The sequence below is a fragment of the Pseudomonas sp. Sample_16 genome, assembly GCF_004307665.1.
In the GTDB taxonomy this organism is placed as follows: domain Bacteria; phylum Pseudomonadota; class Gammaproteobacteria; order Pseudomonadales; family Pseudomonadaceae; genus Aquipseudomonas.
In genome coordinates this window covers 57,672-170,608 of sequence record NZ_RCOB01000168.1, presented here as the reverse complement: position 1 = coordinate 170,608, position 112,937 = coordinate 57,672, and the positions used below count along the sequence as shown (strand labels likewise).

General features: G+C 59.5%; 111 protein-coding genes and 1 pseudogene (2 of these 112 cut by a window edge). 57 read left to right on the top strand and 55 right to left on the bottom strand.

The window, feature by feature from the left end:
• The 7 genes from D8U69_RS22260 to D8U69_RS22230 all read right to left on the bottom strand — a co-directional run.
• Positions 1-335, bottom strand: the 5' end (the start) of a protein-coding gene (locus D8U69_RS22260) for an ABC transporter permease subunit (protein ID WP_056854995.1). It extends 592 nt beyond the left edge of the window; 335 of the gene's 927 nt are visible here — the first part of the coding sequence; its start codon is at positions 333-335; its stop codon lies beyond the left edge, outside the window.
• Between the two features lie 11 nt (positions 336-346).
• Positions 347-1,357, bottom strand: a complete 1,011-nt coding sequence (locus D8U69_RS22255; protein WP_056854996.1) for an ABC transporter permease subunit — start codon at positions 1,355-1,357, stop codon at positions 347-349.
• 73 nt (positions 1,358-1,430) lie between these two features.
• Complete coding sequence (locus tag D8U69_RS22250; protein WP_130908131.1) at positions 1,431-3,026, bottom strand: ABC transporter substrate-binding protein; 1,596 nt, start codon at positions 3,024-3,026, stop codon at positions 1,431-1,433.
• A gap of 77 nt (positions 3,027-3,103) precedes the next feature.
• Positions 3,104-4,537, bottom strand: a complete 1,434-nt coding sequence (locus D8U69_RS22245; RefSeq protein ID WP_130908130.1) for an OprD family porin — start codon at positions 4,535-4,537, stop codon at positions 3,104-3,106.
• Between the two features lie 172 nt (positions 4,538-4,709).
• On the bottom strand, positions 4,710-6,311 hold the full coding sequence (locus D8U69_RS22240) for an ABC transporter substrate-binding protein (protein WP_056854999.1): 1,602 nt from the start codon (positions 6,309-6,311) through the stop codon (positions 4,710-4,712).
• A 305-nt stretch (positions 6,312-6,616) separates the two neighbouring features.
• The gene (locus D8U69_RS22235; RefSeq protein WP_130908129.1) at positions 6,617-8,242 is read right to left on the bottom strand and encodes an ABC transporter substrate-binding protein; all 1,626 of its coding nucleotides are present in this window, start codon (positions 8,240-8,242) and stop codon (positions 6,617-6,619) included.
• A 461-nt stretch (positions 8,243-8,703) separates the two neighbouring features.
• A complete protein-coding gene (locus D8U69_RS22230; protein WP_056855001.1) occupies positions 8,704-9,423 on the bottom strand; it encodes an SIMPL domain-containing protein in 720 nt (239 codons plus the stop codon).
• A 377-nt stretch (positions 9,424-9,800) separates the two neighbouring features.
• Between D8U69_RS22230 and D8U69_RS22225 the strand changes: the two genes are divergently transcribed.
• From D8U69_RS22225 to D8U69_RS22210, 4 genes are all read left to right on the top strand, one after another.
• Positions 9,801-11,063 (top strand): ATP-binding protein, encoded by a 1,263-nt coding sequence (locus tag D8U69_RS22225; protein WP_130908128.1) that lies wholly within the window; start codon positions 9,801-9,803, stop codon positions 11,061-11,063.
• On the top strand, positions 11,056-11,616 hold the full coding sequence (locus D8U69_RS22220; RefSeq protein WP_056855003.1) for a response regulator transcription factor: 561 nt from the start codon (positions 11,056-11,058) through the stop codon (positions 11,614-11,616). Before D8U69_RS22225 ends, D8U69_RS22220 begins: the two co-directional genes overlap by 8 nt.
• A gap of 97 nt (positions 11,617-11,713) precedes the next feature.
• Positions 11,714-13,441, top strand: coding sequence for an ABC transporter ATP-binding protein/permease (locus tag D8U69_RS22215; protein WP_130906258.1), 1,728 nt, complete (start codon positions 11,714-11,716; stop codon positions 13,439-13,441).
• A 182-nt stretch (positions 13,442-13,623) separates the two neighbouring features.
• The gene (locus tag D8U69_RS22210) at positions 13,624-14,373 is read left to right on the top strand and encodes a FadR/GntR family transcriptional regulator (RefSeq protein WP_177336588.1); all 750 of its coding nucleotides are present in this window, start codon (positions 13,624-13,626) and stop codon (positions 14,371-14,373) included.
• Here D8U69_RS22210 and D8U69_RS22205 read toward each other — a convergent pair.
• Both D8U69_RS22205 and D8U69_RS22200 read right to left on the bottom strand, forming a co-directional pair.
• Positions 14,370-14,597 carry a hypothetical protein gene (locus tag D8U69_RS22205; protein ID WP_130908127.1) on the bottom strand — a complete coding sequence of 76 codons (228 nt, stop codon included), beginning with the start codon at positions 14,595-14,597 and terminating at the stop codon, positions 14,370-14,372. The two genes, D8U69_RS22210 and D8U69_RS22205, sit on opposite strands and share 4 nt — an antisense overlap.
• A gap of 6 nt (positions 14,598-14,603) precedes the next feature.
• Positions 14,604-14,978 (bottom strand): hypothetical protein, encoded by a 375-nt coding sequence (locus D8U69_RS22200; RefSeq protein WP_056855006.1) that lies wholly within the window; start codon positions 14,976-14,978, stop codon positions 14,604-14,606.
• Positions 14,979-15,344: 366 nt separating this feature from the next.
• On the opposite strand from D8U69_RS22200, the gene kdgD reads away from it, so the two are divergent.
• The 5 genes from kdgD (at position 15,345) to D8U69_RS22175 (ending at position 21,966) form a co-directional block, all read left to right on the top strand.
• The gene (gene kdgD, locus D8U69_RS22195; RefSeq protein WP_020796617.1) at positions 15,345-16,256 is read left to right on the top strand and encodes a 5-dehydro-4-deoxyglucarate dehydratase; all 912 of its coding nucleotides are present in this window, start codon (positions 15,345-15,347) and stop codon (positions 16,254-16,256) included.
• 61 nt (positions 16,257-16,317) lie between these two features.
• Positions 16,318-17,763: an aldehyde dehydrogenase family protein gene (locus D8U69_RS22190; RefSeq protein WP_130908126.1), complete on the top strand. Its 1,446-nt coding sequence runs from the start codon at positions 16,318-16,320 to the stop codon at positions 17,761-17,763.
• 156 nt (positions 17,764-17,919) lie between these two features.
• Positions 17,920-19,281 carry an MFS transporter gene (locus tag D8U69_RS22185; protein ID WP_056855008.1) on the top strand — a complete coding sequence of 454 codons (1,362 nt, stop codon included), beginning with the start codon at positions 17,920-17,922 and terminating at the stop codon, positions 19,279-19,281.
• Between the two features lie 11 nt (positions 19,282-19,292).
• Complete coding sequence (gene garD / locus D8U69_RS22180; RefSeq protein WP_130908125.1) at positions 19,293-20,846, top strand: galactarate dehydratase; 1,554 nt, start codon at positions 19,293-19,295, stop codon at positions 20,844-20,846.
• A 178-nt stretch (positions 20,847-21,024) separates the two neighbouring features.
• The gene (locus D8U69_RS22175) at positions 21,025-21,966 is read left to right on the top strand and encodes an AEC family transporter (protein WP_056855010.1); all 942 of its coding nucleotides are present in this window, start codon (positions 21,025-21,027) and stop codon (positions 21,964-21,966) included.
• 108 nt (positions 21,967-22,074) lie between these two features.
• Here D8U69_RS22175 and D8U69_RS22170 read toward each other — a convergent pair whose 3' ends face one another.
• The 6 genes from D8U69_RS22170 to gatC form a co-directional block, all read right to left on the bottom strand.
• Complete coding sequence (locus tag D8U69_RS22170; protein WP_056855011.1) at positions 22,075-22,455, bottom strand: carboxymuconolactone decarboxylase family protein; 381 nt, start codon at positions 22,453-22,455, stop codon at positions 22,075-22,077.
• Positions 22,452-23,513, bottom strand: coding sequence for a calcium/sodium antiporter (locus D8U69_RS22165; protein WP_130906262.1), 1,062 nt, complete (start codon positions 23,511-23,513; stop codon positions 22,452-22,454). The genes D8U69_RS22170 and D8U69_RS22165 overlap by 4 nt, the downstream gene beginning before the upstream one ends.
• 50 nt (positions 23,514-23,563) lie before the next feature.
• Positions 23,564-23,938 (bottom strand): septal ring lytic transglycosylase RlpA family protein, encoded by a 375-nt coding sequence (locus tag D8U69_RS22160; protein ID WP_056855013.1) that lies wholly within the window; start codon positions 23,936-23,938, stop codon positions 23,564-23,566.
• A 130-nt stretch (positions 23,939-24,068) separates the two neighbouring features.
• Positions 24,069-25,514, bottom strand: coding sequence for an Asp-tRNA(Asn)/Glu-tRNA(Gln) amidotransferase subunit GatB (gene gatB / locus D8U69_RS22150; RefSeq protein WP_130908124.1), 1,446 nt, complete (start codon positions 25,512-25,514; stop codon positions 24,069-24,071).
• 10 nt (positions 25,515-25,524) lie between these two features.
• Positions 25,525-26,976: an Asp-tRNA(Asn)/Glu-tRNA(Gln) amidotransferase subunit GatA gene (gene gatA / locus D8U69_RS22145; protein WP_056855015.1), complete on the bottom strand. Its 1,452-nt coding sequence runs from the start codon at positions 26,974-26,976 to the stop codon at positions 25,525-25,527.
• A gap of 16 nt (positions 26,977-26,992) precedes the next feature.
• The gene (gene gatC, locus D8U69_RS22140; protein ID WP_007976465.1) at positions 26,993-27,280 is read right to left on the bottom strand and encodes an Asp-tRNA(Asn)/Glu-tRNA(Gln) amidotransferase subunit GatC; all 288 of its coding nucleotides are present in this window, start codon (positions 27,278-27,280) and stop codon (positions 26,993-26,995) included.
• Between the two features lie 211 nt (positions 27,281-27,491).
• Between gatC and mreB the strand changes: the two genes are divergently transcribed.
• From mreB to tldD, 8 genes are all read left to right on the top strand, one after another.
• The gene (gene mreB, locus D8U69_RS22135; protein ID WP_002555108.1) at positions 27,492-28,529 is read left to right on the top strand and encodes a rod shape-determining protein MreB; all 1,038 of its coding nucleotides are present in this window, start codon (positions 27,492-27,494) and stop codon (positions 28,527-28,529) included.
• 143 nt (positions 28,530-28,672) lie between these two features.
• Complete coding sequence (gene mreC / locus D8U69_RS22130) at positions 28,673-29,830, top strand: rod shape-determining protein MreC (RefSeq protein ID WP_130906264.1); 1,158 nt, start codon at positions 28,673-28,675, stop codon at positions 29,828-29,830.
• Positions 29,830-30,321 carry a rod shape-determining protein MreD gene (mreD, locus tag D8U69_RS22125; RefSeq protein ID WP_056855017.1) on the top strand — a complete coding sequence of 164 codons (492 nt, stop codon included), beginning with the start codon at positions 29,830-29,832 and terminating at the stop codon, positions 30,319-30,321. The genes mreC and mreD overlap by 1 nt, the downstream gene beginning before the upstream one ends.
• Positions 30,322-30,353: 32 nt before the next feature.
• Positions 30,354-30,950 (top strand): Maf family protein, encoded by a 597-nt coding sequence (locus D8U69_RS22120; RefSeq protein WP_130906265.1) that lies wholly within the window; start codon positions 30,354-30,356, stop codon positions 30,948-30,950.
• Between the two features lie 57 nt (positions 30,951-31,007).
• Positions 31,008-32,465, top strand: a complete 1,458-nt coding sequence (gene rng / locus D8U69_RS22115; RefSeq protein ID WP_056855019.1) for a ribonuclease G — start codon at positions 31,008-31,010, stop codon at positions 32,463-32,465.
• Between the two features lie 75 nt (positions 32,466-32,540).
• Positions 32,541-36,344 carry a YhdP family protein gene (locus D8U69_RS22110; RefSeq protein ID WP_130908123.1) on the top strand — a complete coding sequence of 1,268 codons (3,804 nt, stop codon included), beginning with the start codon at positions 32,541-32,543 and terminating at the stop codon, positions 36,342-36,344.
• A gap of 71 nt (positions 36,345-36,415) precedes the next feature.
• Positions 36,416-37,264, top strand: a complete 849-nt coding sequence (locus D8U69_RS22105; RefSeq protein ID WP_056855021.1) for a carbon-nitrogen hydrolase family protein — start codon at positions 36,416-36,418, stop codon at positions 37,262-37,264.
• Between the two features lie 19 nt (positions 37,265-37,283).
• Entirely contained in the window at positions 37,284-38,726 is a 1,443-nt protein-coding gene (tldD, locus tag D8U69_RS22100) for a metalloprotease TldD (RefSeq protein WP_056855022.1), read from the top strand.
• A gap of 48 nt (positions 38,727-38,774) precedes the next feature.
• Here the strand turns inward: tldD and yjgA are convergent, their stop codons facing one another.
• Complete coding sequence (gene yjgA, locus D8U69_RS22095; RefSeq protein WP_008054354.1) at positions 38,775-39,299, bottom strand: ribosome biogenesis factor YjgA; 525 nt, start codon at positions 39,297-39,299, stop codon at positions 38,775-38,777.
• 108 nt (positions 39,300-39,407) lie between these two features.
• On the opposite strand from yjgA, the gene pmbA reads away from it, so the two are divergent.
• Positions 39,408-40,754, top strand: coding sequence for a metalloprotease PmbA (pmbA, locus tag D8U69_RS22090; protein WP_130906268.1), 1,347 nt, complete (start codon positions 39,408-39,410; stop codon positions 40,752-40,754).
• 122 nt (positions 40,755-40,876) lie between these two features.
• On the opposite strand, the gene D8U69_RS22085 is transcribed toward pmbA, so the two are convergent.
• The 10 genes from D8U69_RS22085 to D8U69_RS22040 all read right to left on the bottom strand — a co-directional run bounded on the left by D8U69_RS22085 (position 40,877) and on the right by D8U69_RS22040 (position 47,900).
• Positions 40,877-41,152: an HPr family phosphocarrier protein gene (locus tag D8U69_RS22085; protein ID WP_056855024.1), complete on the bottom strand. Its 276-nt coding sequence runs from the start codon at positions 41,150-41,152 to the stop codon at positions 40,877-40,879.
• 15 nt (positions 41,153-41,167) lie between these two features.
• Complete coding sequence (gene rapZ, locus D8U69_RS22080) at positions 41,168-42,025, bottom strand: RNase adapter RapZ (RefSeq protein WP_056855025.1); 858 nt, start codon at positions 42,023-42,025, stop codon at positions 41,168-41,170.
• A gap of 2 nt (positions 42,026-42,027) precedes the next feature.
• Positions 42,028-42,492, bottom strand: a complete 465-nt coding sequence (gene ptsN, locus D8U69_RS22075) for a PTS IIA-like nitrogen regulatory protein PtsN (protein WP_056855026.1) — start codon at positions 42,490-42,492, stop codon at positions 42,028-42,030.
• Positions 42,493-42,504: 12 nt separating this feature from the next.
• A complete protein-coding gene (raiA, locus tag D8U69_RS22070) occupies positions 42,505-42,813 on the bottom strand; it encodes a ribosome-associated translation inhibitor RaiA (protein WP_007941242.1) in 309 nt (102 codons plus the stop codon).
• A 74-nt stretch (positions 42,814-42,887) separates the two neighbouring features.
• Entirely contained in the window at positions 42,888-44,381 is a 1,494-nt protein-coding gene (locus tag D8U69_RS22065; protein WP_056855027.1) for an RNA polymerase factor sigma-54, read from the bottom strand.
• Between the two features lie 180 nt (positions 44,382-44,561).
• Positions 44,562-45,287 (bottom strand): LPS export ABC transporter ATP-binding protein, encoded by a 726-nt coding sequence (lptB, locus tag D8U69_RS22060; protein ID WP_056855028.1) that lies wholly within the window; start codon positions 45,285-45,287, stop codon positions 44,562-44,564.
• Entirely contained in the window at positions 45,287-45,835 is a 549-nt protein-coding gene (gene lptA / locus D8U69_RS22055; protein WP_056855029.1) for a lipopolysaccharide transport periplasmic protein LptA, read from the bottom strand. The genes lptB and lptA overlap by 1 nt, the downstream gene beginning before the upstream one ends.
• Positions 45,822-46,394, bottom strand: a complete 573-nt coding sequence (gene lptC / locus D8U69_RS22050) for an LPS export ABC transporter periplasmic protein LptC (RefSeq protein WP_130908122.1) — start codon at positions 46,392-46,394, stop codon at positions 45,822-45,824. Before lptC ends, lptA begins: the two co-directional genes overlap by 14 nt.
• 7 nt (positions 46,395-46,401) lie before the next feature.
• Positions 46,402-46,926: an HAD family hydrolase gene (locus D8U69_RS22045; protein ID WP_056855031.1), complete on the bottom strand. Its 525-nt coding sequence runs from the start codon at positions 46,924-46,926 to the stop codon at positions 46,402-46,404.
• The gene (locus D8U69_RS22040) at positions 46,926-47,900 is read right to left on the bottom strand and encodes a KpsF/GutQ family sugar-phosphate isomerase (RefSeq protein WP_130906270.1); all 975 of its coding nucleotides are present in this window, start codon (positions 47,898-47,900) and stop codon (positions 46,926-46,928) included. Before D8U69_RS22040 ends, D8U69_RS22045 begins: the two co-directional genes overlap by 1 nt.
• 275 nt (positions 47,901-48,175) lie before the next feature.
• Between D8U69_RS22040 and D8U69_RS22035 the strand changes: the two genes are divergently transcribed.
• The 10 genes from D8U69_RS22035 to hisC all read left to right on the top strand — a co-directional run bounded on the left by D8U69_RS22035 (position 48,176) and on the right by hisC (position 56,125).
• Positions 48,176-48,985, top strand: a complete 810-nt coding sequence (locus D8U69_RS22035) for an ATP-binding cassette domain-containing protein (RefSeq protein ID WP_056855033.1) — start codon at positions 48,176-48,178, stop codon at positions 48,983-48,985.
• Complete coding sequence (mlaE, locus tag D8U69_RS22030; RefSeq protein ID WP_056855034.1) at positions 48,985-49,782, top strand: lipid asymmetry maintenance ABC transporter permease subunit MlaE; 798 nt, start codon at positions 48,985-48,987, stop codon at positions 49,780-49,782. Before D8U69_RS22035 ends, mlaE begins: the two co-directional genes overlap by 1 nt.
• The gene (mlaD, locus tag D8U69_RS22025; RefSeq protein WP_056855035.1) at positions 49,782-50,249 is read left to right on the top strand and encodes an outer membrane lipid asymmetry maintenance protein MlaD; all 468 of its coding nucleotides are present in this window, start codon (positions 49,782-49,784) and stop codon (positions 50,247-50,249) included. The genes mlaE and mlaD overlap by 1 nt, the downstream gene beginning before the upstream one ends.
• An 11-nt stretch (positions 50,250-50,260) precedes the next feature.
• Positions 50,261-50,914, top strand: a complete 654-nt coding sequence (locus D8U69_RS22020) for an ABC transporter substrate-binding protein (RefSeq protein WP_056855036.1) — start codon at positions 50,261-50,263, stop codon at positions 50,912-50,914.
• Complete coding sequence (locus tag D8U69_RS22015; protein ID WP_056855037.1) at positions 50,911-51,216, top strand: STAS domain-containing protein; 306 nt, start codon at positions 50,911-50,913, stop codon at positions 51,214-51,216. The genes D8U69_RS22020 and D8U69_RS22015 overlap by 4 nt, the downstream gene beginning before the upstream one ends.
• Positions 51,217-51,330: 114 nt before the next feature.
• Positions 51,331-51,570 (top strand): BolA family protein, encoded by a 240-nt coding sequence (locus D8U69_RS22010; protein WP_008054378.1) that lies wholly within the window; start codon positions 51,331-51,333, stop codon positions 51,568-51,570.
• Between the two features lie 22 nt (positions 51,571-51,592).
• Positions 51,593-52,858: a UDP-N-acetylglucosamine 1-carboxyvinyltransferase gene (murA, locus tag D8U69_RS22005; RefSeq protein ID WP_056855038.1), complete on the top strand. Its 1,266-nt coding sequence runs from the start codon at positions 51,593-51,595 to the stop codon at positions 52,856-52,858.
• Positions 52,859-52,984: 126 nt separating this feature from the next.
• Positions 52,985-53,620 carry an ATP phosphoribosyltransferase gene (hisG, locus tag D8U69_RS22000; RefSeq protein ID WP_008018703.1) on the top strand — a complete coding sequence of 212 codons (636 nt, stop codon included), beginning with the start codon at positions 52,985-52,987 and terminating at the stop codon, positions 53,618-53,620.
• A 125-nt stretch (positions 53,621-53,745) separates the two neighbouring features.
• On the top strand, positions 53,746-55,071 hold the full coding sequence (gene hisD, locus D8U69_RS21995; protein WP_056855039.1) for a histidinol dehydrogenase: 1,326 nt from the start codon (positions 53,746-53,748) through the stop codon (positions 55,069-55,071).
• Position 55,072: 1 nt separating this feature from the next.
• Positions 55,073-56,125 carry a histidinol-phosphate transaminase gene (gene hisC, locus D8U69_RS21990; protein WP_130908121.1) on the top strand — a complete coding sequence of 351 codons (1,053 nt, stop codon included), beginning with the start codon at positions 55,073-55,075 and terminating at the stop codon, positions 56,123-56,125.
• A 300-nt stretch (positions 56,126-56,425) separates the two neighbouring features.
• Here hisC and D8U69_RS21985 read toward each other — a convergent pair whose 3' ends face one another.
• The 3 genes from D8U69_RS21985 to algW form a co-directional block, all read right to left on the bottom strand.
• Positions 56,426-57,145 (bottom strand): DUF4198 domain-containing protein, encoded by a 720-nt coding sequence (locus D8U69_RS21985; protein ID WP_130908120.1) that lies wholly within the window; start codon positions 57,143-57,145, stop codon positions 56,426-56,428.
• A gap of 12 nt (positions 57,146-57,157) precedes the next feature.
• Positions 57,158-59,263 carry a TonB-dependent siderophore receptor gene (locus tag D8U69_RS21980; RefSeq protein ID WP_130908119.1) on the bottom strand — a complete coding sequence of 702 codons (2,106 nt, stop codon included), beginning with the start codon at positions 59,261-59,263 and terminating at the stop codon, positions 57,158-57,160.
• An 87-nt stretch (positions 59,264-59,350) separates the two neighbouring features.
• Complete coding sequence (algW, locus tag D8U69_RS21975; RefSeq protein ID WP_056855043.1) at positions 59,351-60,511, bottom strand: Do family serine endopeptidase AlgW; 1,161 nt, start codon at positions 60,509-60,511, stop codon at positions 59,351-59,353.
• A 102-nt stretch (positions 60,512-60,613) separates the two neighbouring features.
• Here algW and D8U69_RS21970 point away from each other — a divergent pair, with 102 nt between their 5' ends.
• From D8U69_RS21970 to cysN, 3 genes are all read left to right on the top strand, one after another.
• Positions 60,614-61,372 (top strand): Nif3-like dinuclear metal center hexameric protein, encoded by a 759-nt coding sequence (locus tag D8U69_RS21970; protein WP_056855044.1) that lies wholly within the window; start codon positions 60,614-60,616, stop codon positions 61,370-61,372.
• 247 nt (positions 61,373-61,619) lie between these two features.
• Positions 61,620-62,537, top strand: coding sequence for a sulfate adenylyltransferase subunit CysD (gene cysD / locus D8U69_RS21965; protein WP_034147080.1), 918 nt, complete (start codon positions 61,620-61,622; stop codon positions 62,535-62,537).
• Positions 62,538-62,546: 9 nt separating this feature from the next.
• On the top strand, positions 62,547-64,445 hold the full coding sequence (gene cysN / locus D8U69_RS21960; protein WP_130908118.1) for a sulfate adenylyltransferase subunit CysN: 1,899 nt from the start codon (positions 62,547-62,549) through the stop codon (positions 64,443-64,445).
• 201 nt (positions 64,446-64,646) lie between these two features.
• Here the strand turns inward: cysN and D8U69_RS21955 are convergent, their stop codons facing one another.
• The 3 genes from D8U69_RS21955 to D8U69_RS21945 are packed head-to-tail and all read right to left on the bottom strand — an operon-like array spanning position 64,647 to position 68,039.
• Positions 64,647-65,552: an acyltransferase gene (locus D8U69_RS21955; protein WP_056855046.1), complete on the bottom strand. Its 906-nt coding sequence runs from the start codon at positions 65,550-65,552 to the stop codon at positions 64,647-64,649.
• Complete coding sequence (gene pta / locus D8U69_RS21950) at positions 65,553-67,652, bottom strand: phosphate acetyltransferase (protein ID WP_130906275.1); 2,100 nt, start codon at positions 67,650-67,652, stop codon at positions 65,553-65,555.
• A 60-nt stretch (positions 67,653-67,712) separates the two neighbouring features.
• Positions 67,713-68,039: a DUF3565 domain-containing protein gene (locus D8U69_RS21945; protein ID WP_056855048.1), complete on the bottom strand. Its 327-nt coding sequence runs from the start codon at positions 68,037-68,039 to the stop codon at positions 67,713-67,715.
• Here D8U69_RS21945 and D8U69_RS21940 point away from each other — a divergent pair.
• The 3 genes from D8U69_RS21940 (at position 68,008) to D8U69_RS21930 (ending at position 70,410) form a co-directional block, all read left to right on the top strand.
• Complete coding sequence (locus D8U69_RS21940; RefSeq protein ID WP_007942189.1) at positions 68,008-68,493, top strand: peptidylprolyl isomerase; 486 nt, start codon at positions 68,008-68,010, stop codon at positions 68,491-68,493. The two genes, D8U69_RS21945 and D8U69_RS21940, sit on opposite strands and share 32 nt — an antisense overlap.
• A 122-nt stretch (positions 68,494-68,615) precedes the next feature.
• Positions 68,616-69,098, top strand: coding sequence for a glutathione peroxidase (locus tag D8U69_RS21935; RefSeq protein WP_056855049.1), 483 nt, complete (start codon positions 68,616-68,618; stop codon positions 69,096-69,098).
• 208 nt (positions 69,099-69,306) lie between these two features.
• A complete protein-coding gene (locus D8U69_RS21930) occupies positions 69,307-70,410 on the top strand; it encodes an NADH:flavin oxidoreductase (RefSeq protein ID WP_130908117.1) in 1,104 nt (367 codons plus the stop codon).
• Positions 70,411-70,491: 81 nt separating this feature from the next.
• Here the strand turns inward: D8U69_RS21930 and D8U69_RS21925 are convergent, their stop codons facing one another.
• Together D8U69_RS21925 and cysZ are read right to left on the bottom strand one after the other, a co-directional pair.
• A complete protein-coding gene (locus D8U69_RS21925) occupies positions 70,492-71,691 on the bottom strand; it encodes a glycosyltransferase family 1 protein (protein ID WP_130905173.1) in 1,200 nt (399 codons plus the stop codon).
• A 40-nt stretch (positions 71,692-71,731) separates the two neighbouring features.
• Positions 71,732-72,484, bottom strand: a complete 753-nt coding sequence (cysZ, locus tag D8U69_RS21920) for a sulfate transporter CysZ (protein WP_130908116.1) — start codon at positions 72,482-72,484, stop codon at positions 71,732-71,734.
• A gap of 315 nt (positions 72,485-72,799) precedes the next feature.
• On the opposite strand from cysZ, the gene trxB reads away from it, so the two are divergent.
• Positions 72,800-73,756: a thioredoxin-disulfide reductase gene (trxB, locus tag D8U69_RS21910; RefSeq protein WP_056855053.1), complete on the top strand. Its 957-nt coding sequence runs from the start codon at positions 72,800-72,802 to the stop codon at positions 73,754-73,756.
• A 265-nt stretch (positions 73,757-74,021) separates the two neighbouring features.
• On the opposite strand, the gene D8U69_RS21905 is transcribed toward trxB, so the two are convergent.
• From D8U69_RS21905 to folM, 6 genes are all read right to left on the bottom strand, one after another.
• Positions 74,022-75,272, bottom strand: a complete 1,251-nt coding sequence (locus D8U69_RS21905) for an aspartate aminotransferase family protein (protein WP_130908115.1) — start codon at positions 75,270-75,272, stop codon at positions 74,022-74,024.
• 194 nt (positions 75,273-75,466) lie between these two features.
• Positions 75,467-75,805, bottom strand: coding sequence for a HopJ type III effector protein (locus D8U69_RS21900; RefSeq protein WP_130905176.1), 339 nt, complete (start codon positions 75,803-75,805; stop codon positions 75,467-75,469).
• Entirely contained in the window at positions 75,798-76,094 is a 297-nt protein-coding gene (locus tag D8U69_RS21895) for a DUF1244 domain-containing protein (protein WP_056855056.1), read from the bottom strand. Before D8U69_RS21895 ends, D8U69_RS21900 begins: the two co-directional genes overlap by 8 nt.
• 96 nt (positions 76,095-76,190) lie before the next feature.
• A complete protein-coding gene (folX, locus tag D8U69_RS21890) occupies positions 76,191-76,562 on the bottom strand; it encodes a dihydroneopterin triphosphate 2'-epimerase (protein ID WP_007970304.1) in 372 nt (123 codons plus the stop codon).
• Between the two features lie 2 nt (positions 76,563-76,564).
• Positions 76,565-77,140, bottom strand: a complete 576-nt coding sequence (folE, locus tag D8U69_RS21885) for a GTP cyclohydrolase I FolE (protein ID WP_056855057.1) — start codon at positions 77,138-77,140, stop codon at positions 76,565-76,567.
• Positions 77,141-77,160: 20 nt separating this feature from the next.
• Complete coding sequence (gene folM / locus D8U69_RS21880; protein WP_130905177.1) at positions 77,161-77,871, bottom strand: dihydromonapterin reductase; 711 nt, start codon at positions 77,869-77,871, stop codon at positions 77,161-77,163.
• A 267-nt stretch (positions 77,872-78,138) separates the two neighbouring features.
• Between folM and D8U69_RS21875 the strand changes: the two genes are divergently transcribed.
• Positions 78,139-79,098: a MerR family transcriptional regulator gene (locus D8U69_RS21875; protein ID WP_056855059.1), complete on the top strand. Its 960-nt coding sequence runs from the start codon at positions 78,139-78,141 to the stop codon at positions 79,096-79,098.
• Between the two features lie 3 nt (positions 79,099-79,101).
• On the opposite strand, the gene D8U69_RS21870 is transcribed toward D8U69_RS21875, so the two are convergent.
• Positions 79,102-79,707: a hypothetical protein gene (locus D8U69_RS21870; RefSeq protein ID WP_056855060.1), complete on the bottom strand. Its 606-nt coding sequence runs from the start codon at positions 79,705-79,707 to the stop codon at positions 79,102-79,104.
• Positions 79,708-79,761: 54 nt separating this feature from the next.
• On the bottom strand, positions 79,762-80,238 hold the full coding sequence (locus D8U69_RS21865; RefSeq protein WP_056855061.1) for a PAS domain-containing protein: 477 nt from the start codon (positions 80,236-80,238) through the stop codon (positions 79,762-79,764).
• A gap of 102 nt (positions 80,239-80,340) precedes the next feature.
• On the opposite strand from D8U69_RS21865, the gene D8U69_RS21860 reads away from it, so the two are divergent.
• The 8 genes from D8U69_RS21860 to D8U69_RS21825 all read left to right on the top strand — a co-directional run bounded on the left by D8U69_RS21860 (position 80,341) and on the right by D8U69_RS21825 (position 90,567).
• Positions 80,341-80,796 (top strand): flavodoxin, encoded by a 456-nt coding sequence (locus D8U69_RS21860; RefSeq protein WP_056855062.1) that lies wholly within the window; start codon positions 80,341-80,343, stop codon positions 80,794-80,796.
• A gap of 233 nt (positions 80,797-81,029) precedes the next feature.
• Complete coding sequence (locus D8U69_RS21855; protein ID WP_130905179.1) at positions 81,030-81,812, top strand: class II aldolase/adducin family protein; 783 nt, start codon at positions 81,030-81,032, stop codon at positions 81,810-81,812.
• The gene (locus D8U69_RS21850) at positions 81,812-82,714 is read left to right on the top strand and encodes an alpha/beta hydrolase (RefSeq protein ID WP_056855064.1); all 903 of its coding nucleotides are present in this window, start codon (positions 81,812-81,814) and stop codon (positions 82,712-82,714) included. Before D8U69_RS21855 ends, D8U69_RS21850 begins: the two co-directional genes overlap by 1 nt.
• 124 nt (positions 82,715-82,838) lie before the next feature.
• Complete coding sequence (locus D8U69_RS21845; protein ID WP_130905180.1) at positions 82,839-83,750, top strand: SDR family oxidoreductase; 912 nt, start codon at positions 82,839-82,841, stop codon at positions 83,748-83,750.
• A 491-nt stretch (positions 83,751-84,241) separates the two neighbouring features.
• Positions 84,242-86,035, top strand: a complete 1,794-nt coding sequence (locus tag D8U69_RS21840) for a DUF1302 domain-containing protein (protein WP_130905181.1) — start codon at positions 84,242-84,244, stop codon at positions 86,033-86,035.
• A gap of 23 nt (positions 86,036-86,058) precedes the next feature.
• On the top strand, positions 86,059-87,429 hold the full coding sequence (locus tag D8U69_RS21835) for a DUF1329 domain-containing protein (protein ID WP_056855071.1): 1,371 nt from the start codon (positions 86,059-86,061) through the stop codon (positions 87,427-87,429).
• 140 nt (positions 87,430-87,569) lie between these two features.
• The gene (locus D8U69_RS21830) at positions 87,570-90,119 is read left to right on the top strand and encodes a LuxR C-terminal-related transcriptional regulator (RefSeq protein WP_130908114.1); all 2,550 of its coding nucleotides are present in this window, start codon (positions 87,570-87,572) and stop codon (positions 90,117-90,119) included.
• A gap of 124 nt (positions 90,120-90,243) precedes the next feature.
• Positions 90,244-90,567, top strand: a complete 324-nt coding sequence (locus tag D8U69_RS21825) for a hypothetical protein (RefSeq protein ID WP_130908113.1) — start codon at positions 90,244-90,246, stop codon at positions 90,565-90,567.
• A 39-nt stretch (positions 90,568-90,606) separates the two neighbouring features.
• On the opposite strand, the gene D8U69_RS21820 is transcribed toward D8U69_RS21825, so the two are convergent.
• Positions 90,607-91,407, bottom strand: coding sequence for an IclR family transcriptional regulator (locus D8U69_RS21820; RefSeq protein ID WP_130908112.1), 801 nt, complete (start codon positions 91,405-91,407; stop codon positions 90,607-90,609).
• Between the two features lie 164 nt (positions 91,408-91,571).
• Between D8U69_RS21820 and hmgA the strand changes: the two genes are divergently transcribed.
• The 3 genes from hmgA to maiA are packed head-to-tail and all read left to right on the top strand — an operon-like array spanning position 91,572 to position 94,832.
• The gene (gene hmgA, locus D8U69_RS21815; RefSeq protein ID WP_130908111.1) at positions 91,572-92,876 is read left to right on the top strand and encodes a homogentisate 1,2-dioxygenase; all 1,305 of its coding nucleotides are present in this window, start codon (positions 91,572-91,574) and stop codon (positions 92,874-92,876) included.
• A 3-nt stretch (positions 92,877-92,879) separates the two neighbouring features.
• The gene (gene fahA / locus D8U69_RS21810; protein ID WP_130905185.1) at positions 92,880-94,184 is read left to right on the top strand and encodes a fumarylacetoacetase; all 1,305 of its coding nucleotides are present in this window, start codon (positions 92,880-92,882) and stop codon (positions 94,182-94,184) included.
• 12 nt (positions 94,185-94,196) lie between these two features.
• Positions 94,197-94,832, top strand: a complete 636-nt coding sequence (gene maiA / locus D8U69_RS21805; protein ID WP_130908110.1) for a maleylacetoacetate isomerase — start codon at positions 94,197-94,199, stop codon at positions 94,830-94,832.
• Between the two features lie 89 nt (positions 94,833-94,921).
• On the opposite strand, the gene D8U69_RS21800 is transcribed toward maiA, so the two are convergent.
• Entirely contained in the window at positions 94,922-95,725 is an 804-nt protein-coding gene (locus tag D8U69_RS21800) for a transglutaminase family protein (protein WP_056855078.1), read from the bottom strand.
• Between the two features lie 183 nt (positions 95,726-95,908).
• Here D8U69_RS21800 and D8U69_RS21795 point away from each other — a divergent pair, with 183 nt between their 5' ends.
• A complete protein-coding gene (locus D8U69_RS21795) occupies positions 95,909-96,928 on the top strand; it encodes a Glu/Leu/Phe/Val dehydrogenase dimerization domain-containing protein (RefSeq protein ID WP_056855079.1) in 1,020 nt (339 codons plus the stop codon).
• Between the two features lie 172 nt (positions 96,929-97,100).
• Here the strand turns inward: D8U69_RS21795 and D8U69_RS21790 are convergent.
• Positions 97,101-97,340 (bottom strand): annotated as a pseudogene (locus D8U69_RS21790) (YebG family protein); the annotation flags it as partial.
• A gap of 276 nt (positions 97,341-97,616) precedes the next feature.
• Between D8U69_RS21790 and D8U69_RS21785 the strand changes: the two are divergent.
• Positions 97,617-98,117 carry a phosphate-starvation-inducible PsiE family protein gene (locus D8U69_RS21785; RefSeq protein ID WP_056855081.1) on the top strand — a complete coding sequence of 167 codons (501 nt, stop codon included), beginning with the start codon at positions 97,617-97,619 and terminating at the stop codon, positions 98,115-98,117.
• On the opposite strand, the gene D8U69_RS21780 is transcribed toward D8U69_RS21785, so the two are convergent.
• Both D8U69_RS21780 and D8U69_RS21775 read right to left on the bottom strand, forming a co-directional pair.
• A complete protein-coding gene (locus D8U69_RS21780; protein ID WP_056855082.1) occupies positions 98,114-98,431 on the bottom strand; it encodes a DUF3509 domain-containing protein in 318 nt (105 codons plus the stop codon). The genes D8U69_RS21785 and D8U69_RS21780 overlap by 4 nt on opposite strands.
• A gap of 244 nt (positions 98,432-98,675) precedes the next feature.
• Positions 98,676-100,052 (bottom strand): L-serine ammonia-lyase, encoded by a 1,377-nt coding sequence (locus D8U69_RS21775; protein WP_056855083.1) that lies wholly within the window; start codon positions 100,050-100,052, stop codon positions 98,676-98,678.
• Positions 100,053-100,187: 135 nt separating this feature from the next.
• Between D8U69_RS21775 and D8U69_RS21770 the strand changes: the two genes are divergently transcribed.
• The 5 genes from D8U69_RS21770 to D8U69_RS21750 all read left to right on the top strand — a co-directional run bounded on the left by D8U69_RS21770 (position 100,188) and on the right by D8U69_RS21750 (position 104,155).
• The gene (locus D8U69_RS21770) at positions 100,188-101,135 is read left to right on the top strand and encodes a LysR substrate-binding domain-containing protein (RefSeq protein WP_130905188.1); all 948 of its coding nucleotides are present in this window, start codon (positions 100,188-100,190) and stop codon (positions 101,133-101,135) included.
• A gap of 214 nt (positions 101,136-101,349) precedes the next feature.
• Entirely contained in the window at positions 101,350-101,760 is a 411-nt protein-coding gene (locus D8U69_RS21765; RefSeq protein ID WP_056855085.1) for an HPF/RaiA family ribosome-associated protein, read from the top strand.
• Between the two features lie 188 nt (positions 101,761-101,948).
• Positions 101,949-102,254, top strand: a complete 306-nt coding sequence (locus D8U69_RS21760; protein WP_056855086.1) for a DUF3649 domain-containing protein — start codon at positions 101,949-101,951, stop codon at positions 102,252-102,254.
• A complete protein-coding gene (locus D8U69_RS21755) occupies positions 102,251-103,828 on the top strand; it encodes a PepSY-associated TM helix domain-containing protein (protein ID WP_130908109.1) in 1,578 nt (525 codons plus the stop codon). Before D8U69_RS21760 ends, D8U69_RS21755 begins: the two co-directional genes overlap by 4 nt.
• Entirely contained in the window at positions 103,829-104,155 is a 327-nt protein-coding gene (locus D8U69_RS21750; protein WP_130908108.1) for a DUF3325 domain-containing protein, read from the top strand. It begins immediately after the preceding gene.
• A gap of 26 nt (positions 104,156-104,181) precedes the next feature.
• Here D8U69_RS21750 and D8U69_RS21745 read toward each other — a convergent pair whose 3' ends face one another.
• Positions 104,182-105,057, bottom strand: coding sequence for an AraC family transcriptional regulator (locus D8U69_RS21745; protein WP_130908107.1), 876 nt, complete (start codon positions 105,055-105,057; stop codon positions 104,182-104,184).
• 151 nt (positions 105,058-105,208) lie between these two features.
• Between D8U69_RS21745 and D8U69_RS21740 the strand changes: the two genes are divergently transcribed.
• The gene (locus D8U69_RS21740; protein ID WP_130908106.1) at positions 105,209-106,111 is read left to right on the top strand and encodes a DMT family transporter; all 903 of its coding nucleotides are present in this window, start codon (positions 105,209-105,211) and stop codon (positions 106,109-106,111) included.
• Between the two features lie 12 nt (positions 106,112-106,123).
• Here the strand turns inward: D8U69_RS21740 and D8U69_RS21735 are convergent, their stop codons facing one another.
• Together D8U69_RS21735 and D8U69_RS21730 are read right to left on the bottom strand one after the other, a co-directional pair.
• Positions 106,124-106,633, bottom strand: a complete 510-nt coding sequence (locus tag D8U69_RS21735; protein WP_056855091.1) for a DUF2165 family protein — start codon at positions 106,631-106,633, stop codon at positions 106,124-106,126.
• Positions 106,634-106,830: 197 nt separating this feature from the next.
• A complete protein-coding gene (locus tag D8U69_RS21730; protein WP_130908105.1) occupies positions 106,831-107,811 on the bottom strand; it encodes a D-glycerate dehydrogenase in 981 nt (326 codons plus the stop codon).
• A gap of 164 nt (positions 107,812-107,975) precedes the next feature.
• Here D8U69_RS21730 and D8U69_RS21725 point away from each other — a divergent pair, with 164 nt between their 5' ends.
• Entirely contained in the window at positions 107,976-108,212 is a 237-nt protein-coding gene (locus D8U69_RS21725) for a hypothetical protein (RefSeq protein ID WP_130908104.1), read from the top strand.
• A gap of 153 nt (positions 108,213-108,365) precedes the next feature.
• Here the strand turns inward: D8U69_RS21725 and D8U69_RS21720 are convergent, their stop codons facing one another.
• The 5 genes from D8U69_RS21720 to norR form a co-directional block, all read right to left on the bottom strand.
• Complete coding sequence (locus tag D8U69_RS21720; protein ID WP_130905196.1) at positions 108,366-109,115, bottom strand: YkgJ family cysteine cluster protein; 750 nt, start codon at positions 109,113-109,115, stop codon at positions 108,366-108,368.
• Between the two features lie 83 nt (positions 109,116-109,198).
• Positions 109,199-109,525: a hypothetical protein gene (locus tag D8U69_RS21715; RefSeq protein ID WP_056855095.1), complete on the bottom strand. Its 327-nt coding sequence runs from the start codon at positions 109,523-109,525 to the stop codon at positions 109,199-109,201.
• Between the two features lie 43 nt (positions 109,526-109,568).
• Positions 109,569-110,027 (bottom strand): GNAT family N-acetyltransferase, encoded by a 459-nt coding sequence (locus D8U69_RS21710; protein ID WP_130908103.1) that lies wholly within the window; start codon positions 110,025-110,027, stop codon positions 109,569-109,571.
• Positions 110,028-110,054: 27 nt separating this feature from the next.
• Complete coding sequence (locus tag D8U69_RS21705) at positions 110,055-110,957, bottom strand: chemotaxis protein (protein ID WP_056855097.1); 903 nt, start codon at positions 110,955-110,957, stop codon at positions 110,055-110,057.
• Positions 110,958-111,207: 250 nt separating this feature from the next.
• A complete protein-coding gene (gene norR, locus D8U69_RS21700) occupies positions 111,208-112,758 on the bottom strand; it encodes a nitric oxide reductase transcriptional regulator NorR (RefSeq protein WP_056855098.1) in 1,551 nt (516 codons plus the stop codon).
• Positions 112,759-112,913: 155 nt separating this feature from the next.
• Here norR and hmpA point away from each other — a divergent pair, with 155 nt between their 5' ends.
• Positions 112,914-112,937 carry the 5' end (the start) of an NO-inducible flavohemoprotein gene (gene hmpA / locus D8U69_RS21695; protein WP_130905198.1) on the top strand. 1,158 nt of this gene lie beyond the right edge of the window, so only the first 24 of its 1,182 coding nucleotides appear in the window; it begins with the start codon at positions 112,914-112,916; its stop codon lies beyond the right edge, outside the window.

The window sequence follows — 112,937 nt, the reverse complement described above, 5'->3', positions numbered from 1 at the left end:
AAGCCGATCAGCAACGACAGCCGCGAGCCCTCGATCAGGCGTGACAGCAGGTCACGACCCAGTTCATCGGTGCCGAGCAGGAACTGGATCTGCCCGCCTTCCAGCCAGGCTGGCGGGGTCAGCAGGAAGTCACGGTATTGCTCGCTCGGGTCATGGGGGGCAACCCACGGGGCGAAGATGGCGCAGAAAATCACCAGCAGCATGAACATCAGGCCGGCAACGGCACCTTTGTTCCTGGAGAACGCTTGCCAGAACTCTTTGTACGGCGACGGGTACAGCAGGCTTTGATCCACGGCGGACGCGGCGGTGGCTACTGAGGATGTTGGAGTGCTCATGGGTATTGACCTCAGCGCTGATGACGGATGCGTGGGTTGGCAAAGCCGTAGAGGATGTCCACTACGAAGTTGACCAGAATCACCAGGCAGGCGATTAACAGGATGCCGTTTTGTACAACCGGATAGTCACGGGCGCCAATGGCTTCGATCAGCCATTTGCCGATGCCCGGCCAGGAGAAAATGGTTTCGGTCAGGACCGCGCCGGCCAGCAGGGTGCCGACTTGCAGGCCAACCACGGTCAGTACCGGGATCAGCGCGTTACGCAGGCCGTGGACGAATACCACACGCGATGGCGACAGGCCTTTGGCGCGGGCGGTACGAATGTAGTCTTCACGCAGCACTTCGAGCATCGACGAGCGGGTCATTCGCGCGATCACCGCCAATGGAATGGTCCCCAGCACGATGGCCGGCAGGATCAGGTGGTGCAGCGCATCGAAGAACGCGCCGACGTCATCGGCCAGCAGTGTATCGATCAGCATGAAGCCGGTACGCGGCTCAATGTCGTAGAGCAGGTCGATCCGCCCGGATACCGGGGTCCAGCCCAGGCTCACCGAGAAGAACATGATCAGGATCAGGCCCCACCAGAAGATCGGCATCGAGTACCCCGCGAGGGAGACGCCCATCACCCCGTGGTCGAACAGCGATCCTCGCTTGAGTGCCGCAATCACCCCGGCCAGCAGGCCCAGGATGCCGGCGAACAACAGGGCGGCCATGGACAGTTCCAGGGTCGCGGGGAAGAGGGAGGTGAACTCGGTCCAGACGCTCTCACGGGTACGCAGGGATTCCCCGAGATCGCCGTGGGCCAGTTTGCCGATGTAATCCAGGTACTGGGCATAGAGGGGTTTGTTCAGACCTAGGCGTTCCATTGCCTGAGCGTGCATTTCGGGGTCGACCCTGCGTTCTCCCATCATGACTTCCACGGGGTCGCCAGGGATCATGCGTATCAACGCGAAAGTCAGCAAGGTGATGCCGAAGAACGTGGGGATCAGTAACCCCAGTCGGCGGGCAATAAAACTAAACATCGTGTGGTGTACCTCATCAGCCGGTTAGGCGTGCCCGGCAGGCCTGGATCAGGCTTGCCGGGAGTTTTCTTATTTACTTCACCTGGGTGGTGGCGAAGTTATTCGTGGTGAGGGGGCTAATGTGATAGCCCTCTACGTTGTTGCGCATTGCGGTGAACATTCTAGTGTGCGCCATGCTGATCCATGGCTGGTCCTGGTTAAAAATAACCTGAGCCTGTTCGTACAGGGCTGCACGCTCGGCCGGGTCGGTTTTTTCCCGGGCCTGATCGAGCAGTGCCTGGAACTTGTCATTGCACCAGCGTGCGTAGTTTTCGCCGTTCTTGGCCGCTTCGCAACTGAGCATAGGCGTAAGGAAGTTATCCGGGTCGCCGTTATCGCCCGCCCATCCGGCGGAAACCATATCGTGCTCACCGTTTTTCGCGCGTTTGAGCATTTCGCCCCATTCCATGACGCGGATGTCGACCTTGATCCCGACTTTGGCCAGGTCAGCCTGCATCATCTGCGCGCCGAGCATCGGGTTCGGGTTGGTCGCGCCACCACCGTTGCGGGTGAACAGGGTGAAAACCGTGCCTTCCGGTACGCCGGCTTCCTTGAGCAGGGCACGAGCCTTGTCCAGGTCGCGGACCGGATTCTTCATGTCGTGGTTATAGCCCAGCAGGGTGTCCGGGAACGGGTTGACCGCCGCGGTCGCATTGCCTTTGCCGAACAGCGCGTTGACCGCCGCTTCCTTGTCGAAGGCGATGTCGATGGCTTTACGCACGCGCACGTCGCTCAGGTATTTGTGCTGGGTGTTGATGGCGATGTAGGCGACGGTCATCGCGTTCAGTTCATCGACTTTCAGGTTCGGGTCTTTCTTGATGCTCGGGATGTCGTCCGGCTTCGGGTACAACGCGACCTGGCACTCGTTCGCCTTGAGCTTCTGCAGGCGCACGTTGTTATCGGTGGCGATGGCCAGGATCAGCGCCTCGGCCGGTGGCTTGCCACGGAAATAGTCCGGGTTGGCCTTGAAGCGAACCTGGGCGTCCTTGTTATAACGCTGGAAGATGAACGGGCCGGTACCGACCGGTTTGTTGTTCAGATCGGCGGTTTTGTTGGCCTTGAGCAACTGATCGGCGTACTCGGCGGAATAGATCGAGGAGAAGGCCATGGCGATGTCAGCCAGGAACGGCGCTTCACGGCGGGTCAGGGTGAACTTGACCGTGTTGTCATCGACTTTTTCGACACTCTTGAGCAGTTCCTTGAAGCCCATGCTTTCAAAGTAGGGGAAGCCCACGCTCGACAGTTTGTGCCATGGGTGATTCGGGTCCAGTTGACGCTGGAAGCTCCAGACCACGTCGTCGGCATTCATGTCGCGGGTCGGCTTGAAGTATTCGGTGGTGTGGAATTTGACGCCTTTGCGCAGGTGGAACGTGTACGTCAGACCGTCTTCGCTGATGTCCCAGGATTCGGCCAGTGCCGGAATCACATCCGTGGTGCCGGGCTTGAAATCTGCCAGGCGATTGAAAATGGTTTCCGCCACCGCATCGGCTGTGACTGCAGTTGTGTACTGGACCATGTCGAAGCCTTCGGGGCTGTTTTCGGTACAAACCACCAGGGGTTTGGCCGATACGCCAACAGCGACACTCAGCAAGGCGACCGCGATGGCCGCACGTAGGGGAAGCATTTTCATCAAGAACCCTCTGCAATCGTTAAAGGACAAAAGCCGAACGGCGACTCATCGCTGAGCGCACCGTTCGGCCCAATGCATTACAGAATATTGAACGGGATGGTGGTCACGAGACGGAACTCGTTGATGCTGCCATCGGACTGGAACTTGCTGGCACGGTGAGCGGTGTAGGTGCCGCGGATCGTGGTGGCCTTGAACGGACCGCTCTGAACTGCATAAGTGGCACCGATACCGTATTCGTAGTGGTGTTCGCCGTCCTGTTCCTGCACACCGTCGTAGCCTTTGCCAGCGACGCCTTTGTTGCCGGTGTAGTGGGTGCCGTCGATGCCCCAGCCACGCGCCTGGTAGATGTTGAATTTCAAGCCTGGCACACCGTATTCAGCCATGTTCAGGCCATACGCCACCTGGAAGGATTTCTCGTTCGGGCCGTTGAAGTCCGACAGCAGGGAGTTGGCCAGGTAGATGCCGTTGGTTTCGTGCAGGTAGTCGAAGTACTCGTTACCGTTCACTTCCTGATACGAGAAGGTCAAGGTGTGAGCCTGGTGGGTCAGGCCGAACGACAGCGAGTAAGTATCGTTGTCGATGTCGCCGATCAGCGCCTTGCCTTCTTCCTGGGTTTTGTAATAGTTCAGGCCAGTGGTCAGGCTCAGCACCTGGCTGTCGCCCAGCACGTGGGTAGCGCCGAAGTAGTACTGGTTCCAGATGTCTTCAGCCTGGGTTGCCCAGAGGCTGGTGGTCAGGCTGGAGAATGGGGTGTAGGTGATGCCGCCCGTGTAAATGTGATCGGATTCCACGCGGCCGTTAGCGTATTCCGTACGGAATTTTTGCAGGCTTTGTTCCATACGCGGAGACACGCGATCGAAGGTCGCGATATCAAAGGTCAGGTTTTCCAGCTCAGCGACGTTCAGGCTCACACCCTCGAAACTCGAAGGCAGGGCGCGGTTGCCGATGGTGTCGACTTGCGGGCTGCTGTAGCTCTGGCGACCGGCAGTCAGGGTGGAGTTGGATACGCGCGCCTTGACGTTGGCCAGGCCCAGTTTGCTCCACTGGCCCACCGCATCGCCGCCTTTCTCGGTCAGGGTACGGTTGTTACCCGAGAAGGCGCCGGTCTTCGGCGCGCCACCGTTGCCGGCAGCCAGGTTTTCGCGATCACGTTCCAGTGCAATGGCGTTGTAGGCGGCGACTTCAGTGCTGAAGCCGACCGTGCCCTCGGTGAAGCCCGAGTTGTACTTGAGGATGGTGCCTTGCACCCAGTTGATACGGCGATCGGTTTCCGGCAATGCGCCGTCTTTGCTGTAGCGGAACTTGCCGCCGCGTTTCAGTTGTTCATTGGCGTACCAGTTACGCGTGGTGCCGGTAATCGACTGGCCTTCCACAAAGCCAGTGGCTTCGCTTTGAGCGGATTTTTCTTTCACGGTAACCGGTGTGAAAGCCTGGCTCTGGGTTTCAGCGTAAGCCGTGGCGGTCACGCTGCTGATGGCCAGGGCCAGTATTGCGGTGCTGCTCAGTTTCATGGGTGAAGCTCCTTTTTATTTCTTTTTTTTATGCCGTTCTTTTTTGATGAACGGCTATTGCTTTGGAACTCTTTCACGCAACGCAAACGTTTGCTGCATGCCTTTTGGGCGAATTACGGCAAGGCGCCTGCATGGGGGCGCAGTACGCCCCCAGCGATTCAGCTACACGGTTTTATTTTTCGATGCTGACACCCGAGAAAACGTTACGACCGAAGGGGCTGACCTTGAACCCTTCGATTTTGGCGCTCAACGGCTGATTGACCGTCGAGTGGGCGACTGGCGTGATCGGCACCTGCTGCTTGAGGTACTGCTGCGCCTGTTTGTAGAGGACGGTGCGCTGGTCGCGGTCGGTCACGACCTTGGCTTGCTTGATCAGCTTGTCGTAAGCCGGATCACACCACATGGAATAGTTGTTGCCGCCGATGGCATCGCAGCTGTACAGCGTGCCGAGCCAGTTGTCCGGGTCACCATTGTCACCGGTCCAGCCGATCAGGCTGACGTCGTGCTCGCCATTCTTGGTGCGCTTGATGTACTCGCCCCATTCATAGCTGACGATCTTGACCTTGAGGCCGATTTTCGCCCAGTCAGCCTGGAGCATCTCGGCCATCAACTTGGCGTTTGGGTTGTACGGACGCTGGACGGGCATGGCCCACAAAGTGATCTCGGTGCCTTCCTTGACGCCGGCAGCCTTGAGCAATTCCTTGGCTTTTTCCGGGTTGTAGGCGGCATCCTTGACGGTGTCGTCGTAGGACCACTGGGTTGGCGGCATGGCGTTGACCGCCAGTTGCCCCGCGCCCTGGTAAACGGCGTTGAGAATGCCTTGCTTGTTCACCGCCATGTCCAGCGCCTGACGCACTTCAAGCTGGTCGAACGGTTTGTGGCGCACGTTGTAGGCGATGTAGCCGAGGTTGAAGCCGGGCTTCTCGATCAGTTGCAGCTTGGGGTCGTTCTTCAGCGCGGTGACATCGGCCGGACGCGGATGCAGGGTGATCTGGCACTCGTCGGCCTTGAGTTTCTGCACACGTACCGAAGCGTCGGTGTTGATGGCGAAGATCAGGTTGTCGAGCTTGACGCGCTCAGGCGCCCAGTAATGTTTGTTGCCGGTGTAACGGATGTTCGAGTCTTTCTGATAGCTCTTGAACACGAACGGCCCGGTGCCGATCGGCTTCTGGTTGATGTCGCTCGGCTTGCCCTCGGCCAGCAGCTGGTCGGCGTACTCGGCAGAGAGAATGGCGGCGAAGCTCATGGCGATGTTCTGAATGAACGCGGCGTCGACGCTGTTGAGCGTCATGACCACGGTCAGCGGCCCGGTCTTTTCAACCTTGGCGATGTTCTTGTTCAGGCTCATCCCGTTGAAGTACGGAAACTCTGTCGGGTAGGCCTTGCGGAAAGGTTGTTGCGGATCGAGCATGCGGTTGAAGGTGAACAGCACGTCGTCGGCATTGAATTCACGGGTTGGGGTGAAATATTTGGTGGTGTGAAACTTCACCCCTGGGCGCAGGTGAAAGGTGTACTTGAGGCCGTCCTCGGAAATATCCCAGTTTGTGGCCAGGCCCGGTACGACATTGGTCGAGCCTTTTTCAAACTCTGCCAGCCGGTTGTACAGCGGCTCGGCGGCATCATTGTCAGTCGCTGTCGTGTATTGCGCCGTATCGAACCCGGCGGGGCTGCCTTCGGAGCAGAACACCAGGCTGTTACTGGCCGCGTGGCCCATGGAGGTAGCGGCCAGCAGACCGGTGCCCAGCAGTGCAGATAAAACCAAGGTATGGCGCATGACGCTCTCTCTTGTTCAGTGTTGTGACAATGAGCCTGCAATCCGTGCGTAGACGACGAGGCTTCACTGGTTTCAAGCCATGACGTGCAGCAAACAAACCGATGACCCACGCATGAGCTGGTCGGATACCGACGGTATGAACCGTGGCTCCGGCAGTAAATGCGAAGAGTCCGAAAGTCTCGTAGGAAATGACTACGTGGCCTGACGTTCTGCTGTAAGCAGCAGTCGACTTGGATGTAGGCGAATTCCTGCTTTCTCGGTTGATAAAGTAACGGCGACGTCCAGGACGTCGCCGTTACCCGATCTTATTTGCTGACGCTGACGCCGTAGAAGGAATTCAAGCCAAACGGGCTGATCTTGAAGTCCTGCACATTGGCGCGCATGGGTTGGAACACCGTCGAGTGAGCGATAGGTGTCATTGGAACAGCGTCTTTGAGGACGTGTTGCGCTTGCTTGTACAGTTCGGTGCGCTTGCCTTGATCCGAAGTGCGCTTGGCTTGCTTGACGATGTCGTCAAACTTCTTGTCGCACCACTTGGAGAAGTTGTTGCCTTCCAGCGAGTCGCAGCCGAACAGCACGTTCAGCCAGTTATCGGGATCACCATTGTCACCGCTCCAGCCAATCAGCATTGCCTGGTTCTCGCCGCCTTTGGAGCGCTTGATGTACTCGCCCCACTCGTAGCTGGTGATCTTCACTTTCAAGCCGATCTTGGCCCAGTCGGACTGGAGCATTTCAGCCATCAGTTTGGCGTTCGGGTTGTATGGACGCTGCACCGGCATCGCCCACAGGACGATCTCGGTACCTTCCTTGACGCCGGCTTCCTTGAGCAGCTGTTTGGCTTTCTCAGGGTCGTACTTGGCATCCTTGATGGTGGTGTCGTAGGACCACTGGGTCGGCGGCATGGCGTTGACGGCCAGTTGGCCGGCGCCCTGGTAAACCGAGTCGATGATCTGCTGCTTGTTGACCGCCATGTCCAGTGCCTGACGCACTTTCAGTTGGGCCAGCGGGTTCGGCTCGTTGCTGCCCTTGACTTTGTCCATCACGTTGTAGGCGATGTAACCGAGGTTGAAACCAGCCTGGTCAGGCAGCTTCAGGGTCTTGTCTTCACGCAGCGCCTTGAGGTCGGCCGGACGCGGGAACAGGGTGACCTGGCACTCGTTTTTCTTCAGTTTCTGGATGCGTACCGACGGGTCGGTGGTGATGGCGAAGATCAGGTTGTCGATCTTCACGTCATCCGGCTTCCAGTAGTCCTTGTTCCCGGTGTAGCGGATGTTGGAGTCTTTCTGGTAGCTCTTGAACACGAACGGACCAGTGCCGACCGGCTTCTGGTTGATGTCGGCGGCCTTGCCTTCCTTGAGCAGCTGGGCGGCGTACTCGGCGGACTGGATCGAGGCGAAGCTCATGGCCATGTTCTGGATGAACGCGGCGTCTACGTCCTTGAGGGTGAACTTGACGGTCTTGTCGTCGACTTTATCGATCTTGGTGATGTTGGTATCCATCCCCATGTCGGTGAAGTACGGGAATTCGGTCGGGTACGCTTTGCGGAACGGGTCATCCTTGTTAATCATGCGATTAAAGGTGAACAGCACGTCGTCGGCGTTGAACTCACGGGTCGGCTTGAAGTAAGGAGTGGTGTGGAACTTGACGCCTTCGCGCAGATGGAAGGTGTACGTCAGGCCGTCATCGGAGACGTCCCAGCTGGTCGCCAGACCAGGAATGACAGCGGTGCCGCCGCGCTCGAACTGGGTCAGGCGGTTGAACATGGTTTCTGCAGAGGCGTCGAAGTCGGTTCCGGTGGTGTATTGACCTGGATCGAAACCGGCCGGGCTTCCTTCGGAGCAGAACACCAGGTTGGTCGCAGCTTGGGCGAACGGTGCGGCGGCCAATAAGCTGGCGCCGACTAAAAACGGAATGACCGCTTGTTTAAGCATGGTGGCCTCATGATTTGTTGTCATTTTTTAATTTTGAGGACGACCTCGTGAGTCGTGCCTGCGGATACTTATGCAGGGGGCATACCCAATGCAAGATCTTGAGCGACTGCAGGTCTTAAACGGTGGCACGAACGTACCTTAATGTCGCATTTGTATAAAAGTTGACGCATTTGACCGTTTGCGCGGCATTTTTGCAGTGCATTTAGTGCACCTTTGTGGTGCGAATATAGCTTGGGTTGCCCGTGGGTGGGGCGAGGTGTTACCTATTTATACCCCGCTCTAAAGGGGTGGGTAGAGATTGATGGGAGTGGTTATCGTTGCACTGCAATTGGTCGAGTTGTACGAAGTGCAACTGTGGCTGTTTTTCAGGGATTTCTGTCGTCGCAGATAGAGCATAGATGGCAGTTTGCAAAAAAAAAGGCGATCACCAAGTGATCGCCTGATTGCATGGTGGCTTCGACTCAGGGCATCAGCACTTCGATCGAGCCGTCAGCCGTCATGCTGACCTGGCTGGTGCCGGCTTCGACTTGTGGAGTGACCGGCGCCGCTTCGTCCATGCTGGCCGCTTTCATCATCATCGGCGCGCGCATGTACGGTTGCGGATAGCCGTTGCTGTTGAGGTTCAGGTTGACGATTTTGTAGCCTTTGCCGCCCAGCGCATCGGTTGCCAGTTGCGCCCGTGCCTTGAAGGCAGTCACTGCTTCCTTGAGCAAGGTGTCTTCGCTGGCCTTGCGGGTTGGCGTGGCAATGGCGAAGTCCATGCCGCCCATCTTCAGGTCTGTGAGCAGTTCGCCGGTCAACTTCGACAGGGCGGCAAAGTCGGTGCTTTCCAGGCGCAACTCGGCGCGTTCACGCCAGCCGGTGATCTTCTGGCCTTTGGTGTCGTAGATCGGATAGCTGTTGCGACTGCCTTGGCGCAGGGTGATGTCCTTGACCTGTTTGGCCTGGGCCAGCGCCTTGTTCATGGTGGTGCTGACGTCGGCCGCGAGTTTGGCCGGGTCGGTGTTTTGTTCTTCGGTGTAGAGGGTCACGATCATCAAGTCGCGAGCCACTTCCTGGCTGACTTCGGCGCGCAGGGAAATCTGGTTGTAATGAAGCTCGTCGGCCGCCAGGGTCGGGAGGCTGGCGAAAGCGCCAACGCTCAGGGCAAGGAGGGCGGCGCTGCGGCGGAATGTGTGCATGAAAGCTCCTGGGATGATGTGCAGGGAATCGTTCGGGCCTGCGTGAACCCATCAGACTCTAGCGATAATGATCCGGTTCGCACAGTTACAACTTCTATACAGATAACGTGTGCTGGGCTTTTTGTGGTGAGGGAGCTTGCTCCCATTCGGCTGCGAAGCAGTCGCAAAGTCGGATTGCAGGACCTCCCTGTTTTACCCGGTACGATGGAGCGGGCCTGCTACGCAGTCCAGCGGGACGGTGCGGCGATCCGACAAGCTCCCTCGCCACCACAGCGTTATCAGATTTGGCATGTGGTCGTTTGCCGCACTTTCGCTTCTGAAGGCGCCGCTTGGTTATACTCCCAATGATCCGCCTGGAGCGCTCATCAGGAGAGCTCATGCTCGCCCCCGTTCAAATCACTTCCGCCACTCGCCAGAATCTCTGGCGGCTGACTTTCATCCGGACTTTGGTACTGGCTGCCCAAGCCGGGTCGGTAGGCCTGGCCTACTGGTTCGAATTGTTGCCGTTGCCCTGGTTTCAACTGGCCGCCACCCTCGGTTGCTCAATGCTGCTGTGTGCATTCACCGCGATTCGCTTGCGCACCTCATGGCCGGTGACCGAGCTGGAATACGCCGTACAACTGGCCTGCGACCTGTTTATCCACAGTGCCTTGCTGTATTTCTCCGGGGGGTCGACCAACCCCTTCGTTTCCTATTATCTGGTGCCGCTGACCATCGCTGCCGTAACGTTGCCGTGGCGTTATTCGGTGATCCTGTCGGGCATCGCGCTGACGATGTACACCCTGTTGCTGGCACGCTTCTATCCGCTACAAACCTTCCCCATCGCCCGGGAAAACCTGCAGGTGTACGGGATGTGGCTGAGTTTCGCCCTGGCGGCGGCGGTGATCACCTTCTTCGCCGCTCGCATGGCCGAAGAACTGCGCCGACAGGAAGAGTTGCGCGCCATCCGCCGTGAAGAAGGCCTGCGCGACCAACAGCTCCTGGCTGTCGCCACCCAGGCCGCGGGCGCGGCGCATGAGCTGGGTACGCCATTGGCGACCATGAGCGTGCTGCTCAAGGAAATGCGCCAGGACCATCACGACCCGATGTTGCAGGACGACCTGAGCGTGTTGCAGGATCAAGTCAAGTTGTGCAAAGAGACCTTGCAGCAACTGGTACGCGCCGCCGAGGCCAATCGCCGGTTGGCGGTGGAAATGCAGGACGTTACCGATTGGCTCGACGAAGCGCTCAATCGCTGGCACCTGATGCGTCCGGAGGCCAGTTACCGCTTCCAGCGCCTCGGCCAGGGCACGGTGCCACGCATGGCGCCACCGCCTGACCTGACCCAGGCCTTGCTGAATTTGCTCAACAATGCCGCTGATGCCTGCCCGGAGGGCTTGCAGGTGACGCTGGACTGGGACGCCGAAAACCTCACCATCAGCATCCGCGATTACGGCGCAGGCGTACCATTGGCTATCGCCGAACAGATCGGCAAACCGTTTTTTACCACCAAGGGCAAAGGCTTCGGCCTGGGCCTGTTTTTGAGCAAGGCCAGCGTGACACGCGCCGGCGGCTCAGTGAAACTCTACAGTCATGAGGAAGGTGGCACGCTCACCGAGCTGCGCCTGCCCCGTGTCGCCCGAGGAGACCAACATGAGTGACGAAACCCAAGTCGAAGGCGAAGAACTGCCGCATTTGCTGCTGGTCGATGACGACGCCACCTTCACCCGCGTCATGGCTCGCGCCATGGCTCGCCGTGGTTTCCGCGTCAGCACGGCTGGCTCCGCCGAGGAAGGCCTGGAACTGGCCAAGGCCGATCTGCCGGACTACGCCGCACTGGACCTGAAAATGGATGGCGATTCCGGCCTGGTGTTGTTGCCCAAGTTGCTGGAAATGGACCCGGAAATGCGCGTGGTCATCCTCACCGGTTACTCAAGCATTGCCACCGCCGTCGAAGCGATCAAGCGTGGTGCCTGCAACTACCTGTGCAAACCGGCCGATGCCGACGACGTATTGGCGGCGCTGCTGTCCGAACACGCCGACCTCGACAGCCTGGTGCCGGAAAACCCGATGTCGGTGGACCGCTTGCAGTGGGAACACATTCAGCGGGTTTTGACCGAACACGAAGGCAACATTTCCGCCACTGCCCGCGCCCTGGGCATGCACCGCCGCACGCTGCAGCGCAAACTGCAGAAGCGCCCCGTTCGTCGCTGAACCTGCGCTGAACGAATGCGGGCCGCTCCTCGCGACAAACCGAACCGATCATCTATGATCGGTTCGTGCGTGTACTTTTCTCTATTGAGCCTTATCCATGAACCAGAACGCTGAGTACTCCGCGGTCAACGATGCTGTGCGCGGGCAGTTTTTTCGCAAAGTGTGGGCGATGATCACGCCTTACTGGCAAAGTGAGGAGAAGGCCAAGGCCTGGGCGTTGTTGATCGCGGTGATCGCGTTGTCACTGATCAGCGTGGGCATCTCGGTGTGGTTCAACACCTGGTACAAGGATTTCTATAACGCGCTGCAACAGAAAGACGAAGCCGCTTTCTGGCGCCTGATCCTGTACTTCTGCGCGATTGCGGCGGTGGCGATTGTCGGTGCGGTGTATCGCCTCTACCTGACTCAGATGTTGACGATCCGCTGGCGGGCCTGGCTGACCGAAAAACATTTCACGCGGTGGCTCAACGACAAGAATTACTACCAGCTGGAGCAGGGCGGCTACACCGATAACCCGGACCAGCGGATTTCCGAAGACCTCAACAACTTCACCAACAACACCCTTGAACTGGGTATCGGTCTGCTGCGCAATATCGTCAGCCTGGTGTCGTTCTCGATCATTTTGTGGGGCGTGTCGGGCAGTATCGAAGTCTTCGGTATCACCATTCCCGGCTACATGTTCTGGTGCGTGCTGGTTTACGCCGTGGTGGGCAGTTGGCTGACGCATTTGATCGGTCGTCGCTTGATCGGTCTGAACAACCAACAACAACGCTTCGAGGCCGACCTGCGTTTCTCCATGGTGCGGATTCGTGAGAATGCCGAAAGCATCGCGTTGTACAACGGCGAGCCGAACGAAAATCGTCGCTTGAGCGGCCGCTTCGGGATGGTCTGGCACAATTTCTGGGACATCATGAAGGTGTCCAAGCGCCTGACCTTCTTTACGGCAGGTTACAACCAGGCTGCCATTATCTTTCCGTTCATCGTTGCTTCGCCGCGTTACCTGGCGGGCAAGATCGAACTGGGCGAGTTGATGCAGATCAGCTCGGCGTTCGGCAATGTGCAGGAAAGTTTCAGCTGGTTTATCAGTGCCTACCAAAGCCTGGCTTCCTGGCGCGCCACCTGCGATCGTCTGCTCAGCTTCCGTCAGGCCATGACCGACAACGAACAGCGCGCACCGGCCATCGATGTGCAGAACCAGGGTGATGCATTGAAAGTGCACAACCTGGGCCTGGACCTGGCCGACGGCCGTCACTTGCTGACCAATGCCGACCTGACTGTGGAGGAGGGCGAGCGCGTGATGCTCAGCGGGCGTTCCGGCAGCGGCAAGTCGACGTTGCTGCGGGCGATGGGGCATCTGTGGCCGTCCGGTCACGGCAGCATTCGTCTGCCGGCGGCGCGTTATCTGTTCTTGCCGCAAAAGCCGTATCTGCCGATCGGTACGTTGCGTGAAGCGCTGAGTTATCCACAGGATGGCGGTACGTATCAGAGCGAGCGTTATGCGCACGTCCTGGAAACCTGCCGATTGCCGCATCTGGTGGCGCGTATTGATGAAGCCAATCACTGGCAACGCATGCTCTCGCCGGGTGAGCAACAGCGACTGGCCTTTGCCCGCGCGCTGCTTTACGCCCCGCAATGGCTGTACATGGACGAAGCGACCTCGGCGATGGATGAAGAGGACGAAGCGTCGCTGTATCAGGCACTGATCGACGAATTGCCCGGGCTGAGCATTGTCAGCGTTGGCCATCGCAGCAGTCTCAAGCGCTTCCATCCACGGCATGTGCGTATCGAAAATGGGCATCTGGTGGATCAGGCCGTGACCGCATAAACATCATGCCTCTGTAGGAGCAAAGCTTGCTCGCGATCACCATCATGCGGTTTTCGACCTGGGACCGCGTGATCGTTCATCGCGAGCAAGCTTTGCTCCTACCAGGGGTGGTGGTGATCGTACAACCGCGTTGCGCTATGATGCGGTTTCAGCAGCCGAATATTTCGAGACAGACGTCCACCATGGAAAACCCGAACGACGCACCACGCCTACCTCGCAAGCGCCGCAGCCTCGCTCAGGAACTGGTGACGGTGCTGTCCGAGCAGATCCGCGACGGTCACCTCAAGCGTGGCGACAAGTTGCCCACCGAGTCGGCGATCATGGATGCCCATGGTGTCAGCCGCACGGTGGTGCGCGAGGCGATTTCCCGTTTGCAGGCGGCGGGGCAGGTGGAGACCCGCCATGGTATCGGCACCTTCGTTCTCGACACACCGAGCCCGAGTGGTTTTCGCATCGACCCGGCAACCGTGGTCACCTTGCGTGACGTGCTGGCGATCCTGGAATTGCGCATCAGTCTCGAAGTGGAATCCGCCGGCCTCGCTGCCCAGCGTCGCAGTCCCGAGCAATTGGCCTTGATGCGCGCGGCACTGGATGCGCTGAACGAAAGCGTGTCTCACGCCAGTGATGCCGTGGCTTCGGACTTCCAGTTCCACCTGCAGATTGCCCTGTCCACCGGCAACCGTTACTTCACCGACATCATGACTCACCTGGGCACCAGCATCATTCCGCGCACTCGGCTCAACTCCGCGCGGCTGGCCCATGACGATCAGCAGCACTACATGAATCGCCTGAGCCGCGAGCACGAAGAAATCTACGATGCCATCGCCCGCCAGGACTCCGATGCCGCCCGCGCCGCCATGCGCCTGCACCTGACCAACAGCCGCGAGCGGTTGCGTCATGCCCATGAAGAGGCTGAGGCGCAGCGGGTTTAGGGGAGCACAGGATTTTCCACTGGCACCGTCACATAGTCGATGTACTCGACTGTGTTATCACTCAATACCTTGAATTTTTTTTGAGTGACCTCCAGGGTTTTTCCCGGCATCAACTCAAATTCGACCCAATCTCCAATGCTCACGTGCAGGTCGAATTCCATTGGCATGACCAGCGGCTTGAGCTGGGCGCTGGTCGGAAAGTTAAATCGATGTTTCGTTGGCATGACTGATTACCATTCGATGCGCAATGTCAGCAGTGAGCTGGTTTGTGGTTCGTTCTCGCCGCCGATCTGGTAGCACAGCGTGACTGTCTTGTTTACGTGTCTCTTCACTTCTTCTCTGGAGACGTAAACTTTCAGGTTTGGCGTTCTTGCGACGTCGTCAATGTCTTCGTTGTATTGTCCGGTAGGGATCTTTTTCCCCCGCCATTCCAGGTCGCCCTTGTCCAGATTCAAGATTGCAAAGGCTTCGTTGTAAGGCGAGGAATATGCGGAATCGGGAATGCAGACTTCCAGATCTCCTTGGAGCTTCGACAACACCACGACAGTTTCCTGATCGTCGGGCCGGGTTGTGATTCCTGTAAGCGTTGGGGCTTCAAGCGCCATGATGTATTCCTTGGAGTGTCGAGGTTGGCGAAATGGGTTGCGGCACATGCCAAGCTCCGGATCAGAGTTATCCCTCTAGAGATGCGTCATTCGGAACTGATAGAAATTACAGTTTCGACAAGCGGTTATGCTTCTTAGGGTCCTAGGATGACGTATCTCTAGGATTGGCATTGTTCGAAGCGCCATCCTCTTCATTCCCACCAAAGGCTTTTAAAATGGGGTTTTCGAGCCTTTTGTCGAACAATTTTCACCCAGCGCGATGAAATGCAGTTGACGGTTGTATTTTAAGTTGTACGATGACCTACAACTTCAGCGCAGGCTGAACGGTCATCACACACAAACGTCGCAACCCAGGGTGTTCGAATAATGAATCCACAAGAACTGAAGTCCATCCTCTCTTCCGGTCTGCTGTCTTTCCCGGTTACCGATTTCAATGCACAGGGCGATTTCAATCGCGCTGGCTACATCAAGCGTCTGGAATGGCTGGCCCCATACGGCGCCTCGGCTCTGTTCGCCGCAGGTGGCACCGGTGAGTTCTTCTCTCTGGCGGCCAGCGAATATTCGGAAATCATCAAGACTGCCGTCGACACTTGCGCCACCAGCGTGCCAATCCTGGCCGGCGTGGGCGGTTCGACCCGTCAAGCCATCGAGTACGCACAGGAAGCCGAACGTCTGGGCGCCAAAGGCCTGTTGCTGCTGCCGCACTACCTGACCGAAGCCAGCCAGGACGGTGTTGCCGCCCACGTTGAAGCGGTGTGCAAATCGGTCAACATCGGCGTCGTGGTCTACAACCGCAACGTTTGCCGCCTGAACGCGCCGCTGCTGGAACGTCTGGCCGAGCGCTGCCCGAACCTGATCGGCTACAAGGATGGCTTGGGTGATATCGAGTTGATGGTGTCGATCCGTCGCCGCCTCGGTGATCGCTTCAGCTACCTGGGCGGTTTGCCGACCGCTGAGGTCTACGCCGCTGCCTACAAGGCGCTGGGCGTGCCGGTCTACTCCTCGGCGGTGTTCAACTTCATCCCGAAAACCGCGATGGATTTCTACCACGCGATCGCTCGCGAAGATCACGCCACCGTTGGCAAGATCATCGACGACTTCTTCCTGCCGTACCTGGACATCCGTAACCGCAAAGCGGGTTATGCGGTGAGCATCGTCAAGGCCGGGGCAAAAATTGCCGGCTATGACGCAGGCCCTGTGCGGGCGCCGCTGACCGATCTGACTGGCGAAGAGTATGAAATGCTCGCGGCGCTGATCGACAAGCAGGGTGCGCAGTAACACATCCGATTAAGTAAGGCCGCTGAGTGATCAGCGGCCTTTTGCGTGAGGAGATCTTAAAGTGGCAGATGCAAAGCGTTTCGATAACTACATCAATGGTGAATGGGTTGCCGGTGGCGATTACTCGGCGAACATCAACCCGTCCGAGCTGAGCGACAACATCGGCGATTACGCCAAGGCAGACCTGGCCCAGGTCAACGCCGCCATTGATGCTGCCCGTGCCGCATTCCCGGCCTGGTCCACGTCCGGTATTCAGGCGCGTCACGATTCCCTGGACAAAGTCGGCAGCGAAATCCTCGCCCGCCGCGAAGAGCTCGGCACGCTGCTGGCCCGGGAAGAGGGCAAGACCCTGCCTGAAGCCATCGGTGAAGTGACCCGCGCCGGTAACATCTTCAAGTTCTTCGCCGGTGAATGCCTGCGTCTGTCCGGCGACTATCTGCCGTCGGTGCGCCCGGGCGTCAACGTCGAAGTGACTCGTGAAGCCTTGGGCGTGGTCGGTCTGATCACTCCGTGGAACTTCCCGATTGCCATTCCGTCGTGGAAAATCGCCCCGGCCCTGGCCTACGGCAACTGCGTTGTGCTCAAGCCTGCGGACCTGGTGCCGGGCTGCGCCTGGGCGCTGGCGGAAATCATTTCCCGCGCAGGCTTCCCCGCCGGTGTGTTCAACCTCGTGATGGGCAGTGGTCGAGTAGTGGGCGATGCACTGGTGCACAGCCCGAAGGTCGACGGCATCAGCTTCACCGGTTCCGTGGGCGTTGGTCGCCAGATCGCCGTGAGCTGCGTCTCGCGTCAGGCCAAGGTTCAGTTGGAAATGGGCGGCAAGAACCCGCAGATCATTCTCGACGACGCCGACCTCAAGCAAGCGGTCGAACTGTCGGTACAGAGCGCGTTCTACTCCACCGGCCAGCGTTGCACCGCGTCGAGCCGCTTCATCGTCACCGCCGGGATTCACGACAAGTTCGTTGATGCCATGGCCGAACGCATGAAGTCGATCAAGGTCGGCCACGCCTTGAAAGCCGGCACCGACATCGGCCCGGTCGTCTCGCAGGCGCAGCTTGAGCAAGACATGAAGTACATCGACATCGGCCAGTCTGAAGGTGCGCGTCTGGTCAGCGGTGGTGGTCTGGTGACCTGTGACACCGAGGGCTACTTCCTCGCGCCAACGCTGTTTGCCGACAGCGAAGCGTCGATGCGCATCAGCCGTGAAGAGATCTTCGGTCCGGTGGCCAACATTGTCCGCGTCGCCGATTACGATGCTGCGCTGGCCATGGCCAACGACACCGAATTCGGTCTGTCGGCGGGCATCGCCACCACATCCCTGAAGTACGCCAACCACTTCAAGCGCCACTCCCAGGCCGGGATGGTAATGGTCAACCTGCCGACCGCCGGCGTGGATTACCACGTTCCGTTCGGTGGGCGTAAAGGTTCATCCTATGGATCACGTGAGCAAGGTCGCTATGCGCAAGAGTTCTACACGGTCGTGAAGACCAGCTACATCGGCTCCTGATCCACGCAATACCCTGTAGGAGCCGGCTTGCTGGCGATCGCATCACCGCGGTGTCAATGACACACCGGGGTGCCCGCATCGCTGGCAAGCCAGCTCCCACAAAAGACCGAAGAAGATTCACCCGCGCATAAAAATAATTTGTGGGAGTACATCTACATGCAATCGACGCAAAAGCCGACTCACGTCCGCTATCTGATCCTGCTCATGCTTTTCCTGGTGACCACGATCAACTACGCCGACCGGGCTACCATCGCTATCGCTGGCTCCAGCCTGCAAAAAGACCTCGGCATCGACGCCGTCACCCTTGGCTATATTTTCTCCGCATTCGGTTGGGCCTACGTGGCCGGGCAAATTCCCGGGGGCTGGCTGCTGGACCGTTTCGGTTCGAAAAAAATCTACGCACTGAGCATCTTCACCTGGTCGCTGTTCACCGTGCTGCAAGGCTTCGTCGGTGAATTCGGCATGTCCACGGCGGTGGTTGCGCTGTTCATGCTGCGCTTCCTGGTGGGCCTGGCCGAAGCGCCGTCCTTCCCTGGCAACGCGCGCATCGTTGCGGCGTGGTTCCCGACCGCTGAACGCGGTACGGCCTCGGCGATCTTCAACTCCGCGCAATACTTCGCCACCGTGCTGTTCGCCCCGCTGATGGGCTGGATCGTCTACTCCTTCGGCTGGGAACATGTGTTCATCGTCATGGGTATCCTGGGCATCATCTTCTCGCTGATCTGGCTGAAAGTGATCTACAGCCCGCGTGAACACCCACGGATCAACGATGCCGAGTTCAAGCACATCTCCGAGAACGGCGGCATGGTCGACATGGACCAGAAGGGCAAGAAGTCCGACGGTCCGAAGTGGGATTACATCCGTCAGTTGCTGACCAACCGCATGATGCTCGGCGTGTACCTGGGCCAATATTGCATCAACGGTATCACCTACTTCTTCCTGACGTGGTTCCCGGTGTACCTGGTGCAGGAACGCGGCATGACCATCCTCAAGGCCGGTTTCATCGCCTCGTTGCCGGCGATCTGCGGCTTCATCGGTGGTGTGCTCGGCGGGGTGATTTCCGATTACCTGCTGCGCAAAGGCCATTCCCTGACCTTCGCCCGCAAGGCACCGATCATTGCCGGCCTGCTGGTTTCCAGCAGCATCGTGGCCTGCAACTATGTCGATGTTGAGTGGATGGTCGTCGGCTTCATGGCCCTGGCATTCTTCGGCAAAGGCGTGGGCGCACTGGGCTGGGCCGTGGTGTCCGACACCTCGCCGAAACAGATCGCCGGTCTGAGCGGTGGCCTGTTCAACACTTTCGGTAACCTGGCCTCGATCACCACCCCGATCGTGATCGGCTACATCATCAGTTCCACCGGCTCGTTCAAGTGGGCGCTGGTGTTCGTTGGTTGCAACGCACTGGTCGCGGTGTTCAGCTATCTGGTGATCGTCGGTCCGATCAAGCGTGTGGTGCTCAAAGAGCCACCGGTCAGCGGTCCTGAAACCAACAATAAATTGTCTCAAGCGCATTCCTGAGGAGCGGCGTCATGCAGTTGATTGAACATTCCGACTCGCCGCGCTACATCCGCCTGCACGAGCGGGACAATGTGGTGATCGTGGTCAACGATCAGGGCGTCCCGGCCGGCACCGAGTTTGCCGATGGTTTGGTCACCGTGGACTTCGTGCCACAGAGCCACAAGGTCACCCTGGAAGACATTCCCGAGGGTGGCCAGGTGATTCGTTACGGCCAGGTCATTGGCTACGCCTTGCAGCCGATTCCACGCGGCAGTTGGGTCAAGGAAGATCAACTGCGCATGCCGACCGCGCCACCGCTGGACAGCCTGCCGCTGTCTACCGAAGTGCCGGCCGCGCAAGCACCGCTGGAAGGCTTCACCTTCGAGGGTTATCGCAACGCCGACGGCACCGTCGGCACGCGCAACATCCTTGGCATCACCACCACCGTGCAATGTGTGACCGGTGTGCTCGATCACGCGGTCAAGCGCATCAAGGACGAATTGTTGCCCAAGTACCCGCACGTCGATGACGTGGTGGCACTGACCCACAGCTACGGCTGTGGCGTGGCGATTACGGCCACCGACGCCTACATCCCGATTCGTACCGTGCGCAATCTGGCGCGCAACCCGAACCTGGGTGGTGAGGCCCTGGTGATCAGCCTGGGTTGCGAGAAATTGCAGGCCGGGCAGGTGATGCACGAGGACGATGCCTCGGTGGACTTGAGCGAGCCGTGGCTCTATCGCCTGCAGGATTCCAGTCACGGTTTTACCGAGATGATCGAACAGATCATGGAACTGGCGGAAATCCGTCTGAAGAAGCTTGATCAACGCCGTCGGGAAACCGTGCCGGCGTCCGAGCTGATTCTCGGCATGCAGTGCGGTGGCAGCGATGCGTTTTCCGGCATCACTGCCAACCCGGCCCTCGGCTATGCCTCGGACCTGTTGCTGCGGGCGGGCGCGACGGTGATGTTTTCCGAAGTCACCGAAGTGCGCGACGCAATTTACCTGCTGACTTCTCGGGCACAGACCAGGGCGGTCGCCGAGGAACTGGTTCGGGAAATGGACTGGTACGACCGTTATCTCGCCAAGGGCGAAGCGGACCGCAGCGCCAACACCACGCCAGGCAACAAGAAGGGCGGGTTGTCGAACATCGTCGAGAAATCCCTGGGCTCGATCGTCAAGTCTGGCAGCAGTGCAATCAGCGGCGTGCTCGGCCCTGGCGAGCGGTTCAAGGACAAAGGCCTGATCTTCTGCGCGACCCCGGCCAGCGACTTCGTCTGCGGGACGTTGCAACTGGCGGCGGGGATGAACCTGCACGTGTTCACCACCGGACGTGGCACGCCTTATGGGTTGGCCATGGCACCCGTGGTGAAAGTGTCGACCCGGACGGAACTGGCGCAACGCTGGCCGGACCTGATCGACATTGACGCCGGGCGCATTGCTACAGGCCGGGCCTCCATCGAGGAACTGGGCTGGGAGTTGTTCCACTACTATCTGGATGTGGCCAGCGGCAAGCAGCAGACGTGGGCTGAGAAGCACAAGCTGCATAACGACATCACCTTGTTCAACCCGGCGCCGATCACCTGAGACCAACCAGTGATCGTTCCCACGCTCTGCGTGGGAACGCAACCCGGGACGCTCTGCGTCCCAAAAGCTCGACGCAGAGCGTCACAAGAGGCATTCCCACGCAGAGCGTGGGAACGATCCGGGTGAAAGTGGCTTATCATTAGCCTACTAACGACGCTCACCCAAGGTTACCCCCGGCATGCTGGCAATTTTCCTCGAAACCCTGAACATCACCGCACCGGTGTTCGCCATGCTGTTTCTCGGGGTGTTGCTCAAACGCATCGACTGGATCAACGACAACTTCATCCACACCGCATCGGCCCTGGTGTTCAACGTCAGCATGCCGGCGTTGCTGTTTCTGGGCATCCTGCATGCCGACCTGCACGCCGCGCTGCAACCGGCGCTGCTGATCTATTTCTCCCTCGCGACCCTGGTGTGCTTTGCCATCGCCTGGGGTTGGGCGATTGTCAAATGCCCGCGCGAAGACCGCGGAATTTATACCCAGGGCGCCTTTCGCGGTAACAACGGGGTCATCGGCCTGGCGCTGGCAGCGAGCATGTACGGCGACTATGGGATTTCCCTCGGGGCGATTCTCGCGGCGTTGGTCATCCTGTTCTACAACACGCTGTCGACCATCGTGCTGGCGGTGTACAGCCCGGTGATCAAGTCCGATCCGTGGAGCATCTGCAAAAGCGTCATGGTCAATCCGTTGATCATCAGCGTGTTTGCGGCGGCCCCGTTTGCGTACTTCAAAATCAGTCTGCCGGGATGGCTGGAGACGTCCGGCCAATATCTGGCGCAAACCACTTTGCCGTTGGCGTTGATCTGCATTGGCGGCACGTTGTCGCTGGCGGCGATGCGCAAAAGTGGTTCGATGGCATTCAGCTCGAGCCTGGTGAAAATGCTCGGCCTGCCGATCCTGGCGACACTCGGCGCCTGGCTCTGGGGCTTCCGTGGTGCGGAGTTGGGGATTCTGTTCCTGTACTTCGGCAGCCCGACTGCAGCGGCCAGTTTCGTCATGGCCCGCGCGGCGGACGGCAATCATGAATTGGCGGCGGCGATCATCGTGATCACCACGCTGATGGCAGCGGTCACCACCAATATCGGGATCTTTTTGTTGCAGTGGGGTGGGTGGATTTAATCGATAGATTTGCGGCGTGTATCAGTGCTCTTCGCGGGCAAGCCTCGCTCCTACGGGTTCGATATCCCCTGTAGGAGCGAGGCTTGCCCGCGAAGGGGGCGGACCTGATTACTCCGGCTTCTGGTAGCTATCAATCACTTCCTGCGCCGCCCGAAACGCATCGATTGCCGCCGGCACACCGGCATACACCGCGCAATGCAGCAGCGCTTCGCGGATTTCATCCACGGTGCAGCCGTTGTTCAGTGCGCCGCGTACATGACCTTTCAATTCCTGCGGGCACTTCAGCGCGGTCAGCGCGGCGAGGGTGATCAGGCTGCGGGTTTTCAGCGGCAAGCCTTCACGATTCCACACGGCGCCCCAGGCGTGTTCGTTGACGAAATCCTGTAATGGCTGGGTGAAATCTGTGGCGTTGCCCAGGGCGCGGTCGACAAAGGCGTCGCCCATCACTTGGCGACGTACTTCAACGCCGGGTTTTTTATGCTCGGTCATGGCAATTCCTTCTTGTGGTGTTGGCGCCGCCAGGCGCGCAGCGACGTGAACAACAAAAATGCCACCAGCGCCGGCAGGATGAAAAACAGCATCAGTTGTTCAAGCTTGCCCGCCAGTGGCATGCCGGTGGTGAACGACAACACGTGCAGGCCGTAAGCCAGGTACAAGCCCAGAAACAGCAGGCCTTCGGCGCGGGTTACGCGATAGCCGGAGTAGAACACCGGCATGCACAGCACGGCGACACCGAGCATCACCGGCAGGTCGAAGTCCAGGGCGTTGGGCGATACGGACAGCGGCGATGGCGCAAGCAGTGCCGTCACTCCGAGCACGCCCAGAAGGTTGAACAAATTACTGCCGATCACGTTGCCCACGGCGATCTCCCGTTCACCGCGCAACGCTGCGATCAGCGATGTCGCCAGTTCAGGCAAGGAGGTGCTGACCGCAACGATGGTCAGACCGATGATCCGCTCTGACAAACCCAGGTCGGTGGCAACCGCCACCGCTGCACCCAGCAACAGATGCCCCGCATACACCAGCATCCCCAGCCCGGCGATGATCATCAGCACGCTGGTGAACCATGGCGCTTCGCCGGTGAGGCTGTGAGCCGATACCGGACGCACAGAATGCCGTGACTGGCGCAGCAACAACGCCAGGTACAGAAGCAATGCCGCCAACAGAACCACACCATCGGCGCGAGTCAGTTCCTCATTCCACGCCAGTACAAACACCAGCAGGCTGGCACCGATCATCAGTGGAATATCCAGGCGCACCAGTTGCCGCGACACCCGCAGCGGAATGATCAACGCCGAGAGGCCGAGAGTGACCAGGATGTTGAAAATGCTGCTGCCGATCACACTGCCGACAGCGATGTCGGCGTTATGGGTCAGCGTGGCTTGCAGGCTGACGGCCATCTGCGGCGCGCTGCTGCCGAGGGCGACGATGGTCAGGCCGATGATCAGCGGTCGAACATGCAGGCGCGCGGCCAGTCGTACCGCGGCGCGCACCATCAATTCGGCGCCGGCAATCAACAGCACCAGGCCGCTGAGCAATTCGATCACGCTGATCAGGGGTAGGTCGGCTAGTCCGAAAATGGCTGGGGCTCCAAGTGTCAGTCGTCGAGGGCCTGGACGCGAACCCGCGCAGTGCCGCTCCTGAGCATGCCCAAGCGCGCGGCAGCTTCATGTGACAAGTCGATCAGGCGTCCACGGGTATGTGGCCCGCGGTCGTTGATGCGCACCACGCAGGACTTGTCGTTGTTCAGGTTAGTGACCTTCACCCGTGTGCCGAAAGGCAATTGGCGATGGGCCGCGGTCAGGGAATTCTTGTTGAAACGCTCACCACTGGCGGTGCGCTTGCCTTGGTGTTTGGCGCCGTAATACGAGGCAACGCCGGTCTTGTCATAGCCGTGCGGATCGACGATATCGTTGCTGGCGCAACCGGCAAGGAGCGAGAGGAGGGCGCAGGCACTTAGCAGACGCTTCATTAGGTGACCCCATGATCGTTCCCACGCTCCGCGTGGGAATGCAGCCCGTGACGCTCCGCGTCACAAAATAAGCGGACGCAGAGCGTCCAGAGAGGCGTTCCCACGCAGAGCGTGGGAACGATCCCTGTGGTTAGCCTTCGAGCTTGCTTTTCAGCAATTCGTTCACCTGCTGCGGGTTGGCCTTGCCTTTGGAGGCTTTCATGGCCTGGCCGACGAAGAAGCCGAACATCTTGCCGCGCTTGGCTTCGTCTGCCGCGCGGTATTGCTCGACCTGTTCGGCGTTGGCCGCGAGCATTTCGTCCAGCACCGCCGAGATGGCGCCGGTGTCGGTCACTTGCTTGAGGCCACGCTTGTCGATGATCTCGTCGGCACTGCCTTCGCCGTTGGCCATCGCTTCAAACACTACCTTGGCAATCTTGCCGGAGATGGTGTTGTCCTTGATGCGCAACAGCATGCCGCCCAGTTGCTCGGCGGAAACCGGCGACTGTTCGATGTCCAGGCCTTGCTTGTTGAGCAGGCTGCCCAGTTCGACCATCACCCAGTTCGCCGCCAGTTTGGCGTCGCCGCCGATGCTCGCGACTTTCTCGAAGTAATCGGCTTGTTCGCGGCTGGTAGCCAAGACGCTGGCGTCGTACACCGACAGGCCGAATTGCGCCTGGAAGCGCTCGCGCTTTTGCGGTGGCAATTCCGGCAGGGTGGCGCGCACGTCGTCGAGGAACGCGTTCTCGATGACCACTGGCAGCAGGTCAGGATCGGGGAAATAACGGTAGTCGTTGGCTTCCTCTTTACTGCGCATCGGACGGGTTTCGTCCTTGTTCGGATCGTACAGGCGGGTCTGCTGGATCACTTTGCCGCCGTCTTCGATCAGCTCGATCTGGCGCTGGATTTCCGAGTTGATCGCTTTCTCGATGAAGCGGAACGAGTTGACGTTCTTGATCTCGCAGCGGGTGCCGAACTCGACCTGGCCTTTCGGACGGATCGACACGTTGCAGTCGCAACGCAGCGAGCCTTCGGCCATGTTGCCGTCGCAGATGCCCAGGTAGCGCACCAGCGCGTGGATCGCCTTGACGTAGGCCACGGCTTCCTTGGCGCTGCGCATGTCCGGCTCGGAGACGATTTCCAGTAGCGGCGTGCCGGCACGGTTCAGGTCGATGCCGCTGGCGCCGCTGAACTCTTCGTGCAGGCTCTTGCCGGCGTCTTCTTCAAGGTGCGCGCGGGTGATACCGACACGTTTGACCGTGCCGTCTTCCAGGGCGATGTCCAGGTGGCCCTTGCCGACGATCGGCAATTCCATCTGGCTGATCTGGTAGCCCTTGGGCAGGTCCGGGTAGAAGTAGTTTTTACGGGCGAACACGTTGTGCTGGCCGATCTCGGCGTCGATCGCCAGACCGAACATCACCGCCATGCGCACCGCTTCCTGGTTCAGCACCGGCAGCACGCCGGGCATGCCCAGGTCGATCAGGCTGGCCTGGGTGTTCGGCTCGGAACCGAAGGTAGTGGAACTACCGGAAAAGATTTTCGACCGGGTGGTGAGCTGAGTGTGAATCTCCAGCCCGATCACGACTTCCCATTGCATGTGTGTCTCCTCAGAAGCCGGTTGGGGTGCGGGTGTGCCAGTCAGTATTCAATTGATACTGGTGGGCAACGTTCAACAGGCGGCCTTCCTGGAAATACGGAGCGAGCAGTTGCACGCCGACCGGCAGGCCGTCGACAAAACCTGCCGGCATCGACAGGCCCGGCAGGCCCGCGAGGTTGGCGGTGATGGTGTAGACGTCTTCCAGGTAAGCAGCGACCGGGTCGCTGTTCTTGGCGCCGAGCTTCCAGGCCGGGTTCGGCGTGGTTGGGCCGAGGATGATGTCGACCTCATTGAAGGCCGCCATGAAGTCGTTCTTGATCAAGCGGCGGATCTTCTGCGCCTTCAGGTAGTAGGCATCGTAGTAACCGGCGGACAGCGCGTAGGCGCCGACCATGATCCGGCGCTGCACTTCCGGCCCGAAGCCTTCGCCGCGAGAGCGTTTGTACAGGTCGATCAGATTGACCGGGTTTTCGCAGCGATAACCGAAGCGCACGCCGTCGAAACGCGACAGGTTGGACGAGGCTTCCGCCGGGGCGATCACGTAGTACGCCGGAATAGCGTGCTGCATGTTCGGCAGACTGATTTCCTTGATCACGGCGCCGAGCTTTTTCAGCTCTTCGACACTGGCCATGATCAGGTCGGCGATGCGTGGGTCCAGACCTGCGCTGAAATATTCCTTCGGCACGCCGATGCGCAGGCCTTGCAGCGAGCCGTTGAGGCTGGCGCTGTAATCAGGCACGGGTTCGTCGATGCTGGTGGAGTCGTTCGGATCGAAACCGGCCATGCCTTGCAACAAAATCGCACAGTCTTCGGCGGTGCGCGCCATCGGGCCGCCCTGATCGAGGCTGGACGCGTAAGCGATCATGCCCCAACGCGACACGCGACCGTACGTCGGTTTCAGGCCTGTAAGGTTGGTCAATGCAGCGGGCTGACGAATGGAACCACCGGTGTCGGTGCCGGTCGCCGCTGGCAGCAGACGAGCGGCGACTGCCGCCGCCGAACCACCGGACGAACCACCCGGCACGTGTTCCAGGTTCCACGGGTTTTTCACCGGGCCGTAGTAGCTCGACTCGTTGGCCGAACCCATGGCAAATTCGTCCATGTTGGTCTTGCCCAGGGTTACAGCCCCGGCAGCGGCCAGCTTGGCGACGACGGTGGCGTCGTACGGTGCCTTGAAGTTGTCGAGCATCTTCGAGCCGCAGCTGGTGCGAATACCCTGGGTGCAGAACAGGTCCTTGTGGGCGATCGGCGCGCCCAGCAGCGCGCCGCTCTCACCATTGGCCCGGCGGGCGTCAGCGGCTTTCGCCTGCGACAGCGCCAGGTCTTCGGTGAGGCTGATGAAGCTGTTGAGCTGAGGATCGAGCTGGGCGATGCGCGCCAGCAGGACTTTGGTCAGCTCTTCGGAAGAAAACTTTTTATCGGCGAGTCCGCGGGCGATCTCGGCCAGAGTCAATTGATGCATTGCAGGCTCTTTCCCTTTAGTCGATGACTTTCGGAACCAGGTACAGGCCGTTTTCGACCGCTGGTGCGATGGACTGGTAGGCCTCGCGGTTATTGGTCTCGGTCACGACGTCTGCACGCAGGCGCTGGCTGGCTTCCAGTGGGTGAGCCAGCGGTTCGATACCGTCGGTATTGACCGCCTGCATTTCGTCGACCAGCCCGAGAATGCTGTTGAGGGCCGAAGTGATGTGTGGAAGATCGGCATCATTGAGGCCAAGGCAGGCCAGATGAGCGATTTTTTCCACGTCGGAGCGTTCAAGCGCCATTGGGATTCTCCAGTGGAAAACAAAACGGACGGCGTCCGTGTGTTAGATTGTCGGAACACTACCGCACTTCTACGGTCATAAGGCCGCGATTGTGGGGCTTGGTGCACAGAAAAGCGGCCAATTTAACATATTGGCGCCTTGCCCAAAATCCCTGTCGTTGTTAGAGTTTGCCGCACTTTTTTACCCACGCGTTGCCTAGGGTCCCTTTCCCATGTTCAAGAAACTGCGTGGCATGTTTTCCAGCGATCTTTCCATTGACCTGGGCACTGCCAACACCCTTATTTACGTGCGCGAGCGCGGTATCGTCCTGAATGAGCCATCGGTTGTGGCCATTCGGACACACGGTAACCAGAAAAGTGTCGTGGCTGTCGGCACCGAAGCGAAGCGCATGCTGGGCCGTACGCCAGGCAACATTGCTGCCATTCGTCCGATGAAAGACGGCGTGATCGCCGATTTCAGCGTTTGCGAAAAGATGCTGCAGTATTTCATCAACAAGGTTCACGAAAACAGCTTCCTGCAGCCCAGCCCTCGTGTGCTGATCTGCGTTCCGTGCAAATCCACCCAGGTTGAGCGTCGTGCCATCCGTGAGTCGGCCCTTGGTGCCGGTGCCCGCGAAGTGTTCCTGATCGAAGAGCCGATGGCCGCTGCGATCGGTGCCGGCCTTCCGGTTGAAGAAGCTCGCGGTTCGATGGTTGTCGATATCGGTGGCGGTACCACCGAAATCGCACTGATCTCCCTGAACGGTGTGGTGTACGCCGAATCCGTACGTGTGGGCGGCGACCGTTTCGACGAAGCGATCATCACTTACGTACGTCGCAACTACGGCAGCCTGATCGGCGAATCCACCGCCGAGCGCATCAAGCAGGAAATCGGTACGGCCTACCCGGGCGGTGAAGTTCGTGAAGTCGACGTTCGTGGCCGTAACCTGGCCGAAGGCGTTCCACGCGCGTTCACCCTGAACTCCAACGAAGTGCTGGAAGCTCTGCAGGAGTCTTTGGCCACCATCGTTCAGGCAGTGAAAAGTGCCCTGGAGCAATCGCCTCCGGAACTGGCTTCCGATATCGCCGAGCGTGGTCTGGTGCTGACCGGTGGTGGCGCCTTGCTGCGCGACCTCGACAAGCTGCTGGCCCAGGAAACCGGTCTGCCGGTGATCGTCGCCGAAGACCCGCTGACCTGCGTTGCTCGCGGCGGTGGCCGTGCATTGGAAATGATGGATAAACACACCATGGATCTGCTTTCCAGCGAATAAGTCGCCGGGACGCCTCTATGCTGTTGAGCGCGCAGGCGGCACTTTGCAGTGCTGCCTGTTCGCGTTTATCTTCTGTCACTCTGCATCCAGGCCGGTTTGCTGCCGTATGAATAAAGAGAACATTTGCCTGGGAGGAGCGGCTTATTAAACCGCTTTTCACCAAGGGTCCCTCACTGGGCGTGCGCTTGTTGGTGCTGGTCGTGCTTTCGGTCGCGCTGATGGTGGTCGATGCCCGCTTCACACTGCTCAAGCCAGTGCGTAGCCAAATGTCGCTGGTGTTGATGCAGTCTTACTGGATCACCGACCTGCCGCAGCGGCTATGGCAAGGTGTCGCCAGCCAGTTTGGCAGCCGGACCGAACTCGTCGCCGAAAACGAAAAACTCAAGACTGAAAACCTGCTGTTGCAGGGGCGCATGCAAAAGCTTGCCGCCCTGACCGAGCAGAACGTCCGGCTGCGCGAGTTGCTGAACTCTTCGGCACTGGTCAACGAGAAGGTCGAAGTGGCCGAGTTGATCGGCATGGACCCTAATCCGTTCACCCATCGCATCATCATCAACAAAGGTGAGCGCGACGGTGTGGTTCTCGGTCAGCCGGTACTCGATGCCCGCGGCCTGATGGGCCAGGTGGTGGAGTTGATGCCGTACACCTCCCGCGTACTGTTGCTGACCGATACCACCCACAGCATTCCGGTGCAGGTCAACCGCAACGGCTTGCGCGCAATTGCCAGTGGCACCGGTAATCCGGAGCGCCTGGAGCTGCGTCATGTGGCCGACACCGCCGACATCAAGGAAGGCGATCTGTTGGTCAGCTCCGGCCTGGGGCAGCGTTTCCCGGCCGGTTATCCGGTCGCGACGGTCAAGGAAGTGATTCACGATTCCGGCCAGCCATTCGCCATTGTCCGTGCGGTGCCGACTGCAGCACTGAATCGCAGCCGTTACCTGCTGCTGGTGTTCAGCGACACCCGTACCCCGGAAGAGCGTGCCAACGATGCCGCCCAGGCGCAGGAATCCCTGGATGCGCAGGGCGGTGGGCCGGTTATTCCGGCGACCGTGCCCAAACCGGCGCTCGTCCCGTCAGCCGTTGCAGCACCTGCGACACCGACAGCGGCCACACCCGCAGCCCCGGCGACCACACCGCCTGCCGCCACACCGGTCAAGCCAACGGCCACGCACCCGGCCGCCCCTAAACCACCTGCGACCGTACCCGCTGCCGCCAAACCACCGGCCGCTCAACCTGCCGTCGTCAAGCCTGCTGCCAAACCGCCAGTCTCTGCGCCGGCTACTCCTGGGGGACGAGAATAATGGTCGGTGTTACTGCCTCCCGAAATGGCTGGATCGTCTGGCTGACATTCGCCATCGGTTTGCTGCTCAGCGTTTCGCCGCTGCCGCAATTCATGGAAATCCTGCGTCCGCTGTGGCTGGCGCTGTTGCTCGCGTTCTGGGCGTTGGCCTTGCCGCAGAAGGTCGGGATGGTCACCGCGTGGTGCCTGGGCCTGGCCGAAGACGTGCTCTACGGTACGCTGCTGGGCCAGAACGCATTGATCCTGACTCTCATCACTTACCTGGTCCTGGCGCTGCAACAACGTCTGCGGATGTTCCCGATGTGGCAGCAGAGCCTGGTGATACTGGTGATCTTCGGTCTCGCGCAGTTGGTCCAGTTGTGGCTCAGCGCCCTGACCGGTAACCGTCAGCCAACCTTGGCGCTGGTGTTGCCGGCGCTGGTCAGCGCCTTGCTCTGGCCCTGGATCAGCTTCGGTTTGCGCGGATTGCGTCGACGCTACAAAATCAATTAATTCGCTCAGGCATTAGACAGGGAGAGGTCTTGATGAAACGGTTGTACCTCGCCTCTGGTTCGCCGCGTCGGCGTGAACTGCTTACGCAGATCGGCGTACCGTTTTCCGTCATCAGTGCGGATATCGATGAAACCCCTTTGATCCATGAAACCCCGTCGGCCTATGTCGAGCGCCTGGCGCGCGGCAAGGCCGAGGCCGGGCAGCGTACGGTCGTGTCTGACGAATCGTTCTGTGTGCTCGGCGCCGATACCGCCGTGGTGCTCGACGGAAAAATTCTTGGCAAACCGCTTGATGAAGCCGACGCGTGCGCCATGCTGATGATGTTGTCCGGCAACGAACATCAGGTGCTGACCGCAATTGCCGTGCTTGAAGGCGAGCATTGCGAGTCTCGGGTAATTACCAGCCTGGTGCGTTTTCGCCCGATCACGCGTGACGAGGCCGCGGCCTATTGGGCCAGCGGCGAGCCGCAGGACAAGGCCGGCGGCTACGGCATACAAGGGCTGGGCGCGGTGTTTGTCGCCGGGCTCAATGGAAGTTACTCGGCGGTGGTCGGACTGCCGCTGTGCGAAACCTTCGAGGTGCTCGGCCATTTCGGCATACCCTGTTGGCAAACCCATAACGCGCGTTGAGCGTCGTACTGAACAGATGCGGCCATTACCGTGAACATGCCTGAACGAGACCCTGCCATGAGCGAAGAGATCCTGATCAACATCACGCCGATGGAATCGCGCGTGGCGGTGGTCGAAAACGGTGTCCTGCAAGAGGTTCACGTCGAACGCACGCAAAAGCGCGGGATCGTCGGCAACATCTATAAAGGCAAGGTTGTGCGGGTATTGCCGGGCATGCAGGCGGCATTTGTCGATATCGGCCTGGATCGCGCCGCCTTCATTCATGCATCGGAAATTTCCCTGCGCGAGGGTCCGGCGGTCGAAAGCATCAGTGCGCTGGTGCATGAAGGCCAGAGCCTGGTAGTGCAAGTCACCAAGGATCCGATCGGCTCAAAAGGCGCACGGTTGACCACGCAACTGTCGATCCCTTCGCGCTATCTGGTCTACATGCCGCGCACCGCACATGTCGGCATTTCGCTGAAGATCGAGGATGAAGCCGAGCGCGACCGCCTCAAGCAAGTGGTCACCGATTGCGTTGCCAAAGAGGGCATCAAGGAAGCCGGCGGATTCATCCTGCGTACAGCAGCCGAAGGGGCCGGCGCCGATGAAATCCTCATGGACATCCGCTATCTGCGCAGGCTGTGGGACCAGATCAGCGAGCAAATCAAAACCATCAGCGCACCGAGCGTGATCTACGAAGATCTCGGCCTGGCGTTGCGCACCCTGCGCGATCTGGTGAGCCCCAAGATTGAGAAAATCCGCATCGATTCCCGGGAAACGTTCCAGAAAACCACGCAGTTTGTCGCCGAACTGATGCCGGAGATCGCCGATCGTCTGGAACACTACCCCGGCGAGCGGCCGATTTTCGATCTGTATGGCGTCGAAGACGAAATCCAGAAAGCCCTGGAGCGCAAAGTGCCGCTCAAGTCCGGTGGTTATCTGGTGGTCGACCCGGCGGAAGCCATGAGTACCATCGACGTCAACACCGGCGCGTTTGTCGGTCACCGCAACCTCGAAGAAACCATTTTCAAGACCAACCTCGAAGCGGCGACTGCCATTGCTCGTCAACTGCGTCTGCGCAACCTCGGCGGGATCATCATCATCGACTTCATCGACATGGAAGATGAAGAGCATCAGCGCCAGGTGCTGCGCACGCTGGAGAAGCAGCTCGAACGGGATCACGCCAAGACCAACATCATTGGCATCACCGAGCTTGGCCTGGTGCAGATGACCCGCAAACGCACGCGGGAAAGTCTCGAGCAAGTGCTTTGCGAGCCGTGCACGAGTTGCCAGGGTCGCGGCAAGTTGAAGACTCCGGAAACCGTTTGCTACGAAATTTTCCGCGAAATTCTCCGTGAGGCGCGCGCCTATCAGGCGGAAGGCTATCGTGTATTGGCGAACCAGAAAGTTGTCGACCGCCTGCTCGATGAAGAGTCGGGCAACGTCGCCGAACTCGAAGGTTTCATCGGGCGCACCATCCGTTTTCAGGTGGAAACCATGTACTCCCAGGAACAATACGACGTGGTGTTGCTCTGAGTCGCTGCGTCGTGATTTTTCCACAATGGCTGGCCTCAGCTTTTTGCAAAACATTTGCCATGGGAGCCAACTGACATGGAGCGTCTGACACGCATTTTGGCCGCACTGACCCGCTGGGGTCTGGGCCTGTGCGCGTTGGTTTTGGTGTTGATGGCGTTTTACGTCAGTCTCGGCCGGGAACTGACGCCGCTGGTGGCCGAATACCGCGCCGAAGTCGAAACCAAAGCCAGCGAGGCTTTGGGCATGCCGCTGCAAATTGGCGAGCTGCGGGGCGACTGGAGTGGTTTCGCGCCCATTCTCTCGGCCCACGATGTGACGGTCGGTGACGGCACCAATGCCTTGCATCTGGAAAAGGTGCGCGCGGTGCCGGACCTCTGGGCCAGCCTGATGGCCCGTGAAGTGCGCATAGCCCATCTGGAACTCAACGGCCTGAAGATCAGCCTCAAGGAACGCGAGGACGGGCAGTGGGCGCTGGAGGGCTTGCCGGTCAAGGACGATCAGCCGCTGGACCCCGAGCAAATGCTCAATCGCATGCAAATGATCCAGCGCTTGTCGGTGCTCGACAGCCAGGTCACCTTGCAACCGTTTGCTGAGTCGCCGCTGACCCTGACCTACGTCGGCCTGAGTCTGAAAACCGGTGCGGTTCGCCAGCGACTGGATGCCCGCCTGACGTTGCCGGACGGGCAGCCGGTGGCCATTAACCTGCGCACCCGCATTCGGGCAAGTCAGTGGAAGGACGGCGAAGCGCAGGCTTATGTCAGCCTGCCGCAGAGCGACTGGTCAAAATGGCTTCCCGAACGACTGACCCGACAGTGGAATTTCTCCGAGATCAAGGCCGGTGGCGAGGTGTGGGTCACCTGGGGGCAAGGGACGCTGCAGAGTGCAGCGGTGCGCCTGAATGCGCCGCAACTCAATGGCGCCTATGCCGAGCGTAAACCCGTCAAGATCAGTAACCTGGCGCTCAACGCCTACTTCCAGCGCAACGCCGAAGGCATGATGGTGACCCTGGATTCGCTGGCCATGAACCTTGGTGAACGTCGCTGGGAAACGCATCTGCAGCTCAAGCAAACCGCGGCCTCCGACAAGTCCGAAGAGCTCTGGCACCTGCAAGCCGACCGCCTCGACCTGACTCCGCTGACACCGTTGCTCAATGCCTTGGCGCCCTTGCCTGAAGGTCTGGCTACAGTGGTTGAACGGCTGAAGGTGACCGGAGGGTTGCGCAACGTTCTGATCGATTTGCGCCCTAACGCCACCGACGACAGCAAGTTCAGTTTCGCGGCCAACCTTGAGCAGGTTGGGTTTGATGCCTATCACGGGGCTCCGGCGGCACGAAATGTAACGGGCAGCATCAGCGGTGATCTTGGGCACGGCGAACTGCGCATGGACAGCAAGGATTTCATGCTGCACCTGGACCCGATTTTCGCCAAGCCATGGCAATACATCCAGGCCAACGCCCGCCTGACCTGGAAACTCGACAAAGAGAGTTTCACCCTGATCGCGCCGTACCTGAAGGTGCTGGGTGAGGAGGGCAAGATAGCCGGTGATTTTCTGATTCGCCTGTTTTTCGATGAAACCCGGGAAGATTACATGGATCTGCGGGTCGGCCTGGTGGACGGTGACGGTCGCTATACCGCCAAGTACCTGCCGACTGTCCTCAGCCCGGCGCTGGACGAATGGCTGCGCACGGCGATTCTCAAAGGGGCGGTGGATCAAGGCTTCTTCCAGTATCAAGGTTCGCTCAACCACGGCGCCGCCGAGACCGACCGCAGCATCAGCCTGTTTTTCAAGGTGCACGATGCCGAACTGGCGTTCCAGCCAGGTTGGCCACACGTCAGCAAGGTCACCGGTGATGTGTTCGTTGAAGACAGCGGCGTGCGCATCCTGGCCAGCAAGGGCCAACTGCTCGACACCCGGGTCAGCGACATTTACGTCAATATTCCCCACGTACCCCAGGGGCAGAACAGTCATCTGTTTCTCGACGGTGGGTTCGCCGGCGGGTTGGGCGATGGCCTGAAAATCCTCAAGGAAGCGCCGATCGGCACTGCCGAGACCTTTGCCGGCTGGGAAGGCGAGGGTGATCTGCAAGGCAAGCTGAAGCTGGATATCCCGCTGGCCAAAGGTGAACAGCCGAAAATCCAGGTCGACTTCAAAACCGCCAAGGCTCGCCTGAAACTTCCCGAGCCCCCTCTGGAGCTGACTCAACTCAAAGGCGATTTTCGTTTTGATAGCACCAAGGGGCTAAGCGGGCAGAGCATCACCGCCCGGGCTTTCGATAAACCGGTGAACGCGCAAATTTTTGCCGATGGCCGCGAAGGCAAGCTCAATACCCGGGTCGTGGCCTCGGGGCAGGTTGAAGTGAAGAAACTCACCGAGTGGCTGAGCGTTACCCAACCTTTGCCAGTCAGTGGCGTGATCCCGTATCAGCTGCAACTGACACTGGATGGTGCCGACAGCCAGTTGATGGTCAACTCCAGTCTCAAGGGCGTTGCCGTCGATCTGCCTGCACCTTTCGGCCTGACAGCAGAGGAGGGGCGAGACACGACATTTCGCATGACGTTGCAGGGCGCAGAGCGGCGTTACTGGGTGAACTACGGTCAGCTGGCGAATTTCACCTTTGCCGCACCGACGGGCAACTTTAACAACGGCCGTGGTGAGTTGTTCCTCGGCAACGGCGACGCGGTGTTACCCGGCGCTAAAGGCTTGCGTATTCGCGGAGTGCTGTCGGAGCTGGATGTCGGCCCCTGGCAGGATCTGGTCAATAAATACGCCGGACAGGATCCGGGGGGCAGTGCCAAGCAACTGCTCAGCAGCGCCGACTTCAAGGTCGGCAAGCTCAGCGCGCTCGGCACTACGCTGGATCAGGCTTCTGTGCAATTGACGGGCAAGCCGTCCGCCTGGGCCTTGCAGCTCGACAGCCAGCAGGCCAAGGGCAGTGCCACTATTCCCGATGCGAAAGCCGCGCCGTTGGTGGTCAACTTGCAATACGTGCGTTTGCCGGCACCTGATCCGACGGTACTGGCCGACGAAAACTCCCCGGACCCACTGGCCTCAGTCGATCCGACGAAGATTCCGGCGCTGGATATCACCATCAACCAGTTGTTCCAGGGCAACGACCTGGTCGGCGGCTGGTCATTGAAGATTCGTCCGACGCCTAAAGGCATTGCGTTCAATTCGCTGGACATGGGCCTGAAGGGCATTCTGTTGCAGGGCAGTGGTGGCTGGGAAGGCGTGCCCGGTTCCAGCACAAGCTTTTTCAAGGGCCGGGCCAGCGGCAAGAACCTCGCTGATGTGCTCAAGGGCTGGGGCTTTGCGCCGAGCGTCACCAGCCAGGAATTCCATATGGACGTCGATGGGCGCTGGCCGGGATCGCCAGCATGGCTGGCGACCAAGCGCTTCTCGGGCACGCTGGACGCCTCACTCAAAGAAGGCCAGTTTGTCGAAGTCGAAGGCAGTGCCCAGGCTTTGCGTGTGTTCGGCCTGCTCAACTTCAATTCCATTGGTCGCCGCTTGCGTCTGGACTTCTCCGACCTGTTCGGCAAAGGCTTGAGCTATGACCGGGTCAAAGGCTTGCTGGAGGCAAACAACGGCGTGTACGTCACGCGTGAACCGATCCGCCTGACCGGCCCGTCGAGCACCATCGAGCTTGATGGCACTTTGAACATGGTCGCCGATCAGATCGATGCGAAACTGCTGGTGACCTTGCCGGTGACCAACAACCTGCCGATTGCCGCGCTGATCGTCGGAGCACCGGCCATCGGTGGTGCGCTGTTTCTGATCGACAAGCTGATCGGAGACCGCGTGGCTCGCTTCGCCAGTGTGAAGTACACCGTCAAGGGGCCGTGGAAAGAACCGAAAATCACCTTCGACAAGCCGTTTTGAGTTTCTTTTTTGAAAAGGCGCTCGGCAAATCTATGGAGTAGCATGGCCGCATACGTTTCCAGGAGTGCGCCATGTCTGTAGCGGTGATTCAAATGGTCAGCCAGAGCGATGTGCTGGCCAATCTGGTCCAGGCCCGACGCCTGCTCGAACAGGCTGCGAAGGCTGGGGCTGTGCTTGCCGTGCTGCCGGAAAACTTCGCTGCCATGGGGCGCCGCGACATTGCCGACATCGGCCGCGCCGAGGCCTTGGGCGAAGGCCCGATCCTGCCATGGTTGAAACAGACCGCACGTGACCTCAAGTTATGGATAGTGGCCGGCACTTTGCCGTTGCCGCCGGTGGATCAACCGACGGCCAAGGTGCATGCCTGCTCGCTGCTGGTCGATGATCAAGGCGAAACAGTGGCGCGCTACGACAAACTGCACCTGTTCGACGTCGACGTGGCCGACAATCGTGGCCGTTACCGTGAATCCGATGACTATGCTTATGGCAGTGGCGTTGTGGTGGCGGACACGCCGGTTGGCCGGGTTGGCCTGACAGTCTGTTATGACTTGCGCTTTCCGGAGCTCTACAGCGAATTGCGTGCAGCCGGCGCGGAGCTGATTACCGCTCCATCGGCGTTCACCGCGGTGACCGGCGCGGCGCATTGGGATGTGCTAATTCGCGCACGGGCCATCGAGACACAGTGTTATGTGCTCGCGGCCGCCCAGGGCGGGACGCATCCGGGGCCGCGGGAAACGTTTGGCCATGCTGCCATCATCGACCCGTGGGGCCGGGTGCTGGCGCAACAGGATCAAGGCGAGGCCGTGCTGCTGGCCGAACGCGATAGCAGCGAACAGGCGTCCATCCGGGCGCGGATGCCGGTGTCCAGTCATCGGCGCTTTTTCTCGCAGGGCGCCCAGCGACCTGCCTCAGAACGATGAATTTTAAGGCGTAAAGCATATGAGCGAGTTGTTGTCCTCAGTCAGTGAACATCTCCTGGCGCCTGGCGGCGTAACAATCGAAAGCCTGCAAGGCGTACTCGGCGACCTGGCCGGGCCGGGCATCGATGCCGCCGACCTGTATTTCCAGGGGCAGATATCCGAGTCCTGGGCGCTGGAAGACGGCATCGTCAAGGAAGGCAGTTTCAACCTCGACCAAGGGGTTGGCGTGCGGGCGCAATCGGGAGAGAAAACCGGTTTTGCCTACAGCAACGCGATCACCCTGGAAGCCTTGGGTGCGGCGGCCCGTGCTGCCCGTTCGATTTCCCGGGCGGGACAGAACGGCACCGTGCAAGCGTTCACCACGCAAGATGTCGCTCAGCTGTACGCTCCGGACAATCCGTTGGAAGTGCTGACCCGCGCCGAGAAAGTCGACCTGCTCAAGCGCATCGATGCCGCGACCCGTGCCCTCGACCCGCGTATCCAGCAAGTGACCGTGAGCATGGCGGGGGTCTGGGAGCGGATTCTGGTGGCATCCACCGATGGTGGTCTGGCGGCGGATGTGCGGCCGCTGGTGCGTTTCAACGTCAGCGTGATCGTTGAGCAAAATGGTCGACGCGAGCGCGGCGGCCATGGTGGCGGTGGTCGTACCGATTACCGCTATTTCCTCGCTGAAGACCGCGCCATGGGGTATGCCCGTGAGGCACTGCGTCAGGCGCTGGTGAATCTCGAAGCCATCCCTGCGCCGGCCGGTACGCTGCCGGTGGTGCTCGGCTCCGGTTGGTCCGGCGTGCTGCTGCACGAAGCGGTCGGTCACGGCCTGGAAGGCGATTTCAACCGCAAGGGCAGCTCGGCCTACAGTGGGCGCATGGGCGAGATGGTTGCGTCCAAGCTTTGCACCATTGTCGATGATGGCACCCTGTCGGGGCGCCGCGGATCCTTGAACGTCGACGACGAGGGCACGCCGACCGAATGCACCACGCTGATCGAAAACGGCGTCCTCAAGGGCTACATGCAGGACAAGCTCAACGCGCGTCTGATGGGCGTCGCCCGAACCGGTAACGGTCGCCGCGAATCCTACGCGCACTTGCCGATGCCGCGCATGACCAACACCTACATGCTCGCCGGCGAAAGCGATCCGCAGGAAATCATCGCTTCGGTGAAACGCGGCATCTACTGCGCGAACCTTGGCGGCGGGCAGGTGGATATCACCAGCGGCAAGTTTGTGTTTTCCACCAGCGAGGCGTACCTGATCGAGGACGGCAAGATCACTGCGCCGGTCAAAGGCGCGACCTTGATCGGCAACGGTCCGGAAGCCATGAGTAAAGTGTCGATGGTCGGCAACGATCTGGCGCTGGACAGTGGAGTGGGGACGTGCGGCAAGGATGGGCAGTCGGTGCCGGTAGGTGTCGGCCAGCCAACGCTGAAAATTGATGCGATCACCGTGGGTGGCACGGGCGCATAAGACGTGAAGCTTCGGGTGAGTCGCCTGGCGACTCACCCGGTCAGAGATTCAGCGCAGACCGCGTTGAGTCTCGTCCAGCTCACGGATGTACTTGAAGATTTTACGGCTGGAAGCAGGAGGCTTGTTTTGCGCAACCTCGTGCTGGGCCTGTCGGATCAGGGAACGTAATTGCTGGCGGTCCGCGTCCGGGTAGTCGACGACGAATTTTTCCAGCACGGCATCGTCGCCGGCGATCAGGCGATCGCGCCAACGCTCCAGGTTATGGAAACGTTCGTTGTACTGGCGAGTGGAGGCATCGAGTTGATCGAGCAGAACCAGAATGGCGTCAGTGTCCTGATCGCGCATCAGCTTGCCGATGAACTGAAGATGCCGTTTACGCGCGATGTTCGCGGTGTGCTTGGGCGCATCGGCCAGAGCCCGGCGCAAAGCGTCGGTCAATGGCAGTTTTGCCAGCAAGTCAGGCTTGAGTGTTGTAAGGCGCTCGCCGAGGTCAACCAGAGCATGCAGCTCGCGTTTAACCTGGGATTTGCTTTTTTCTCCCGTATCGAGGGAGTCGTCGTAAGAATCAACCATGGTGGCCGTCCGCAAAGAAACGCCGCCATGATAACCAGTCGGGGGCCGCTTGTCCGGCCCGGTCGCTCGATGACCGTTACCGAAAGCAGAATTTGAGTGGAGAACAGCATGAGTGCAGTTGAAAGCGTCGGCCCACAAGCGTTGCCGGCACTGCAGGAACAAGTCGAGCAGATCATCGCTGAAGCCAAGCGCCAGGGTGCCAGTGCCTGTGAAGTGGCAGTGTCCCTGGAGCAGGGCCTGTCGACCACAGTGCGCCAGCGTGAAGTCGAAACCGTTGAATTCAATCGTGATCAGGGTTTTGGCATCACCTTGTATGTTGGCCAGCGCAAGGGCTCGGCCAGCACTTCGGCGAGTGGCCCGGATGCCATTCGCGAAACCGTCGCGGCGGCGTTGGCCATTGCCAAACACACCTCGGAAGACGAAGCGTCGGGCCTTGCAGATGCTGCTCTGATGGCGCGTGACGTGGAGGACTTCGACCTGTTCCACCAATGGGACATCACCCCGGAACAAGCCATCGAGCAGGCGCTGGCCTGCGAAGCTGCGGCGTTTGCCGCCGATAGCCGGATCAAGAATGCCGACGGCACCACCCTGAGCACGCATCAGGGTTGCCGGGTCTATGGCAACAGCCACGGTTTTGTCGGTGGTTATGCGTCGACCCGCCACAGCCTGAGCTGCGTAATGATTGCCGAGGCCGATGGCCAGATGCAGCGTGATTACTGGTACGACGTGAATCGCCAGGGCAGTTTGCTGGCCGACCCTGTCAGCATCGGCCAGCGTGCCGCGCAGCGAGCGGCGAGCCGCCTGGGTGCGCGTCCGGTGCCGACCTGCGAAGTGCCAGTGCTGTTTTCGGCAGAATTGGCCGGTGGCTTGTTCGGCAGTTTCCTGTCGGCGATTTCCGGCGGCAGCCTGTATCGCAAATCGTCGTTCCTTGAGGGCACCCTCGGCCAGAAGTTGTTCCCGCAATGGCTGACGATCGATGAGCGACCGCACCTGATGCGCGCCATGGGCAGTGCCGCGTTCGATGGCGATGGCTTGGCAACCTACGCCAAGCCGTTCGTCGAAAAGGGCGAATTGGTTTCCTACATCCTCGGCACCTATTCCGGCCGCAAGCTCGGCATGCCGAGCACCGCGAACGCCGGCGGTGTGCACAACCTGTTCGTCACCCATGGCGACGAAGATCAGGCTGCCTTGCTGCGACGCATGGGGCGTGGCTTGTTGGTCACCGAGCTGATGGGCCAGGGCCTGAACATGGTGACGGGCGATTATTCGCGCGGCGCGGCGGGCTACTGGGTCGAGAACGGCGAGATCCAGTTTGCGGTCCAGGAAGTGACCATCGCCGGCAACATGCGCGACATGTTCAAACAGATCGTTGCCGTGGGTAATGACCTGGAGCTGCGCAGCAACATTCGCACCGGTTCGGTGTTGATCGAGCGGATGACAGTCGCCGGTAGCTAACCTCAGCAGCCCATGAAAAAGGCGCGCCACCCATTGGGTGGCGCGCCTTTTTCATGGGCCTGACTCGGCAGAAGCAACCGTGGTCGCGATTTCGCAGTGTCGGTCAACGATAGGCTTGCCGCTTACTCGCCTTCGTCGAAGTAGTTGTTGATCAGTGCGACCAAGGCGTCCAACGCTTCCTGCTCCTGTTCGCCTTCCGTACTCAGGTAGATCCTCGTACCTTTGCCGGCAGCCAGCATCATCATGGCCATGATGCTTTTTCCGTCGACGGTGGTTTGCGGCGTGCGGCCTACCCTGATCGTACAGTCCTTGAACTGACCGGCGACCCCAACGAATTTTGCGGATGCCCGGGCGTGCAGGCCCAGCTTGTTGATGATTTCGATTTCCAGAGCAGGCATCGCGATGTGAATCCTTTAGCTGAGGTCGCGGTGGCGAACCTGGACGTTCTTCAGGGATTGCTGCAGGGTCTTGCCCAAGCGTTCGGTCAGGTAGACGGAGCGGTGATGTCCGCCGGTGCAACCGATGGCAATCGTGACGTAAGCGCGGTTACTGGCCGCAAAGCGCGGTAGCCATTTGAGCAAGTATGTGGAAATGTCCTGGAACATCTCCTCGACATCCGGTTGCGCCGCCAGGTACTCGATCACAGGTTGATCAAGGCCGGACTGCGCGCGCAGCTCCGGCTTCCAGTAGGGGTTGGGCAGGCAGCGCACATCGAACACCAGATCGGCGTCCACCGGCATGCCGCGCTTGAAGCCGAAAGATTCCACCAGGAATGCCGTGCCGGGTTCCGGCTGGTTCAGCAGGCGCAGCTTGATCGTATCGCGCAGCTGATACAGGTTCAGGTTGGTGGTATTTACCTTGAGATCGGCAAGGTCGGCAATTGGCCCGAGCAGGCTGGTTTCATCACTGATGGCCTCGGCCAACGAGCGATTGGCGCTGCTCAATGGGTGGCGACGACGGGTTTCGGAAAAGCGTTTGAGCAAGGTTTCTTCGTCGGCATCCAGGTACAGGACATCGCACTGGATATGCCGGCTGCGGACTTCTTCGAGCAGTTCGGGGAACCGCGACAGGTGACTCGGCAAGTTACGCGCGTCGATGGATACGGCAACCAGTGGTTGCACCAGTTCGGTATGGATCAATGCGCGCTCGGCCAACTCGGGCAGCAACCCGGCAGGCAGGTTGTCGATGCAGTAATAGCCATTGTCCTCAAGCACATCGAGGGCAGTACTTTTACCTGAGCCGGAGCGTCCGCTGACGATGATCAAGCGCATGATTAATGACCGTTTTGCTCGTCCAGGACTACCTGATACAAGGCTTCATTGCTCGGCGCGCTGCGCAGTTTTTCACGCACTTCCTTGCGGTCGAGCATGCTGGCGATCTGGCGTAAAAGTTCCAGGTGCGCATCGGTAGCGGCTTCCGGGACCAGCAGAACGAACAGCAGGTCAACCGGTGCGCCGTCGATGGCATCGAAATCGATAGGGGCATCAAGGTGCATCAAGGCACTGATGGGTGAATGACAGCCCTTGAGGCGACAGTGGGGGATGGCGATACCGTTGCCAAAACCGGTTGAACCGAGTTTTTCACGGGCGACCAGGCTCTCGAAGACATCCTGCATGGCCAGATCCGGCACTTCGCGATGGATGAGGTTGGCAATTTGCTCGAGGGCTTTCTTTTTACTGCCGCCCGGCACGTTCACCAGGGAACGGCCGGGGGTCAGGATGCTTTCAAGTCGGATCATGGGTAGGGAGTGTTAACGACCGGTCGCGCCCTGGAGGAGGCTCTGGGTCTTTTCCTTATGCTTTTTGAGTTGTTTATCCAGCTTGTCGGTCAATGCGTCGATCGCCGCGTACATATCGGTATGCTCCGCGTTGGCGACCACTTCATTGCCGGGAATATGCAACGTGGCTTCGATTTTCTGCTTAAGCTTTTCGACTGTCATCGTGACCTGCACGTTGGTGATCTTGTCGAAATGTCGCTCCAGTCGTTCGAGTTTTTCGCCGATGTAGGTGCGAAGAGGTTCGGTCACTTCCAGTTGGTGTCCACTGATGTTGACTTGCATACAGCTTCTCCTTCGTTGCCAGTGCATAAAGCGGCAGACCCGATGATCTGCCACTGGAACGCTGTGGCGTGGCTCTACATCAACCGCTTGCGTTCGCTCGAAGGCGCGATCCCGAGGGATTCGCGGTACTTGGCGACGGTGCGGCGAGCCACCTGAATGCCTTGTGCCTCCAGTAAACCAGCGATCTTGCTGTCACTCAACGGCTTTTTCTGATTTTCCGCGGCAACCAGTTTTTTGATGATCGCGCGGATCGCCGTAGACGAGCATTCGCCGCCTTCGGAGGTGCTGACGTGGCTGGAAAAAAAGTATTTCAGCTCATAAATGCCCCGGGGGGTATGCATGAATTTTTGCGTGGTCACCCGGGAGATCGTCGATTCGTGCATGCCGACCGCTTCGGCGATGTCATGCAACACCAGCGGTTTCATGGCTTCGTCGCCGTACTCCAGAAAGCCGCGCTGATGCTCGACGATCTGGGTGGCAACTTTCATCAGGGTTTCGTTGCGGCTTTGCAGGCTCTTGATGAACCAGCGAGCCTCCTGCAACTGATTGCGCATGAAGGTGTTGTCGGCGCTGGTGTCGGCGCGGCGCACAAAACCGGCGTACTGGGCGTTGACCCGCAGCCGTGGTACCGACTCCTGATTGAGCTCTACCAGCCAGCGCTCATTGTCCTTGCGCACGATGACGTCGGGGACGACATACTCGGCCTCGGTGGACTCGATTTGCGAGCCCGGACGCGGGTTGAGGCTCTGGACCAGTTCGATCACCTGGCGCAGCTCATCTTCCTTGAGCTTCATGCGGCGCATCAGCTGGCTGTAGTCACGGCTGCCGAGCAGGTCGATGTAGTCTGTGACCAGACGCTTGGCTTCGGCCAGCCACGGAGTCTTGGCGGGCAACTGGCGCAGTTGCAGCAACAGGCATTCGCCAAGGTTGCGCGCGCCGATACCGGCCGGCTCGAATTGCTGGATGCGGTGCAGGACGGCTTCGATTTCGTCCAGCTCGATATCCAGTTCCGGATCGAACGCTTCCAGGATTTCCTCGAGCGTCTCGTCCAGATAGCCCTGATTGTTGATGCAATCGATCAAGGTCACGGCAATCAGGCGATCGGTGTCGGACATCGGCGCCAGGTTCAGTTGCCACAACAGATGGCTTTGCAGACTCTCGCCGGCCGAGGTGCGGGTGGTGAAATCCCACTCGTCGTCATCGTTGCTCGGCAGGCTGCTGGCGCTGGTCTGGTAGACATCTTCCCAAGCGGTGTCGACCGGCAGCTCGTTGGGGATGCGCTCGTTCCAGTCGCCTTCCTCGAGGTTGTCCACCGTCGGGGCGCTTTCCTGATACGAGGGTTCCTGAATCTCGGTGTTGGGCTTCTGTTCGACGTTGTCGGCCAGAGGGTCGGAATTGTCGAAATCCTCACCATCTTCCTGGCGTTCGAGCATCGGATTGGACTCCAGGGCCTCCTGGATTTCCTGTTGCAGGTCCAGGGTCGACAATTGGAGCAGGCGGATGGCCTGTTGCAGCTGCGGTGTCATCGTCAGCTGCTGGCCCATTCTCAAGACTAGCGATGGTTTCATGGCAGGGGCTTAACACCTTATTCGCCGGCGCACATGCGCCATCCACTACAGGGCGCCGAAGCGCCAAACATAAGCAAATTATATGCCTGAAACTGAAGTGTTTGCCTAGACCGCTGTAACAATAAAAACTGGTTGATTTTTACTGTTTGTCGCGAACTGTACCGCCATGAGCTTCAGTGCTTACAGGCGGAACTCGTGGCCCAGATACACTTCCTTGACCAGATCGTTGGCCAGGATGGTGTCGGAGTCACCTTCGGCGATCAGTTGGCCATCGTTGACGATGTAGGCGGTTTCACAGATATCCAGTGTTTCACGGACGTTGTGGTCGGTGATCAGCACGCCAATGCCCTTGGCCTTGAGGTGATGAATGATCTGCTTGATATCGCCTACCGAAATCGGGTCCACGCCGGCGAAAGGTTCGTCGAGGAGAATGAATTTCGGGTTGGTGGCCAATGCCCGGGCGATTTCCACGCGACGACGCTCACCACCGGACAGGCTCATGCCGAGGTTGTCGCGGATGTGGCTGATGTGGAATTCCTGCAGCAGGCTTTCCAGTTCCTTGCGTCGGCCAGCCTTGTCGAGTTCCTTGCGGGTCTCGAGAATCGCCATGATGTTATCGGCGACCGAGAGTTTGCGGAAGATCGACGCTTCCTGCGGCAGATAGCCGATACCCGCCTTGGCACGACCATGCATCGGCTGGTGGCTGACGTCCAGGTCGTCGATCAGTACGCGACCCTGATCGGCCTGTACCAGGCCGACGATCATGTAGAAGCAGGTGGTCTTGCCGGCGCCGTTGGGGCCAAGCAGGCCGACGATCTGACCGCTGTCGATGGACAGGCTGACGTCACGCACGACCTGGCGGCTCTTGTAGCTCTTGGCCAGATGCTGAGCTTTCAGAGTTGCCATTACTGGGCCTTTTGCTCGTCGGTTTTCTTTTTCGGCTGGATCACCATGTCGACGCGCGGACGCGACTCGGTCACCTTGCTACCCGTGGCGCGACCGGCGCTGGCCAGTTTCTTCTGGGTGTCGTAGACGATTTTCTCGCCCTGGGTGACGTTGTTGTCCTTGTCGATGACTTTGGCGCGGTCGATCAGGACCACGCGATTTTGCGAGGCGTGGTACTGGATGGTTACGCCGTAGCCCTGCACGGGTTTGGTGTCGCCCGCGGTCTGCAGTTGCTCGAAGTAGGCCAGGTTGCCCACCGATGTCACCACGTCGATGTCGCCATTCGGAGCGCGGGTCATGGTCACTTTGTTGCCGGTGACCTTCATCGAACCCTGGGTGATGATGACATCGCCCGTGTAGGTGGCAATACCGTTCTTGTCGTCCAGTTGGGCGTCGTCGGCCTGGATGCGAATAGGCTGCTGTTGATCGTCCGGCAGAGCCCAGGCGCTCACGCTTCCCAGTGCAGCGCTCAGACTGAGCAAAATAGGGAGGGTTTTAACGAGCCTCATACTGTCCTCTTACGTTCGATAGCAGGTGTATCCTGCTTTCTTTCAAATACGCTTTCATTCCCTTGCCAGTCGATACACCGCCAGCGCCGTCGATTCTAACGGGTTGCTCGGTCTGCGCATATTGCTGCTGCGGGAACACCGTCATACGAGTGGTGGTGATCAGGGTTCTGCGGTTTTTCTCATCGAAACGGGTGATGCGTACCGAGTCGATCAGTTCGACCTCGGTGCCGTCTGGATTGACTTCACCCTTATCGCTCTGGACATGCCACGGAAACTGCGTGCCGCGGAACATGTTCAGGTCCGGATTGGTCAGTAGCGTTACTTCAGTCGCTTTCAGGTGCTCGACCTTGTCCGAAGTCATTTCATACTGCAACTTGCCATCGGGCAGGAACTGCACGCTATGGGCATTGATGGCGTAGTAATCAATTGCGCTGTTATCGACCTGCACGACCGGCTTGTCGAGGAAGCGTTCCGGGCTGATGTTCCAATAGCCGACCGCGGCGAAAATCGCCGTGATGCAGCCGAACAGCAGTATGTTGCGTATTTTTTTGCTCAGCATGTTTGGCTCACAGGTACGCGGCGTTGGCCGCATCGAGGCGGCCCTGGGCGCGCAGGATCAGTTCGCAGAATTCACGGGCGGCACCTTCTCCACCGCGGGCCATCGTGACGCCGTGGGCGTGCTCGCGCACGAAGCTGGCGGCATTGGCCACAGCCATGCCCAAACCGACGCGGCGAATCACCGGCAGGTCCGGCAGGTCGTCACCGAGGTAGGCGACCTGTTCATAGCTTAAGCCTAATTGCTCAAGAAGACCGTCGAGAACCACCAGTTTGTCTTCGCGCCCCTGGAACAGATGAGGAATGCCGAGGTTTTTTGCCCGACGTTCGACCACCGGGGTCTTGCGGCCGCTGATGATGGCGGTCTGTACGCCGGCGTTCATCAGCATTTTGATGCCTTGCCCGTCGAGCGTATTGAATGTCTTGAATTCACTGCCATCTTCAAGGAAATACAGGCGACCGTCGGTGAGAACGCCGTCGACGTCGAAAACCGCCAGTTTGATTGCCTGGCCGCGTTGCAACAGGTCGGTACTCATTACATTACCCCCGCGCGCAGCAAGTCGTGCATGTTCAAGGCGCCGACCGGACGGTCTTCGTCGTCAACCACGACCAGTGCGTTGATCTTGTGGTCTTCCATGATTTTCAGGGCCTCGGCGGCGAGCATTTCGGCGCGGGCAGTCTTGCCGTGGGCGGTCATGACCTGATCGATCGTGACGCTATGGATGTCGATGCTGCGGTCCAGGGTGCGGCGCAAATCACCGTCGGTAAAGATCCCGGCCAGTTTGCCATTGGTTTCAAGGATCACCGTCATGCCCAGACCCTTGCGGGTCATTTCCATCAATGCATCCTTGAGCAGGGTGCCGCGCTGGACCTGTGGGAGCTCCTGACCGGCGTGCATGACGTTGTCCACTTTCAGCAGCAGGCGTCGGCCCAGGGCGCCGCCCGGGTGCGAGAACGCGAAATCTTCAGCGGTAAAGCCGCGGGCTTCAAGCAAGGCAACGGCCAGGGCATCGCCCATGACCAGTGCGGCGGTCGTCGATGAAGTCGGCGCCAGGTTCAGCGGGCAGGCTTCGTGCTCGACGTGAACATTCAGGTTCACCTCGGCGGCCTTGGCCAGCGGCGAGTCAGGGTTGCCGGTCATGCTGATCAGCTGGATGCCCAGGCGCTTGATCAGTGGCAGCAGGGTGACGATTTCATTGGTCGAGCCGGAGTTCGACAGCGCGAGAATGATGTCGTCCCGGGTGATCATGCCCATGTCGCCATGGCTGGCTTCGGCGGGGTGGACAAAAAATGCCGTGGTGCCGGTGCTGGCCAGGGTGGCGGCGATCTTGTTGCCGATGTGCCCCGACTTGCCCATGCCGACCACGACTACGCGGCCTTTGCTGGCCAGAATCATCTCGCAGGCGCGTACGAAATCCGCATCGATTTGTGGCAGCAAGCCTTGTACGGCTTCCACTTCGAGGCGAATGGTGCGTTGGGCGGATTGAATCAGGTCGCTGGATTGGCTCATGTCAGAAATCGTTTAGCCTGATGAAAAGGCGGCGATTATAGCGGTTATGATCGAAACCCTCACGCAAGTTCGTCGCGCATTGTCATTCCTTGTTACTCAATCCCTCTAAATGACGCGTCATGGCGGGCATGTGACCGAATATGGCCCGGCTTTGGCCTTGGGCGCGTGACCATTGCAGTGATATAGTTCGCCGCCAGTTCGGCCCGCCCGAGAGGCATGTGCTTTCGTCAGAAAGTCAGGCGTCCGAGTGAGAGGCTGCATCGCAAGGAGTTTAGATGAGTGCCGATAACGCCTACGCGGTCGAGCTGAAGGGACTGACCTTCAAGCGCGGTGCGCGCAGCATTTTCAATAACGTCGATATCCGTATTCCCCGCGGCAAGGTCACCGGCATCATGGGACCTTCCGGGTGTGGCAAGACTACGCTGTTGCGGTTGATGGGCGCACAATTGCGGCCCAATAGCGGCGAAGTCTGGGTCAATGGGCAGAACCTGCCGACGCTGTCGCGCAGCGATCTGTTCGATGCCCGCAAGCACATGGGCGTGCTGTTCCAGAGTGGCGCACTGTTTACCGATCTCGATGTATTCGAGAACGTGGCTTTTCCACTGCGCGTTCACACCGAGCTGCCGGAAGAAATGATCCGGGATATCGTCCTGCTCAAATTGCAGGCCGTAGGTTTGCGCGGTGCCATCGACCTGATGCCCGACGAACTGTCCGGCGGCATGAAGCGTCGTGTCGCGCTGGCGCGGGCCATTGCGCTCGATCCCCAGATTCTCATGTATGACGAGCCCTTCGTTGGCCAGGACCCGATCGCCATGGGCGTATTGGTGCGCCTGATCCGCTTGCTCAATGATGCCTTGGGCATCACCAGTATCGTGGTTTCCCACGACCTGGCCGAAACCGCGAGCATTGCCGACTACATCTATGTAGTGGGCGACGGGCAGGTGCTGGGGCAGGGCACGCCGGACGAACTGATGAACTCGGACGACCCGCGCATCCGTCAATTCATGACCGGTGAACCCGATGGTCCGGTCGCGTACCACTTTCCAGCGACGGATTACCGCGCAGATCTTCTGGGGAAGCGTTGATGCGCAAGATTTCACTTTTAGAACGAGTGCGCCGGTTCGGCCATGCCGGCATCGATGTGCTGGCGGTGTTCGGGCGCTCGACGCTGTTTCTGTTTCACGCACTGCTGGGTCGCGGCGGTATCGGCGGCGGTTTCGGTCTGCTGGTCAAGCAACTGCATTCGGTAGGCGTGATGTCCCTGGTGATCATTGTGGTCTCCGGGGTGTTCATCGGTATGGTGCTGGCGCTGCAAGGCTTCAACATTCTGTCCAGCTACGGCTCGGAACAGGCGGTAGGGCAGATGGTCGCGCTGACGCTTTTGCGTGAGCTGGGGCCGGTCGTGACCGCGTTGCTGTTTGCCGGGCGAGCCGGATCGGCGCTGACAGCCGAGATCGGCAACATGAAATCCACCGAACAGCTTTCCAGCCTGGAAATGATCGGTGTCGACCCGCTCAAGTACATCATTGCCCCGCGCCTGTGGGCCGGCTTCATTTCCCTGCCGGTGCTGGCGATGATTTTCAGCGTGGTGGGCATCTGGGGTGGTTCGTGGGTGGCTGTCGACTGGCTGGGTGTCTACGAGGGCTCCTACTGGTCGAACATGCAGAACAGTGTGACCTTCACTGACGATGTGCTCAACGGCATCATCAAAAGCATCGTATTTGCCTTCGTCGTGACCTGGATCGCCGTATTCCAAGGCTATGACTGCGAGCCCACTTCCGAGGGGATCAGTCGTGCCACTACCAAGACCGTGGTCTATGCCTCGTTGGCAGTCCTCGGTCTGGACTTTATTCTGACCGCCTTGATGTTTGGAGATTTCTGATGCAAAACCGCACCCTGGAAATCGGTGTCGGCCTTTTCTTGCTGGCTGGCATCCTGGCTTTGTTGCTGCTGGCATTGCGGGTCAGTGGCCTGTCCCCGAGCCCGAGCACCGATACCTATAAACTTTATGCGTATTTCGACAATATCGCCGGTTTGACGGTCAGAGCTAAAGTGACCATGGCCGGTGTCACTATCGGCAAGGTCACAGCGATCGATCTGGACCGCGACAGTTTCACCGGTCGGGTGACCATGCAGCTGGAAAAGCGTGTAGATAATCTGCCGGCTGATTCCACTGCATCTATCCTGACCGCTGGCCTGTTGGGCGAGAAGTACATCGGTATCAGCGTGGGCGGGGAAGAAGCGTTGCTCAAGGATGGCGGGACCATCCATGACACGCAGTCGTCGCTGGTGCTCGAGGACCTGATCGGTAAGTTCCTGCTCAATACCGTTAGCAAAGACCCCAAATGAGGAATTTGTAAATGATCTCTACCTTGCGACGTGGCCTGTTGATATTGCTCGCGGCCGTGCCGTTGATGGCTAACGCCGTGGCGGCCCCTTCCGCGCATGACCTTGTCCAGGACACCACCAATCGGATGCTGGCCGACCTGGCCGCCAACAAAGAGAAATACAAGCAAGATCCGCAAGACTTCTATAACGCGCTGAACACGATTGTCGGGCCTGTTGTCGATGCCGAGGGCATCTCCAAAAGCATCATGACGGTCAAGTACTCGCGCAAAGCCACGCCTGCACAGATGAAGACCTTCGAAGAGAACTTCAAGAAAGGTCTGTTCCAGTTCTATGGCAACGCCTTGCTGGAGTACAACAACCAGGGCATCACCGTTGACGCTCCCAAGGAGGAGTCCGGGGACCGCACCAGTGTCGGCATGACGGTCAAGGGCAGCAGCGGTGCGATCTACCCAGTGTCCTACACCCTCGAAAAAATCAATGGCGAATGGAAACTGCGTAACGTCATCATCAACGGCATCAACATCGGCAAGCTGTTCCGCGATCAGTTCGCCGATGCAATGCAGCGCAATGGCAACGATCTGGACAAGACCATCAATGGTTGGGCCGGGGAGGTCGCCAAGGCCAAGGAAACTGCCGAACAATCGTCCGAGAAGCAAACTCAATGAGTGAGTCGGCAGTCCGGATGGACGAAGCCGGCGAGCTGCGGCTCAGCGGCGTGCTGGACTACCGCACCGGCCCGGCCTTGCGTCAGCAGGGGCAGGCGCTGATCAAGGCCAGCAAGGCGGCGACAGTGGTGGTCGATTGTTCGGCGGTAGAAAAATCCAGCAGCGTCGGTTTGTCGTTGCTGCTGTGTTTCATGCGCGACGCACAGGCTGCCGGCAAGGCGCTGAGCATCCGCGCAATGCCGGAAGACATGCGTGAAATCGCTCAGGTCAGCGAGCTGACCGAGCTGTTGGCGCATCCCTAACCCGCATCTATAAAGAAGCCCCCCGTCAGAGTCCTGCTCCGCGGGGTTCGCAGGCGCGGGGCTTTTTTGTATGATGTCCGACCCGCGCGCACAGGGCGCCGATTGAGGTTGAGCATGCAGGCCGTAGAAGTGAAGAGCTTCCTTGAAGGAAAGCTGCCCGGAACAAAGGTTGAAGTCGAGGGCGAAGGCTGCAATTTCCAGCTGAACGTGATTAGCGATGAACTGGCGGCGTTGAGCCCGGTGAAGCGTCAGCAGCAGATCTATGCCCATTTGAACCCATGGATCACCGATGGCAGCATCCATGCGGTCACTATGAAATTTTTCAGCAGCGCGGCCTGGGCCGAGCGCACCTGAGCCCAAGGGCGTCGAGATTCTTATGGATAAATTGATTATTACTGGCGGTGCTCGTCTTGACGGCGAAATCCGCATCTCCGGGGCAAAGAACTCTGCCCTGCCGATCCTGGCTGCCACGCTGCTGTGCGATGGCCCGGTCACCGTTGCCAACCTGCCGCACCTGCACGACATCACCACCATGATCGAGCTGTTCGGTCGCATGGGCATTGAGCCGGTGATCGACGAGAAGCTGGCAGTCGAGATCGACCCTCGCACCATCAAGACCCTGATCGCTCCGTACGAACTGGTTAAAACCATGCGTGCGTCGATTCTGGTACTGGGACCGATGGTTGCCCGTTTCGGCGAAGCCGAAGTTGCCCTGCCTGGCGGTTGCGCCATTGGCTCGCGTCCGGTTGACCTGCACATCCGTGGTCTTGAAGCCATGGGCGCGATCATCGACGTCGAAGGCGGCTACATCAAGGCCAAGGCGCCTGAAGGCGGCCTGCGCGGTGCGCACTTCTTCTTCGATACCGTCAGCGTGACCGGTACCGAGAACATCATGATGGCCGCCGCCCTGGCCAAGGGCCGCAGCGTTCTGGCCAACGCCGCGCGCGAGCCTGAAGTCGTCGACCTGGCAAACTTCCTGAATGCCATGGGTGCCAAGGTTTCCGGCGCCGGTACCGATACCATCACCATCGATGGCGTCGAGCGTCTGCACACCACCACTTACAAGGTGATGCCGGACCGTATCGAAACCGGTACTTACCTGGTTGCTGCTGCCGTGACCGGCGGGCGCGTGAAGGTCAAGGACACTGATCCGACCATCCTTGAAGCCGTGCTGGAAAAACTGCGCGAAGCGGGTGCCGAAATCACCTGCGGCGAAGACTGGATCGAGCTGAACATGCACGGCAAGCGGCCAAAAGCCGTCAACGTGCGGACCGCTCCGTACCCGGCGTTCCCGACCGACATGCAAGCACAATTCATCTCCCTCAATGCCATTGCCGAAGGCACCGGTGCTGTGATCGAGACGATCTTCGAAAACCGCTTCATGCACGTTTACGAACTGCACCGCATGGGCGCCAAGATCCAGGTCGAAGGCAACACCGCCATCGTCACCGGTACCGAAAAGCTCAAGGGCGCGCCAGTCATGGCTACCGACCTGCGCGCTTCGGCCAGCCTGGTGATCTCGGCACTGATTGCCGAAGGCGACACCCTCATCGATCGCATCTACCACATCGACCGTGGTTACGAGTGCATCGAAGAGAAACTGCAGATGCTGGGCGCCAAGATCCGTCGCGTTCCGGGCTAGTTCCTGCTGCAGGGGCATAAGGACATGCCCGTTGAATTGTTGAAGTCGAGCCGGTTTCCGGCTCGATGTGTGTCCGGCGCCGTTTGCGACCGGGCATGAGTACCTTGATAAGGACTGACGTTTCCCATGTTGACCATCGCACTGTCCAAGGGCCGCATCCTTGACGACACCCTGCCGCTTCTCGCTGAAGCGGGCATCGTGCCGACCGAGAATCCGGACAAGAGCCGCAAGCTGATCATTCCCACGACCCAGGAAGATGTACGCCTGCTGATCGTGCGTGCCACCGACGTGCCGACCTATGTCGAGCATGGTGCCGCCGACCTCGGTGTCGCCGGTAAAGACGTGCTGATGGAATACGGCGGCCAGGGCTTGTACGAGCCACTGGACCTGCAAATCGCCCAATGCAAGTTGATGACGGCTGGCAAGGTCGGCGCGGTCGAGCCCAAGGGCCGCCTGCGCATCGCCACCAAGTTCGTTAACGTTGCCAAGCGTTACTACGCCGAACAGGGGCGCCAGGTCGACATCATCAAGCTGTACGGTTCGATGGAACTGGCACCGCTGATCGGTCTTGCCGACAAGATCATCGACGTGGTCGACACCGGCAACACGCTGCGGGCCAATGGCCTGGAGCCACAGGATTTCATTGCGGCCATCAGCTCCCGTCTGATCGTCAACAAAGCTTCGATGAAAATGCAGCACGCCCGTATCCAGGCGTTGATCGACACCCTGCGCAAGGCAGTGGAGTCTCGACACCGCGGCTGATTCACCTGCGCGACGCTGAGTCGCGCCGTCTATCCGCCTCATAGCCAGAATTCTCAGGTGCCCAAGCGGATCGAATGTTAGCTTCGGGCGCCTGAGTTTTTTGCCATTCCTATGAGGCTCTCGCTATGACCGCACCGACTGCAATTCGCCGACTCAACGCTGCTGACCCGGATTTCGCGCATCATCTGGATCATCTGCTGAGCTGGGAAAGTGTGTCTGACGACTCGGTCAATCAGCGAGTGCTGGACATCATCAAGGCTGTGCGCGAGCGCGGTGACGCGGCGCTGGTGGACTTTACCCGCCAGTTCGACGGTTTGGACGTTCAGTCCATGGCCGACTTGATCCTGCCGCGTGAGCGCCTGGAGCTGGCATTGACCCGCATCTCCGTGGCGCAGCGCGAAGCACTCGAAGTCGCTGCCGCCCGTGTGCGCAGCTACCACGAAAAGCAGAAACAGGACTCCTGGAGCTATACCGAGGCCGACGGCACGGTGCTGGGCCAGAAAGTCACGCCGCTGGATCGCGCTGGCCTCTACGTGCCGGGCGGCAAGGCTTCTTACCCATCGTCGGTGCTGATGAACGCCATTCCGGCCAAGGTTGCCGGCGTGACCGAAGTGGTCATGGTGGTGCCAACCCCGCGTGGTGAGATCAACGAACTGGTGCTGGCCGCTGCCTGCATCGCCGGGGTCGACCGGGTCTTCACCATCGGCGGTGCGCAAGCCGTTGCGGCATTGGCCTACGGCACCGAAAGCGTGCCGAAGGTCGACAAGGTGGTCGGCCCGGGCAACATCTACGTCGCCACCGCCAAGCGCCACGTGTTCGGCCAGGTCGGTATCGACATGATCGCCGGTCCGTCGGAAATTCTTGTGGTGTGCGACGGTCAGACCGATCCGGACTGGATCGCCATGGACCTGTTCTCCCAGGCCGAGCACGACGAAGACGCCCAGGCGATTCTGGTCAGCCCGGACGCCGAATTCCTCGACAAGGTCGCGGCCAGCATCGCCAAGCTGATGCCGACCATGGAACGCGCCACGATCATCGAAACCTCGATCAATGGCCGTGGTGCGTTGATCAAGGTGCGCGACATGGAACAAGCCATGGAAGTGGCCAACCGTATCGCGCCGGAGCACCTGGAGCTGTCGGTTGCCGATCCACAAGCCTGGTTGCCGCAGATTCGTCACGCCGGGGCGATTTTCATGGGCCGTCACACGTCCGAAGCGCTGGGCGATTACTGCGCCGGCCCGAACCACGTGCTGCCGACTTCCGGTACTGCGCGCTTCTCGTCGCCGCTGGGTGTGTATGACTTCCAGAAACGTTCGTCGATCATCTTCTGCTCAGAACAGGGTGCTTCGGAACTCGGTAAAACCGCTTCCGTGCTGGCTCGTGGCGAGTCGCTGACCGCGCACGCCCGTAGCGCCGAATACCGCATCGTTGACGACAAGAAGGGGAACTGAGATGAGTAAATTCTGGAGCCCGTTCGTCAAGAATCTGGTGCCTTACGTGCCGGGCGAACAGCCAAAACTGGCGAAGCTGGTGAAGCTCAACACCAACGAAAACCCGTACGGTCCATCGCCCAAAGCCCTGGCAGCGATGCAGGCTGAGCTGAACGACAACCTGCGCCTGTACCCGGACCCCAACAGCGATCTGTTGAAGAATGCCGTGGCCAAATACTACGGCGTGCAGAGCAATCAGGTGTTTCTCGGTAACGGTTCCGATGAAGTGCTGGCGCACATCTTCCACGGTCTGCTGCAACACGATCAGCCATTGCTGTTCCCTGATATCAGCTACAGCTTTTACCCGGTCTACTGCGGGTTGTACGGCATCACGTTCGACGCCGTACCGCTGGACGAACAGTTCCGGATCAACCCGGCGGACTATGCCAAACCGAACGGCGGTATCATCTTCCCCAACCCGAACGCGCCGACCGGTTGCCTGCTGGCACTGGACGCGGTCGAGCAGATTCTCCAGGCGAGTCCGGATTCGGTGGTAGTGGTAGACGAAGCGTACATCGACTTCGGCGGCGATACCGCGATTGCGTTGGTGGACCGTTATCCAAACCTGCTGGTGACCCAGACCCTGTCCAAGTCCCGTTCCCTGGCGGGACTGCGGGTGGGTCTGGCAGTCGGCCATCCGGACCTGATCGAGGCGCTGGAGCGGATCAAGAACAGTTTCAACTCCTATCCGCTGGATCGCATGGCCAATGTCGGTGCCGCCGCCGCATTTGAGGACCGCGAGTATTTCGACAGGACGTGCCGGTTGGTGATCGAGAATCGCCAGAAGGTTGTTGCGCAGTTGGAGGAGAAGGGTTTTGAGGTGCTGCCATCGGCGGCCAACTTCATTTTTGCCCGTCACCCGCAGCACGATGCGGCAGGGCTTGCGGCGAAGTTGCGTGAGCAAGGCGTGATCGTTCGGCACTTCAAGCAGGAGCGGATTGCGCAGTTCCTGCGGATCAGCATCGGTACGCCAGAGCAGAACCAGGCGCTGATCGACGGTTTAGGCGATCTCTAAACCGGCCCGGAATCTGTAGGAGCGAGGCTTGCCCGCGAAAAAGGACGACTCGGTAAAAAACGAATACCGAGCCATCGTCCTTCGCGTGCAAGCCTCGCTCTTCACTTAAGAGAACGTCAGCATCCCGTGGCGAGGGAGCTTGTCGGATCGCCGCACCGTCCCGTTGGGCTGCGCAGCAGTCCATTTTAGGGCCGCTTCGCGCCCCAGCGGGACGGTGCGGCGATCCGACAAGCTCCCTCGCCACGGGTACAGTGTTCGTCCTTAAGTGAACAGCATTTCGCTCCTACAAGGTTTTATGGGTTACTCGTGATGCGGCTCGCCTAGGAACGTCAGCGAGCTGAACAGCCCGCGACTGTTCACGTCAGGGCTGTCTTTTACCGGCACTTCCATCTGCGCCGAAATCACGTTCAAGCCTTCATTGCGCACCACCACCTGTGCCCGACCCTGTGCATCGGTTTCGGTGCTCAAGGTATTCGGTGCGTTGCGATAGTCCCCCACCAACTTCACGCCCGCCGCCGGTTTGCCATCCAGCAATACTCGCACCGGCAATGATCCGCCCGGTCCTACAGTCAGCGGATCGACCTCAGGCAGAATCAGCAATTTCAGTTGATCAAGTTTGGGCAACTTCGCCCCCGGCTGATAAATCGCCAGGCTGTACTTGAACGTCTGGGTCGCCTCGATCGCCCCCGGTACCTTGCTGCGGCCTTCGTTGATCCATTTCTTGTCGCTGGTCTGCGACCACATGCCATTGTCGAGCGCCACCGCCATCACGGCGGGTGGTTTAAGTGGTTGCAGGCGTGCGTGATCGGGCAGCCGCTGTACCGTCACCGGAATCATTTTTCCATGGCCGTCATAAGCCCAGGCGCCGCTGATTTTCTGTGCCTTGAAAGCATTGTCTTCGGCGCCGTGACCGTAAATGACCTCGATGTTGCCTCGACGTTGTTCGGTCCACAGGCCGTGGGCCGAGACTTCTGTGGCAAACAGCAAGCCAAGCAGTACAAGGGGTTTGAGTGGGTGCATGGGGACTTCCTTTTACAGAGTGAGTGTCAGGCTGACAGTGAAATTGCGCGGCTCGCCGGGGTTGACCCAGTAGTTGCTGTAGGAGCGCTCGAAGTATTTCTCGTCGAAAAGGTTGTTCAGGTTCAGGCCCAGCGTGACGTTGTCGCTGGCCTTGTAATGGGCCAGCAGGTCGACGGTGTGGTAGGCAGGTAATTCAAAGTCGCTGCCGGCTTCACCCGAGCGATCACCGACGTAAGTGAACGCGGCGCCAACGTCCGAACCGCGCAGTCGACCGTCCTGGAACTCATAAACCCCCAACAGACTGCCACTGCGTTTGGCCACGCCGAGAATGCGGCTGCCGGTGGGAATGACCTTGTCGCCTTCAGTGACTTCAGCATCGATGTAGGCGAAGGCGCCGATCAGCCGGACAGCGTCGGTGACTTGCCCGGTCACTTGCAGATCGATTCCCTGGCTGCGTGCCTTGCCCATGGCGCGGCTGGTATCTGTAGCCGGGTCGAGGGCGAGGACGTTTTCTTTTTCGATATGGAAAGCGGCAAGGGTGCTGCTCAAACGGTCATCGAACAGCTCACTCTTGATCCCGATCTCGTAGCCGATGCCTTCTTCCGGGTCGAAGGATTTACCGGTCGCGTCCAGGCCATTGTTCGGTTTGAACGAAGTGGAGGCGTTGGCGAACAGGCCGACCTCAGGCGTCAGTTGGTACAGCAAGCCGGCCCTTTGGGTCAGCGCGTCGTGAGTCTGGTTGCTGGTGGCGCCACGGGTGCGATCGTCGATGCGTTGCTCGAAGTGTTCGAACCGCACACCGAGCAGCCCGCGCAGTTTGTCGTTGAAAATGATCTGGTCCTGCAGGTTCAGTGCATGGCTCTCGACATGCTCGAAGAAGTCCGTACCGGAACGTGCGCCGTTGGGTTTTGGCTGACCGTAGACCGGTTGGTAGATATCGATGGCGTAGGGGCTGCCGGCAATGGTTGTCACCCGCTCGTTCTTGCGAAAGTTCTCGTATTCGCTGCCGATCAACAATTCGTGCTGCAAGTGGCCGGTGTCGAAAAAGCCGCGCAGTTCGAGTTGGCTAATGCTGTCGTGCCAATTGTTGTCACGTTCTCGATAACGGCGGTTGACGGTATGGCCGTCGGCATTCAGCGGGCGCGCCTCCGAGGCGAAGCCCCAGAGTTTGCCTTGCTTGTAATGGCTGGCCAGGCGCAATTTCCAGGTGTCGTTGAGCTGATGCTCGAGGGCGGCCTGCAGCTGATTGTTGTGGTTGTCGATGTCGCCATCGTCGGGTTCGCCGAGGAAGGTCGAACGGGATACGCCACTCCAGGTGTTGTCGGGTGCGACGATGCCGCGATCGAAGGTCGAGCTGTGACGAACGAATTCACTCTCTACCAGCAGGCTGGTGTCCGTGTTCAGTTGCCAACTGAAGGAAGGCGCGACAAACACCCGCTGGCTGTCGACGTGATCGCGAAAGCTATGGTTGTCCTCGACGGCCAGATTCACCCGCGACAGCACGTTGCCCTGGTCATCGAGTGGCGTGTTGACGTCCAGCGCCGTGCGATAACGATCCCAACTGCCCGCGCTGGTGTGCAGGGTCGCGAAGGCTTCGGGCTGAGGTTTCTTGGTGACGATGTTCACCGTGCCACCCGGATCACCTCGCCCATACAAGCTGGCGGCGGGGCCTTTAAGCACTTCGATGCGCTCGATGTTCGCCACATCCGGCGAGCTCGGGTAGCCACGGTTGGCGCTGAAACCGTCCTTGTAGAACTCCGATGTGGTGAAGCCGCGCACGCTGTATTCGTACAGCGTCAGGCCACCGAAGTTGTTCTGTCTGGAAACCCCGCCGGCGAAGTCCAGCGCGCGCTCAACGTGGGTACTGCCTAGATCGTCGAGCACGCTGACGGGGACCACGCTGATCGATTGCGGGATGTCGCGGATGGCGGTATCGGTCTTGGTCGCGCTGGCAGAGCGGGTGGCGCGGTAGCCAGCGACAGGCCCGGTGGGGGATTCGTAGTCGGAAGTGACGCTGATGGCGTCCAGTTCCAATGCCTGGGATTGTTCGGCGAAGACCGGTTCACCCAGCAGCCCGAGGGCAAGACTTGCCACGCAGGACTTTGTTCGAGACGACATGTTATGTTGTTCCAATTGCTAGAATTGAAACAATATAACATGTCCGATGAGAATGTCTTCCATTGACCCGAATTGATCGGGCCTGGCTTATTTCTCTTCTTTTTCTTTCACCGGCGCCGGCGGCGGACGCAAACCGATTTCTGCCGTCAGTTTGATTTCCTTGCCGTTACGCATGACTTGAATCGTGACCTTGTCGGTCGGTTTGATCCGCGCGACCTGGTTCATCGAGCGGCGGCCATCACCCGCAGGTTCGCCATCGATGGCAAGAATCACGTCGCCCAGTTGCAGCCCGGCTTTCTGCGCCGGGCCGTCACGGAAAATCCCGGCCACGACAATGCCCGGGCGCCCCGAAAGACCGAACGATTCCGCCAGCTCTTGGGACAACGGTTGTACTTCAATACCCAGCCAGCCACGAATAACCTGGCCGTGCTCGATGATCGATTTCATCACTTCCATCGCCAGTTTCACCGGAATCGCAAAGCCGATGCCTTGAGAGCCGCCGGACTTGGAGAAGATCGCGGTGTTGATACCGGTCAGGTTGCCGTTGGCATCTACCAGCGCACCACCGGAGTTGCCGGGGTTGATCGCGGCATCGGTTTGAATGAAGTCTTCGTAGTTGTTCAGGCCCAGTTGATTGCGCCCGGTGGCGCTGATGATGCCCATGGTCACGGTCTGGCCGACGCCGAACGGGTTGCCGATGGCCAGCGCGACGTCGCCGATGCGGATGTTGTCCGAGCGGCCGACAGTGATCGAAGGCAGGTTTTTCAAGTCGATCTTCAGCACCGCGAGGTCGGTTTCCGGATCGCTGCCGATCACGCGAGCCAGGGTTTCACGTCCATCCTTGAGCGCCACGACGATTTGATCGGCACCGGTGGTCACGTGGTTGTTGGTCAGGATGTAACCTTCCGGGCTCATGATCACGCCGGAACCGAGGCTCGATTCCATACGTTTCTGCTTGGGCGAGTTGTCGCCGAAGAAGCGCCGGAACTGCGGATCCTCGAACAGCGGATGGCTGGGTTTGTTGATGACCTTGGTGGTGTACAGGTTCACCACCGATGGCGCGGCGGTGGTTACCGCGTCGGAATAGGAGACCGGGCCTTCTTTCATGCTGGTGGTTTGCGGCGCTTGCTGCAGGTTGACGTCGAGGCTTGGAAGCCCGACCCACTGCGGGTAACGCTGGATGATTAACAGAGCGACAAGCACGCCGGCCAACAGCGGCCAGCCGGAAAAACGCAGCGCCTTGAGCATTAAGCACGTCCTGAAAGGTTGCAGGCGGTTAGAGACCGCCCATAATGTCGCGCATTATACGAGGCCGCGCGCGCCTCTGAACGGGATATTTAGGAGTCTTTTATGGCCGTCGCCCTGAGCACCCTGGTCGAAGAAGCCGACCGTTACCTCGCCAGTTCGAAAATTGCCGATTACTGCCCCAATGGCCTGCAGGTCGAAGGCCGGCCGCAGGTGATGCGCATCGTCAGTGGCGTCACCGCCAGCCAGGCCTTGCTCGATGCCGCCGTGCAAGCCAATGCCGATCTGGTGCTGGTGCACCACGGATATTTCTGGAAGGGCGAAAATCCGTGTATCACCGGCATGAAGCAGCGCCGCTTGAAAACCTTGCTCAAGCACGACATCAGCCTGCTGTCGTATCACCTGCCGCTGGACCTGCACCCGGAGGTTGGCAATAACGTACAACTGGCGCGGCAGCTGGACATTACTGTCGAAGGTCCGCTGGACCCGGATAACCTGAAGATCGTCGGGCTGGTCGGTTCATTGAACGAGCCGGCGACCCCTCGCGATTTCGCCCGCCGTGTGCAGGAAGTCATGGGCCGCGAACCTCTGCTGATCGAAGGCAGCAACATGATCCGCCGAGTCGGCTGGTGCACCGGTGGTGGCCAGGGCTATATCGATCAAGCCGTGTTGGCGGGCGTCGACCTGTACCTCAGCGGCGAAGCGTCGGAGCAGACCTTCCACAGCGCCCGGGAAAACGACATCAGTTTCATTGCAGCCGGTCACCATGCCACCGAGCGTTATGGCGTGCAGGCCTTGGGCGATTACCTGGCAAGGCGCTTTGCCCTCGAGCACATCTTCATCGATTGCCCGAATCCCATCTGACAACACCCTCCCTTTGTAGGAGCGAGGCTTGCCCGCGAAGAACGATAACGGGGTGTACCTGACCAAATCGCGTTATCGTTTTTCGCGGGCAAGCCTCGCTCCTACGGGAGCTTGGCCCAAACAGGCAGGCATATTCATATGCTCTTTCGATCTAGTTGGCGTCCTGATTAGAAGAGGTCGCTGTGCTAGGATTCCTCGCTCGAACACGGCCCGCTGGCCGTTCATAAGAAAGATTTCGTGAGTAGCCATGGTCGACAAACTGACGCATCTGAAACAGCTGGAGGCGGAAAGCATCCACATCATCCGCGAGGTGGCCGCCGAGTTCGACAACCCGGTGATGCTGTACTCCATCGGTAAAGACTCCGCCGTGATGCTGCACCTGGCACGCAAGGCGTTCTTCCCGGGCAAATTGCCGTTTCCGGTGATGCACGTCGACACCCGCTGGAAATTCCAGGAGATGTACAAGTTCCGCGACAAGATGGTCGCTGAGCTGGGCCTGGACCTGATCACCCACGTCAACCCTGATGGCGTGGCGCAGGGCATCAACCCGTTCACCCACGGCAGTGCCAAGCACACCGACATCATGAAGACCGAAGGCCTGAAACAGGCTCTGGACAAGTATGGTTTCGATGCCGCTTTCGGCGGTGCCCGCCGCGATGAAGAGAAATCCCGCGCCAAAGAGCGCGTGTACTCGTTCCGCGACAGCAAGCACCGCTGGGACCCGAAGAACCAGCGTCCCGAGCTGTGGAACGTCTACAACGGCAAGGTCAACAAAGGCGAATCGATCCGCGTGTTCCCGCTGTCGAACTGGACCGAACTGGACATCTGGCAGTACATCTACCTTGAAGGCATCCCGATCGTCCCGCTGTACTTCGCCGCCGAGCGTGAAGTCATCGAGAAGAACGGCACGCTGATCATGATCGACGATGAGCGCATCCTCGAACACCTGAGCGATGAAGACAAAGCGCGCATCGTCAAAAAGAAAGTGCGTTTCCGCACCCTTGGCTGCTACCCGTTGACGGGCGCGGTGGAGTCCGAGGCCGAAAGCCTTACGGACATCATTCAGGAAATGCTCCTGACGCGAACTTCCGAGCGCCAGGGCCGTGTCATCGACCACGATGGCGCAGGCTCCATGGAAGACAAAAAACGTCAGGGTTATTTCTAAGGGGTTGTTATGTCGCACGCATCTGATTTGATCAGCGAGGACATCCTCGCCTACCTGGGCCAGCACGAACGTAAAGAGCTGCTGCGCTTTCTGACCTGCGGTAACGTCGACGACGGCAAGAGCACCCTGATCGGGCGCCTGCTGCACGACTCCAAGATGATCTACGAAGATCACCTGGAAGCCATTACTCGCGACTCGAAAAAAGTCGGCACCACCGGTGAAGACATCGACCTGGCGTTGCTGGTCGATGGCCTGCAGGCCGAGCGTGAGCAGGGCATCACCATCGATGTCGCTTACCGCTATTTCTCCACCGCCAAGCGCAAATTCATCATCGCCGACACCCCCGGCCATGAGCAGTACACCCGCAACATGGCCACCGGTGCTTCCACCTGTGACCTGGCGATCATCCTGGTCGATGCCCGTTACGGCGTGCAGACCCAGACCCGCCGCCACAGCTTCATCGCCTCGTTGCTGGGCATCAAGCACATCGTCGTCGCCATCAACAAGATGGACCTCAAGGGCTTCGATCAGGGTGTGTTCGAGTCGATCAAGGCCGACTACCTGAAGTTCGCCGAAGGCCTGAAGCTCAAGCCGACCAGCATGCACTTCGTGCCGATGTCGGCGCTCAAGGGCGACAACGTGGTGAACAAGTCCGAGCGCTCGCCGTGGTACACCGGCCAGTCGTTGATGGAAATTCTCGAGACCGTGGAAGTGGCGGGCGACCGCAACTTCACCGATCTGCGTTTCCCGGTGCAGTACGTCAACCGTCCTAACCTGAACTTCCGTGGCTTCGCCGGTACGCTGGCCAGCGGCATCGTCAAGAAAGGCGACGAAGTCGTGGTCCTGCCGTCGGGCAAGAGCAGCCGCGTGAAATCCATCGTCACCTTCGAAGGTGAGTTGGAGCATGCAGGTCCAGGTCAGGCAGTCACGCTGACCATGGAAGACGAAATCGACATCTCCCGTGGCGACCTGTTGGTGCATGCCGACAACGTGCCACCGGTGACCGACAGCTTCGAAGCGATGCTGGTGTGGATGGCTGAAGAGCCGATGCTGCCGGGCAAGAAGTACGACATCAAACGCGCCACCAGTTATGTGCCGGGTTCCATCGCCAGTATCGTCAACAAGGTCGACGTCAACACCCTGGAAGAAGGTCCGGCCAGCGCGTTGCAACTGAACGAGATCGGCAAGGTCAAGATCGCGCTCGATGCGCCGATTGCCCTCGACGGTTACGACAGCAACCGCACCACCGGCGCGTTCATCATCATCGACCGCCTGACCAATGGCACCGTCGGCGCCGGCATGATCGTCGCCCAGCCTTTGGCCCATGGCACCAGCACCCACCACGGCAAGCTGGCTCACGTCGCCACAGAAGAGCGTGCCCAGCGCTTCGGTCAGCAACCGGCCACCGTGCTGTTCAGCGGTTTGTCGGGTGCGGGCAAGAGCACTCTGGCGTATGCGGTTGAACGCAAGCTGTTCGATTTGGGTCGTGCGGTGTTCGTACTCGATGGCCAGAACCTGCGTCACGACCTCAACAAAGGTCTGCCCCAGGATCGCGCCGGGCGTACCGAGAACTGGCGTCGTGCCGCGCACGTGGCGCGTCAGTTCAACGAAGCCGGCCTGCTGACGCTGGCGGCGTTCGTTGCGCCGAGTGCCGAAGGTCGTGAACAGGCTCGGGAGTTGATCGGCAAGGAACGTCTGTTGACGGTCTACGTCCAGGCCTCGCCGACTGTCTGCGCCGAGCGTGACCCACAGGGCCTGTACGCGGCGGCCGGGGATAACATCCCGGGTGAGTCCTTCCCGTACGACGTGCCGCTGGATGCCGACCTGGTGATCGACACCCAGTCCGTATCGCTGGAAGAAGGCGTCAAGCAAGTGCTGGATCTGCTGCGCAAGCGTGGCGCGATCTAAGGCTTAGCCGTTAATAAAAAACCCGCCGATGAGTGATCATCCGGCGGGTTTTTTGTGTCCTTGAGATGATCGTTCCCACGCTCGGCGTGGGAATGCAGCTCGGGACGCTCTGCGTCCCCTCCAGAGCCGAACGCGGAGCGTCCGTTGAGGCATTCCCACGCGGAGCGTGGGAACGATCAGGCAACGATCAGTCACAGGGGATCAGCGTTTGGCTGGATACTCGCGGTGCATCTGTTCCAGCAGCGCATCCTTGTCCTGCCACATCTGATTGATCCAGCCCTGGAACTGCAGCCGATACTCACCATCCTGGTCGTAGTTCTTGCCTATGAACTGCGGTGGAATCTTCAGCTCTTCAAAGTGCACCACCACGTCCGCGACGTTGCCGCACAGCAAATCCCAGAAGCCCGGGCGGCCGGCGGGGTAGTGGATGGTCACGTTGACGATGGATTCCAGTTGCTCGCCCATCGCATCCAGCACAAACGCAATGCCGCCGGCCTTGGGTTTGAGCAGGTATTTGAACGGTGATTTCTGCTGGGCATGCTTGCCCTCGGTGAACCGCGTGCCCTCGACGAAATTGAAAATCCCCACCGGGTTATTGCGAAACTTCGCGCAGGTCTTGCGGGTGGTTTCCAGGTCTTTGCCTTTCTTCTCCGGATGCTTCTCCAGATAGGCCTTGGAGTAGCGTTTCATGAACGGAAAGCCCAGAGCCCACCACGCCAGGCCAATCACCGGCACCCAGATCAGTTCCTGTTTGAGGAAGAACTTCAACGGCTGGATGCGTCGATTGAGCACGTACTGCAACACCAGAATGTCGACCCAGCTCTGGTGGTTGCTGGTGATCAGGTACGAGTGCTTGTAGTCGAGCCCTTGCAAGCCGCTGATGTGCCAGCGCGTGCGACGGACCAGGTTCATCCAGCCTTTGTTGAGGCTGATCCAGGCCTCGTGGGTGTGGCTCATCAGCCAGCCCGCAAGACGTTGAGTGACAGCAAATGGCAGAGCCTTGACCAGCGCCACGCAGAACAGGAACGAGCAGAGCAGAATCGTGTTCAACGCCAACAGCAGTGAAGCGATCACACCGCGAACCGGTGCAGGTAGGAAATCCAGCATTTAAACATCCATAGGTCGGTTGGCTGCCTGAATCGCGGTCAATGCGATGGTGTAGACGATGTCGTCGACTTGCGCGCCTCGCGGCAGGTCGTTCACCGGTTTGCGCAGACCCTGGAGCATCGGTCCAAGGCTCACGCAGTCGGCGCTGCGCTGCACGGCTTTGTGGGTGGTGTTGCCGGTGTTGAGGTCAGGGAACACAAACACGGTAGCGCGACCGGCCACCTGGCTGTTCGGCGCCAGTTGCCGGGCCACGGTTTCGTTGGCGGCGGCGTCGTATTGCAACGGGCCGTCGATCAGCAACGAGTTTTGCTGTTCATGGGCCAGCAGGGTGGCTTCGCGAACCTTCTCGACTTCTTCACCGCTGGCCGATTCACCGCTGGAGTAGCTGATCATCGCCACGCGCGGCGTGATGCCGAACGCCGCGGCCGAATCGGCACTTTGCAGCGCAATCTCGGCCAGCTCGCTGGCGCTCGGGTGCGGGTTCATCACGCAGTCGCCGTAGACCAGCACTTGCTCCGGAAACAGCATGAAGAATACCGACGACACCAGGGTGCAGCCCGGCGCCGTCTTGATCAGTTGCAGGGCCGGTCGGATGGTGTTGGCGGTGGAGTGAATGACCCCCGACACCAGGCCATCGACTTCATCCAGCGCCAGCATCATGGTGCCAATCACCACCGTGTCTTCCAACTGCTGTTCGGCCATCGGCGCGTTGAGGCTTTTGCTCTTGCGCAGCGAAACCATCGGCTCGACGTAGCGTTCGCGGATCAGGTCCGGATCGAGAATTTCCAGCCCGGGCGGCAACTCGATCCCTTGGGCACGGGCCACGGCCTGCACGTCTTCGGGCTTTGCCAGCAACACGCAACGGGCGATACCTCGGGCCTGGCAGATCGCGGCAGCTTGCACGGTCAACGGCTCGCTGCCTTCAGGCAACACGATGCGTTTGTTGGCGTTCTGCGCTCGCTGGATCAGTTGATAGCGGAACACGGCTGGCGACAGGCGCATTTCCCGCGGCGTGCCGCAGCGCTGATGCAGCCAGTTGGCGTCCAGATGGCTGGCGACAAAATCGGTGATGATTTCGGCCCGTTCGCGGTCGTCGATCGGGATTTCCTTGTTCAGTCCGTTCAACTGGTTGGCCGTGTCGTAGGAGCCGGTGCTCACCGACAATACCGGCAGGCCCGCCTGCAATGCACCCCGGCACAAATCCATGATGCGTGGGTCCGGCAGGGTGTCGCTGGTCAGCAGCAGGCCGGCCAACGGCACACCGTTCATGGCCGCAAGGCTGACAGCGAGGATGATGTCGTCGCGATCGCCCGGGGTTACCACCAGCACGCCGGGCTTGAGCAGTTCTACGGTGTTGCGCATGGTGCGGGCGCAGATGATGATGTTGGTCATGCGCCGGGTTTCGTAGTCACCGGCGTTGAGCACCTGGGCGCCCATCAAATCGGCCACGTCACGGGTGCGCGGCGCGTTCAGTTCCGGTTGAAACGGGATGCAGCCCAACAGGCGGAAATCCCCGCTGCGCAGCAGCGGTGAATGCTCCTTGAGGCGCGCGGCGAAGGCCTCCATGCTCTCGTCGGTTTTAACCTTGTTGAGGATCACGCCAAGGACTTTCGGGTCTTTCGGGCCGCCGAACAATTGCGCCTGCAATTCCACGCGGCCGGAGAGTTCGGTCAGCACCTCGTTTTCCGGCGCCGACACCAGGATCACCTCGGCATCGAGGCTCTTGGCCAGGTGCAGGTTGACCCGCGCGGCGTAACTGGCGCTGCGGGTCGGGACCATGCCTTCGACAATCAGCACGTCTTTGCCGATGGCAGCCTGCTGATACAGGGTGATGATTTCTTCGAGCAGCTCATCGAGCTGGCCGTCCCCGAGCATGCGTTCGACGTGGGCCAGGCCCAAGGGTTGCGGCGGCTTCAAACCGTGGGTGCGGGCCACCAGTTCGGTGGAGCGCTCGGGTCCCGTGTCACCCGGATGCGGCTGGGCGATCGGTTTGAAAAAGCCAACCTTGAGGCCAGCGCGCTCAAGGGTACGCACCAGCCCGAGGCTGATGGAGGTCAGACCCACACCAAAATCGGTGGGCGCGATAAAAAAAGTTTGCATGCGGATTCTCTGAAGGAGCATGGCAAAGGTGAGGGCCTATGACTGGCCGTCTACCGAAATTCAGTCACCAAGGTTATCGCTAACCGAGCCCTGTGCGCACCAACCGCAAGCAAAGGGCTGGCCTATTTTTTCCAGGCGTTGCACCGGGTCCATGACCCAGGCCCGTGATTGCCACGGCGGCTGGTGGCGCAGGTGTTGGGTATGGCCGCAGGAAAGCTCGACCACCCAGTGACCGTCCTCATCCTGATGAAACCCAGTAATCGTCGAATCCCGTCTGTCCGGGTTGTGTTCGCTTTCGGGCGATTGCTTCGCTAAACTGGGTCTTTCTATATTCTTATGCAAAAGGTCTCGCCCCATGCTGATCGCCGCCAATAAGGCTGTCTCCATCGACTATACCCTGACCAACGACGCTGGTGAGGTCATCGACAGCTCCGCCGGCGGCGCGCCGCTGGTCTACCTGCAAGGCGCAGGCAACATCATCCCTGGCCTGGAAAAAGCCCTGGAAGGCAAAGCTGTCGGCGACGAGCTGACCGTAGCCGTTGAACCGGAAGACGCTTACGGCGAATATGCCGCCGAACTGGTCAGCACCCTGAGCCGCAGCATGTTCGAAGGCGTTGATGAACTGGAAGTCGGCATGCAGTTCCACGCTTCTGCTCCGGATGGCCAGATGCAGATCGTTACCATCCGCGATCTGGACGGCGACGATGTAACCGTCGACGGCAACCACCCACTGGCCGGCCAGCGCCTGAATTTCCAGGTCAAGATCGTTGCCATCCGTGACGCCAGCCAGGAAGAAATCGCTCATGGCCACGTCCATGGCGAAGGTGGCCATCACCACTGATTTGTGCGCTAAGCTCAGATGACTGGAGAGGCGCCCCGAGGGCGCCTTTTTAGTCTGCGGCTGTCCCGTGTGACGCCGCCAAGCGGCTGTTTCGAGAAGAACACTGGAATCTGGAGTACGTCATGAGTGCTTTTCACGACCTTAATTTGACAGCCCTGGATGGTCAGGCGCTACCTCTGGCACCGTTCAAGGGGCAAGTCGTGCTGGTGGTCAACGTTGCCTCCAAATGTGGCCTGACCCCACAGTACGCCGCGCTGGAAAACCTCTACCAGCAATACAAGGGCAAAGGTTTCAGCGTGCTGGGTTTGCCATGCAACCAGTTTGCCGGGCAGGAGCCTGGCAGCGAGCAAGAGATTCAGGAGTTTTGCAGCCTCAACTATGGCGTGACCTTTCCGTTGTCCAGCAAGCTGGAAGTCAACGGTCACGAGCGTCATCAGCTGTACAAGCTGCTGGCGGGCGAGGGTGCCGAGTTCCCGGGTGACATCACCTGGAACTTCGAAAAATTCCTGCTGGGCAAGGATGGTCGGGTACTGGCGCGGTTCTCGCCACGTACTGCACCGGATGATCCCTCTGTCATTCAGGCGATTGAAAAAGCCCTGAGCTGATATCTCCCCTGTAGGAGCGAGGCTTGCCCGCGAAGGCGTCAGATCAGTCAGTAATGATGTCGACTGACCGACAGCCTTCGCGGGCAAGGCTCGCTCCTTCGATGCTTTCCGCCTTTTATTCCTTAATCACCAAAATCAATAGTGCTGTTCAAGGCGCTCCAGTCTCCATATTATCGCCGTCATAAAGTCATCCTCCGTGGAGCGTCCCATGCCTGTAAAAGCCTTGTTCAAACCGTTCCACCTCGGCAGCCTCGAACTGCCGACCCGAGTCGTCATGGCGCCGATGACCCGTTCGTTTTCGCCGGGTGGCGTGCCTAACTCCAAAGTGATCGAGTACTACCGTCGTCGTGCCGCCGCGGGTGTCGGCCTGATCATCACCGAAGGCACTACCGTTGGTCACAAGGCTTCCAACGGCTACCCGAACGTTCCGCATTTCTACGGTGAGGCCGCGTTGGCGGGCTGGAAAAAGGTCGTCGATGCCGTGCACGCCGAAGGTGGCAAGATCGTTCCGCAGTTGTGGCATGTCGGCAGCGTGCGTCGTATCGGTACCGAGCCGGACGCCAGCGTGCCGGGCTATGGTCCTTCGGAAAAAATCAAGGACGGGCAGGTCGTGGTTCACGGCATGACCAGACAGGATATTCAGGACGTGATTGCCGCGTTCGCCCAGGCTGCCAAGGATGCCCAGAGCATCGGCATGGACGGCGTGGAAATCCACGGCGCTCACGGTTATCTGGTCGACCAGTTCTTCTGGGAGGGCAGCAACCAGCGCACCGACGAATATGGCGGCAGCCTGGCCAATCGTTCGCGCTTCGCCATCGAGCTGATTCAGGCCGTGCGTGCTGCGGTCGGTGAAGGTTTCCCGATCATCTTCCGTTTCTCTCAATGGAAGCAGCAGGATTACACCGCGCGTCTGGTGCAGACGTCGCAAGCCTTGGGTGAATTTCTCAAGCCGCTGTCTGACGCTGGCGTGGATATTTTCCACTGCTCGACCCGCCGTTTCTGGGAGCCGGAGTTCGATGGCTCTGAACTGAACCTGGCAGGCTGGACCCGCAAACTCACCGGCAAGCCGACCATCACCGTGGGCAGCGTCGGTCTGGATGGCGAGTTCCTGCAGTTCATGGTCAACACCGACAAGGTGGCGCAACCGGCCAGTCTGGAAAAACTGCTGGAGCGTTTGAACAACGACGAGTTCGACCTGGTGGCGGTCGGCCGTGCGCTGCTGGTAGACCCGGACTGGGCGCAGAAGGTGCGCGACGGTCGTGAAGAAGACATTCTGCCGTTCAGCCGTGATGCGTTGATGACGCTGGTTTAAGCGTCGGATGCCTTCGCGGGCAAGCCTCGCTCCTACAGAAGAACGCGATCACTGTAGGAGCGAGGCTTGCCCGCGAAGCTGTCAAGGCAACATCGCCGCCCCCGGCAGCACCTGCCCCTGTACACAGGCTCCACGCAACTGCCCCTCAAACTGTTCAATGATCGCGGCCCAACCCTGGCGACTGGCATGCTGGCGCGCATTGAGCCGCACGCAACGCAAGGTTTCCCGCTCTTCGAGCATCCAGGCTGCCGCATCGCAAAATGCTTCTTCATCACCAGGCATCGCGAGCACACCGTTGTAACCATGGCGAATATGTTGCGCGGCCGCCGCCTGATCGTAAGCCACCACGCCGAGCCCCGAGGCCAATGCCTCAAGCACCACGTTGCCGAAGGTTTCCGTCAGGCTCGGGAATAGAAACACATCCCCTGACGCATAATGAGCAGCCAACGCTTCGCCGCGCTGAGAACCGCAAAAGATCGCCTCGGGCAGATCCCTTTCCAGGTCCGCCCGTTGCGGCCCGTCGCCGATCACGATCATTTTGAGGTGACGCTGTGGATAACTGCTTTTCAGGCTGTCGAAACAGCGCTTGAGCAAGCCCAGGTTTTTCTCCGGCGCCAAGCGTCCTACGTGGATGACAGCAATGTCGTTCTCACCCAGCCCCCATTGCTCGCGTAGAGCGCCCAGGCGTTTGGCCGGGTGGAACAGTTGGCTGTCGACGCCCCGGGATAGTAATGCCAGGCGTTCGAAATGCCGGCGCTCCAATTCCATGCGCTGGCTGACACTCGGCACTAGCGTCAGGTTCGAGCGGTTGTGGAACCAGCGCAGATAGTGCGTCAGCAACCGGGTGAGCAAGCCGAAGCCGTATTGGCTGGAGTACTGCTGGAAATTGGTGTGGAAGCCGCTGACCACCGAAATGCCCAGACGCCGTGCCGCGCGCAATGCCGACAAGCCCAGCGGACCTTCGGTGGCGATGTACAGCACATCCGGGCGATGACGCTTCCAGCGTCGCAACAACTTGTGCATCGACGACTGGCCCCATTGCAAGCCTGGATAACCTGGCAGCGGCCAACCTCGGCACAGCAGCAATTCATCGTCGCTGCCGGTCTGCTGATCGCAGCCCTGACGAGGCCGGACCAATTCCACCTGATGCCCGCGCGCGCGCAAACCGTCACACAGGCGACCCAGTGTATTGGCCACGCCGTTGATTTCCGGAGGGAAGGTTTCAGTGATCAGGGTGATATGCAGAGCTGTCGTCATGACCCCAGTTTCTGCTGAGGCCATGTCGACGTTGTGACGGTCAGATGATGGATTTATGACCGCGTCAGCGTTGTACCACCAGGTTCTCCGCACCGCGCTCGCGCACCCAGAACAGTGTCGCGCCTGCCACGGCCGCCGGCATCATCAGGATGTTGACCACCGGGATCAGCAACACCAGATACACGCTCCCGCCGAAGCCGAGGCTCTGCCAGCGCTTCTGCCGCAGCCAGGCGAGCATTTCGTTCCAGCCGAGTTTGTGGTTATCCGCCGGGTAGTCGATGTACTGGATCGCCATCATCCACACCCCGAACAGCAGCCACAGCGGTGCGGCAATGATGTTCACCACCGGGATGAACGAGAGGATGAACAGCCCGATCGCCCGTGGCAGGAAGTAGCCGAGTTTGCGCATCTCGCGGGCCAGGGTGCGCGGGATCATCGCAACCAGTTCAGCCCAGCTGAACGCCGGGAAATCGTCGGTGCCGCGTACCACCACCTCGACTTTCTCTGCGAGAAAGCCGTTGAACGGCGCGGCGATGATGTTGGCGAGCATGGTGAAGGTGAAGAACACCATCAACACCACCAGCACCACGAACAGCGGCCAGAGGATGTAACTGAGGAAACTCAGCCACTCGGGCAGGGAAGGCATCAGCGTATCGACCCACAGGCTGAACTGATGGCCGGCCAGATAGATCAATCCGACGAACAGCACCAGGTTGATCGCCAGCGGCAACAACACGAACAAACGCAGGCCGGGGCTGAGGACCAGTTTGAGGCCTTCACGCAGGTATTGCGGGCCGGATAGAACGGGGGCGGGCATAACGAGCTCCGAGCAGAGGGTAAACGCGCCGACCTTACCGGCTTTGCCTGGCAGGTGAAAGCACGGCAGCGGTATCGACATTCACTGTAACAAAGGCGTCCTGAAAATCACCCTGACGGCATAGAGACCACCTATGAGCTGGATTGTTAAACCGTATTTCCTTAATCTTCGCCCCCTCGATACGCTGCACCCAATCTTTTTACAGGACGGTCGGGTTCAAGCCTTCCCCAAGTGCTTTCAACCGTTCTTTTTTATTCCCGCCGGTGATCCGGCGTTCCGCGCCAGGTGTTCCGGGCCGGTCAACAGGAGCAGGTCATGTCTGAAGTCCGTCATTCGCGAGTGATTATTCTCGGTTCCGGCCCTGCCGGTTACAGCGCTGCGGTATATGCCGCCCGTGCCAACCTCAAGCCACTGCTGATCACCGGCATGCAGGCCGGCGGTCAACTGACCACCACCACTGAAGTCGACAACTGGCCTGGCGATGTCCACGGCCTGACCGGCCCGGCGCTGATGGAGCGGATGCGCGAGCACGCCGAACGCTTTGAAACCGAGATCGTTTTCGATCACATCAATGCCGTGGACTTCGCTGCCAAGCCATACACCCTGACGGGCGACAGCGCGACCTACACTTGCGACGCCCTGATCATCGCCACCGGCGCCAGTGCTCGTTACCTGGGCCTGCCGTCCGAAGAAACCTTCATGGGCAAAGGCGTTTCGGCCTGCGCGACCTGCGACGGTTTCTTCTATCGCAACAAGCCAGTCGCTGTGGTCGGTGGCGGCAACACCGCGGTGGAAGAAGCCCTTTACCTGGCCAACATCGCCAGCAAGGTAACGTTGATTCATCGTCGCGAAACCTTCCGCGCCGAGAAGATCCTGATCGACAAGCTCAATGCCCGTGTTGCCGAAGGCAAGATCGAGTTGAAGCTGAACGCGACGCTGGACGAAGTCCTGGGCGACAACATGGGCGTGACCGGTGCCCGCCTGAAAAACAACGACGGCAGCTTCGACGAAGTGAAAGTCGACGGCGTGTTCATCGCGATCGGCCACACCCCGAACACCTCGCTGTTCGAAGGTCAGTTGACCCTCAAGGACGGTTACCTGGTGGTACACGGCGGCCGTGATGGCAACGCCACCGCGACCAACCTGGAAGGCATCTTCGCTGCCGGTGACGTGGCTGACCACGTTTACCGTCAGGCCATCACCTCGGCCGGCGCCGGCTGCATGGCGGCATTGGATGCTGAACGTTACCTCGACGGCCTGCAGAACGCCTGATTCTGCCCGCATGAAAAAACCGGCCTCGGCCTAATGATGTTCACTTAAGAAAAAGTTGGCATCCTGTGGCGAGGGAGCTTGTCGGATCGCCGCACCGTCCCGCTGGGCTGCGCAGCAGTCCCTTTTTTAGGGCCGCTTCGCGCCCCAGCGGGAGCAAGCTCCCTCGCCACGGGTATAGTGCTCGTCCTTAAGTGAACAGCATTAGGCCTTGGCCGGTTTTTTTATACCTTCGATTAATCATCAATTGCTTTAGGAGCGAGTGCACTCAGGTCAGTCTGGCCAGGCACGCCTCAAGGATATCCAGCCCCTCTTCAAGCACCGCCGCCTCGGTGGTCAACGGCGCCAGCAAGCGAATGATGTGCCGCGACTTGCCGCTTGGCATCAGCAGCAACCCGGCGTCCCGCGCCAGTGCCAGCAGTTGCGTCAACTGCGCGGCGGCGGGTGTGCCGTCGGTGTGGGTCAGTTCAATGCCGCGCATTGCGCCAACGCCGGTCAGGCGCCCGAGGAAGGGCGATAACTTGCGATCACACCAGGCTTGGTAGCGACTGACAATCGCCTCTTCCTGCTGCGAGCCCCAGGCTTGCAGGTGGGCATCGGTCATCTCGTCCAGCGTCGCCAAAGCGGCGGCGCAAGCGATGGGATTTCCGGAGTAGGTGCCTCCGAGCCCGCCCTTGGGCAAGTTGTCGAGCAGCGATTTGCGCCCGACCACCGCACCCAGCGGCACGCCGCCGGCGATGCTTTTGCCGAGCAGGATCAGGTCCGGCTCGATGCCCAGACGCGAGAACGCGAAGCGTTGCCCCGTACGGCCGAAACCCGACTGGATTTCATCGGCAATCAACACAATGCCCTTGTCGTCACAGAAACGGCGCAGCGCTTGGGCGAACGTTATGTCCATGGCCAGAAACCCGGCTTCACCCTGCACCGGCTCGACGATGAAGCAAGCCACGTCCTCGACGTCGATTTCGACGCTGAACAGCCGTTCCATGGCTTTCAGGGCTTCGGCGCAGGTCACGCCGTTGTCCTGGCTGGGGAAAGGCAAGTGATACACCGGTCCGGGCAGCACACCGACCTTCTGTTTGTAGGGCGCGACTTTGCCGTTGAGGTTGAGTGTCGCCAGGGTGCGACCGTGGAAGGCGCCGTCAAAGGCAACCACGGCACTGCGACCGGTGGCGCCACGGACGATTTTCAGCGCGTTCTCGGCGGCTTCGGCGCCGCTGTTGGTCAACATGCCGCTGACCGGGTAATCGACCGGGATGAACGCGCAGAGGCGATCCATCAAGTCGATGTACGGCTGATGAGGCGCGGCATTGAACGCGTAGTGGGTCAGGCGCGTGGCTTGCTCGCGGATGGCCTCGACGATGCGCGGATGGCAATGGCCAAGGTTGAGCACGCCGATGCCACCGACAAAGTCGATGTAGCGTTTGCCGTCGGTGTCCCAGACCTCGGCGTTTTTGCCGTGGCTGAGCGTGACAGGGTGAACGATGTTGATCGACTGGCTGATGGTTTCGTTGCGCATGGATGACCGGCTCGGAAGAAGGAGGACTTCTTTTTATCTAAGCCGTGAGCAGCGGTGCCAGGCAAACGAAATAAAATCACCGGGTCAATCTGAAAAGTCGGGATGTATCGCCGATCCCTGCAGGAGCACGGCTTGCCGGCGATGGCGATCTTGAGGACGCCATCGCCGGCAAGCCGTGCTCATGCAGAAAGCTGTCAGCGGCGGGTCAGGGGCTGTTGGGTGAACTTCACACCGGCCAGGCCATGGGCGATCAACGCACGAATATTGCCGTGATCGCTGCCCTCAGGCGTCGCCAGCACCGAACGATAATGTTCGCCGAACGCCAGCAGCGCTTCTTCATCACTCAGGCCTTCCAGCAACGCCAGGCCCAGGGTCTTGCACGAGCCTTCGTTCTGCCCGGCGGCGTTTTCCACGCCGCCATTATTGAAGGCCTGAGGCTGGTAGTCGTAACCGGCAGCAATGAACGCGAGGGTGTCGGCGAAGATGTGTTCACCGGTCTTGAGACTTGCGCGCAGGGTGTTCAAATCACTCATTGGGTTTTCCTTTGGCAAACGCCGCTTGTTGTTCGGCGCTGGCTTCTTGCTGAAATCGGGCTTTCCATTCGGTATACGGCATGCCGTAAACCACTTCGCGAGCGTCATCGAGGCTGACGTCGATCTGACGTTCGTCGGCGGCGGCCTTGTACCACTTGGACAAGCAGTTGCGGCAGAACCCGGAAAGGTTCATCAGGTCGATGTTCTGCACATCCTTGCGGCTGTCCAGATGGGCCACTAGCCGGCGAAAGGCCGCGGCTTCGAGTTCGAGGCGTTGTTGATCGTTCATGGCGGTCTCGGCGAGACAGCTTCAAGCGGCAAGCTTCAAGCTGCAAGTTGGGTTGTGGTGGCTGCAAGTTTACAGCCTGACGCTTATAGCTTGAAGCTAGCGGCTTGCCGCCAGCGTAATCGACACCGACTCGGCAAACCGTAGCGCGTGGGGCTTGTCGACTTCGACTTCGGCATACAGCACCGAGGCGTTGGCCATGACCAGATCGAGAATTTCCTGGGTCAGGCGTTCAAGCAGGGCAAAACGATTGCCCTCCACGTGGGCGATGATCGCTTTGGTGATGGTGCGGTAGTTCAGCGCGTGATCGATATCGTTGTCACGCACCGCTTCCTGGGCCGCATAGAGGATGGTCAGGTTGATCAACACATCCTGCTTGTTGAGGATTTCATCTTCGTTGATGCCAATGAAAGTGCGCAGACACAGGTCCTTGACCCGGATGCGTGCCATGCCTGGTTGAAGTTGTGGCATTACTACTTGCTCCGTCCAATCAATTGCAGGAACTCCTGGCGGGTGTTGCTTGACTCGCGAAAGGCGCCGAGCATCACCGAGGTGTTCATGGTCGAATTCTGTTTCTCGACGCCGCGCATCATCATGCACATATGCTGGGCTTCGATGACCACTGCGACGCCTGCCGCGCCGGTGACTTGCAGCACCGCGTCGGCGATTTGCCGGGTGAGGTTTTCCTGGATTTGCAGGCGGCGGGCAAACATGTCCACCAGCCGGGCAATCTTCGACAGGCCCAGCACCTTGCCAGTGGGAATATAAGCCACATGCGCCTTGCCGATGAAGGGCAGCAAGTGGTGTTCGCAAAGCGAATAGAGCTCGATGTTGTCGACGATCACCATTTCATCGTTGTCGGAGGCGAACAGCGCGCCATTGACGATCTCTTCGACACTTTGTTCGTAGCCATGACATAGGTACTGCATCGCCTTGGCCGCACGCGCCGGGGTGTCTCGCAGGCCTTCGCGATCAGGATTTTCACCGAGGCCGATGAGGATCTCGCGATAGCTCTGGGACAGGGCGTTCTGGTGCAGGAATAGCGTCATGGAAGATCCTCGCGGGACACTTATTTGATGTGCCTTCCGCCATTGACGGTCAGGGTCGTGCCGGTGACATACGGGTTGTCGAGCAAATATCGCAGGCTTTGATAGATCACTTCGCTGCCCGGTTCGATGCCCAGGGCGGACTTGGCCAGTGCCTTGGCGCGATAGGCTGCATCGTCGTCAGCATTGAACATTAGCAGGGCGGGCGCGATCCCGTTGACCTTGATGTGCGGCGCGTACTTTGCAGCGAAGGACAGGGTCAGGCTGTCGAGCCCGGCTTTGCTGGCGCAGTAGCCAATGTGCTTGCTGCTGCCCTTGCGGGTCACGTCGTCGCTGATGTGCACGATATCGGCAGGGCTCGAGCGTTCGAGCAAGTCGGCGCAGTGCAAGTTGATCAGGTAGGGCGCCAACATGTGTACGCTGAACATGCGGGTGAATGCCGCTGCATCGGTATCCGCGGTTTCGGCGAGCCATTCGGAAGCGTTGTGGACAATTGCCCGCAGGCTGTCGGTATGGGTTTTCAGTTCACGGATGAATGCAAAAACCCCGGCCTCGCTGGAAAAGTCCGCAAACACTGCCGTCGCCCCCAAATCCCGCAGGGTCTGTACGCCGGGCCGTTCACTGCGGTAGCTGAAGATCACGCGATGACCGTCTTCGAGCAGTCGCTGCGCACAGTGCAGGCCAACACGCTGGCCGGCTCCGGTGATGAGGATAGGGGCTGCAGAAGAGGTCATGAGCGGCTCGCATCGCGTTAAGAGCAAAACTATACCAGCGCATTGCAGCGTTCACCTACGCCCACCGCAAGGGCAGTGCCGAGGTCACTCAGGAGAGGTGTTTCGCCAGGCGCAGCGTCGGGGGTGATGGGTGGGCGTCTCGGGCCAGACAAGGCCTATTGCTGATGTGCCAGAAGCGACAGTGACATTCTTTCCCGCGTCAGGTTGAATTTTTTCGGGACTGGAGAGTTAGAATGGGCCTCGAACGCTACAAGGATGTTTAGCCAGATGCCCGTAATCACTGACATCGCTTCGGATTCCCGCCACAGCGGCTTACTGGAGCAGGATGAGCTCTTCCCCATTCGCGAGGTGTCGCGCCTGACCGGCGTCAACCCGGTGACCCTGCGTGCCTGGGAGCGCCGGTATGGGCTGATCGTGCCGACACGCACCGCTAGTGGGCATCGTCTGTATTCGATGGCCGATGTCGAGCGGGTGCGCAGCATTCTCGGCTGGATCGAACGTGGTGTGGCAGTCAGCAAAATCGGCAAGATCCTGGCCAAGGCTGCGCCGCTTCAAGCGTTGTCGCACCTCATACCTCAAGACCTTGTGCAGGCTGACTACTCGCAGTGGCAGCAACAGATCGAGGCCGCCGTCGTGTCATTCGATGAGGTTCGGCTGGATCAGGTCTACGGTCAGATTTTTTCCACGTATTCGCAGCCGGTCGTTTTCCAGGACATCCTTCTTCCGCTCTGGAAGCAGTTGCTGCAACGCCAGGATACGTTCGGCAGGACCAGCGAGTGGCTTTTCCTCGATGGTTTTCTGCGATCAAGAGTGTTGCAGCGCCTGCTGCTGATTCGCGACAAACAACCAAGACGAGTCATCGTTTGTGCCCTCGCGGGACAATGCCGGGAGCTTGAGCTGTTGCTTGCTGCGCTGTTTCTCGGCTCCGGGCAAACGGGCGTGCGGGTATTGACCATTGGTCAGCCGTTTGATGAATTGACCCTGGTTTGCGAACGAATCAAGCCACAGGCATTGGTGCTGTTCTCCAACCACGTGCCGACGGCGGAGCTGCCGCGGCGTTTGAATCGCCTGGCGATGAGCCTGGATTGTCCAGTGTTGTTGGCGGGCGATGCATCGGATCTGGCGCAGGAAAGCCTGGCCGGATCGTCGATTGGCTGCCTGGGGAACGAGGGAACGGTGATGCGCCAGCGCCTGAATCAATTTCTCGCTGGCGGTCTGGATACCTGATCGTCAGAGATGCAGGGCGGGGTGGGTCAGTCGGTGCTGCTGCAGGATGTACTGGCGCAAACGCTCGGTTTCATCCTTGTCGTCCTGGCTCAACTGATAGGCATAGAAGCCTTGTTCGGTTTCCTTCTCGAACGTGCCACGCAAGGCGATTCGCTCATAGCCTGACGGGCTGAACCACAAGGCGAAGTGCTTCGGTGCCTTGGTTTTGTTGCGAACCTCCAACAGCACGCCCTTGAACGATACTTCATGCACCCACATCGTGCCGGGCTGGCCCTTGGCATTTTCAAGGGCTACCGGCTCGTCGAGCACCAGCCGCCATGGGCGGACCAATGGCCCGTCTTCATAAATGCTGGGTACGCCCAGCCGAAGATGCAGCGCGTGAAATTCGTCTTCCACCAGATGCAGGGGAAAGGTCATCTGTTGATTTTCGAAATTGGCTTGGATGGTCACTTGCTCATGCGCAGCAAGGCGCGTAAGCAAGTCACGGATTTGTGATCCACCGTTGACCAGCAGACTCGACGTCGCATCCCGCACATTGAGCTGCGGGTTATGTTGCATGGTCTGGATGAAATCCAGCTCATCCTGGGTCAGGAGCGCGTCGCGTTGCATAGCAAACTCGAAAGATATAGATACAAAGTCATTGGTGATTGTAGTTAATGACAATTAATTCGCCGTTTTGTTTGCGCCGTTCGTCGCCTTTATCGCCGCGAGTTCGGCCTGGACTTCAGCCAGTTGCGCTTCGAGCTGTGCAACCCGCTGCTGCGCCTTGACCTGCACGGTCACATCTTTCTGGACGCCAATGAAGTAGACCTGTCCGTCATTCGGATTTTTCACCGTGGAAATCGACAGCTCGTTCCAGAAAGGGGTGCCGTCCTTGCGGTAATTCCTGATGATCTCCCGGCAGGAGCCTTCATTGTTCAATGCATCGCGGATCAACGGGAGGGCCTGCTGATCTCGGTCTCCCGACTGAAGGAAGCGGCAATCCTGGTAGAGGATTTCTTCGCTGGTGTACCCAGTCAGGCGTTCGAAAGCAGGGTTGACGTAAATCAGGATCTTGTCTTGCTCGCCTTCCTTCTCGGCAATCACGATGCCGTCATTGGAGGCATTGATGGCCAGTTGCAGCAGCTTTGCGTTGATCATCGGTGAAACCCTTCCTTGTTGGTTGTCTGCGGCATTCTAAAAGAACAATGCTGACCGTGCTGTTAATATCCCGGTCTTTCACTCAGGTTCAGGATCAGATTGATGAAAGTCGCCATCATTTCCGGCTCGGTTTACGGCACGGCTGAAGAAGTCGCCCGTCACGCCGCGAACATTTTGAACGCTGCCGGTTTCGAAACCCTGCACAACCCCCGTGCAAGCCTTGCAGACATTCAAGCGTTTGCCCCGCACGCCTTGCTCGCCGTGACCTCGACCACTGGCATGGGCGAATTGCCGGATAATCTTCAACCGCTGTATTTCTCGATTCGCGACCAGTTGCCCGCTCAATGGCGTGGTTTGCCCGGTGCGGTCATCGGGCTGGGCGATGCCAGTTATGGCGATACTTTTTGTGGCGGTGGCGAGTTGATGCGCGAGCTGTTCGGCGAGTTGGGTATTCGCGAAGTCCTGCCGATGCTGCGTCTGGACGCCAGTGAAAGTGTGACCCCTGAAGCCGATGCAGAGCCCTGGCTGGCAGAACTGGTCAGCGCATTGCGCGGTTGACCGACAGTCTTCAACGTTCGCTTCAACCGCTGTCACGGTTCTGTCGAGGCTGCTTCAAAGGCGCGCCTCGCCTTGCCTGGCGGCGGTACTTTGACACGGATCCAAACTCTTTGAGCCACTGACTCGTTCGGCCATCAAGCTGGCTGCCAATGCAACTACGGGAACCCTGGAGGCTGACTAGACTCGGTAGTCATTGGAAACACTCCATAATAAAAAAGCCGAGGTTCCTTGCCGTGAGCGTAGCCCCAGTCCAATCCTCACACAGCGTCAAAGACCTGGTCAGCGCAGCCGAATGGCAGACCCGTGTCGACCTCGCTGCCTGTTACCGTCTGGTGGCCCAGCATGGCTGGGACGATCTGATTTTTACCCACATCTCTGCCAAAGTACCTGGCACCGAAGACTTCCTGATCAACCCGTTCGGCTTGATGTTTCATGAAATCACCGCGTCGAGCCTGGTCAAGGTCGATCAGGCCGGTAACAAGTTGATGGACAGTCCCTACGAGATCAATCCGGCCGGGTACACCATCCACAGTGCCGTTCACGAAGTTCGCCATGACGTGGTCTGTGTGCTGCATACCCATACGGCGTCAGGTGTTGCGGTCTCGGCGCAGAAGCAGGGCATTTTGCCAATCAGCCAGCAGTCGCTTTTTGTTCTGTCGAGCCTGGCGTATCACGCCTATGAAGGCGTTGCGCTGAATCACGAAGAAAAGGCACGTCTGCAAGCCGACCTCGGCGAGAACAACTTCCTGATGCTGCACAACCATGGCCTTTTGACTTGCGGCAACAGCATCGCCGACACCTTCCTGATGATGTTCACCTTTCAGCGCGCCTGCGACATTCAGGTCATGGCACAGAACGGCGGTGCCGAGTTGATCGCCATCGAACCGCAGATTCTTGCCGGCGCCAAGGCAATGATTGCCGGTGTCACCAAAAGCTCCCAAGGCATGGGCGGAGCGTTGGCGTGGCCGGCGTTGCTGCGCAAACTCGATAAACAAGACCCGGGTTATAAACTCTAATGGCACTCGCAGAGATCCCCCTGAGTGTCTGGCGCAAACGCGGGCAGACCTTCGATTTCCATGGTCAGACCATCCATTACTGGACGGCGGGGCAGGGTGAGCCGCTGTTGCTCATCCATGGTTTCCCGAGTGCCAGTTGGGACTGGCATTATCTCTGGCAACCGCTGGCCCAGCGTTATCGGGTGATTGCCTGCGACATGCTGGGCTTCGGCGACTCGGCCAAACCGGTCAACCATGAATACAGCCTGCTGGAGCAGGCCGATCTGCAACAGGCATTGCTGGCTCATCTGAATGTCGAGCAACCGGTGCATGTACTGGCTCATGATTATGGCGACAGCGTGGCCCAGGAACTGCTGGCCCGGCATTACGAATCGCGGATCAATCTCGCCAGTTGCGTGTTTCTCAATGGCGGGTTGTTTCCGGAAACCCACCGTCCGGTGCTGATGCAAAAACTGCTGCTCGGCCCCCTGGGCTGGATGATCGGCCGCGCGTTCAGTCGCGACGGCCTGGTGAAAAGCTTCCGTCAGATTTTCGGGCCGCAGACCCGTCCCAGCGAAAGCGAAATGGATGATTTCTGGAGCCTGATCGAAAGCAATCGCGGGCCTCGGATCATGCACAAATTGATCACATACATTCCGGAGCGCCGCGTCCAGCGCGATCGCTGGGTCAGTGCAATGCAGCGCGGTGAAGTACCGCTGCGGGTAATCGATGGCGAAGTCGATCCGATCTCGGGCGCGCACATGGTCGCGCGTTACCGCGAGCTGATCCCCGAACCGGACACCGTGCTGCTGACCGATATTGGTCACTATCCCCAGATCGAGGCGCCGTGCCAGGTGCTCAAGCATTACCTGGCGTTTCGCGACCGGTTGGTGATGCCACCCCTCAAAGTGGCCTGTTCCTGAGGCTGGGGCTCATCATCCCCCAGCCTTATCGCGCACCATTCAGCCTCCGCCGTGTTCATTGTGAGCCGCAGCGCCGTGCCTGACACTCCCGGGTAATGTCCCTGGCCTGCTGGAGTTTCCTCACATGAATGAGTCTGTGCGCTTCGAAGATAAAGTCGTGATCATCACCGGTGCAGGTGGCGGCCTGGGACGGGCGCATGCACTGTTATTCGCCAAACAGGGTGCGAAAGTGCTGGTCAATGACCTTGGCGGCTCGGCCCAGGGCGAAGGCGCCAACGCTTCGGCCGCCGACCGCGTTGTGGCTGAAATCCGCGAGGCCGGCGGCACCGCCGAGGCCAACCACGACTCGGTCACCGATGGCGACAAACTGGTCCAGCACGCCCTCGATGCCTTCGGCCGGGTCGACGTGGTGGTCAACAACGCCGGTATCCTGCGCGACAAGACATTCCACAAAATGGACGACGCCGACTGGGACCTGGTTTACCGCGTCCACGTCGAAGGTGCCTACAAAGTCACCCGCGCTGCCTGGCCGCACATGCGCGAGCAAAACTACGGTCGAGTGATCTTCACCGCGTCCACTTCAGGCATCTACGGCAACTTCGGCCAATCCAACTACGGCATGGCCAAACTTGGCCTCTATGGCCTGACCCGCACCCTGGCCATCGAAGGCCGCAAGAACAACATCCTGGTCAACGCCATCGCCCCCACCGGCGGCACCCGCATGACCGAAGGCCTGATCCCGCCGCAAGTCTTCGAACAACTCAAGCCAGAACTGGTCAGCCCGCTGGTGGTATACCTGGCCAGCGAAAACTGCCAGGAAACCTCCGGCCTGTTCGAAGTCGGCGGCGGCTGGATGGGCAAAGTCCGCTGGGAACGCAGCCTCGGCGCCGGATTCGATCCACGGGTGGGGTTCTCCCCGGAAGACGTGGCGGCGCATTGGCAGCAGATCTGTGATTTCGAAGGAGCGGCGCATCCGAAGGACAATATTGAAGCGTTGAAGGAGATGATGGGGAATTTGCAAAAATATTCGCTCTGACTGCGCTTCATTCGGCAGAGCCAAATCAGGTTCTGCCGTCCCCGATTGACCCCCCTCGCGACAAAAACCACGCCCATAAAAAAGGCCGCTGCAAACGCAGCGGCCAAGCAAGACGTTGGATCCAGGAGCTACAAATCAACGTCGATGTACACGGGGCGATGAGTCGAAACGCTTCAACTCACCTGAAATCTGTCGTGCTTCCGGGCTGTAATCCGTGAAAGCCCGGCAAGAATATGTCTTTGCCGGCAAAGGAAAAACAGCGATTCCCGACATGCACCGTTACCGCCTGCGTAACAGTTCGCTCGCCTGCAGCGTAGTCCATGAATTCGACTGATGCCTTCACATCCAGTCTGTCTATGCCCCGCGCAATCGCCCGTTCCATATGGCCAGTCATCCTTTGGAGGTACATCACGAATACCTCCTTGGTGCGCTTATCGCCCCAGGCCTGCGGCAGTAGGGTGAGGCCTTCTGTCACTCACCGGGGAAGACGCATGACAAAAACAACAATGCGCGCCATCTTCACACCGCAGGCGCTGGCCGCTGCGGTTGCCTTGGGCTGCTGTGCCCAGGCGCAGGCTGTTTCATTCAACATCGGGGAAATCGAAGGGACGTTCGACTCTTCGCTGTCGGTCGGCGCGAGTTGGGGCATGCGCGATGCGGACGATGCCCTGGTGGGCACGGTCAACGGTGGTAGCGGACAGGCGTCGACCGGCGATGACGGTCGTCAGAATTTCAAGAAAGGCGAAACCTTCTCGAAGATCTTCAAGGGTATTCACGACCTTGAACTGAAATACGGCGACACCGGTGTGTTCGTCCGTGGCAAGTATTGGTACGACTTCGAATTGAAGGACGAAGACCGGCCGTTCAAGCCGATCAGCGATCACAACCGCAAAGAGGGCTCCAAGTCTTCCGGTGCGCAGATTCTCGACGCCTTCGTCTATCACAACTATTCCATCGCCGATCTGCCGGGGACTGTTCGTGCCGGTAAACAGGTGGTGAGCTGGGGCGAAAGTACGTTCATCGGCAACTCGATCAACAGCATCAACCCGGTCGACGTTTCCGCGTTTCGGCGTCCAGGTGCCGAGATCAAGGAAGGGCTGATCCCGGTCAACATGTTGTTTGCTTCCCAAGGCCTGACCGACAAGTTGACCGTCGAAGGTTTCTATCAACTGGAGTGGGATCAGACCGTCGTCGATAACTGCGGCACCTTCTTCGGGGTCGACGTGGTAGCGGACGGATGTAACAAGGGATACACGGTCGCCAGCCCTGCGATTGCACCGTTGCAACCGATTGCTGCGGCGTTTGGCCAGGGCTTCGAGGTGACCAGCGAAGGCGTGGTCGTTCCCCGTGGTGGCGACCGCGATGCCCGAGATTCGGGGCAGTGGGGGACCGCATTGCGTTGGCTGGGCGACGATACCGAGTACGGCCTGTATTTCATGAATTACCACAGCCGAACCCCGACGGTTGGCACCACGACGGCGGGGCTCAGAACGCTGGCGAGCATTCCGGGCATTGTCACCACGGCCAACCGCATCGCTCCGGGTAGCGGTGGGGGGCTGGCGCAGAGTGTGATGCTCGGTCGCGGTCAGTACTACCTTGAATACCCCGAGGACATTCGCCTCTACGGCGCGAGTTTTTCCACGACGCTGCCTACCGGCACGGCGTGGACCGGCGAGATCAGCTATCGCCCCAACGCGCCGGTGCAGGTCAACACCAATGACCTGACCCTGGCGATGCTCAACCCCATTGCCGGTGGCGCAGCGTCGCCCATTGCGACAGCGCCCGGTGCCGACAACACAGGCTATCGGCGCAAGGAGGTGACGCAGGTTCAGAGCACCCTGACGCACTTCATCGACCAGATTGCAGGCGCTGATCGCCTGACCCTGGTGGGTGAGGCGGCGGTGGTGCGGGTCGGTGGCCTGGAGTCTCGCAGCAAACTGCGCTATGGCCGCGACTCGGTGTACGGCCAGTATGGTTTCGGTGGCGATACCGACGGTTTCGTGACCTCGACCTCATGGGGTTATCGCGCCCGGGCAATCCTTGATTACAACAACGTCATTGCCGGGATCAACTTCAAACCCAATCTGTCCTGGTCCCATGACGTCGCCGGTTATGGTCCCAACGGGTTGTTCAACGAAGGTGCCAAGGCCGTCAGCGTTGGCGTTGATGCGGACTACCGCAACACCTACACCGCAAGCCTCAGTTACACCGATTTCTTCGGCGGTGACTACAACGTGCTCGAAGACCGCGACTTCGTGGCGTTGAGCTTTGGCGTGAACTTCTGATCTGGCTGAAAAGGATGAATTCAATGCGCAAGATGATTCTGCAAATCGGTTCCGCCCTGGCCCTGAGTCTGCTGGCCGTCAACGTGATGGCCGCCGTATCGGCACAAGAAGCCGACAAGCTTGGCACCACGCTCACCCCGCTCGGTGGCGAGAAGGCCGGCAATGCCGACGGCTCGATTCCGCCATGGACCGGTGGCATTCCGAAAAACGCTGGTGCGGTGGACAGCAAGGGTTTCCTGGCTGATCCATTCGCCAATGAAAAACCGCTGTTCGTGATCACTGCCGCAACGGTCGACAAATACAAGGACAAGCTGTCTGACGGGCAGATCGCGATGTTCAAGCGCTACCCCGAGACCTACAAAATTCCGGTCTACCCCAGCCACCGCACCGCGGCCCTGCCGCCAGAAGTCTATGAGGCGGCCAAACGCAGCGCGTTGAACGTGACACCGACCAACGATGGCAACGGTCTGGCCAATTTCACTGGCAATCGCTATTACGCCTTTCCGATTCCGAAGAACGGTGTCGAGGTCATCTGGAACCACATCACCCGTTATCACGGCGGCAACTTGCGTCGCACCATTACCCAGGCCACGCCACAGTCCAATGGTGATTTCACCGTCATTCGATTCAAGGACGAAGTGGCCGTGCCATCGCTGCTGGGGGATTTGAAGCCGGGCAGTGACGAGAACGTCCTCAACTATTTCAAGCAGGAAGTGACCGCGCCGGCGCGGTTGGCGGGTAACGTGCTGCTGGTTCACGAGACCCTCGATCAGGTCCAGGAACCGCGCAAGGCGTGGATCTACAACGCCGGTCAGCGTCGTGTGCGTCGCGCGCCGCAAGTGGCGTATGACGGTGTGGGCACTTCGTCTGACGGGCTGCGTACTACCGACAACTTCGACATGTTTTCCGGCGCACCGGATCGCTACGACTGGAAGCTGGTCGGCAAGAAGGAAATGTACATTCCGTACAACAGCTACAAACTCGATTCGCCAGACCTCAAATACACCGATGTGATCAAGGCCGGCCATATCAACCAGGACCTGACACGCTATGAGCTGCACCGGGTCTGGGAAGTGGTGGCCACGGTCAAGCCTAACGAACGGCATGTTTACGCCAAGCGTCATATGTACATCGACGAAGACACCTGGCAGGTGGCGCTGGCCGATCACTACGACGGTCGTGGCCAACTGTGGCGAGTCGCCGAAGGGCATGCGCAGTTTTACTACGATCATCAGGTGCCGGCCTACACCGTCGAAGCGCTGTATGACTTGATTGCCGGTCGTTACATTGCCCTGGGGATGAAGAATGAGGAGAAACGCAGCTTCGAATTCAACATCGCGGCAAAAGCCGGGGACTACACGCCGGCGGCGCTCAGGAGTACGGGTGTGAGGTAATCGTCCTACAGCGTCTTACACAAAAAGGTGACCTCGCAGTCACCTTTTTTATGGCCGCAAATCAGCGTGCTGAATACTTCTTCAACAAGCGCTCGGGAGGGGGCTAGGGTGGCGCCACAACAATAACAAGGCGCATCACTATGACTGCCATGACATTGTGTCTGGACCGTCCTGGATTCCTGCCTCGCCTGTCCTCCCATCACCTGGCTCGAGAGCGTTTGGTCGAGCCATTGCTGGCCTCGACGGCTCGAGTGAAGTTGCTCTGCGCACCAGCGGGCAGCGGCAAGAGTGCGCTGCTCACCGAGTGCCTGTTACGTGCGCCGGTGGATTGCCGGGTGTGTTGGTTGCCGATGGCCGGGGAATCCCTGGGTATCGCCGCTTTCCGGCAACGCCTTGCACATGCGCTGGGTCTGGCTTCGGCCGATGAGACTTTTTTGCTGGAGTACCTGTCCCGTTTGCAGGTGCCAACCTGGCTTTTCATCGACGATTATTGCCGGGTTTCCAACCCCGAACTCGATCGCTTTCTGGATCGTTTACTGGCTGTCAGAAGCCCGACATTGAATTGGTGGCTGGCCTCGCGCCGACGTCCACAATGCAACTGGCCCCGGCTGTTGCTTGATGATGAGTTGTACGAATGCGAGGCGCGCGCGCTGGCGTTTACCGAGTGTGAAGTCCAGCATTTGCTCAGTCATGTCGAGCCAGCAATGGCCACGCATACAGCACGCAGAATTATTCAGCGCAGTGCAGGCTGGTGTGCCGGTGTGCGCATTGCCTTGCTGGATGCCTGCCAGTGGGCAGCCGAGCAGAACAAACAGGAGCGCTCGGCGACACTGCTCGATTATTTGCACCATGAGTTGTTCAGCGCGCTGGCCCCTGAACTGATTGAGGCTTGGCAGGTACTGGCGCGTTTGCCGCGATTCAACGCCAGCCTCTGCGAGCATCTGTTCGGCGCCGGTGAAGGGGCGCAATGGTTGCATCAATTGCAGGACATGGGCTGTTTCATCGAGCCATGGGAAGACTCCAGCGAGTGGCTGCGGGTTTTTGTGCCGTTGGCCCGGGCCGTGGGCGACGAGCGGGGTTCGGCGGGGCGGGCGTGGCATCGGCGCGCATGTCAGTGGTTTTGCGCCGAGGAAGACTGGCAGGGGGCGTTCGAACAAGCGCTGCTGGCTGAAGAGTTCGAGGTTGCCGTCACTCTGTTGCAGCACTTCAGTCTTGAGCATTTGTTCCGGCGAGAAAACGTGCGCTTGTTGTTGAATCTGCATGAGCGACAGGGCGAAGAGTTGACCCTCGGTTCGCCGCAGTTGGTGGGACTGATCACGGCGGCGTTGTTGTTCGCCGGGCGCTTCGATCAGGCTGCCGAGTGCATTGGCCAACTGGCCCGTTTCGCACCACAACCGACCGCCACGCTTCAGCGGCAATTGCTGGCTCGCTGGCAGGCACAACAAGGTTGGCTGTTGCATTTGCTGGGGCGCATGGAAGCGGCGCGTGCACACTTTATTGACGCGCTGGCTGAATTGACGCCGGATGCCTGGCCCGCACGGCTGTTGTGTTTGTCCGGGTTGACTCAACAAGCCTTGCTCAACGCCCAACTCGATACTGCGCAAGCCTACAATCGTGAGGCGTTGTGTCTGGCCCGTGCGCAAGGTTCGTTGCTGTTTGAAGGCTTGCTTGAACTTGATCACGCCCAGTTGCTGGAGCAGCGAGGTGCGCCGCGGCGAGCCGAAAGCTTGTTGGCCGATATCCACGCATTGTTGAGTCGACAGGCCGATCGGCCGACGCCGTTGCTGGGCAGGATTGCCCTGCAGCGCGGGCGACTGGCGCTATGTCAGGGGCAGGAAGAGGTGGCTGCCGAATTCTTCCAGTCTGGTTTGCAAGACTGCCTGCACAGCCAGGACAAGCGTGCGTTGTATGGCTTTCTGGGGCAGGCCCAACTGGCCGCCAACCAACGCGATTACGCCCTCGCTTTCGATCGATTGCGCGATGCCGAGCGCTTGATGCAGCAGCGGCAGATTCCCGAAACGGTTTATCGGGGTGTATTGCTGCAAATCAGCAGTCATTTCTGGTTGCAGCAGGGGCGCCCGCAATTGGCTCGCGAAGCGTTGACCCGTGTGTTGCGTCACTATCGCGGAACGCATGCCCGCCAGGCCCCTCCCGCGACCGTGATGCTGATTGCCCGTGTCGAGTATTTACTGGTGCTTGCCCAAACCCGACTGCAGGAGGCGCAACAACCGCTCGAACAACTCAACAACCTGCTCGTTCACGCCCAGCAACATTCAATGCTGGCGCTGGAAGCGGAGTTGCAGTTGGCGATCTGCGAAGTAGCGGACCTGACGGGCGAAACCGATCTGGCGAAATCGGCATTGCTGGCGGGCCTGAAGCTGGCAGGGCGTGGGCAATTGCAACAGGCCTTGTGTGAACTGCGCCTGCGCCAACCGACCTTGCTCAGCCGTTACGGCATGGACGACGAGTCTGCGGCAACAATCGACGACAATCCATTGAGCGGGCGGGAACTGGAAGTACTTGGCCTGATTGCCCAAGGCAACTCCAACCAGCAGATTGCCGAACAGTTGTTCATTTCATTACATACAGTGAAAACCCATGCGCGGCGAATCCACAGCAAGTTAGGTGTAGAGCGTCGCACTCAAGCAGTAGCGATAGCAAAAAAGCTGGGATTGATTTCCCGGGAGTAATGAATGCAAACACTCCCTTGGGTGCAACGATGATGGTTTTAATTAAGATGTTGGCAGGACTCAGACATAGGCAACCATGGTTTGAGTCTGGCGTTATCAACTCTAATTAACAGGTTATTCAATCATGGAAGAATTAAATATCGAGCGAGTGCGTGCCATATTGCATTCAAGGCTCAGCGGGCGTGGAATTGATGTTGACGACGTTTACATCAATGGCGTTTATTCGCTTGAAAAACCACTGGTCACTTACTCGCAAACGCTGGTATGGGCCTTGTATCTGAAATTGCAGGACGGCGAAGTTCCTTACTTTGAGGGCGACCATCTAGGTTTGTTTGTCAAAGCCTATACATTTGATTCGATACATCGTTTCAAGGGTCTGGAGTTTGACGAAGTCAACGGCATTAGTGCAGATATTGCAGAGCTGTTCCAAATTCAATCTGTAGTTTGATTCAGCCGTTGTGCCGGCGCGTGCCGGCACAACCGCTATTCAAGCGCCGGGTGTTTTTGCCTCATAGCCCATTCGCCAACTGACGGCGCGTGTTGCGGACAACAAACGCTGCGCGGCCGGGCCATTTTCGTCGGCGTGGAACAGCGACGTCGGGCCGACCACGGTCAACACGGCCACGACATTTCCCATTGCATTCATCACCGGTGCCGACAAGGCGTCCACCCCCGGCATCAACAAGCCATGCACATGATGCAGGCCCCGCGCACGGATCTGCTCGCACAACAGAGCATAAGCCTGCTCATCTGCCAGCGCGTGACTGGCATGCTCCTGCAGTTCCCGGTCGCGCAGCTCAACGGTTTCGCGCTTGGGCAGGTAAGCGCCAAAGACCAGGCCAGTCGAAGAACTGAGCAAGGGCAATACCGAGCCCAATTGTGTGACCACCGTAACCGCACGCACCGCGGGTTCGATGCGCACTACGGTCGCGCCCTGATTGCCCCACACCGCTAAAAAACAGGTTTCATTCAAGTCATCCCGCAGCTCGGCCAAGGGCAGGGCGGCGACGTTCAGCACATCCATTGCGTTGAGGGCCGCAAGGCCAACGCGTAACGCTTCACGGCCCAGGCCGTAATGGTTGGTCGCCGCATTCTGTTCGGCAAAGCCGCTGGCGATCAGCGCCTGCAAATAGCGGTGAACCTTGCTCGCCGGCATCTGCACGTGTTCGGCCAGGCGCGAAAGAGAGGTCGAGGGCGACAACTCGGCCAGCGCCTTGAGGATGTCGGTCCCCACCTCGGCGGAGCGGACTTTCTGTTTGCCGTTGCTGTCGCTGCTGGGCTTTTCCATGTTGGTGCTGTGATCCCGGGACGAATGGGCGTCTTTATAGCTTGACGGTCAATACCAATCAAATTACGTTATGCGTAATTGAATTACGATAAAAATAACCCAGACGGGCCATGAGCGCTGCTCCAGAGCGATCGGTTACCGTCGACTCCCGTTCAGGAGGCTCCATGAACCCCGATTCAACCGCCCAGGCGTTGGCTTATCAGTCAGGCTTCGGCAACGAATTCAGCAGCGAAGCGCTCCCCGGTGCATTGCCCGTCGGCCAGAACTCCCCGCAAAAAGCCCCTTACGGCCTCTACACCGAGTTGTTCTCCGGCACCGCTTTCACCATGGCCCGCAGCGAAGCGCGGCGGACCTGGATGTACCGCATTCAGCCATCGGCCAATCACCCGGCATTCGTCAAACTCGACCGACAGTTGGCCGGTGGCCCCTTGGGTGAAGTGACGCCCAATCGCCTGCGCTGGAACCCACTTGAGATTCCCGCTGAGCCGACCGATTTCATCGACGGCCTGGTGAGCATGGCGGCCAACGCCTCCGCCGAAAAACCGGCCGGCATCAGCATCTACAACTACCTCGCCAATCGCTCCATGGAGCGGGTGTTCTTCAATGCCGACGGTGAAATGCTGCTGGTGCCACAGCAGGGGCGTTTGCGCATCGCCACTGAACTGGGCGTGCTGGAAGTGGCGCCCCTGGAAATTGCCGTACTGCCCCGGGGCCTGAAATTTCGTGTCGAGCTGCTTGATCCGCAAGCGCGTGGCTACATCGCGGAAAACCACGGTGCGCCATTGCGCCTGCCGGATCTCGGGCCGATCGGCAGCAACGGCCTGGCCAATCCACGGGACTTTCTGACCCCCGTCGCGGCGTACGAACACCTTGCGCAGCCGACCACCCTGGTCCAAAAGTTCCTCGGACAATTGTGGGCCTGCGAACTCAATCATTCGCCGCTCAACGTTGTCGCCTGGCATGGCAACAACGTGCCGTACAAGTACGACCTGCGCCGTTTCAACACCATTGGTACCGTCAGCTTCGATCACCCGGACCCGTCGATCTTCACCGTGCTGACTTCGCCGACCAGTGTCCATGGGTTGGCCAACCTCGATTTCGTGATCTTTCCGCCGCGCTGGATGGTGGCTGAAAACACCTTTCGTCCACCATGGTTCCACCGCAACCTGATGAACGAGTTCATGGGCCTGATCCAAGGCGAATACGACGCCAAGGCCGAAGGCTTCGTACCCGGTGGCGCGTCGTTGCACAGCTGCATGAGCGCCCACGGCCCCGATGGCGAAACCTGCACCAAAGCGATCAACGCTGAGCTCAAACCGGCGAAAATCGATAACACCATGGCCTTCATGTTCGAGACCAGCCAGGTCTTGCGCCCGAGCCGGTTCGCCCTTGATTGCCCGCAACTGCAAACCACCTACGACGCTTGCTGGGCTACGCTGCCCGCCACTTTCGACCCGACCCGGAGATAACCCATGACGCAGACTTCCATCACTCGCAGCTGGGTTGCTTCCGCCAACGGCCACGCGGATTTCCCGCTGCAGAACCTGCCGCTGGGCGTGTTCAGCGTGAAGGGTTCGGCACCACGCAGCGGCGTGGCCATCGGCGAGCATATTTTCGACCTGGAGGCCGCACTGGATGCCGGCCTGTTCGACGGCGCCGCGAAAGCTGCCGTCGAAGCCACCCGTGGCGGTCAATTGAATGCGTTCTTCGAGCTGGGCAGCGCCGCTCGTGTGGCGCTGCGCGAACGCTTGCTGGAACTGTTGAGCGAAGGCAGCACGCTGCACGGCAAGATCGAAGCCCAAGGCGCAAAACTGCTGCCGCTGGCGACGGATTGCCAGATGCACCTGCCAGCGAAGATCAACGATTACACCGACTTCTATGTCGGCATCGAGCATGCGCAGAACGTCGGCAAACTGTTCCGTCCCGACAACCCGCTGCTGCCGAACTACAAATATGTGCCGATTGGTTATCACGGCCGCGCTTCGACTGTTCGTCCATCCGGCACCGACGTACGCCGCCCGAAAGGCCAGACCCTGCCGGCCGGCCAGACCGAGCCGACCTTCGGTCCGTGCGCACGTCTGGACTACGAACTGGAACTGGGCATCTGGATCGGTCAGGGTAACGAAATGGGCGACTCGATCGCCATCGGTGACGCCGCCGATCACATCGCCGGATTCTGCCTGCTCAACGACTGGTCGGCGCGGGATATCCAGGCTTGGGAATACCAGCCATTGGGGCCATTCCTGTCGAAGAGTTTCATCACCAGCATCTCGCCATGGGTCGTGACCGCTGAAGCGCTAGAGCCTTTCCGTCGCGCCCAGCCTGCGCGCCCGGAAGGTGATCCGCAGCCACTGCCGTACCTGTTCGACAAACGTGATCAGGCTGCAGGCGGTTTCGATATCGAGCTGGAAGTCTTGCTCTTGACCGAAGCCATGCGCGAGCAAAACCTGCCGGCTCATCGCCTGACCTTGAGCAATTCGAAATACATGTACTGGACCGTGGCGCAAATGGTCGCGCATCACAGCGTCAACGGCTGCCAATTGCAGGCCGGTGACTTGTTTGGTTCGGGAACTTTGTCGGGGCCGGAAAACGGTCAGTTCGGCAGCCTGCTGGAAATCACCGAGGGCGGTAAAAAACCGATCGAGCTGGCGTCGGGCGAGGTGCGCAAGTTCCTTGAAGACGGTGACGAAATCATCCTGCGTGGCCGATGCACTCGCGAGGGCTTCGCGTCCATCGGCTTCGGCGAGTGCCGCGGCAAAGTACTGCCGGCGCGCTGAGAGGAACGGAGCATGGAACTCTATACCTACTACCGCTCGACATCGTCCTATCGGGTGCGCATCGCGTTGGCGCTCAAGGGGCTGGACTATCAGGCGCTGCCGATCAACCTGATCGCGCAGCCCGGTGGCGAACACCGCCAACCGCCGTACCTGGCTATCAATCCCCAAGGCCGGGTGCCGGCCTTGGGCACTGAAGAAGGCGCGTTGCTGATCCAGTCACCGGCGATCATCGAGTACCTGGAGGAACGTTATCCACAGGTGCCGCTGCTGTCCAAAGACCTTGTCGCTCGTGCACATGAGCGCGGTGTGGCAGCGTTGATCGGTTGCGACGTGCATCCATTGCACAACGTCAGCGTGCTCAATCGGCTGCGGCAATTGGGCCATGATGAACCGCAGGTGATGGAGTGGATCGGGCACTGGATCGGCCAGGGGCTGGCGGCCGTGGAGCAGTTGATCGGCGAGCAAGGCTACTGCTTCGGCCCGCAGCCCGGATTGGCAGATGTTTACCTGATCCCACAGTTATATGCCGCTGAGCGCTTCAACATTTCCCTTGAGGCGTACCCGCGAATTCGTCGGGTGGCGGCATTGGCAGCCACGCATCCGGCGTTCATCAAGGCGCATCCGGCAAACCAACCGGACACGCCGTAACACCTCTGTAGGAGCGAGCCTGCTCGCGATTACGGTCTTGGATGGATCGCCGTTATCGCGAGCAGGCTCGCTCCCACAAAGGTTTGTTTTCAGTGGACGATGGAGTTGGGCGGCAAATGCCCAAGCCGTTCCGTCAGGCGAATGCGCTGGATCGGGTCGTCACTGAGCAACAGCGCATGCTCCAGATCGAAGCGCTCGGCGTTGGGGCAGTCCAGGCGTTGGTAGAGACTGGCGCGGGCCAGGTAGTCGGCGGCGTTGGCGTTACCCAGTTCAAGCACGCGCTCGGCGTCGATCAGGGCACCAATGTAATCGTCGTGGGAAAGGTGCAACTGGCGCAGGTTGCGTGACAGGCGCTGCAGCATCTGCACCGGTTCGGCCGTCACCAGGTGTTCGGCACTGAGCTTGATGTTCGGGCCGTACTGGCGCTGCAGCAGTTCGCGGCAGTCGTTGGGGTAGAGTCGGCGACCGCCGCAGGGATCGAGCAAGTGATCGGCACCGGGCACACGCAAGAGAAAATGGCCGGGGAAGTTTACCCCGACCAAGGGAATTTCCAGGCCTCTGGCCAATTCCAGGGCAATCAGCCCCAGGGCCAGCGGTTGCCCGCGTCGGCGTTCCAACACTTTATGGATCAACGCTGCTTGCGGCCGCAAGGGTGTGGCATCGTCCTGCGCGAACCCCAGATCATTCATGCGCCGCAGCAATGGCTGCGCCAGTTCGCTCACCGGCAGCATCGGCAAGCCGCCGCTGGCTCGTTGTTGCAGTTCTCGCACCTTTTCCAGCGTTGCCTCGGGGGACACTTCGCTGTCATGTTCGACGCAAATCCACAGCGCCGCCTCGAACAGGGCGGGCGGTGAACGTTGCAGGCAAGCGAAAAACGATTGTCGCGGCGTCATTGAAATCTCCGGGCAATGCCTCGTTTTAGCCCCGTCTCCGCTATTCGTCCAGTGCCTTGCAGGGGCAACAACAGGTTATTTCCGAAAGACTCTACAGCTGCGTCGCTTATTCCGGTGCGCTTCTGCAATTTTTGGGCGCAAGCCTATACTGGCGACTACAAGAAGTGATTCGGGAGCCTTACGATGTTTGCTCTCATGCAAAGCACTCGCCTTGAATCGCTGCACCTGAGCGTTGACCCGGTCACCGGGTTGAAGGCGGTCATTGCCATCCATAACAGCCGACTGGGACCTGCCCTGGGCGGTTGTCGTTACCTTGCCTACCCTAGCGACGAGTCTGCTGTCGAGGATGCCATACGCCTTGCCCAAGGCATGAGTTACAAAGCGGCACTGGCCGGCCTGGCCCAAGGGGGCGGGGTGGCGGTGATTGTCCGGCCTGCCCATGTCGCGAACCGCGGGGCGCTGTTCGAAGCTTTCGGACGCTGTATCGATCAACTCGACGGACGCTACATCACGGCCATCGACAGCGGTACTTCCGTGGCGGACATGGATTGCATCGCGCAACAGACCCAGCACGTCACCAGCACGACCTCGGCGGGTGATCCTGCGCCGCATGCGGCGATGGGCGTATTCACCGGCATTCGCGCCACCGCCATGGCCCGCTTGGGCAGCGACAATCTCGAAGGTTTGCGTGTGGCTATCCAGGGCCTGGGCAATGTCGGATTCGCCCTCGCGGAACAGCTGCATGCCGCGGGTGCCGAGTTGCTGGTCAGCGACATCGATCACGGCAAAGTGCAACTGGCCATGGAGCAACTTGGCGCGCATCCGATTGCCAACGATGCATTGCTCAGCACGCCATGCGACATTCTGGCCCCGTGTGGTCTGGGCGGGGTGCTGAACAGTCATAGCGTCACGCAATTGCGCTGTTCGGCGGTGGCGGGGTCGGCGAATAATCAGCTGACGCACCTGGACGTCGCCGATCAACTTGAGCGACGCGGCATCCTGTATGCACCGGATTACGTGATCAATGCCGGTGGCTTGATCTACGTTTCGCTCAAACACCGTGGTGAAGAGCTGTCGACCATCACCGCGCATTTGTCGAAAATCAGCACGCGACTTACTGAAGTCTTTGCCCATGCCCAGGCGGAGAAACGTTCACCGGCGCGGGTGGCCGATGAGTTGGCCGAGAAAGTGCTGTACCGATAACAAGAACCTTTGAGTCGGGAAATGAAAAAGGCCCTGAGTCATTCGACTCAGGGCCTATTCAATTCGCATGTCACTTCGCAGCTTTCGGTGCCTTGGCCGGTTTGGCCGCTGGTGCCGGCTCTTCGGCTTCAACCGCTTCGACCGTTGGCGCGATTTCAGCCGGTGCGCTCAGCAATTCGGACAGGGCGTCCGGCTGGCTCTTGAATGCCTTGGCGAAGACATCGCGATTTTTCGCCATGTAGATCCCGGCTTCTTCCACTTGCTGCTCGGTCAGGGACGGAACGGCTTTTTGCAACACTTCAGCCAGCAACTCGGCCAGTTCGAGCATTTTGTCATGACGGTCAGCTTCGGCTTTATCCATGAACAAGCGCTCCAGATCTCGGCTGCTGCGGTATACCACTTCGACGGCCATTCACCACCTCACATGCCTTCACATTGGTTGTCGATTTCGACTACTGTATCTATATACAGCGAAAAGGATAAGCGAATCCCTTTGCTTTGGGTAGTGGCTTTTTAATGTAGTCCGGATTCAGGGTTTGTCAGGTGCAGGGCACCCAAGGTGCGACCAAACGCCACGGCGCGCAATTGCGGGCCGCTCGCCATCATGCAGTGGCCTTTTTTCTGCATGCGCAAAACCGTCACGTCCAACCCGCATTATCCGGTCGAGCCGACCTAAGGAAGCATCATCGTGAAAATCAACTGGGCCGAAAAGCTGCGGCAGAATGTGCATCAACTGGCTGAGTCCCTGGGCAACCTGTTCGTCGAAACCTTTCATTACCTCGCACTGTTCGCCATCGGTGCGGTGACCGCGTGGGCGGCGGTGATGGAGTTTCTCGGGATGCTCGAGAAGGGGCACATCAAGATTGATGACATCCTGCTGCTGTTCATCTACCTGGAACTGGGGGCGATGGTCGGGATTTACTTCAAGACCAACCACATGCCGGTGCGTTTCCTGATCTACGTGGCGATCACTGCGCTGACGCGGCTGTTGATATCCAACGTGTCGCACCACAATCCACCGGACCTGGGGATCATCTACCTGTGTGGCGGTATTCTGCTGCTGGCGTTTGCGATTCTGGTGGTGCGTTACGCTTCGTCGCAGTTTCCGTCGGTGAAGATAGAAAACCCGCACCGCAAGATCGGTGCGGGTTCCAGTGAACACCCGGAGGTGGAGAAGGGCGAGCTTTAAAGGCCCATGGTGGGGCGCGGGCGCCCTTTGGCTGGGGGTGGCGGCAGGCTGCGCGTGCCGCCATCGGTCATGGATTCGAGGACGGCCACGGCGCTGTGGCCTTGTTCGATGGCGATGCCGAACTGGATGCTTTGCACCAGTCGTTTAAGGCGTGCAGGGTCATTGCGTTGCTCGGCACTGATCATGCGTTTGGCAACGATCCGGCCATTGTTGGAAAGGGTCAGCATGATGCTGCCGTCCAGGCCCTGAATGCTCAGGTTGATCTGGTAATCCGCTGCAAAGGCATCGGTAATGAGCTGAAAGGGGTTGTCCATGATGCGTCACCGCCTGATTGAACGTGCAGTTGTTGACCGGCCGTGATCGGGTTGGTTCGCAACGCCGGACCACCGGCCATTTCACGGCCATATCGCCATCATTGTTCCAACAGGGATGTAGCAAGGGGCATGCCGACTGGATTGTCGGACAATGATCACGGCAAAAAGAAGGCGGGCACTGTGGCCCGCCTTCTTTTTGCCTGCACGATTCAGGGCATTAAACCGTGATGCGCCTCGAAAACGATCAGCACTCTACCCAGTTCACCGCCAGGCCGCCGCGTGAGGTCTCTTTGTATTTGTCGTGCATGTCGGCACCGGTGTCGCGCATGGTGCGGATCACCCGATCCAGGGAAATGAAGTGTTTGCCGTCGCCGCGCAGAGCCATTTGCGTGGCGTTGATCGCCTTGACGGCGGCAATCGCGTTGCGTTCGATGCACGGCACTTGCACCAGCCCGCCCACCGGGTCACAGGTCAGGCCGAGGTTGTGTTCGAGGCCGATTTCCGCGGCGTTTTCCAGTTGCTCCGGCGTGGCGCCCAGCACCTCTGCCAGGCCAGCGGCAGCCATGGCGCAGGCTGAGCCGACTTCACCCTGGCAACCCACTTCGGCGCCGGAGATCGAGGCGTTTTTCTTGCACAGAATGCCTACCGCTGCCGCGCCCAGGAAGAACGCCACGACATCGTCGTCCGAAGCATCCGGGTTGAACTTCATGTAGTAGTGCAACACCGCCGGGATGATGCCCGCCGCGCCGTTGGTCGGTGCGGTGACCATGCGCCCGCCGGCGGCGTTTTCTTCGTTCACGGCGAGGGCGAACAGGTTCACCCATTCCATCGCCGAGAGGGTGGAGGTGATGACGTTCGGTTTGCCGATTTCCAGCAGGCTACGGTGCAATTTCGCCGCGCGACGAGGAACATTCAGACCGCCCGGCAGGATGCCCTCGTGGTTCAAGCCCTGCTCGACGCACTCGCGCATCACCGACCAGATATGCAGCAAGCCCTGGCGGATTTCGGCGTCACTGCGCCAGGCCCGTTCGTTGGCCATCATCAATTCGGAAACCCGCAAGTTGTGCTGGTTGCACAGCTGAAGCAATTCGACGGCGCTGGAAAAATCGTACGGCAGCAGCACTTCGCTGGCCGGTGAGATCCCGGATTCGGCTTCAGCCGCTTCGATGATGAAACCGCCACCAACCGAGTAATACGTCTGTTCAAACAGCTCGCCGGTTTCGCCGAAGGCTGTCAGGGACATGGCGTTGGGGTGGTAGGGCAGGCTTTCGTCAAGCAGCAGCAGATCGTGTGCCCAGTCGAAGGCGATGGTCACCTGGCCTGCCAGGGACAATTCGCCGGTTTCGCGCAGGGTCTGGATTCGACTGTCGATGGACGTGGGATTGATGCTGTCCGGCCACTCGCCCATCAAGCCCATGACACAGGCGCGGTCGGTGGCGTGGCCGACGCCGGTTGCCGACAGGGAGCCGTAGAGGCGGATTTCAACTCGCCGCACATCGGCGAGCAAATGTTGATCGACCAGCGCTTGGGAGAAGGTCGCAGCTGCACGCATCGGACCCACGGTATGAGAGCTGGATGGGCCGATGCCGACTTTGAAGAGATCGAAAACACTGATAGCCATGCTAAAGCCTATTCCTGCAATGGAAGATGAATCGCTGCCATTTTTGTAGGACAAGCGCACTTTCAGCGATACTGCCTGCCTCGGTCCTACGTGACCAACGAAACTTCCTAAGACAGCCTTTAGCAGGACTAAACAATGAGCCGTCAATTGCACGCCCAGACCTACGTGTGGCTACAGGTGTTTTCCTGCGCCGCCCGGCACTTGTCGTTCACCCGTTGTGCGGAAGAACTGCACATCACGCCGGGGGCGGTCAGCCAGCAGATCCGCCAGCTTGAAGAGCGCCTGGGTTTTCGCTTGTTTCATCGACGTGCAAGGGGCGTGGAGTTGAGTGCTGAAGGCCAGCGACTGGCCATCACCGTCAATGAGGCTTACGGCAGCATCGATGCGGAATTGCGTCGACTGGACGCCGGCATGATCAGCGGCACCTTGCGCGTGCGTTCGATTCCATCGTTCCTCAGCAAATGGCTGACGCCACGCTTGCCGCGATTGCAGCAGCGGTTTCCGGACATCCAGTTGCGCCTGGTGGCCGAGGACAGCAGCGTGCCGTTGCATGAGGGCGATTTCGATTTGGCCATCGACCTCAACGACGGCAGTTATCCGGGACTGTTATCCACAGCCTTGCTCGACGAACAGATTTTTCCGGTCTGTGCACCGGGCCTTCTGCGCGGTCGCCCGCCGCTGCATGGGCCGGCGGACTTGATGCACTTTCCACTGCTGCATGACATCACAGCCTGGCGTGGCAGTTATGAATACGCCGAATGGGAGTTCTATCTCAACGCCATCGGTTTCGAAGGAGCCGATGTGCGTCGTGGTCACACGTTCAATCGCAATCACCTGACTATCGAAGCGGCCATCGCCGGGATGGGCGTTGCCATTGCCCGGCGAACGCTGCTCAACGATGAGTTGGAGCGCGGCGCATTGATCGTGCCGTTTGGGCTGACGGTGCCTAATCACAAACGCTACATGGTGCTCTATGCGCCGGGGGCGCTGAGTCATCCGGGCGTGCGTGCGGTGCATGACTGGCTGGTGGAAGAAGCGGGGATTTTTCGCGGTTTGCATCCGCTGGGCGAGCGGCAAATGTGAGCAATTATTACCTAGGGGCGGACCGAACCAACTCCCGACCTTAACAGCGCTTTTGCCAGTTGTCCGGCTTTTTTTGCGATTAGAAATTTATCTTTTTTTAGGGGTTGAATTGTTCAGCGTACAGACCGATTGTGTAAGTAAGAGGTCACGGTGATGACGCCCAAGGGCTTAGCTGACCGGCCTCTCGCGAGCTAGCTGAAATAAGGGATGAACTATGCAAATCCAAGTCAATAGCGATAACCATATTCAAGGCAGTAAACGACTGGAGGAGTGGGTACGTACTACCATTGAGAGCACGCTCGAACGATATGAGGAGGACCTGACACGCGTCGAGGTTCACCTGCGGGACGAGAACGGCGACAAGCCGGGTCCCCACGATTTGCGCTGCCAACTGGAAGCGCGGCCAAAAGGCCACCAACCGATTTCCGTCACCCATAAAGCCGCCAGCCTGGAACTGGCGATCGATGGAGCCGCTGAAAAACTCGAACATGCGCTGGAACATCTGTTCGGCAAATTGCGAGGCAAACCACGAGCCGCTGTGGTGCCGTTCGAGCGCAGGGCTCACGCCGATGTGCTACTGGAAGAAGAGTTTCTTGAAAACGAACAGGCTGCGCAAAACGGTTGAAGCCTGATTCACTGTTTTTACTTACCCACCGAAACGGGCCTGCATTGCAGGCCCGTTTTGGTTTCAGGATTCACTGAGCAAGAGATCACGGCTTCACTTCTTTTGCGTATAAGAATCTTTATCATTAGTATTGCGCCTTGCTGGCCACGTGATATTCACGCCGCCTCACCCGGTTCCAAGGTCGCAACATGAAAGCCACAAGCAAGACGCTCCCCGTTTCCTATCGACTGGCGGTCACATCACGCGTGCTGGCTGCCGTGCTTGGCGGCTATGTCGTCTCGGCGCTGGCGAGTGTCTGCCTGACGTTGTGGGTGCCAATGGCCCGCGCCGAAGCGGTGGTGACCGGAATGCTCAGTTCCTTCCTGGTCTATCTGCTTGCGGTGATCTGGTGCTTTGCTTGTCGAACAGCGTGGCGAGCCTGGGCCGGGTTGATCCTGACAGGCCTGCTGTTGGCGGCGTTGGCAGGGCTGGCTTACTGGATGGGGCAATCATGAAAGAGGGATTTCGCCAGGCAATGGCCTGGTTGCACACCTGGGTCGGTTTGCTCTTCGGTTGGCTGCTGTTTGCGATTTTCCTGACCGGCACACTGGCCTATTTCAAAGATGAGACCACTCACTGGATGCAGCCGGAAATCCCCGCGCGGTCGGTGTCCACCGAATCGAGCCTGGCCCTTGCCCAGGATTACCTTCAGCAACAGGCTCCCGGCGCATCACGCTGGATCATTGAATTGCCCAGCGCCCGCGAACCGGCACTCTCGGTACGCTGGCAACAGGCACCGGCAAAGCCCGGTGAGCGCGGCCAACTCACGGCAAAATTGCTCGATCCGCAAACCGGCCGTGAGGTGCAGGCCCGGGACACCCAGGGCGGCGAGTTCTTCTACCGTTTCCATTTCCAGCTGCAAATGCCCTATCCGTGGGGGCGTTGGCTGTCGACCATTGCAGCGATGGTGATGTTCGTCGGGTTGATCAGCGGGATCATCACCCACAAGAAAATCTTCAAGGACTTCTTCACCTTCCGCCCGCGCAAAGGCCAGCGCTCCTGGCTCGACGGGCATAACGCAGTCGGTGTGCTGGTATTGCCGTTTCACCTGATGATCACCTACAGCAGCCTGGTGATTTTCATGAGCATGGTGATGCCGGCGAGCATTTTGGCGGCGTACAAAGGCGATGTGCAGGCGTTTTTCAGCGACGTGTTTCCAGCGGCCAATATCGCGAAAGCCGCTGGTCAGCCAACGCCATTGCTGCCCCTGGCGCCGCTGCTGGAAAAGGCCCGCGGGCAGTGGGCGGGTGGCCAGGTCAGGCGCTTGACGGTGAATAATCCGGGTGATGCGAACGCCACTGTGGTGTTGGCTCGCAGCGGTGCAGACCGCGTGGTTCACGATTTCGGCAGCGCCGTGACGTTCAACGGCGTGACCGGGCAACTGCTCGCCGCGACCCCGGCGCAAGCCATGCCAATGGCCGTCGCCGGCACTTTCTACGGTTTGCACATGGGCCATTTCGCCGGACCGCTGTTGCGCTGGTTGTACTTTATCTGTGGGCTGGCAAGCACGGCGATGATCGGCACCGGGCTGGTGATCTGGCTTGGCAAGCGGCAGCTCAAACATGCCAGGAGCAGCGTGATGCCCTTCGAACTGCGGCTGGTGGAGGTGCTGAATATTGCCGGTATGTCGGGGTTGGTCGTCGCGGTAGCCGGGTTTTTCTGGACCAACCGTTTGTTGCCGATCGGGTTGGCCGAGCGCGGCAGTTGGGAGGTCAACAGTTTCTTCATTCTTTGGGCGCTGAGCCTGCTGCATGCCATCGCCCGCCGAGGGCGCACGGCGTGGGTCGAGCAGTTGTCGTTGGCCGCGTTGCTGTTTGGCGCCGTGCCATTGCTCAATGCACTGACCACGCCGTATCACTTGGGCAGCTCCTTGATTGAAGGTGATTGGGCCATGGCCGGTTTCGATTTGGCATGCCTGGTCAGCGGGCTGTTCCTCGCCTGGGCTGCCTGGAAAATGCAGCGCGCCGCAAAGACCGATGGCGTCCGGCAACGCGCCCAAGCAATCACCCTTGAGCAAGAGGCGAACTGAATGTTGCTGGCCCTTTTGCTCTGCTATAGCGGTTTTACCGCGTTGTGTTTGTCGATGGACCGCCATCATGCCGACCTGCTGGGACGCAAACCGTCAACGCGCTCGCGTCAGTGGTTGAAAGTCGCCGGCTGGGTGTTGCTGGCGATTTCGTTGTGGCCGGCGGTATCAGCGATGAACTGGGCGCTCGGGTTAGTGGATTGGTTTGCGGTGTTGATGCTCAGTGCCTTGCTGCTGGTGTTGCTCATACCGTATCGCCCGCGCCTGGCCCTGGCGTTGGCCGGTGTGAGCTTGCTGGCCAGCCCGATTGTCGCGTTCGCACAGTATTGAATGGATGATCTGCCAGCCGCTGGATATCAGCGCAAAAACGCCTGCCGATATTCCCCCGGCGTCCCACCCAGGCTCTGGCGAAAACGATTGGTAAAGTGACTGGCGCTGGCAAATCCGCACGCCAAGGCAATTTCGCCCAACGGCTGCGAAGTCGAGCGCAACAGTTCCCGCGCCCGGTTCAGGCGTCGTGCCAACACGTACTGATGTGGCGGCAAACCGAAACTCTCACGGAACATCCGGGCAAAGTGGTATTCCGACAGCGCGCACAACGCTGCCAGTTGCCCCAGGCTGATGGCTTGATCCAGATGGCTGTCGATGTACTCCACCAACAAACGCCGTTGGTTTGCTGCCAAACCACCCTTGAGACGCAGACCCGGTCGCACGCTGACCTGACTGAGCAGGGCGTGGCTGAGAATCTCGTGGGCCAGGCTGCTGGTGAGCAGGCGCTCGCCCGGTTCTTCCCAGTTGAGGCTGATCAACTGACGAAAACGCACCGCCTGCTGCGGGTCATCGAGAAACGTCCGTTCGCGCAGTTGCAACTCCCGTGGTTCGCGGTCCAGCAGGGTGACGCAGCCAAGGGCAAATTGTTCCGGGCTGAAATACAGGTGAGCCAGGCGAATGTCGCCATTGATCACCCAGCCTGACTGGTGGTCGGCGGGCAATATGCACAATTTGTCGGGGCCACCCTTGTTGCCGGGTTGGTCACGGCGAAAGGTGCCGGTGCCGCCAGCGATATAGCACGACAGCGTGTGATGGCTTGGCGCTTCGTAATCCTGGGCGTCGTGGTGGTTGCTCCACAAGGCTGCGGACAAGCCGTCACCGAGCTCGGCGCTGTGCTCAAGGCGAGCATTCGGCGAGCGGTTGAGGGCTTGAAAGACTTGTAGGGTATCCAGTGAGGCCATGTTCGTTGCTCGCTAACGCCTGCTTCCAACGCCTTGCATCCTACTCTGTAGCGCTGCGACTGCCAGCCAGTTGCCTGACAAAAGCGCAAGTTTATGCAAGTGCGCAAAGGCACGGCGCAGGACACTGAGCGCCTATCGAGGAGCCTTTGCCATGAACCTGTCGTTATACCTGTTGACTGTGCTGATCTGGGGCACCACCTGGATTGCCCTGAAATGGCAACTGGGCGTGGTGGCGATTCCCGTATCGATCGTCTATCGCTTCGGCCTGGCAGCACTGGTGCTGTTCGCGATGTTGTTGCTCAGCCGAAAGCTGCAAGTGATGAACCGGCGCGGGCATCTGATTTGTCTGGCGCAGGGTTTGTGTCTGTTTTGCATCAATTTCATGTGTTTCCTGACGGCCAGCCAGTGGATTCCCAGCGGTCTGGTGGCCGTGGTGTTTTCCACCGCGACCCTGTGGAACGCCCTCAATGCGCGGGTGTTCTTCGGCCAGAAAATCGCCCGCAATGTGTTGATGGGTGGTGCGTTGGGCTTGCTCGGGCTGGGCCTGTTGTTCTGGCCTGAACTCGCTGGCCACACCGCCAGCCCGCAAACCTTGCTCGGGCTGGGTCTGGCGCTGCTCGGCACCTTGTGTTTCTCGGCGGGCAACATGTTGTCGAGCCTGCAACAGAAAGCCGGGCTCAGACCGTTGACGACCAATGCCTGGGGCATGGCGTACGGCGCGGCGATGTTGTCGGTGTGGTGCCTGGTCAAGGGCATCCCGTTCGAGATGGAATGGAATGCGCGCTACATTGGCTCGCTGCTGTATCTGGTGATTCCAGGTTCGGTGATCGGTTTCACTGCTTACCTCACGCTGGTCGGTCGCATGGGGCCGGAGCGTGCGGCTTATTGCACCGTGCTGTTCCCGGTGGTGGCGCTGAACGTCTCGGCGATTGCCGAAGGCTATCAGTGGACCGAGCCGGCGCTGGCAGGGTTGGTGATGGTCATGTTGGGTAACGTCTTGGTGTTCCGCAAACCCAAGCCGAGTGTAAGTCCGATGGCGAGGAAACTGGCATGAACAACCAGGGAGTCAGTTATCCTTCACCGCCAGCAGATAGATCAGCCCAAAAAACATGTATTCGATATTGCTTCTTGCCCAATAGAAGGCATTACGATTGACGGAAGACTCCATGTCGAACCACTCGTTGAGAATGATTACATATAAAACCTGGTAAACGAAAATGGCGCTGCTGAATCCAATGATGGCGAATTTTTTTGCTTCATGGAATTCACTTCGTGGTGCTGCAAGTTTGCGGTATATCTGATAGGCGCCTACCAGGAAACTGATGGTAAAGATGACTTCCAACGTTATGATTGCCCAGTAAAAACGATGATGAAAAAGCGGATGAGTGACGGCCCGGTAAAGTCGAGAATCATTACCGGTGGTATCGCTCATGCTGATGATTCGCCCGATATACTCGGTGTAGGCTGCATAGTCGGTGAAGTTGTTGATGGAAGTAGTGAATCCGAACAAAAAAGCTATCAGGACGACGAGTAGTTTGCTCCTTCTGATAACTAAGGTGGTGGTGAAGTTATTCATTAGAGTGCACTCCGATTGCACGATTATTGCCATTGTTGTGTCGGAGTCTATCTATCTTTCTCGGGAAGAAGTTTGGTACTGAATTGCAAGTTGTGTCGTTGTGCATATTTGTAGGAGTTGACGCAGGCTGCGATTTTTATTTAACGATCAAATTTGAAAAATCGCAGCCTTGGGCAACTTCTGCAGGAATACTCGGTTTAATTCTTGCCTTTCCAGACGTGCGGGTTCACCAGGTCTTGCGGTCGTTCGCCGAGCAGCGCGCTGCGCAGGTTGGCCAGGGCGCGGTTGGCCATCGCTTCGCGGGTTTCATGTGTGGCCGAGCCAATGTGCGGCAAGGTCACCGCGTTTTTCAGCTGGTAAAGCGGCGACTCAGCCAGCGGTTCTTTTTCGTAGACATCCAGCCCTGCGCCTCGAATGCGGTTGTTTTGCAGCGCTTCGATCAGTGCCGGCTCGTCGACCACCGGGCCACGCGCAATGTTCACCAGAATGGCGCTTGGCTTCATCAGCGCCAGTTCGCGGTGGCTGATCAAGTGCCTGGTTTTCTCACTGAGCGGCACCACCAGGCACACGAAGTCGGCTTCGGCCAATAGATCATCGAGGCTGCGCAACTGCGCGCCCAGTTCCTGTTCCAGCGCCGTCTTGCGGCTGTTGCCGCTGTAGAGGATCGGCATGTTGAAGCCCAGGCGGCCACGGCGGGCGATGGCGGCACCGATGTTGCCCATGCCGACGATGCCCAGGGTCTTGCCGTGCACATCGCAACCGAACAGCTGCGCGCCGACCGTGGCCTGCCATTGTCCGGCCTTGGTCCACGCATCCAGTTCGGCGACGCGACGGGCACTGCTCATCAGCAAGGCGAAAGCCAGGTCGGCAGTGCTTTCGGTGAGCACGTCCGGGGTGTTGGTCAGCATGATCCCGCGTTCGCTCAGGTACGCCACATCATAGTTGTCATACCCCACCGAGACGCTGGACACCACTTCCAGTTTCGCGGCGTTCTCCAGTTGCGCGCGTCCGAGCTTGCGACCGACGCCGATCAAGCCATGGGCATGGGGCAGGGCTTCGTTGAACTGGGTGTTGATGTCGCCGTTTTTCGGGTTGGGCACAATGACGTCGAAATCTTGCTGCAGACGTTCGACCATCTCAGGCGTGATGCGGCTGAAGGCGAGGACGGTTTTTTTCATGGATGCAGGCTCGTCGGGCGGAGGAGGATGCTGAGCACGCTAACATTCTTCGCGGGATTTGTGCGAGTCGCTTAACAGCAGCTTGCAGCGCTTCATCCAGTTATACTGGCGCCTTTCGTGGCTCGCTGACCGGGCCCGACATTTGCGCATCACCCGGAGCTTTCATGACTTCCCCGAAACAACCGCCGGCCGACGACGTCTTGAGCGACAGCGTCGACGCCAGCGCCGACAGCGAAACCAAAGCCGAAATCCCGGCGTTCAAGTTCCCGTTCAAACCGGGTGAACTGGCGTCCGCCAAGGGCTCCAACCAGCCGTGGTACAAGAACGGTGCCCAAAACGGCCACACCAAGACCCCAGGCATGGCGCCTCCGGGTACTCGGCGGTCGATGGGCAAGCGCTGAACACCGGATGATCGCGGTGGCAGGACTATCCCCATCGCCAGCAGGCTGGCTCCCACAGTGGTACGAGATGTTCGTGAATTTTATGTTCAGCACTGACCCTGTGGGAGCCAGCTTGCTGGCGATGACGCCGGTGCAAACACAGCAAATCCCGAATCAAGCCGCCCGCAACGAAATAAACGCATAGTTCGCAGGCTGCTCAGTCGCCAATTGCGCACCGGCCGCCATTACCTGCCCGGCAATCTCCTCGCCGGATACATGAAACTGCCACTCGCTGCTCCACTCCGGCAGCGTCTGCCCGGTCAATTCGTCGATGATCGTGGCGAACTCGTGCATGTCCGGCAGAAAAGCGGTGAATCCATCGCCTTTCAGCGCGGCCGTGCGAAACCCAAGCAGCGCACAAATGGCGTCCTTGACCTGGATGTCATCGCGGTCCGCTTGACGGGAACGCTGGATCAGTTCTGACAACTCGCGGTCGACCAACTCGCCACCGACGATCAGCTCAGGCCCTTTTTCCCACGACTCGGGCGGGCAATCCTTCCCGGCCGTATTCAGTGGAATGTGCGGATTGATCTCCATCGGATAAATGCGGCACACCAGCGGCCGCCGCTCATAGATGCGGCAGAGGTTGTCTTCGTCAAGATTCCGGCAGGCACCGACGTTGTAAGCCGCAAAGGTGATGGCGACGTAGGCCTCTGCGTCGGCGCTGCGAACCCGCGCCGATCGGCGTTCGGCGTGTTCTCGTTGCTGCTCCGGCAAGCCCAGCCCGTTACTTAAAAAGGCTTCCGCCAGAATGATCACTTGCCCCCCGTCCGCCGCCCACATGCGGGCTTCGGGCAGGGTCAGGGGTACATGGTGGTCATTGCAGCATTTGCCACAGCCTACGCAGGAAAACGTCGTATTCATTTAACGGTCAGTCGCATCCGGGGGCATCAATCGGCGACAGGATGCCGCCGTGCAGATCCCTGACGAAGCAAGTTATGCGCCACTCACTGCGCCTTGGTGGCCGGGCGGATGGAGTCCCATTCGGTGACGTAAGCGGTTTTGCTTTTTTTGTTGTACAGGCACAGCTCGGTGCCTTGCGCGCCTTTCATGTGTTTTTGCGGATACTGGCCTTGCAACAAAAGCGCGGTGTAGCCAACGCGGTCATCGAACTGCGCGGCATTGCCGACGGGTTTGGCATCCTTGAGGCCACTGGCCTTGGTGCAACTGGCGAGCACGGTTTTGTCGTAGGCGGCCCAGGCATCAGGGCTGGAGGCGTGGGCCTGGGTAGCGAGGGCCGTGAGGCAGAGGAAGGTCAGGGTGGCAGCTTTCATGGGTCAGCAATCCTTGGGCAGACAGGGCCAGCATGTGAGTATGTCAGAGTGGAACCGGTTCCCGACGCACCTCACGCATTCCGACACTTTCATATAACCGCCGCGCCCGATGGTTGTCTTCCAGTACCTTCAAATCCACAAAACCTTCCCGTCTCTGATCAAATACCTTGAACGCATGCAACAGCAGCGCGCGTCCCAGGCCCCGGCGTTGCGCCCGTGGATGCACCACCAGATTCTTGATGTAGGCACTGGTCCAGCATTGGCACACGGCAACCACGCCTTCGGCGTCCAGGGCCACAAAGCACAGCGCGGGATCGTATTCAGGATCGGTTTCAAAATTTTGTTGCCAGCGCTCCAGCGCCGGCACCCGGCCACCGCCGTCGCGGTAACCCAGTTCCATCAAGCGATGTACCGCTCGTGCAAGTTCGGGACGATAGTCAATCAATTGGACGCCAGTTGGCCAGTCAATGGCCGGCGCGACCTCTGCGAGGTTGCGCCGCATCAACCAGCAATAGTCCCCGGCCAAGGCTCAATGACCTTGTTCGGCCACAGCCTTGGCCGCGTCGATCAGGCACTTGGTCAGTTCCGGTGAGGAGAATTTGGTCAACACCGCGTTCGCCCCGGCCTGACGGGCCTTTTCGCTGTTCATCGCGCTGTCCAGCGAGGTGTGCAACAGCACGTAGAGGTGCGCGAAGTCCGGGGTTTCGCGCAGGGTGCGGGTGAAGGCGTAGCCGTCCATCTCGGACATTTCGATGTCGGAGACAATCAGGTTGATCTGTTGCGCGGTGCCTTGCAGGTCGAGCAGGCAATCGATGGCCTCCTTGGCGCTGCGAGCGGTGTGGCATTGCAGGCCGAGGTTGCGCAGGGTATGCACCGATTGCTGCAAGGCGACCTGGCTGTCATCGACCACCAGAATCCTCGCGTTACCCAATATTTCGGCGTCTTCCATGCTCAGTTCGGTCGGTGCCATCTCGATCTGCACCGGGGCGATGCCGTGGATGACTTTTTCGATGTCCAGCACCTGCACCAGCGTGCCGTCGACCGAGGTGACACCGGTGATGTACGCGCTTCTGCCACCGGAACCAAAGGGCGGCGGGCGGATGTCGGTGGTCAGGCAGTGAACGATCTTGCTCACCGCCTGAACATGCAGGCCCTGCTTGGAGCGGCTGACATCGGTGACGATCAGGCAGCCACCGTCCGGATCTTCCAGTGGGCGCTCGCCGATGGCGCGGCTGAGATCGATCACTGACAACGAGGTACCGCGCAAGGTGGCAATACCCTTCACGTGCGGGTGCGACTCCGGCAGTTTGGTCAGCGGCGGGCAGGGGATGATTTCGCTGACTTTGAGCAGGTTGATCGCCATCAACTTGCCGCTGCGCAAGGTAAACAGCAGAAGCGAAAGTGAGTCTGCGCGGGCTTTGGTGGAGGACATAAGAACCTTCTGTGGAAAAAGGTGGCGGGCGACCGCGAGGATCGCCAACAGCTATCGATGCCGGGTTATCGACTTGTCAGGGGCAGGCTTTAGGTTAATTACCGGCTGCCAGTCAATTGGTACCCCCTGTGGCGAGGGAGCTTGCTCGCGCTCGGCTGCGTAGCAGCCGCAACAGCTGCAAACGCATTCCTTCGCCTGATTGGGGACCGCTTCGCGCTCGAGCGGGAGCAAGCTGCCTCGCCACAAGGGCTTACTTCATGCCCAACCTTTTGGCCATGCGCCCAAGATTCGCCCGATCCAAGCCTAGCTCACGGGCGGCACTGGCCCAGTTGTTGTTGTGCCGCTCCAGGCATGCGCCGATCAACTGGCGCTGATAATTCTCTGTCGCCTCGCGCAAATCACCCGTCACCAACGCCATCGCGGCGGCGGCCGGTTGCTCGGTAGTGGCTTCAATGCTGCCGTTGGGCAGGTCCAGGTCAGCAGCGCTCAAACTGAGAATCTTTGGCCGCTCTTTGCAGTTGCCCAGCGCCTTCAATGCGCTACGACCGATCAGGTGTTCCAGTTCCCGCACGTTACCGGGCCAGTCATAGGCGAGCAACGCAGCTTGGGCATCACTATTGAGGCGCAAACTGTTGAGGCCCATGCGCGAGCGGTTCTGCTCGAGGAAGTAACCGCTGAGCAGCAGCACATCGCGGCCACGGTCACGCAGGGCTGGCACCAATAAAGGATAAACACTGAGACGGTGATAGAAGTCGGCGCGGTAGCGGCCGCTGCGCACTTCTTCGGCGAGATCGCGGTTGGTCGCTGCGATCAGGCGAACGTCGACCTGATGTTCCTTGTCCGAGCCCAATCGCTGCAACTGGCCGCTTTGCAGTACTCGGAGCAATTTGGCCTGTACCGTCAGTGAAAGCTCCCCAACTTCATCGAGAAACAATGTACCACCATTGGCCAGTTCGAATTTGCCGCGACGATCACTCATCGCTCCGGTGAAGGCGCCGCGTACGTGGCCAAATAATTCACTTTCCACCAGGGTGTCGGGCAGCGCGGCACAGTTGAGGCTGATGATCGGTTTGTCGGCCCGTGGCGAGGCCGCATGGATGGCTTGCGCCACCAGTTCCTTGCCGACTCCGGTTTCCCCGGTGATGAGCACAGTCAGGTCGCTGCCGCCCACCAGATTGATTTCTTCCACCAGCCGTTTCAGCGCTTTGCTCTGGCCGATCATTTCGCGGTTCTGCTGACCGCTGGCCTGGCGATAGACCTCGGCGCGCTGATGTTCGTCTTCGACGCGATTGTTCAGGCGTTCAATGCGTTCGACGGCATTGACCGTGGCGGCGGCGAGGCTGGCGAAGGCCTCGAGGGCGTCCAGTTCGATCGGTTCGAATTGCTCCGGGTCGAGGGCGTCCAGGGTCAGCAAGCCCCACGGGCGCTCATCGATAAGTAGCGGGCAACCCATGCAATCGTGGACTTCCAGATGGTCATCGAGGCCATCGACCAGACCGTCATACGGGTCGGGCATGTCGCTGTCGGCGGCGAACCGTGTCGGGCCGCTGCTGCTCAGTAATGCTTCAAAGCGCGGGTGTTCGCTGACCTTGAAACGTCGGCCGAGGGTGTCGGTACTCAACCCATCGACAGCCAGCGGGACCAGCCATTCACCATCGAGGCGCAGCAAGGCGGCGGCATCGCAGGGCAGCAGGGCGCGCATGGCTTCGAGCAGGCGCCGATAGCGCTCGCTTTCGGGCAGTTCGCGGGACAGGTCCGAGACCAGGGGCAGCAGGGCAGTAAGCAGAGATTTTGCAGTCATAGTGACTCCATGTAGTCGGAGTGACTATAATCCAGGCTGTGTCGTTCTGACTATCATGTTTTCAAGTTATTGATTTATATGGATTAAATTGTTGGCACGGAACCTGATAAGCATAGAGCAATAGTCAAGAAACCTTGTTGCTCAGGAGTCACTTTATGCTTAGCGTCCAAGACCGTGCC

Bases quoted from the DNA above. Each gene is read 5' to 3' on its own strand.
- D8U69_RS21860 (WP_056855062.1), top strand. From the start codon at position 80,341: ATGAAAGTCGCCATCATTTCCGGCTCGGTTTACGGCACGGCTGAAGAA.
- garD (WP_130908125.1), top strand. From the start codon at position 19,293: ATGCAGTTGATTGAACATTCCGACTCGCCGCGCTACATCCGCCTGCAC.
- maiA (WP_130908110.1), top strand. From the start codon at position 94,197: ATGGAACTCTATACCTACTACCGCTCGACATCGTCCTATCGGGTGCGC.
- gatB (WP_130908124.1), bottom strand. From the start codon at position 25,514: ATGCAATGGGAAGTCGTGATCGGGCTGGAGATTCACACTCAGCTCACC.
- fahA (WP_130905185.1), top strand. From the start codon at position 92,880: ATGACGCAGACTTCCATCACTCGCAGCTGGGTTGCTTCCGCCAACGGC.
- D8U69_RS22015 (WP_056855037.1), top strand. From the start codon at position 50,911: ATGAGTGAGTCGGCAGTCCGGATGGACGAAGCCGGCGAGCTGCGGCTC.
- D8U69_RS22230 (WP_056855001.1), bottom strand. From the start codon at position 9,423: ATGCACACATTCCGCCGCAGCGCCGCCCTCCTTGCCCTGAGCGTTGGC.
- D8U69_RS21980 (WP_130908119.1), bottom strand. From the start codon at position 59,263: ATGTCGTCTCGAACAAAGTCCTGCGTGGCAAGTCTTGCCCTCGGGCTG.
- D8U69_RS21800 (WP_056855078.1), bottom strand. From the start codon at position 95,725: ATGACGCCGCGACAATCGTTTTTCGCTTGCCTGCAACGTTCACCGCCC.
- folM (WP_130905177.1), bottom strand. From the start codon at position 77,871: ATGACCTCTTCTGCAGCCCCTATCCTCATCACCGGAGCCGGCCAGCGT.
- D8U69_RS21830 (WP_130908114.1), top strand. From the start codon at position 87,570: ATGACTGCCATGACATTGTGTCTGGACCGTCCTGGATTCCTGCCTCGC.
- D8U69_RS21835 (WP_056855071.1), top strand. From the start codon at position 86,059: ATGCGCAAGATGATTCTGCAAATCGGTTCCGCCCTGGCCCTGAGTCTG.
- D8U69_RS21925 (WP_130905173.1), bottom strand. From the start codon at position 71,691: ATGGCCTCAGCAGAAACTGGGGTCATGACGACAGCTCTGCATATCACC.
- hisC (WP_130908121.1), top strand. From the start codon at position 55,073: ATGAGTAAATTCTGGAGCCCGTTCGTCAAGAATCTGGTGCCTTACGTG.
- D8U69_RS21715 (WP_056855095.1), bottom strand. From the start codon at position 109,525: ATGAAAGCTGCCACCCTGACCTTCCTCTGCCTCACGGCCCTCGCTACC.
- D8U69_RS21820 (WP_130908112.1), bottom strand. From the start codon at position 91,407: ATGGAAAAGCCCAGCAGCGACAGCAACGGCAAACAGAAAGTCCGCTCC.
- hmgA (WP_130908111.1), top strand. From the start codon at position 91,572: ATGAACCCCGATTCAACCGCCCAGGCGTTGGCTTATCAGTCAGGCTTC.
- D8U69_RS22105 (WP_056855021.1), top strand. From the start codon at position 36,416: ATGTCTGTAGCGGTGATTCAAATGGTCAGCCAGAGCGATGTGCTGGCC.
- D8U69_RS21905 (WP_130908115.1), bottom strand. From the start codon at position 75,272: ATGCGCAACGAAACCATCAGCCAGTCGATCAACATCGTTCACCCTGTC.
- D8U69_RS21795 (WP_056855079.1), top strand. From the start codon at position 95,909: ATGTTTGCTCTCATGCAAAGCACTCGCCTTGAATCGCTGCACCTGAGC.
- D8U69_RS21895 (WP_056855056.1), bottom strand. From the start codon at position 76,094: ATGAACGATCAACAACGCCTCGAACTCGAAGCCGCGGCCTTTCGCCGG.
- D8U69_RS21775 (WP_056855083.1), bottom strand. From the start codon at position 100,052: ATGGCTATCAGTGTTTTCGATCTCTTCAAAGTCGGCATCGGCCCATCC.
- D8U69_RS21900 (WP_130905176.1), bottom strand. From the start codon at position 75,805: ATGAGTGATTTGAACACCCTGCGCGCAAGTCTCAAGACCGGTGAACAC.
- norR (WP_056855098.1), bottom strand. From the start codon at position 112,758: ATGACTGCAAAATCTCTGCTTACTGCCCTGCTGCCCCTGGTCTCGGAC.
- D8U69_RS21760 (WP_056855086.1), top strand. From the start codon at position 101,949: ATGAAAGCCACAAGCAAGACGCTCCCCGTTTCCTATCGACTGGCGGTC.
- D8U69_RS21825 (WP_130908113.1), top strand. From the start codon at position 90,244: ATGGAAGAATTAAATATCGAGCGAGTGCGTGCCATATTGCATTCAAGG.
- D8U69_RS21720 (WP_130905196.1), bottom strand. From the start codon at position 109,115: ATGAATACGACGTTTTCCTGCGTAGGCTGTGGCAAATGCTGCAATGAC.
- D8U69_RS22185 (WP_056855008.1), top strand. From the start codon at position 17,920: ATGCAATCGACGCAAAAGCCGACTCACGTCCGCTATCTGATCCTGCTC.
- D8U69_RS21870 (WP_056855060.1), bottom strand. From the start codon at position 79,707: ATGCAACGCGACGCGCTCCTGACCCAGGATGAGCTGGATTTCATCCAG.
- D8U69_RS21955 (WP_056855046.1), bottom strand. From the start codon at position 65,552: ATGCTGGATTTCCTACCTGCACCGGTTCGCGGTGTGATCGCTTCACTG.
- mlaD (WP_056855035.1), top strand. From the start codon at position 49,782: ATGCAAAACCGCACCCTGGAAATCGGTGTCGGCCTTTTCTTGCTGGCT.
- D8U69_RS22040 (WP_130906270.1), bottom strand. From the start codon at position 47,900: ATGAGCCAATCCAGCGACCTGATTCAATCCGCCCAACGCACCATTCGC.
- mlaE (WP_056855034.1), top strand. From the start codon at position 48,985: ATGCGCAAGATTTCACTTTTAGAACGAGTGCGCCGGTTCGGCCATGCC.
- folE (WP_056855057.1), bottom strand. From the start codon at position 77,140: ATGACGCTATTCCTGCACCAGAACGCCCTGTCCCAGAGCTATCGCGAG.
- raiA (WP_007941242.1), bottom strand. From the start codon at position 42,813: ATGCAAGTCAACATCAGTGGACACCAACTGGAAGTGACCGAACCTCTT.
- D8U69_RS22200 (WP_056855006.1), bottom strand. From the start codon at position 14,978: ATGGCGCTTGAAGCCCCAACGCTTACAGGAATCACAACCCGGCCCGAC.
- D8U69_RS21845 (WP_130905180.1), top strand. From the start codon at position 82,839: ATGAATGAGTCTGTGCGCTTCGAAGATAAAGTCGTGATCATCACCGGT.
- D8U69_RS21850 (WP_056855064.1), top strand. From the start codon at position 81,812: ATGGCACTCGCAGAGATCCCCCTGAGTGTCTGGCGCAAACGCGGGCAG.
- D8U69_RS22205 (WP_130908127.1), bottom strand. From the start codon at position 14,597: ATGCCAACGAAACATCGATTTAACTTTCCGACCAGCGCCCAGCTCAAG.
- D8U69_RS21945 (WP_056855048.1), bottom strand. From the start codon at position 68,039: ATGGAGACAGCCTTATTGGCGGCGATCAGCATGGGGCGAGACCTTTTG.
- rng (WP_056855019.1), top strand. From the start codon at position 31,008: ATGAGCGAAGAGATCCTGATCAACATCACGCCGATGGAATCGCGCGTG.
- rapZ (WP_056855025.1), bottom strand. From the start codon at position 42,025: ATGCGCTTGATCATCGTCAGCGGACGCTCCGGCTCAGGTAAAAGTACT.
- murA (WP_056855038.1), top strand. From the start codon at position 51,593: ATGGATAAATTGATTATTACTGGCGGTGCTCGTCTTGACGGCGAAATC.
- hisG (WP_008018703.1), top strand. From the start codon at position 52,985: ATGTTGACCATCGCACTGTCCAAGGGCCGCATCCTTGACGACACCCTG.
- D8U69_RS21705 (WP_056855097.1), bottom strand. From the start codon at position 110,957: ATGTCCTCCACCAAAGCCCGCGCAGACTCACTTTCGCTTCTGCTGTTT.
- lptA (WP_056855029.1), bottom strand. From the start codon at position 45,835: ATGAGGCTCGTTAAAACCCTCCCTATTTTGCTCAGTCTGAGCGCTGCA.
- D8U69_RS22045 (WP_056855031.1), bottom strand. From the start codon at position 46,926: ATGAGTACCGACCTGTTGCAACGCGGCCAGGCAATCAAACTGGCGGTT.
- trxB (WP_056855053.1), top strand. From the start codon at position 72,800: ATGTCTGAAGTCCGTCATTCGCGAGTGATTATTCTCGGTTCCGGCCCT.
- yjgA (WP_008054354.1), bottom strand. From the start codon at position 39,299: ATGGTTGATTCTTACGACGACTCCCTCGATACGGGAGAAAAAAGCAAA.
- lptB (WP_056855028.1), bottom strand. From the start codon at position 45,287: ATGGCAACTCTGAAAGCTCAGCATCTGGCCAAGAGCTACAAGAGCCGC.
- D8U69_RS21940 (WP_007942189.1), top strand. From the start codon at position 68,008: ATGCTGATCGCCGCCAATAAGGCTGTCTCCATCGACTATACCCTGACC.
- D8U69_RS22245 (WP_130908130.1), bottom strand. From the start codon at position 4,537: ATGAAACTGAGCAGCACCGCAATACTGGCCCTGGCCATCAGCAGCGTG.
- D8U69_RS22110 (WP_130908123.1), top strand. From the start codon at position 32,541: ATGGAGCGTCTGACACGCATTTTGGCCGCACTGACCCGCTGGGGTCTG.
- lptC (WP_130908122.1), bottom strand. From the start codon at position 46,394: ATGCTGAGCAAAAAAATACGCAACATACTGCTGTTCGGCTGCATCACG.
- D8U69_RS21740 (WP_130908106.1), top strand. From the start codon at position 105,209: ATGAACCTGTCGTTATACCTGTTGACTGTGCTGATCTGGGGCACCACC.
- D8U69_RS22225 (WP_130908128.1), top strand. From the start codon at position 9,801: ATGCTCGCCCCCGTTCAAATCACTTCCGCCACTCGCCAGAATCTCTGG.
- D8U69_RS22010 (WP_008054378.1), top strand. From the start codon at position 51,331: ATGCAGGCCGTAGAAGTGAAGAGCTTCCTTGAAGGAAAGCTGCCCGGA.
- D8U69_RS21730 (WP_130908105.1), bottom strand. From the start codon at position 107,811: ATGAAAAAAACCGTCCTCGCCTTCAGCCGCATCACGCCTGAGATGGTC.
- folX (WP_007970304.1), bottom strand. From the start codon at position 76,562: ATGCCACAACTTCAACCAGGCATGGCACGCATCCGGGTCAAGGACCTG.
- D8U69_RS22250 (WP_130908131.1), bottom strand. From the start codon at position 3,026: ATGAAAATGCTTCCCCTACGTGCGGCCATCGCGGTCGCCTTGCTGAGT.
- tldD (WP_056855022.1), top strand. From the start codon at position 37,284: ATGAGCGAGTTGTTGTCCTCAGTCAGTGAACATCTCCTGGCGCCTGGC.
- mreB (WP_002555108.1), top strand. From the start codon at position 27,492: ATGTTCAAGAAACTGCGTGGCATGTTTTCCAGCGATCTTTCCATTGAC.
- D8U69_RS21710 (WP_130908103.1), bottom strand. From the start codon at position 110,027: ATGCGGCGCAACCTCGCAGAGGTCGCGCCGGCCATTGACTGGCCAACT.
- D8U69_RS21840 (WP_130905181.1), top strand. From the start codon at position 84,242: ATGACAAAAACAACAATGCGCGCCATCTTCACACCGCAGGCGCTGGCC.
- kdgD (WP_020796617.1), top strand. From the start codon at position 15,345: ATGAATCCACAAGAACTGAAGTCCATCCTCTCTTCCGGTCTGCTGTCT.
- D8U69_RS22255 (WP_056854996.1), bottom strand. From the start codon at position 1,357: ATGTTTAGTTTTATTGCCCGCCGACTGGGGTTACTGATCCCCACGTTC.
- mreD (WP_056855017.1), top strand. From the start codon at position 29,830: ATGGTCGGTGTTACTGCCTCCCGAAATGGCTGGATCGTCTGGCTGACA.
- D8U69_RS22120 (WP_130906265.1), top strand. From the start codon at position 30,354: ATGAAACGGTTGTACCTCGCCTCTGGTTCGCCGCGTCGGCGTGAACTG.
- cysD (WP_034147080.1), top strand. From the start codon at position 61,620: ATGGTCGACAAACTGACGCATCTGAAACAGCTGGAGGCGGAAAGCATC.
- D8U69_RS21770 (WP_130905188.1), top strand. From the start codon at position 100,188: ATGAGCCGTCAATTGCACGCCCAGACCTACGTGTGGCTACAGGTGTTT.
- D8U69_RS22035 (WP_056855033.1), top strand. From the start codon at position 48,176: ATGAGTGCCGATAACGCCTACGCGGTCGAGCTGAAGGGACTGACCTTC.
- D8U69_RS22175 (WP_056855010.1), top strand. From the start codon at position 21,025: ATGCTGGCAATTTTCCTCGAAACCCTGAACATCACCGCACCGGTGTTC.
- D8U69_RS22085 (WP_056855024.1), bottom strand. From the start codon at position 41,152: ATGCCTGCTCTGGAAATCGAAATCATCAACAAGCTGGGCCTGCACGCC.
- D8U69_RS21865 (WP_056855061.1), bottom strand. From the start codon at position 80,238: ATGATCAACGCAAAGCTGCTGCAACTGGCCATCAATGCCTCCAATGAC.
- D8U69_RS21765 (WP_056855085.1), top strand. From the start codon at position 101,350: ATGCAAATCCAAGTCAATAGCGATAACCATATTCAAGGCAGTAAACGA.
- D8U69_RS22210 (WP_177336588.1), top strand. From the start codon at position 13,624: ATGGAAAACCCGAACGACGCACCACGCCTACCTCGCAAGCGCCGCAGC.
- D8U69_RS21735 (WP_056855091.1), bottom strand. From the start codon at position 106,633: ATGAATAACTTCACCACCACCTTAGTTATCAGAAGGAGCAAACTACTC.
- cysZ (WP_130908116.1), bottom strand. From the start codon at position 72,484: ATGCCCGCCCCCGTTCTATCCGGCCCGCAATACCTGCGTGAAGGCCTC.
- pta (WP_130906275.1), bottom strand. From the start codon at position 67,652: ATGCAAACTTTTTTTATCGCGCCCACCGATTTTGGTGTGGGTCTGACC.
- ptsN (WP_056855026.1), bottom strand. From the start codon at position 42,492: ATGATCCGACTTGAAAGCATCCTGACCCCCGGCCGTTCCCTGGTGAAC.
- D8U69_RS21755 (WP_130908109.1), top strand. From the start codon at position 102,251: ATGAAAGAGGGATTTCGCCAGGCAATGGCCTGGTTGCACACCTGGGTC.
- D8U69_RS21750 (WP_130908108.1), top strand. From the start codon at position 103,829: ATGTTGCTGGCCCTTTTGCTCTGCTATAGCGGTTTTACCGCGTTGTGT.
- hisD (WP_056855039.1), top strand. From the start codon at position 53,746: ATGACCGCACCGACTGCAATTCGCCGACTCAACGCTGCTGACCCGGAT.
- D8U69_RS22065 (WP_056855027.1), bottom strand. From the start codon at position 44,381: ATGAAACCATCGCTAGTCTTGAGAATGGGCCAGCAGCTGACGATGACA.
- pmbA (WP_130906268.1), top strand. From the start codon at position 39,408: ATGAGTGCAGTTGAAAGCGTCGGCCCACAAGCGTTGCCGGCACTGCAG.
- D8U69_RS21970 (WP_056855044.1), top strand. From the start codon at position 60,614: ATGGCCGTCGCCCTGAGCACCCTGGTCGAAGAAGCCGACCGTTACCTC.
- D8U69_RS22235 (WP_130908129.1), bottom strand. From the start codon at position 8,242: ATGCTTAAACAAGCGGTCATTCCGTTTTTAGTCGGCGCCAGCTTATTG.
- cysN (WP_130908118.1), top strand. From the start codon at position 62,547: ATGTCGCACGCATCTGATTTGATCAGCGAGGACATCCTCGCCTACCTG.
- gatA (WP_056855015.1), bottom strand. From the start codon at position 26,976: ATGCATCAATTGACTCTGGCCGAGATCGCCCGCGGACTCGCCGATAAA.
- D8U69_RS21875 (WP_056855059.1), top strand. From the start codon at position 78,139: ATGCCCGTAATCACTGACATCGCTTCGGATTCCCGCCACAGCGGCTTA.
- algW (WP_056855043.1), bottom strand. From the start codon at position 60,511: ATGCTCAAGGCGCTGCGTTTTTCCGGCTGGCCGCTGTTGGCCGGCGTG.
- D8U69_RS22170 (WP_056855011.1), bottom strand. From the start codon at position 22,455: ATGACCGAGCATAAAAAACCCGGCGTTGAAGTACGTCGCCAAGTGATG.
- D8U69_RS21935 (WP_056855049.1), top strand. From the start codon at position 68,616: ATGAGTGCTTTTCACGACCTTAATTTGACAGCCCTGGATGGTCAGGCG.
- D8U69_RS21745 (WP_130908107.1), bottom strand. From the start codon at position 105,057: ATGGCCTCACTGGATACCCTACAAGTCTTTCAAGCCCTCAACCGCTCG.
- D8U69_RS21780 (WP_056855082.1), bottom strand. From the start codon at position 98,431: ATGGACAACCCCTTTCAGCTCATTACCGATGCCTTTGCAGCGGATTAC.
- D8U69_RS21930 (WP_130908117.1), top strand. From the start codon at position 69,307: ATGCCTGTAAAAGCCTTGTTCAAACCGTTCCACCTCGGCAGCCTCGAA.
- D8U69_RS22220 (WP_056855003.1), top strand. From the start codon at position 11,056: ATGAGTGACGAAACCCAAGTCGAAGGCGAAGAACTGCCGCATTTGCTG.
- D8U69_RS22020 (WP_056855036.1), top strand. From the start codon at position 50,261: ATGATCTCTACCTTGCGACGTGGCCTGTTGATATTGCTCGCGGCCGTG.
- D8U69_RS22215 (WP_130906258.1), top strand. From the start codon at position 11,714: ATGAACCAGAACGCTGAGTACTCCGCGGTCAACGATGCTGTGCGCGGG.
- D8U69_RS22240 (WP_056854999.1), bottom strand. From the start codon at position 6,311: ATGCGCCATACCTTGGTTTTATCTGCACTGCTGGGCACCGGTCTGCTG.
- D8U69_RS21985 (WP_130908120.1), bottom strand. From the start codon at position 57,145: ATGCACCCACTCAAACCCCTTGTACTGCTTGGCTTGCTGTTTGCCACA.
- D8U69_RS21725 (WP_130908104.1), top strand. From the start codon at position 107,976: ATGACTTCCCCGAAACAACCGCCGGCCGACGACGTCTTGAGCGACAGC.
- gatC (WP_007976465.1), bottom strand. From the start codon at position 27,280: ATGGCGCTTGAACGCTCCGACGTGGAAAAAATCGCTCATCTGGCCTGC.
- D8U69_RS22160 (WP_056855013.1), bottom strand. From the start codon at position 23,938: ATGAAGCGTCTGCTAAGTGCCTGCGCCCTCCTCTCGCTCCTTGCCGGT.